96 protein-coding genes and 3 pseudogenes (1 of these 99 running past the window's edge) are annotated in these 115343 nt (G+C 52.9%); 54 read left to right on the top strand and 45 right to left on the bottom strand.

Annotated features, from left to right (window positions below; all coding sequences use genetic code 11):
- Positions 1 to 833 carry the 5' portion of a nucleoside permease gene (locus tag Q3H59_RS21630; RefSeq protein ID WP_309837178.1) on the bottom strand. Its footprint begins 442 nt before the window's first position, so 833 of the gene's 1275 nt are visible here — the first part of the coding sequence; the start codon lies at positions 831 to 833; the stop codon falls past the left edge of the window.
- A gap of 183 nt (positions 834 to 1016) precedes the next feature.
- The gene (locus tag Q3H59_RS21625) at positions 1017 to 2393 is read right to left on the bottom strand and encodes an aldehyde dehydrogenase family protein (RefSeq protein WP_309837176.1); all 1377 of its coding nucleotides are present in this window, start codon (positions 2391 to 2393) and stop codon (positions 1017 to 1019) included.
- A 481-nt stretch (positions 2394 to 2874) separates the two neighbouring features.
- Between Q3H59_RS21625 and Q3H59_RS21620 the strand changes: the two genes are divergently transcribed.
- The 4 genes from Q3H59_RS21620 (at position 2875) to Q3H59_RS21605 (ending at position 7544) form a co-directional block, all read left to right on the top strand.
- Entirely contained in the window at positions 2875 to 3804 is a 930-nt protein-coding gene (locus tag Q3H59_RS21620) for a RepB family plasmid replication initiator protein (protein WP_007886110.1), read from the top strand.
- 642 nt (positions 3805 to 4446) lie between these two features.
- On the top strand, positions 4447 to 4572 hold the full coding sequence (locus tag Q3H59_RS21615; protein ID WP_255527839.1) for a hypothetical protein: 126 nt from the start codon (positions 4447 to 4449) through the stop codon (positions 4570 to 4572).
- 793 nt (positions 4573 to 5365) lie between these two features.
- The gene (locus Q3H59_RS21610; RefSeq protein ID WP_101761164.1) at positions 5366 to 6565 is read left to right on the top strand and encodes an AAA family ATPase; all 1200 of its coding nucleotides are present in this window, start codon (positions 5366 to 5368) and stop codon (positions 6563 to 6565) included.
- Positions 6566 to 6572: 7 nt separating this feature from the next.
- Positions 6573 to 7544 carry a ParB family protein gene (locus Q3H59_RS21605; protein WP_110867047.1) on the top strand — a complete coding sequence of 324 codons (972 nt, stop codon included), beginning with the start codon at positions 6573 to 6575 and terminating at the stop codon, positions 7542 to 7544.
- A 447-nt stretch (positions 7545 to 7991) separates the two neighbouring features.
- Here the strand turns inward: Q3H59_RS21605 and Q3H59_RS21600 are convergent, their stop codons facing one another.
- Positions 7992 to 9920 (bottom strand): sigma-54-dependent Fis family transcriptional regulator, encoded by a 1929-nt coding sequence (locus Q3H59_RS21600; protein WP_309837172.1) that lies wholly within the window; start codon positions 9918 to 9920, stop codon positions 7992 to 7994.
- Between the two features lie 274 nt (positions 9921 to 10194).
- Between Q3H59_RS21600 and ssuD the strand changes: the two genes are divergently transcribed.
- The 8 genes and pseudogenes from ssuD (at position 10195) to Q3H59_RS21560 (ending at position 19663) form a co-directional block, all read left to right on the top strand.
- Complete coding sequence (gene ssuD / locus Q3H59_RS21595) at positions 10195 to 11367, top strand: FMNH2-dependent alkanesulfonate monooxygenase (protein ID WP_309837170.1); 1173 nt, start codon at positions 10195 to 10197, stop codon at positions 11365 to 11367.
- A 14-nt stretch (positions 11368 to 11381) separates the two neighbouring features.
- Positions 11382 to 12782, top strand: coding sequence for an FAD/NAD(P)-binding protein (locus Q3H59_RS21590; protein WP_405042323.1), 1401 nt, complete (start codon positions 11382 to 11384; stop codon positions 12780 to 12782).
- A gap of 74 nt (positions 12783 to 12856) precedes the next feature.
- A complete protein-coding gene (locus Q3H59_RS21585) occupies positions 12857 to 14251 on the top strand; it encodes an LLM class flavin-dependent oxidoreductase (RefSeq protein WP_280172929.1) in 1395 nt (464 codons plus the stop codon).
- A complete protein-coding gene (locus tag Q3H59_RS21580; RefSeq protein WP_309837166.1) occupies positions 14248 to 15267 on the top strand; it encodes a methionine ABC transporter ATP-binding protein in 1020 nt (339 codons plus the stop codon). Before Q3H59_RS21585 ends, Q3H59_RS21580 begins: the two co-directional genes overlap by 4 nt.
- Entirely contained in the window at positions 15264 to 15962 is a 699-nt protein-coding gene (locus tag Q3H59_RS21575) for a methionine ABC transporter permease (RefSeq protein ID WP_110867052.1), read from the top strand. The genes Q3H59_RS21580 and Q3H59_RS21575 overlap by 4 nt, the downstream gene beginning before the upstream one ends.
- Positions 15959 to 16834, top strand: a complete 876-nt coding sequence (locus tag Q3H59_RS21570) for a MetQ/NlpA family ABC transporter substrate-binding protein (protein ID WP_192414680.1) — start codon at positions 15959 to 15961, stop codon at positions 16832 to 16834. Before Q3H59_RS21575 ends, Q3H59_RS21570 begins: the two co-directional genes overlap by 4 nt.
- A 177-nt stretch (positions 16835 to 17011) precedes the next feature.
- Positions 17012 to 18452: pseudogene (locus tag Q3H59_RS21565) on the top strand (MFS transporter).
- A complete protein-coding gene (locus tag Q3H59_RS21560; protein ID WP_309837163.1) occupies positions 18449 to 19663 on the top strand; it encodes an acyl-CoA dehydrogenase family protein in 1215 nt (404 codons plus the stop codon). The pseudogene Q3H59_RS21565 and the gene Q3H59_RS21560 overlap by 4 nt, the downstream one beginning before the upstream one ends.
- Before the next feature lie 75 nt (positions 19664 to 19738).
- On the opposite strand, the gene Q3H59_RS21555 is transcribed toward Q3H59_RS21560, so the two are convergent.
- Positions 19739 to 20686, bottom strand: a complete 948-nt coding sequence (locus Q3H59_RS21555; protein ID WP_309837160.1) for a sulfonate ABC transporter substrate-binding protein — start codon at positions 20684 to 20686, stop codon at positions 19739 to 19741.
- A 254-nt stretch (positions 20687 to 20940) separates the two neighbouring features.
- On the opposite strand from Q3H59_RS21555, the gene Q3H59_RS21550 reads away from it, so the two are divergent.
- Positions 20941 to 22998 carry an FUSC family protein gene (locus Q3H59_RS21550; RefSeq protein WP_309837159.1) on the top strand — a complete coding sequence of 686 codons (2058 nt, stop codon included), beginning with the start codon at positions 20941 to 20943 and terminating at the stop codon, positions 22996 to 22998.
- A 15-nt stretch (positions 22999 to 23013) separates the two neighbouring features.
- A complete protein-coding gene (locus tag Q3H59_RS21545) occupies positions 23014 to 23703 on the top strand; it encodes an aspartate/glutamate racemase family protein (protein WP_192414671.1) in 690 nt (229 codons plus the stop codon).
- A 38-nt stretch (positions 23704 to 23741) separates the two neighbouring features.
- Here the strand turns inward: Q3H59_RS21545 and Q3H59_RS21540 are convergent, their stop codons facing one another.
- Positions 23742 to 24809 (bottom strand): LacI family DNA-binding transcriptional regulator, encoded by a 1068-nt coding sequence (locus tag Q3H59_RS21540; protein WP_277975164.1) that lies wholly within the window; start codon positions 24807 to 24809, stop codon positions 23742 to 23744.
- 99 nt (positions 24810 to 24908) lie between these two features.
- Between Q3H59_RS21540 and Q3H59_RS21535 the strand changes: the two genes are divergently transcribed.
- Positions 24909 to 25676 (top strand): YdcF family protein, encoded by a 768-nt coding sequence (locus Q3H59_RS21535; RefSeq protein ID WP_137387139.1) that lies wholly within the window; start codon positions 24909 to 24911, stop codon positions 25674 to 25676.
- Positions 25677 to 25706: 30 nt separating this feature from the next.
- Here Q3H59_RS21535 and Q3H59_RS21530 read toward each other — a convergent pair whose 3' ends face one another.
- Positions 25707 to 26618: a ketopantoate reductase family protein gene (locus tag Q3H59_RS21530; protein WP_192414667.1), complete on the bottom strand. Its 912-nt coding sequence runs from the start codon at positions 26616 to 26618 to the stop codon at positions 25707 to 25709.
- 211 nt (positions 26619 to 26829) lie between these two features.
- Between Q3H59_RS21530 and fusA the strand changes: the two genes are divergently transcribed.
- Both fusA and Q3H59_RS21520 read left to right on the top strand, forming a co-directional pair.
- Positions 26830 to 28926 carry an elongation factor G gene (fusA, locus tag Q3H59_RS21525; protein WP_277975165.1) on the top strand — a complete coding sequence of 699 codons (2097 nt, stop codon included), beginning with the start codon at positions 26830 to 26832 and terminating at the stop codon, positions 28924 to 28926.
- A gap of 168 nt (positions 28927 to 29094) precedes the next feature.
- A complete protein-coding gene (locus Q3H59_RS21520; protein WP_210080120.1) occupies positions 29095 to 29688 on the top strand; it encodes a LuxR C-terminal-related transcriptional regulator in 594 nt (197 codons plus the stop codon).
- A gap of 151 nt (positions 29689 to 29839) precedes the next feature.
- On the opposite strand, the gene Q3H59_RS21515 is transcribed toward Q3H59_RS21520, so the two are convergent.
- The 4 genes from Q3H59_RS21515 to Q3H59_RS21500 form a co-directional block, all read right to left on the bottom strand.
- Positions 29840 to 31006 (bottom strand): CfaE/CblD family pilus tip adhesin, encoded by a 1167-nt coding sequence (locus tag Q3H59_RS21515; protein ID WP_277975166.1) that lies wholly within the window; start codon positions 31004 to 31006, stop codon positions 29840 to 29842.
- 9 nt (positions 31007 to 31015) lie between these two features.
- Entirely contained in the window at positions 31016 to 33754 is a 2739-nt protein-coding gene (locus Q3H59_RS21510; protein WP_309837151.1) for a TcfC E-set like domain-containing protein, read from the bottom strand.
- A 76-nt stretch (positions 33755 to 33830) separates the two neighbouring features.
- The gene (locus Q3H59_RS21505; RefSeq protein ID WP_101761189.1) at positions 33831 to 34334 is read right to left on the bottom strand and encodes a CS1 type fimbrial major subunit; all 504 of its coding nucleotides are present in this window, start codon (positions 34332 to 34334) and stop codon (positions 33831 to 33833) included.
- Positions 34335 to 34436: 102 nt separating this feature from the next.
- Positions 34437 to 35234 carry a fimbrial protein gene (locus Q3H59_RS21500; protein WP_309837147.1) on the bottom strand — a complete coding sequence of 266 codons (798 nt, stop codon included), beginning with the start codon at positions 35232 to 35234 and terminating at the stop codon, positions 34437 to 34439.
- 489 nt (positions 35235 to 35723) lie between these two features.
- Between Q3H59_RS21500 and Q3H59_RS21495 the strand changes: the two genes are divergently transcribed.
- From Q3H59_RS21495 to Q3H59_RS21460, 8 genes and pseudogenes are all read left to right on the top strand, one after another.
- A complete protein-coding gene (locus Q3H59_RS21495; protein ID WP_309837145.1) occupies positions 35724 to 36596 on the top strand; it encodes a hypothetical protein in 873 nt (290 codons plus the stop codon).
- A 68-nt stretch (positions 36597 to 36664) separates the two neighbouring features.
- Positions 36665 to 37438, top strand: a pseudogene (locus tag Q3H59_RS21490) (ABC transporter substrate-binding protein); the annotation flags it as partial.
- A gap of 734 nt (positions 37439 to 38172) precedes the next feature.
- A complete protein-coding gene (locus tag Q3H59_RS21485) occupies positions 38173 to 38697 on the top strand; it encodes a GNAT family N-acetyltransferase (protein ID WP_309837144.1) in 525 nt (174 codons plus the stop codon).
- 36 nt (positions 38698 to 38733) lie between these two features.
- Positions 38734 to 40347: an ABC transporter substrate-binding protein gene (locus Q3H59_RS21480; protein ID WP_309837142.1), complete on the top strand. Its 1614-nt coding sequence runs from the start codon at positions 38734 to 38736 to the stop codon at positions 40345 to 40347.
- A gap of 13 nt (positions 40348 to 40360) precedes the next feature.
- Positions 40361 to 41353, top strand: a complete 993-nt coding sequence (locus tag Q3H59_RS21475) for an ABC transporter permease (protein ID WP_110867073.1) — start codon at positions 40361 to 40363, stop codon at positions 41351 to 41353.
- Positions 41350 to 42183 (top strand): ABC transporter permease, encoded by an 834-nt coding sequence (locus Q3H59_RS21470; protein WP_309837139.1) that lies wholly within the window; start codon positions 41350 to 41352, stop codon positions 42181 to 42183. The genes Q3H59_RS21475 and Q3H59_RS21470 overlap by 4 nt, the downstream gene beginning before the upstream one ends.
- On the top strand, positions 42180 to 43787 hold the full coding sequence (locus tag Q3H59_RS21465; protein WP_309837137.1) for an ABC transporter ATP-binding protein: 1608 nt from the start codon (positions 42180 to 42182) through the stop codon (positions 43785 to 43787). Before Q3H59_RS21470 ends, Q3H59_RS21465 begins: the two co-directional genes overlap by 4 nt.
- 10 nt (positions 43788 to 43797) lie before the next feature.
- Complete coding sequence (locus Q3H59_RS21460; protein ID WP_309837135.1) at positions 43798 to 45138, top strand: LLM class flavin-dependent oxidoreductase; 1341 nt, start codon at positions 43798 to 43800, stop codon at positions 45136 to 45138.
- An 84-nt stretch (positions 45139 to 45222) separates the two neighbouring features.
- On the opposite strand, the gene Q3H59_RS21455 is transcribed toward Q3H59_RS21460, so the two are convergent.
- A complete protein-coding gene (locus Q3H59_RS21455) occupies positions 45223 to 46008 on the bottom strand; it encodes a phosphate/phosphite/phosphonate ABC transporter substrate-binding protein (protein WP_405042315.1) in 786 nt (261 codons plus the stop codon).
- Positions 45905 to 46972 carry a fatty acid desaturase gene (locus tag Q3H59_RS21450; protein ID WP_309837131.1) on the bottom strand — a complete coding sequence of 356 codons (1068 nt, stop codon included), beginning with the start codon at positions 46970 to 46972 and terminating at the stop codon, positions 45905 to 45907. The genes Q3H59_RS21455 and Q3H59_RS21450 overlap by 104 nt, the downstream gene beginning before the upstream one ends.
- Positions 46973 to 47176: 204 nt before the next feature.
- On the opposite strand from Q3H59_RS21450, the gene Q3H59_RS21445 reads away from it, so the two are divergent.
- Positions 47177 to 48199 (top strand): LLM class flavin-dependent oxidoreductase, encoded by a 1023-nt coding sequence (locus Q3H59_RS21445; protein ID WP_008104762.1) that lies wholly within the window; start codon positions 47177 to 47179, stop codon positions 48197 to 48199.
- A gap of 98 nt (positions 48200 to 48297) precedes the next feature.
- Here the strand turns inward: Q3H59_RS21445 and Q3H59_RS21440 are convergent, their stop codons facing one another.
- From Q3H59_RS21440 to Q3H59_RS21415, 6 genes are all read right to left on the bottom strand, one after another.
- The gene (locus tag Q3H59_RS21440; RefSeq protein WP_309837128.1) at positions 48298 to 49569 is read right to left on the bottom strand and encodes an alanine racemase; all 1272 of its coding nucleotides are present in this window, start codon (positions 49567 to 49569) and stop codon (positions 48298 to 48300) included.
- 11 nt (positions 49570 to 49580) lie between these two features.
- The gene (locus Q3H59_RS21435; RefSeq protein ID WP_008109157.1) at positions 49581 to 50318 is read right to left on the bottom strand and encodes an amino acid ABC transporter ATP-binding protein; all 738 of its coding nucleotides are present in this window, start codon (positions 50316 to 50318) and stop codon (positions 49581 to 49583) included.
- Positions 50315 to 50959 (bottom strand): amino acid ABC transporter permease, encoded by a 645-nt coding sequence (locus Q3H59_RS21430; RefSeq protein ID WP_154156654.1) that lies wholly within the window; start codon positions 50957 to 50959, stop codon positions 50315 to 50317. The genes Q3H59_RS21435 and Q3H59_RS21430 overlap by 4 nt, the downstream gene beginning before the upstream one ends.
- Positions 50956 to 51693, bottom strand: a complete 738-nt coding sequence (locus tag Q3H59_RS21425; RefSeq protein ID WP_101761202.1) for an amino acid ABC transporter permease — start codon at positions 51691 to 51693, stop codon at positions 50956 to 50958. Before Q3H59_RS21425 ends, Q3H59_RS21430 begins: the two co-directional genes overlap by 4 nt.
- 50 nt (positions 51694 to 51743) lie before the next feature.
- Positions 51744 to 52580: a transporter substrate-binding domain-containing protein gene (locus tag Q3H59_RS21420; protein WP_222234150.1), complete on the bottom strand. Its 837-nt coding sequence runs from the start codon at positions 52578 to 52580 to the stop codon at positions 51744 to 51746.
- Between the two features lie 142 nt (positions 52581 to 52722).
- Positions 52723 to 53115, bottom strand: a complete 393-nt coding sequence (locus Q3H59_RS21415) for a RidA family protein (protein WP_008109150.1) — start codon at positions 53113 to 53115, stop codon at positions 52723 to 52725.
- Positions 53116 to 53508: 393 nt separating this feature from the next.
- Between Q3H59_RS21415 and Q3H59_RS21410 the strand changes: the two genes are divergently transcribed.
- From Q3H59_RS21410 to zigA, 3 genes are all read left to right on the top strand, one after another.
- Positions 53509 to 54261: an IclR family transcriptional regulator gene (locus Q3H59_RS21410; protein WP_176973282.1), complete on the top strand. Its 753-nt coding sequence runs from the start codon at positions 53509 to 53511 to the stop codon at positions 54259 to 54261.
- Positions 54262 to 54377: 116 nt separating this feature from the next.
- Positions 54378 to 55484, top strand: coding sequence for an ABC transporter substrate-binding protein (locus Q3H59_RS21405; RefSeq protein WP_309837122.1), 1107 nt, complete (start codon positions 54378 to 54380; stop codon positions 55482 to 55484).
- Positions 55485 to 55647: 163 nt separating this feature from the next.
- Positions 55648 to 56868, top strand: coding sequence for a zinc metallochaperone GTPase ZigA (zigA, locus tag Q3H59_RS21400; protein WP_309837120.1), 1221 nt, complete (start codon positions 55648 to 55650; stop codon positions 56866 to 56868).
- Between the two features lie 34 nt (positions 56869 to 56902).
- Here the strand turns inward: zigA and Q3H59_RS21395 are convergent, their stop codons facing one another.
- Positions 56903 to 57571: an O-methyltransferase gene (locus tag Q3H59_RS21395; protein WP_309837119.1), complete on the bottom strand. Its 669-nt coding sequence runs from the start codon at positions 57569 to 57571 to the stop codon at positions 56903 to 56905.
- A 90-nt stretch (positions 57572 to 57661) separates the two neighbouring features.
- Here Q3H59_RS21395 and Q3H59_RS21390 point away from each other — a divergent pair, with 90 nt between their 5' ends.
- The 6 genes from Q3H59_RS21390 to Q3H59_RS21365 all read left to right on the top strand — a co-directional run bounded on the left by Q3H59_RS21390 (position 57662) and on the right by Q3H59_RS21365 (position 63761).
- Entirely contained in the window at positions 57662 to 58300 is a 639-nt protein-coding gene (locus Q3H59_RS21390) for a TetR family transcriptional regulator (protein WP_309837117.1), read from the top strand.
- Between the two features lie 121 nt (positions 58301 to 58421).
- Positions 58422 to 59243 (top strand): Cof-type HAD-IIB family hydrolase, encoded by an 822-nt coding sequence (locus tag Q3H59_RS21385; RefSeq protein WP_101761208.1) that lies wholly within the window; start codon positions 58422 to 58424, stop codon positions 59241 to 59243.
- 590 nt (positions 59244 to 59833) lie between these two features.
- Positions 59834 to 60781, top strand: coding sequence for an EamA family transporter (locus tag Q3H59_RS21380; RefSeq protein ID WP_309837114.1), 948 nt, complete (start codon positions 59834 to 59836; stop codon positions 60779 to 60781).
- Entirely contained in the window at positions 60738 to 61988 is a 1251-nt protein-coding gene (locus tag Q3H59_RS21375; protein ID WP_309837112.1) for an ATP-grasp domain-containing protein, read from the top strand. Before Q3H59_RS21380 ends, Q3H59_RS21375 begins: the two co-directional genes overlap by 44 nt.
- Positions 61989 to 62011: 23 nt before the next feature.
- On the top strand, positions 62012 to 62446 hold the full coding sequence (locus Q3H59_RS21370; RefSeq protein WP_309837110.1) for a hypothetical protein: 435 nt from the start codon (positions 62012 to 62014) through the stop codon (positions 62444 to 62446).
- A gap of 106 nt (positions 62447 to 62552) precedes the next feature.
- Positions 62553 to 63761 (top strand): DUF6421 family protein, encoded by a 1209-nt coding sequence (locus Q3H59_RS21365; RefSeq protein WP_309837108.1) that lies wholly within the window; start codon positions 62553 to 62555, stop codon positions 63759 to 63761.
- A gap of 82 nt (positions 63762 to 63843) precedes the next feature.
- Here Q3H59_RS21365 and Q3H59_RS21360 read toward each other — a convergent pair whose 3' ends face one another.
- Positions 63844 to 64731: an SDR family oxidoreductase gene (locus Q3H59_RS21360; protein WP_309837106.1), complete on the bottom strand. Its 888-nt coding sequence runs from the start codon at positions 64729 to 64731 to the stop codon at positions 63844 to 63846.
- A gap of 103 nt (positions 64732 to 64834) precedes the next feature.
- Here Q3H59_RS21360 and Q3H59_RS21355 point away from each other — a divergent pair, with 103 nt between their 5' ends.
- Entirely contained in the window at positions 64835 to 65659 is an 825-nt protein-coding gene (locus tag Q3H59_RS21355; RefSeq protein WP_192414612.1) for a helix-turn-helix transcriptional regulator, read from the top strand.
- On the opposite strand, the gene Q3H59_RS21350 is transcribed toward Q3H59_RS21355, so the two are convergent.
- On the bottom strand, positions 65601 to 66032 hold the full coding sequence (locus Q3H59_RS21350) for a helix-turn-helix domain-containing protein (RefSeq protein ID WP_192414610.1): 432 nt from the start codon (positions 66030 to 66032) through the stop codon (positions 65601 to 65603). The genes Q3H59_RS21355 and Q3H59_RS21350 overlap by 59 nt on opposite strands.
- A gap of 111 nt (positions 66033 to 66143) precedes the next feature.
- Here Q3H59_RS21350 and Q3H59_RS21345 point away from each other — a divergent pair, with 111 nt between their 5' ends.
- The 4 genes from Q3H59_RS21345 (at position 66144) to Q3H59_RS21330 (ending at position 71389) form a co-directional block, all read left to right on the top strand.
- Positions 66144 to 67193: an NAD(P)-dependent alcohol dehydrogenase gene (locus tag Q3H59_RS21345; RefSeq protein ID WP_309837102.1), complete on the top strand. Its 1050-nt coding sequence runs from the start codon at positions 66144 to 66146 to the stop codon at positions 67191 to 67193.
- Positions 67194 to 67598: 405 nt separating this feature from the next.
- A complete protein-coding gene (locus Q3H59_RS21340) occupies positions 67599 to 67991 on the top strand; it encodes an adenylyltransferase/cytidyltransferase family protein (protein ID WP_277975187.1) in 393 nt (130 codons plus the stop codon).
- A gap of 314 nt (positions 67992 to 68305) precedes the next feature.
- The gene (locus Q3H59_RS21335; RefSeq protein ID WP_192414604.1) at positions 68306 to 70141 is read left to right on the top strand and encodes a methyl-accepting chemotaxis protein; all 1836 of its coding nucleotides are present in this window, start codon (positions 68306 to 68308) and stop codon (positions 70139 to 70141) included.
- 171 nt (positions 70142 to 70312) lie between these two features.
- A complete protein-coding gene (locus tag Q3H59_RS21330) occupies positions 70313 to 71389 on the top strand; it encodes a diguanylate cyclase (protein WP_192414602.1) in 1077 nt (358 codons plus the stop codon).
- A gap of 1 nt (position 71390) precedes the next feature.
- Here Q3H59_RS21330 and Q3H59_RS21325 read toward each other — a convergent pair whose 3' ends face one another.
- A complete protein-coding gene (locus Q3H59_RS21325) occupies positions 71391 to 71852 on the bottom strand; it encodes an OsmC family protein (RefSeq protein WP_309837097.1) in 462 nt (153 codons plus the stop codon).
- Positions 71853 to 72029: 177 nt separating this feature from the next.
- Here Q3H59_RS21325 and Q3H59_RS21320 point away from each other — a divergent pair, with 177 nt between their 5' ends.
- Positions 72030 to 72578 (top strand): GNAT family N-acetyltransferase, encoded by a 549-nt coding sequence (locus tag Q3H59_RS21320; RefSeq protein ID WP_309837095.1) that lies wholly within the window; start codon positions 72030 to 72032, stop codon positions 72576 to 72578.
- Here the strand turns inward: Q3H59_RS21320 and Q3H59_RS21315 are convergent.
- From Q3H59_RS21315 to Q3H59_RS21305, 3 genes are all read right to left on the bottom strand, one after another.
- Positions 72559 to 73638: a mechanosensitive ion channel family protein gene (locus Q3H59_RS21315; RefSeq protein ID WP_137387105.1), complete on the bottom strand. Its 1080-nt coding sequence runs from the start codon at positions 73636 to 73638 to the stop codon at positions 72559 to 72561. The two genes, Q3H59_RS21320 and Q3H59_RS21315, sit on opposite strands and share 20 nt — an antisense overlap.
- Positions 73639 to 73889: 251 nt before the next feature.
- On the bottom strand, positions 73890 to 74759 hold the full coding sequence (locus tag Q3H59_RS21310) for an ATP-grasp fold amidoligase family protein (RefSeq protein WP_192414597.1): 870 nt from the start codon (positions 74757 to 74759) through the stop codon (positions 73890 to 73892).
- A 5-nt stretch (positions 74760 to 74764) separates the two neighbouring features.
- On the bottom strand, positions 74765 to 76000 hold the full coding sequence (locus tag Q3H59_RS21305) for an oligosaccharide flippase family protein (protein ID WP_405042308.1): 1236 nt from the start codon (positions 75998 to 76000) through the stop codon (positions 74765 to 74767).
- 625 nt (positions 76001 to 76625) lie between these two features.
- Here Q3H59_RS21305 and Q3H59_RS21295 point away from each other — a divergent pair.
- The gene (locus tag Q3H59_RS21295; RefSeq protein ID WP_110867097.1) at positions 76626 to 76814 is read left to right on the top strand and encodes a YjfB family protein; all 189 of its coding nucleotides are present in this window, start codon (positions 76626 to 76628) and stop codon (positions 76812 to 76814) included.
- Positions 76815 to 76924: 110 nt separating this feature from the next.
- On the opposite strand, the gene Q3H59_RS21290 is transcribed toward Q3H59_RS21295, so the two are convergent.
- From Q3H59_RS21290 to Q3H59_RS21265, 6 genes are all read right to left on the bottom strand, one after another.
- On the bottom strand, positions 76925 to 77533 hold the full coding sequence (locus Q3H59_RS21290; RefSeq protein ID WP_110867098.1) for an SIS domain-containing protein: 609 nt from the start codon (positions 77531 to 77533) through the stop codon (positions 76925 to 76927).
- A complete protein-coding gene (locus Q3H59_RS21285; protein ID WP_101761226.1) occupies positions 77530 to 79170 on the bottom strand; it encodes an FGGY-family carbohydrate kinase in 1641 nt (546 codons plus the stop codon). Before Q3H59_RS21285 ends, Q3H59_RS21290 begins: the two co-directional genes overlap by 4 nt.
- A gap of 28 nt (positions 79171 to 79198) precedes the next feature.
- Entirely contained in the window at positions 79199 to 80152 is a 954-nt protein-coding gene (locus Q3H59_RS21280) for an ABC transporter permease (protein WP_280172973.1), read from the bottom strand.
- A 1-nt stretch (position 80153) separates the two neighbouring features.
- Positions 80154 to 81143, bottom strand: coding sequence for an ABC transporter permease (locus Q3H59_RS21275; RefSeq protein ID WP_210080148.1), 990 nt, complete (start codon positions 81141 to 81143; stop codon positions 80154 to 80156).
- Positions 81136 to 82656 (bottom strand): sugar ABC transporter ATP-binding protein, encoded by a 1521-nt coding sequence (locus tag Q3H59_RS21270; RefSeq protein WP_280172974.1) that lies wholly within the window; start codon positions 82654 to 82656, stop codon positions 81136 to 81138. The genes Q3H59_RS21275 and Q3H59_RS21270 overlap by 8 nt, the downstream gene beginning before the upstream one ends.
- A 246-nt stretch (positions 82657 to 82902) precedes the next feature.
- Positions 82903 to 83889 carry an autoinducer 2 ABC transporter substrate-binding protein gene (locus tag Q3H59_RS21265; protein WP_192235288.1) on the bottom strand — a complete coding sequence of 329 codons (987 nt, stop codon included), beginning with the start codon at positions 83887 to 83889 and terminating at the stop codon, positions 82903 to 82905.
- A gap of 639 nt (positions 83890 to 84528) precedes the next feature.
- Here Q3H59_RS21265 and Q3H59_RS21260 point away from each other — a divergent pair.
- Both Q3H59_RS21260 and Q3H59_RS21255 read left to right on the top strand, forming a co-directional pair.
- Positions 84529 to 85824, top strand: coding sequence for an MFS transporter (locus Q3H59_RS21260; RefSeq protein ID WP_192235286.1), 1296 nt, complete (start codon positions 84529 to 84531; stop codon positions 85822 to 85824).
- 15 nt (positions 85825 to 85839) lie between these two features.
- Complete coding sequence (locus tag Q3H59_RS21255) at positions 85840 to 86646, top strand: substrate-binding domain-containing protein (RefSeq protein WP_192414585.1); 807 nt, start codon at positions 85840 to 85842, stop codon at positions 86644 to 86646.
- Here Q3H59_RS21255 and Q3H59_RS21250 read toward each other — a convergent pair.
- The 3 genes from Q3H59_RS21250 to Q3H59_RS21240 form a co-directional block, all read right to left on the bottom strand.
- On the bottom strand, positions 86621 to 87520 hold the full coding sequence (locus Q3H59_RS21250; RefSeq protein WP_192414583.1) for a LysR family transcriptional regulator: 900 nt from the start codon (positions 87518 to 87520) through the stop codon (positions 86621 to 86623). The two genes, Q3H59_RS21255 and Q3H59_RS21250, sit on opposite strands and share 26 nt — an antisense overlap.
- Before the next feature lie 137 nt (positions 87521 to 87657).
- Positions 87658 to 88449 (bottom strand): cytochrome c oxidase assembly protein, encoded by a 792-nt coding sequence (locus Q3H59_RS21245; protein WP_225614570.1) that lies wholly within the window; start codon positions 88447 to 88449, stop codon positions 87658 to 87660.
- Between the two features lie 12 nt (positions 88450 to 88461).
- Positions 88462 to 88938: a DUF2243 domain-containing protein gene (locus Q3H59_RS21240; RefSeq protein ID WP_309837082.1), complete on the bottom strand. Its 477-nt coding sequence runs from the start codon at positions 88936 to 88938 to the stop codon at positions 88462 to 88464.
- Positions 88939 to 89178: 240 nt separating this feature from the next.
- Here Q3H59_RS21240 and Q3H59_RS21235 point away from each other — a divergent pair, with 240 nt between their 5' ends.
- The 5 genes from Q3H59_RS21235 (at position 89179) to Q3H59_RS21215 (ending at position 95450) form a co-directional block, all read left to right on the top strand.
- Positions 89179 to 89793, top strand: coding sequence for a TetR/AcrR family transcriptional regulator (locus Q3H59_RS21235; RefSeq protein ID WP_101761235.1), 615 nt, complete (start codon positions 89179 to 89181; stop codon positions 89791 to 89793).
- 73 nt (positions 89794 to 89866) lie between these two features.
- On the top strand, positions 89867 to 90967 hold the full coding sequence (locus Q3H59_RS21230; RefSeq protein WP_309837079.1) for an efflux RND transporter periplasmic adaptor subunit: 1101 nt from the start codon (positions 89867 to 89869) through the stop codon (positions 90965 to 90967).
- Positions 90964 to 94014 carry an efflux RND transporter permease subunit gene (locus Q3H59_RS21225; protein WP_309837077.1) on the top strand — a complete coding sequence of 1017 codons (3051 nt, stop codon included), beginning with the start codon at positions 90964 to 90966 and terminating at the stop codon, positions 94012 to 94014. The genes Q3H59_RS21230 and Q3H59_RS21225 overlap by 4 nt, the downstream gene beginning before the upstream one ends.
- 835 nt (positions 94015 to 94849) lie before the next feature.
- On the top strand, positions 94850 to 95134 hold the full coding sequence (locus tag Q3H59_RS21220; RefSeq protein WP_309837075.1) for a hypothetical protein: 285 nt from the start codon (positions 94850 to 94852) through the stop codon (positions 95132 to 95134).
- Positions 95135 to 95198: 64 nt separating this feature from the next.
- A complete protein-coding gene (locus tag Q3H59_RS21215; protein WP_137387092.1) occupies positions 95199 to 95450 on the top strand; it encodes a biofilm development regulator YmgB/AriR family protein in 252 nt (83 codons plus the stop codon).
- A 114-nt stretch (positions 95451 to 95564) separates the two neighbouring features.
- Here the strand turns inward: Q3H59_RS21215 and Q3H59_RS21210 are convergent, their stop codons facing one another.
- The 5 genes from Q3H59_RS21210 to Q3H59_RS21190 form a co-directional block, all read right to left on the bottom strand.
- Entirely contained in the window at positions 95565 to 95849 is a 285-nt protein-coding gene (locus Q3H59_RS21210; protein ID WP_101761240.1) for a biofilm development regulator YmgB/AriR family protein, read from the bottom strand.
- Between the two features lie 249 nt (positions 95850 to 96098).
- Positions 96099 to 96341, bottom strand: coding sequence for a regulatory protein YcgZ (gene ycgZ, locus Q3H59_RS21205; protein WP_101761241.1), 243 nt, complete (start codon positions 96339 to 96341; stop codon positions 96099 to 96101).
- A 340-nt stretch (positions 96342 to 96681) separates the two neighbouring features.
- Positions 96682 to 96951: a hypothetical protein gene (locus Q3H59_RS21200; protein WP_309837070.1), complete on the bottom strand. Its 270-nt coding sequence runs from the start codon at positions 96949 to 96951 to the stop codon at positions 96682 to 96684.
- 426 nt (positions 96952 to 97377) lie between these two features.
- On the bottom strand, positions 97378 to 97638 hold the full coding sequence (locus Q3H59_RS21195; protein WP_192235272.1) for a hypothetical protein: 261 nt from the start codon (positions 97636 to 97638) through the stop codon (positions 97378 to 97380).
- Between the two features lie 635 nt (positions 97639 to 98273).
- Entirely contained in the window at positions 98274 to 98891 is a 618-nt protein-coding gene (locus Q3H59_RS21190; RefSeq protein WP_309837066.1) for a dTMP kinase, read from the bottom strand.
- Positions 98892 to 99428: 537 nt separating this feature from the next.
- On the opposite strand from Q3H59_RS21190, the gene Q3H59_RS21185 reads away from it, so the two are divergent.
- On the top strand, positions 99429 to 99935 hold the full coding sequence (locus Q3H59_RS21185; protein WP_192414571.1) for an ATP-binding protein: 507 nt from the start codon (positions 99429 to 99431) through the stop codon (positions 99933 to 99935).
- 257 nt (positions 99936 to 100192) lie between these two features.
- Here Q3H59_RS21185 and Q3H59_RS21180 read toward each other — a convergent pair whose 3' ends face one another.
- On the bottom strand, positions 100193 to 100522 hold the full coding sequence (locus Q3H59_RS21180) for an NIPSNAP family protein (RefSeq protein ID WP_192414568.1): 330 nt from the start codon (positions 100520 to 100522) through the stop codon (positions 100193 to 100195).
- Positions 100523 to 101036: 514 nt separating this feature from the next.
- Positions 101037 to 101249, bottom strand: coding sequence for an RNA chaperone/antiterminator CspA (gene cspA, locus Q3H59_RS21175; protein ID WP_007885867.1), 213 nt, complete (start codon positions 101247 to 101249; stop codon positions 101037 to 101039).
- Between the two features lie 450 nt (positions 101250 to 101699).
- Between cspA and pagP the strand changes: the two genes are divergently transcribed.
- The gene (gene pagP, locus Q3H59_RS21170) at positions 101700 to 102257 is read left to right on the top strand and encodes a lipid IV(A) palmitoyltransferase PagP (protein ID WP_370579606.1); all 558 of its coding nucleotides are present in this window, start codon (positions 101700 to 101702) and stop codon (positions 102255 to 102257) included.
- Positions 102247 to 103764 carry an alpha/beta hydrolase gene (locus Q3H59_RS21165; protein ID WP_309837053.1) on the top strand — a complete coding sequence of 506 codons (1518 nt, stop codon included), beginning with the start codon at positions 102247 to 102249 and terminating at the stop codon, positions 103762 to 103764. The genes pagP and Q3H59_RS21165 overlap by 11 nt, the downstream gene beginning before the upstream one ends.
- Here the strand turns inward: Q3H59_RS21165 and Q3H59_RS21160 are convergent.
- From Q3H59_RS21160 to Q3H59_RS21150, 3 genes and pseudogenes are all read right to left on the bottom strand, one after another.
- Positions 103751 to 104717, bottom strand: a pseudogene (locus Q3H59_RS21160) (acyltransferase). The gene Q3H59_RS21165 and the pseudogene Q3H59_RS21160 overlap by 14 nt on opposite strands.
- Entirely contained in the window at positions 104714 to 107776 is a 3063-nt protein-coding gene (locus Q3H59_RS21155; RefSeq protein ID WP_309837052.1) for an efflux RND transporter permease subunit, read from the bottom strand. The pseudogene Q3H59_RS21160 and the gene Q3H59_RS21155 overlap by 4 nt, the downstream one beginning before the upstream one ends.
- Positions 107776 to 108771 (bottom strand): efflux RND transporter periplasmic adaptor subunit, encoded by a 996-nt coding sequence (locus tag Q3H59_RS21150; RefSeq protein WP_245250666.1) that lies wholly within the window; start codon positions 108769 to 108771, stop codon positions 107776 to 107778. Before Q3H59_RS21150 ends, Q3H59_RS21155 begins: the two co-directional genes overlap by 1 nt.
- 851 nt (positions 108772 to 109622) lie before the next feature.
- On the opposite strand from Q3H59_RS21150, the gene Q3H59_RS21145 reads away from it, so the two are divergent.
- On the top strand, positions 109623 to 112310 hold the full coding sequence (locus tag Q3H59_RS21145; protein ID WP_110867122.1) for a cation-transporting P-type ATPase: 2688 nt from the start codon (positions 109623 to 109625) through the stop codon (positions 112308 to 112310).
- Between the two features lie 125 nt (positions 112311 to 112435).
- Positions 112436 to 113476: an AI-2E family transporter gene (locus Q3H59_RS21140; RefSeq protein ID WP_277975206.1), complete on the top strand. Its 1041-nt coding sequence runs from the start codon at positions 112436 to 112438 to the stop codon at positions 113474 to 113476.
- A 336-nt stretch (positions 113477 to 113812) separates the two neighbouring features.
- Here Q3H59_RS21140 and Q3H59_RS21135 read toward each other — a convergent pair.
- Positions 113813 to 115343 (bottom strand): efflux RND transporter permease subunit (locus Q3H59_RS21135; protein ID WP_309837046.1); only part of this gene is annotated, 1531 nt, incomplete at its 5' end.

Below are 115343 nucleotides of genomic sequence, written 5' to 3'. Positions count from 1 at the left end.
AGCAGCAGCACTTTGCCGATGCCAAAGCGTTTGATGAAGAACGGCAGCGCCAGCAGGAAGAAGATTTCCGAAACCTGGCCTAGCGTCATCCAACCGGTGGCGTGCGGTAAGCCGACTTCCGTCAGATAGCCTTCGGCAAAAATGTAGTAAAACGCCAGCGGCATGCTGAACAGGAAGGAGCAGACGAAGAACACGAGGAAGCTACGATCCTTTAGCAGATGCAGCGCATCCAGACCAAGCGCCACGCGCAGGCTGAATTTGCCGGTGCTTTTCGGCTCGGTAGCGGGCAACGTCAGGGCAAAAATTCCCAGTAACAGCGAGCTTGCGGCGGTGATCAATAACGGCACGTTGCTGGCTGAGATATCGCCATAGCCCAGCAGCGGCGGCAGGAAACCACAAATGATGCCGGACGCGATCCAGCCAAGGGTGCCCATGACGCGAATGCGCGGGTAATCACGCTCCACATCCGCGACGTGCGAAAACGCGATGCTATTGGTTAAGGCGATGGTGGGCATGTAAGTGAGTGCATACAGCAACAGCAGCGGGAAGAAACCGCCGAAGTGGGTTTGCTGAGCTGCGAAGAACATCAGAATCGATCCGACGATTGTTAGCAGCGACAACACTTTTTGCGCCTGGAAAAATCGATCGGCCAGCGATCCGACAAGGATCGGCGACAGGATGGCGGCTATCGAAGTACAGGCGTAACACCAGGCGATCTCAACCGGCGAGAAGCCGTTTTTGCTGAGAAATGCCCAGAGCGGTACAAACCATGCGCCCCAGATAAACCACTCAAGAAACATCATGAACGACAGTTTTGGGATTGTTGTTTTCATTTAAAAGGACTCCCCGGTGTAGGTGGAGGCAAATCTAACACCGGATATAATACCTTTGTAATACCACTGGTGGATTTTTTGAACTGGTCCACAACATTTTAAATGATGGGCAACGGTATGAGATGCGAGATATCTGGGGGCGGAGGATGGGAATAAGGGCGCGCCTGACGCGCCCTGTGATGCTTAGCGGCGGTTTTTCCATACCGTCTGAATATTGCAGAATTCGTGGACGCCAAAGCTCGATAGTTCACGACCATAGCCGCTCTTCTTCACGCCTCCAATCGCAACTCGCGGATCTGACGCACCATTGCCATTGATAAATACCGCGCCGGTCTCGAGTTTTTCCGCCAGTTCGTTGGCCAGCGCTTCGTTGCCGCTCCACACTGTTGCACTCAGCCCAAATTCGCTGTCATTAGCCAGCTCAAGGGCATGTTGTGCATCACGAGCGACACTAATTGCTGCGACCGGGCCAAAGATTTCCTGCTTGAAAGCTGTCATGGCTGGCGTGACATCGGCGAGGATCGTCGGGACGTAATAGTTGCCTGGGCCGTCAATTTTATGGCCGCCTAATACCAGACGTGCGCCTTCCTTGATGGTCTGCTGCACTTGATTATCCAGCTCGTCACGCAGATCGTAACGCGCCATTGGTCCGATGTAGGTATCTTCTGCCAAAGGATCGCCGATCTTCAATGCCTGTACCGCTGCGCTGAAACGCGCCTCAAACGCTTCTGCGACGCTTTCTTCAATGATGAAACGCTTGGCTGCCATGCAGACCTGTCCTGTGTTCTGATAGCGTCCTGTGACCGCTGAGGCTACTGCAGCATCCAGGTCTGCATCCGCCAGCACAATAAAAGGATCTGCGCCGCCCAGTTCCAGCACGGTTTTCTTCAGTACCGCACCGGCTTGCGCTGCAATTGCACCGCCTGCACGCACGCTGCCGGTTACCGCTACAGCGGCAATACGTGGATCTTTGATCGCGGCCGAAACGCCATCGTTATCGACGTTGATCACGGTAAAGCCGCCTTTAGGCAGTTCGGTGGCGTCAAAAAGTGACTTCATCAGGTTGGCGGATCCCATTACGCTCGGCGCGTGCTTGAGCACGTAGGTATTGCCTGCCAGCAATATGCTGACTGCGCCGCGCAGAACCTGCCAGTAAGGGAAGTTCCATGGCATTACAGCAAGAATCACACCAATCGGGCGAAATGACTGCCACGCTTGCTGGTTTTCCACCAATGTTGGTTTGTCGGCAAGGATCGTCGGACCGTTCTCTGCATACCAGTCACACAGATTGGCGCATTTCAGTACTTCAGCACGTGCCTGAGCGATAGGTTTGCCCATTTCCAGCGTGGCCATGGTTGCCAGCTCATCCTGACGTTGGCGGATCTGTTCTGCCAGTTGATGCAGCACTCTCACTCGCTGTGGCATTGAGGTATAGCGCCACTCTGCATAGGCATCAGCACTTTGCTGCAATGCGGCTTCCAACTCGGCTGCGCTCTGTAGCGGATAGCTTGCGAGGATGTCGCCGGTAGTAGGGTTGCGGGAAATAACGTTGTCAGTCATGAAATATAACCTCGTCATAAGTGATGTGTTGTTCGATGAAGTTCACTTTACGCCGGGATAAAGTTTCTTAAAAATGAATAATAATGAGGAAGTTGTTCATTTATGAAGAAGAATAAGGATCCTGATCGCACATAACTGATGATTTGGTGGGATCAAAGGGGATGTTATTGCAATGGAGCTGTTTTAAACATTTTGCCGGTCTAAAGCCGCGTCAGTCCGGGCGTTATTAAGTTATACAGTGAATAGATCTTAAAGAAAGATCATATAGAGATCTTAAAGAGATCCTAAGAGATCCCCGATCGTCGCAGGCCGCACCCCACAAGGGCTCAGAAGGTGATCGCGTTCACTATAATGAGTAAAGTGTTCACTGGAGTCAGTAGTTTATTCACTATAGAGAGTAGAATGTTCACTATAAACAGTGTTAATGTTCACTGTAATCAGAAAACGACCCTTTTCATCCACAGAATGAAGATCTCAGGCTATGGCAGATAAAGAGAGTGAAAACAAGGCGTTACTCGAGCCTTTTCTGTCGGTGACAAAAAATAGCGGTGAAGTTATTCAACTCCATCCCAATAAAAATAACACCGTACAACCGGTCGCTTTAATGCGCCTGGGTCTGTTTGTTCCTACATTGAAGTCCACCGCGCGCGGTAAATCAGGCGCAATGGCATCGACCGATGCAACGAAAGAGCTGAAGAACCTTTCTTTAGTGAAATCGGAAGGCTATGAAAAAATTACCATTACCGGCGCAAGGCTGGACATGGATAATGATTTCAAAACCTGGGCCGGTATTATTCAGTCTTTCTCGCGTTATCCTTCTAAGGGCGACACCGTGACGCTGCCGTTTATCGATTTCGTCAAGATGTGCGGGATCCCGTCGGCAAACTCTTCGGCTGCGCTACGTAAGCGCTTAGATGCCTCTCTGCGACGCATTGCGACCAATACGTTGTCCTTTGAAGGGAATGGCAAAGCCTATCACACTCACCTTGTGCAATCGGCGTATTACGATCGTGAAAAGGATCTGGTGCGCATCCAGGCCGATCCAAAGTTATTCGAGCTCTATAATTTCGACCATAAAGTGTTACTGCAGCTGCGAGCCATTTCGCGTTTAAAACGTAAAGAATCGGCTCAGGCGTTGTATACCTATCTCGAAAGTTTGCCAACGAATCCGGCGCCCATCTCTCTGGCGCGTTTGCGTATGCGTTTAAATCTGGGCTCGAAAACCACCACGCAAAATCACGTGGTGCGACGTGCGATGGAGCAGCTCAAAGAGATCGGCTATCTCGACTATTCGGAAGTGAAACGTGGCCGTTCGGTGTTCTTCATCATCCACAGCAGGACGCCGAAACTCGACGGCATCAGCAATCTCGAAAGCATCGATTCGCTGGAAGATATTGAGTTCGAAGAATGATGTTGCCCGCTTACTGTAATCAGTAATTCTCCTTAAGCTGTGTCACTTTTTGAGCAAAAGTGACACATGCTCTATCCGCTAACATTCACTGCAATCAGCTGTCCTCACGTGATTCACTGTAATCAGTAACGTTCACTGTAATCAGAAACCTTCTGCTTTTATTGTGTCTTATGCGATGTTTTGCACCGCGTTGTAGCCTTTCTAAGCTACTTACAAGGATAGTGAGTACTTACAAGGGCGGTGACGCAGTACTTAACTTCCTTTTTTCACTGCCTCTCTACTGATCACAGTGAACGTTTGTTTGAGCGCTCGCTTTCACTGATTACAGTGAATGCCAATTACAGGCTTCATACTGAATACAGTGAACGTTCAAATGCAACTTAATGATTTATAACCATTAAAAAAGTCTGTTTCAAATTGATTCACTGTAATCAGCAGTTTGACTGTGAATACAGCCAGTAAAAGTGACAGGGTTGGTCACTAAGCTGATTACAGTGAACGTTTGGTTTGCCTTCTCACTACAGTGAACTGAAACGTGAGACGTTCGTGCTGACGCTCATATACCGCTTGAACAACATGTCACGCTGTCACTGATTACAGTGAACGTTACCAACTCGTCCCCTGCCCTGCCAGGTTTGCAGCATGAAACAAACTCGCTTAGCGCATCGTTTTTTACTGAATACAGTGAACGTTGGGCGTTTTAATCAGCAGCGTGTTTTACTGATTACAGTGAATGTTGTTGACGACATTCTGGGTATTTCGCTGTAACGCATATGGCGCTTCCAGGCATATCAGCTTGTCGGCAAATAACACTCTACTGATTACAGTGAACGTTTGTCTTATCATGCTTGTCGGGCTGTACTGATTACAGTGAACGTTCTGTATAGCGTCATAACTTTTACTGATTACAGTGAATGTTCTCGGTCTGGCCAAATTGACTTACTGATTACAGTGAACGTTTTATCGCAGTGCGACAACGTCTACTGATTACAGTGAATCTTTGCCGATGAAGAGTACAAGGCTTTTACTGATTACAGTGAACGTTTGGCGTTATGTGAAAACGTCGCGAGGGTTTGCTGATTACAGTGAACATCTCACCAGCATGGCACTATCGTTGCTCTCTCGCCTGTTTTTACTTCCAGGCATCATCTACTGATTACAGTGAATCTTCAGCCACCGCTCGCTGATTACAGTGAACCTTTTACTGATTGCAGTGAACGTTTATCTACGACGCTTATCAGCTTACTAACTACAGTGAATATTCCAGCAATTTTGGTCGCAAGCCCCCTTCTCTTTTCTCTGTTTAAAAGTATACAGAGTAGAAACCGGCTACTGAATACAGTGAATCTTTGGGCCTTTGAACAAGATTTCAGCGGTTCAATATTGAACAAAAAACCGGGATGACTAAATTACGAACGCTGATTACAGTGAATCTTTGCGTTAAACCGCTCTTAATCAAGGTCTTTTCACATAACTTATTCTTCCTGAGCAGAAGAGATATATTTGCCTCATGTGCTGGATTTATGTATAAAGTCATAAATCCTACATGTGTGGAGCAAGTATGGCTAACGATGAGAAGCAGGTTCTGAAGGTCGCACAACGTTCAGAAAGAATGCTGATGAGCCTGACTGAACAGATTCAGGCGCAGAAAGAAGAATTGCGGGAAAACACGTTCTATCAGGTTTACGCTAAAGCGGCGTTAGCCAAACTGCCCAAATTGACGCGTGCGAGCGTGGATTACGCTGTCAACGAAATGGAAGAAAATGGTTATCCGTTCGATAAGCGTGCAGCGGGCAGCTCAACCAAGTATGCGATGTCGATTCAGAACATCATCGATATCTATCACCATCGCGGTGTGCCCAAGTACCGCGATCGCCACCATGAAGCCTTTAGCATCTTTGTTGGCAACCTCAAAGGCGGCGTTTCGAAAACGGTCTCTACCGTTTCGCTGGCACACGCATTACGTGCGCATCCGCATCTGCTATTTGAAGATCTGCGTATTCTGGTCATCGATCTGGACCCGCAATCTTCCGCCACCATGTTCCTGAACCATCAACGTTCAGTGGGATTAGTAGAAGCGACCGCCGCACAAGCGATGCTACAGAACGTCAGCCGCGAAGAGTTGCTCAACGAGTTTATCGTTTCCTCGATTATTCCGGGCGTCGATGTGCTGCCGGCGTCAATTGATGACGCCTTCATTGCCTCGCGTTGGGAAGAGTTGTGTGCCGCTCACCTGCCCGAGCAAAACATCCACGCGGTGCTGTATGACAATGTAGTGGCCAAGCTGAAGAAAGATTACGACTTTATCTTTATCGACAGCGGCCCGCATCTTGATGCCTTCCTGAAGAACGCCATTGCTGCTTCAGACCTGCTGATGACGCCAGTGCCGCCCGCGCAGGTGGATTTCCACTCCACGCTGAAGTACTTAACGCGTTTGCCGGAGTTGATTGGCATCATTGAAGAATCGGGCGCAGCCTGCCGTTTGCAGGGCAACATTGGCTTTATGTCTAAACTGTCGAATAAAGCGGACCACAAGCTGTGTCACAGCCTGGCGAAAGAGATTTTTGGCGGCGATATGCTTGATGCTGCATTGCCGCGTCTGGATGGCTTTGAGCGCTGCGGAGAGTCGTTTGATACGGTTATCTCAGCCAATCCATCAACCTACGTGGGCAGCACCGAAGCCTTAAAGAATGCGCGTTCAGCGGCGGAAGATTTCGCGAAAGCCGTATTTGACCGTATTGAATTCATTCGCCTGAACTGAGGTTACTATGAGCGCAAAAAGAATCACTATTGGCCGAACTTTCAGCCAGACACCATTGCAGACTGAAGAAAGCGCCGATGGCCATTCTCAGACATTTATTCTGGCGACGGGTAAACGCGCCCTGTTCACGCTGGAGCACATCCCGGCGAAGGAAATTGAAGAGAAAACCTTCGTTAAGATGGAAACCAATGGCCGCGATCAGTCTGGCCTGACGCCAGAATCGCTGCGCGACATCATTCGCACCATCAAATTGCAGCAGTTTTTCCCGGCGATTGGCGTAAAGCGTGACGATCGCATTGAGATTCTCGATGGTTCACGCCGTCGTGCAGCGGCTCTGCACTGCAAAACTGGGCTTGATGTGTTGGTTACAGACGTGGCTATCTCGGCGGAAGAAGCGCGCCGTTTAGCCCAGGATATTCAGACCGCGCGCGAGCACAATCTGCGTGAAGTGGGCATGCGTCTGCTATCGCTTAAAGAGAGTGGATTGTCGCAGAAAGAGATTGCGCAAAGCGAAGGCTTATCGCAGGCCAAGGTAACGCGTGCATTGCAAGCGGCAAGCGTGCCGCTTGAGCTGGTAACGCTGTTCCCGAATCATTCAGAGCTGACCTATCCTGACTATAAATCGCTGCTTCAGGCGTATGAGAAGCTGCAGGAAACCGGACAAACGGTTGATGCCCTGATCGATACTATCGGTATGGATGTTGATACCGTATGCGCGCGCGATGGATTGGCCGAAGACGAAGTGAAGAATGGCATTCTGCGTTTAGTGCGTAACGGTAGCCAGACGCTGATTCAGTCACCGGCAAAAGATAAAACCGTGGCGACGCCATTATGGAGTTTCGCCGATAAAGACCGCTTTGCGCGTAAGAAAACGCGCGGACGCATGTTCAGCTACGAGTTTAATCGCCAGTCAAAAGAGTTGCAGGAAGAGCTGGATAAGGTGATTAACGAGACGCTCAATAAGTATCTTAATCAGTAATTGAAATGCCGCCTCCGGGCGGTTTTTTTATGCCCTTCTCAATGCCTCGCCAGCGCAATTTCATCGCTAACTGTATGAAATATAGTTTATCGCCGCGGAAATTTCAGCCTGAAATCGCCACTGTTTTAGCCAGCAGCTCAAGGTATCCATTAATAAATCACCAATACCGATTAACTGACTGCAGCCAATTTAACCAGCTGTGCGCGAAAGCGACAACAGTCAGCCACAGCAGAATTGCCGTCCAGCCAGCGAGTGAAATGTCATCTGCTCGCCTAATCGATTTCGTCTCTATTGTTATGAAATTTAAGGATTTTTAGCTAAAATTTCAGGCTGAAATCGCCAATTAACTTTTAGTTTCAGCGATCATCAAAAATCCCTAAGCGAGATTAGCCAGATGATATTCAATGATTTATCCACAGAAAACGTGGATAACTTTCAAGGCTCACATTACTCAATTAACGTTAAAGCTGATGAAAATTGCCAGACCGCATCGCGCACGCGCACCGGTTTATTAATCAGCCCCAACGCATAAAAGCGATCGGCGATGGTCTGCTGCTCTTTGATTACTTCGAAGGCCATCGCACGTGTTTTGTGGCTGCGGCGAGTCAAGGCACGTTCAACTGATGCGATTTCCAATCCCAGCTCCTGAGCCAATAACATTGATGCTTCGTGGCGATGGCTATCGATGAACAAACCCGTTTGTTGCAAACTCTCCACCAGCTGTCTGAAGATGTCATCGTGCTGTTCAACGTAATCACGCCGCGCCAGATAGAACTGATGATTACGTACGCGCCCATCACCATTGACCAAAACCCGCAGCTCGGGATTGCTCTCAGCAGCGCTGAGCAACGGATCCCACATCATCCAGGCATCAACCGAAAGATAATCACTGGCGGTGAGCGGATATTTCGGCGGCGTATACACCACTTTGAGTTCATCCAGACCAATGCCCGCTTCCTCCAGTAACTGCAGCAGTAGCCAGTGAACGTTCGAGCCTTTGTTAACCGATATGCGCTTACCGCGCAGATCGCTGATGGTACGAATATCGCTGTCATGCGGTACCACGATGCCAACGCTGCTCGGCGCCGGCGGCTCCCACGCGATATAAGTCACTGCATTGCCACTCGCCTGAGCGAAGATTGGCGGTACTTCACCGGTGGTACCAAAATCGATTTCGTTGTTTTGCAGCGCATACAGCAGCTGTGGCCCGGCGGGAAACTCACTCCACAACACGCTTATGCCTTGCTGAGCGAAACAGTGTTCCAGGCTTTGACGGGCTTTCAATACGCCAAGATTGCCAAATTTCTGGTAGCCAATGCGCAGCTCACGCTCCTGCGTCCCATGCACATTGGATGTCGATGCAGTTACCGGCGATTTGCGCCGTCCTTTAATCATTCCCTGATTCGCCAGATGCGTGCGTAAAGTGTGGCGGCTAATGCCTAATAGCGCCGCGGCCTGGGTTTGATTGTGATCTGTCATCGACAGCGCGTTGCTAATCAGGCTGCTGATAACGCGATCAAACAGTTGTTGCGGCTGACTGGTTAGCTGCTGCTGAAGAAAACTGTCGAGCGTTGAATCGTTTGACTCGTTAAAGCCATGTTCACTGTAACCAGCAAGTCGCAGCTGTGCGGGCGTCAGCATCTCTTCACGGCTTAGCAATACGGCGTTATGCAGCGTGTTCTCCAGTTCACGGATATTGCCCGGCCAGCTGTATTGGCGCAGCGCTTCAAGCGCATCAGGAGAAAGACGCCGTGCCGGGCGCCCTAAACGTCGTGCGTAGAGGGCGAGGAAGTGTTGCGCCAGCAGCGGAATGTCTTCACGACGCTGACGCAGCGGCGGTAATGGCACCACCGCAATATTCAGCCGGTAGAACAGATCTTCTCGGAAGCGTCGCTCGCGAATCGCCTGCGCCAAATCCACATGCGTAGCCGCGATAACTCGCACATCCACTTTGATCGCTCTACGCGAGCCCACGCGCGTAATCTCACGCTCCTGAAGCACGCGCAGCAATTTAACCTGCAGTGAAGGGCTGAGCTCGCCAATCTCATCCAGCAGCAAGGTGCCGCCTTGCGCTGATTCAAACCAGCCGGGATGTGACTGCGTCGCACCGGTAAAAGCGCCTTTCTCATGGCCAAACAACTCGGCTTCAGCCAGGCTTTCTGTCAAAGCACCGCAGTTAACCGCGAGAAAAGGGCCATGACGGCGTTGGCTGTGATGATGCAGATAGCGCGCCACCACCTCTTTACCTGTGCCGGTTTCGCCGACAATAAGAACGGTGGCATCCGTGGGCGCGAATTTATCCAGCAGCGATTGAAACGCCAGAGAAGCGGGATCGACTAAGCGCGGTGAGTCGGTGTGGTTATAGGTGGTTAACATGGTATTGAGTCCTGTAACGAGCATATCGTTAACCTAAATGCTCACGCTGACTATTAACACCATATAAAAAGCATAAGCAGTTGCATATGCAGCAATAGCTGTTGCGCCAGAGTTGCAAATGCAACTGTTTTGGTTGACGGCGACAAGGCTAACCGCCTGAAATACGGCGATTCGCGCCAGTTAACAACCTGGCACGCTTTCTGCTAACAGCTATATAACCAAATAAGCAGTTCAAAATGATCATTTTTTAATAAAGTTATATAGGAAAAGCATAATGGCCGATTCCGCGAACGATAAAATTAATGTCTTCTGGTTTTTACCGACGCACGGTGATGGACGCTATCTTGGCACCACGCAAGGCGGACGCCCGGTCGATTTACCCTACTTACAGCAAGTGGCGCTCGCCGCCGACAATCTTGGCTTCTATGGCGTATTAATTCCTACCGGCAAAAGCTGTGAAGATTCCTGGCTGGTGGCCTCTGCGTTAGCGCCGATCACCAAACGTCTGCGCTATTTAGTGGCGGTGCGTCCTGGCCTGCAGCCGCCAACGCTGGCAGCCCGCATGGCGACCACGCTTGATCGTCTTTCTGAAGGGCGTTTATTGATTAACGTGGTGACCGGCGGCGATCCGATTGAGAACAAAGGCGACGGCATTTTTCTCAACCACAGTGAACGTTATGAAGTCACCAAAGAGTTCCTCGACGTCTACAGCCGCCTGATGCGCGGCGAGAAAGTGGATTACGAAGGCAAACACATTCACGTCGAAGGCGCGGAAGTGCTGTTCCCGCCGGTGCAGGAAAAGGGTCCGCCGCTCTATTTTGGTGGTTCATCTGAGGCGGCGATTGATGTAGCAGCGGAACAGATCGATACCTATCTCACCTGGGGCGAGCCGCCAGCGCAGGTTGCTGAGAAGCTGGAAGTGGTGCGCGCACGTGCAGAGCATCGCGGACGTAAACTGGAATATGGCATTCGTTTGCATGTGATTGTGCGCGAGACCGAAGAAGAAGCCAAAGCGGCGGCAGATAAGTTGATTGGTCATCTTGATGAAGAAACCATCGCGCAGGCGCAGAAAATCTTTGCGCGTATGGATTCCGCCGGTCAGGCACGAATGAGCGCGTTGCACAACGGCTCGCGCGACAACCTCTATATCTCGCCAAATCTGTGGGCGGGTGTGGGTCTGGTGCGCGGAGGCGCGGGCACTGCGCTGGTCGGCAGCCCGGAGCAGGTGGCTGAGCGTATCCGCGAATATCAGGCGCTGGGTGTCATCAACTTCATTCTGTCCGGTTATCCGCATCTGGAAGAAGCGCATCGCGTGGCCGAGTTGCTATTACCGCTGCTACCGCTGGCTAATGCGCAGCAGCAGCGTGAGCGCACCATTAACACTGGCCCGTTTGGTGAAACCATTGGTGGCGATAAGCGTCCGTCAAAACAGACGAGCGCCAGCTAATGCAGGAGAAGGCAATGGCACGGGTAATCATTGTTGGCGGTGGCTTTAGCGGCACAGCGCTGGCGATTCATCTCGCACGAACCTCATCGAGCAGATTACTGATTACAGTGGTCGAACCGCGCGCCAACCTCGGTGGCGGCGTTGCCTATTCCACGCAGGAGCCTTCGCACCGCATCAACGTACCCGCTTCGCGCATGCAGTTAAGCGGTGAAGAGCAGGGCGCGTTTGACCGCTGGTATCGCCAACAGCCGGAATGTTCACTGGACTCAGTAGTGCACTGTGAAGACGGCGCAGTTTATCCGCAGCGCAGCCTGTTCGGTCGCTATCTGGCAGAACAGTTTGCGCAAGCTGCGCAGGCGTATCCGCACGTCACGCTGCGCCATGTTCAGGCCAGCGCCGTGGCCTGGGAAGGCGAGCAGCTGTTGCTCAGCAACGGCGAAATGTTGCGGGGTGATGTACTGGCGTTAGCGATCAGTCATCCGCCACCATCGTTGCCGCGTGCGCTGCAACCGTTCTCGGCGCATCCGGCGCTGATTGCCAATCCGTGGCAGCACAGCGTATTAGACGCCATCGATCCTCAATCCTCGGTGGCGATTATCGGTACCGGCTTGAGCATGGCGGACGTGGTGGCTTCATTGGGCACCAGACAGCATCGTGGCCCGTTAATCGCCTTCTCACGCCGTGGACAGCTCTCGCGCGACAACCTGAGCGGTGAATGGCCTGAATGGACGTTAGCCCCGCAACAAGCGTCCAGTGCGCGTCTGTGGCTGCGACATATCCGTGCCGAAGTCGCGCGTGCCGCGGAACAGGATTTGCCGTGGCAGCGCGTGCTCGATCAGGTGCGCGTGCAAGGTCAGGATATCTGGCAATCGCTGCCGCTGCGCGAGCAGCAGCGCTTTGTTCGTCACTTGCGCTCGTGGTGGGATGTGCATCGCTATCGCATCGCGCCGCAGGTGTCAGCGGTGATCAGCGCACGTCGCCAGCAGGGCAGTCTGAAGGTGCTGGCCGCGCGCCTTAGCGACATCTCCAATGTCGGCAAGCAGTTGGACATCACGCTACGCACGCGCGAGGGCGCCAGCGAAACCCATCGCCTCGATCATCTGATTGTCACAACCGGTCCCGGCCATGAAGCCTTAACCGCCAGCCAGCCGCTGCTGCAATCGCTCAGCCAGCAAGGGCTAATCCGCGCTGACCTGCTCGGTTTTGGTATTGATGTCGATAGCCAATCGCACACGCTCAATGTTAACGGCCAGCCCAACGCACGACTGTTTGTCGTCGGTCCCGCTGCGCGTGCGCGCTTCGGTGAACTGATGGGATTGCCGCAGGTTGCCGATCACGCCGCCGCTGTGGCGAAACATATTTTACAAGAACTGCAAATCGCTCCCGCCGAGCGATGTCCCCCTTCAGCGCTTTAATCTCTCAACATCCTAAAAATTAACTGACGAACGCCGGGTCGTAACACGATCACGGCCTCGCTATGGAGATTGCTATGCCATCGCAACGTGAAATTCGCTTGAACGCATTTGATATGAACTGTGTCGGACACCAGTCGCCGGGCCTGTGGGCACATCCGCGTGACCGTTCCTGGCAATACAAAGACCTGGAGTATTGGGTCGATTTGGCGCGCCTGCTGGAGCGCGGCAAATTTGACGGCCTGTTTATCGCCGACGTGCTCGGCGTTTACGATGTACTCAACGGCAACGGCGATGCGGCGATCCGCCAGGCGACGCAGGTGCCGGTCAACGATCCGTTAGCGCTGATTACGCCAATGGCGCTGGTGACCGAACACCTCGGCTTTGGTCTTACGGCGTCGCTGTCGTTTGAGCATCCCTATCCGTTTGCGCGCCGCTTATCCACGCTCGATCACCTGACCAAAGGCCGCATCGGCTGGAACATCGTCACCTCGTATCTGGAGAGCGGGGCGCGCAACATTGGGCACAAAACCCAGATCGATCACGATAGCCGCTACGATTACGCCGACGAGTATCTGCAAGTGGTGTACAAGCTGCTGGAAGGCAGCTGGGAGCAGGATGCAGTATTGCGTGACCGCGAACGCCGTATCTTCAGCGACCCGCGTAAAATCCATCCCATCAATCATCAGGGCACCTTCTTCAACGTGCCGGGCATTCACCTGTGCGAACCGTCACCGCAGCGCACGCCGGTGCTGTATCAGGCGGGCGCATCGAGTCGTGGCAAACAGTTTGCCGCAGAACATGCCGAATGCGTATTTGTTGCCGCGCCGTCAAAAGTGCTGCTGAAGAAAACCGTCGCCGATATTCGCCGCCGCGCGGTGGAAGCGGGGCGCGATCCTTACAGCATCAAAATCTTCAATCTGCAAACCGTGATTGTTGGCGAAACCGATCTGGCGGCGCAGGCGAAATGGAAAGAGTACACCACTTGGGTCAGCTACGAAGGCGCGCTGGCGCTGGTATCAGGCTGGACCGGTATCGACTTCGGCCAGTATCAGCCGGATCAGGTGCTGAAATATATCCACACCAATGCCATTCAATCGGCGGTCGAAACTTTCTCCACCGCTGATCCCGATCGTCAGTGGACGGTAAAAGCACTGGCGGATTGGGTTGGCATCGGCGGTTTTGGTCCGCTGATTGTCGGCAGCGCGGAAACCGTCGCGGATGAGTTGCAAAGCTGGGTTGAAGAGACCGACGTAGATGGCTTCAACTTCGCTTACGCACTGACCCATGAAACCTTTGAAGATGTGGTGGAGCTGCTGATCCCGGAGCTGCAAAAGCGCGGCGTCTACAAAAAAGAGTACGCGCAGGGCACGTTGCGCGAGAAGTTATTCTCCGCCGGCCCGCAGCTGCAAGCACCGCATCCGGGCGCGGGCTATCGCGTTAAATCCTCCACGCCGCAGGAGGTCTTATGATCGAAATAGATCAGCTCAGCAAACACTATCGCGCGCCCGACGGCCGCATCACCGAGGTGCTGAAATCCATCAGCCTGCAAGTACCGCAAGCCAACATCACCGCGGTAGTTGGGCCGAGCGGCGCGGGTAAATCGACGCTGGCGAAGTGCATTAGCCTGCTAGAGCAACCGAGCGCCGGCAGCATCCGCGTTAACGGCAACGATCTTTCTCGTCTGGATGGCGAAGCGCTGCGTCAGGCGCGTCGCTCAATTGGTACCGTGTTCCAGTCTTCCGCGCTGCTGCAACGCAAAACCGCGTGGGAGAATATCGCCTTGCCGCTGCACTATCTTGGCGTAGTGGATCGCGATATCGCCGCGCGCGTGGGCGAACTGCTCGATAGCGTCGGCCTCAGCCACAAAGCCAAAGCCTATCCTGGCCAGCTTTCCGGTGGTCAGCGGCAGCGTATTGGCATCGCGCGTGCGCTGGCATTGCGCCCGTCGGTGTTGCTGGCAGATGAAGCGACGTCAGGGCTCGATCCCGAAGCCACCGTCACCGTGCTCGACCTGCTGAAAAAACTGCGTGATGACTACAAGCTGGCGATTGTGCTGATCACCCATGAAATGGACGCGGTGCGTCAGGCGGCAGATGCGGTAGCGGATATTCGCGACGGCCAAATCGTGCAGTACGGCGTGGTGAAAGAGCTGCTGGCGCAACCCGATTCGCTATTGGGACAGCGCCTGTTCCCGCTGGCGGCGCAGGCGGGCGATGCCGAACTGGTGTTGCAGCTCAGTTATCGCACCGATGTGCCAGTCGCCAGCGACTGGATTTCGCGCCTCAGCCAGCAGTTTGGTTTGCGTATTGATCTGCTCGGCGCGCACGTCGAGCAGGTGAATGGTCTGCAAGCTGGCCGCCTCAAGGTGGGCATTCACTATCAGCAGGAACGCGTGCCGCTGGCGCGTTTACTGTCGCAGCTGGAACAGCTGGGCTTAGTTGCCAGCGTTTCGGGCAGCGTGTTGCCATTGCGGGAGGCGGTATGAGCGTATCAGTGATGAGTCAGGATACGCCGTGGCCAGACATCCCGGCGCTGATGCTGCCCGCTCTGGGCGAAACCGCGTTGATGGTGGCGATCGTGATGCTGTTCGTGGTCACCTTCGGCGGCATCGTCGGCGTGGTGCTGTTCAACACCTCGGTGCGCGGCCTGTTTCCCCATCGCGGTATCAATCGGGTGCTGAGTTGGATTGTCAACATGGGGCGTTCGCTGCCGTTTCTGGTGCTGATGGCGGCCATCATTCCGTTCACCTTCTGGCTAACCGGCACCACCATCGGCATTCCTGCCGCCGTTGTGCCGATGATCGCCGCGGGTATTCCGTTCTTTGGCCGTTTGGTGGACAACGCGCTGCGTGAGCTGCCCGGTGAAGTCACGGCGGTGGGCTTGGTGTGCGGCGGTTCGCGCTGGCAGATCATCCGCTCGGCACAACTTAGCGAAGCGCTGCCGGCGATTGTGGCGGCAGTGACGCTCAACCTGATCTCAATGATTGAGTACTCCGCCATTGCCGGCACCATCGGCGCGGGCGGTATCGGCTATCTGGCGGTGGTGTACGGTTATCAGCGCTTCGATAATCACATCATGATCGCCACCATCGTGGTGCTGATCGCCTTAATTCAAACCATTCAATTTCTCGGCGACCGTTTGGTCACCGCATTACGCCATCCTCAGGGGACATCGTTATGACAACACAAGATTTCGAGCTGCGTAAAACCCGCCGCTGGCCGTGGCTGCTACTGATTATAGTGGTCGTTTTACTTGCAGCAGGCGGCTGGTTCTGGCGCAGCCAACAGGCGCAGGCGGTGGTCTTTGGCACCACGCTGAAGGTGCATTTTGAACCGGCGATGGCGGGCGAGCAGAAGCTGATTGAATACGTTGGCGAGCACATCGCGCCCGATTACGGCCTGAAGCTGGAGGCGGTTGGCGTGCAGGATCCGGTGCAAGCCGATCGCGCGGTAGCGGAAGGGCAGTATGCCGCCACCGTGTATCAGCATCAGTGGTGGCTAAAGCAAGTGGTGGATGCCAACGGTTTTGCGCTCACCTCAACGCTGCCGCTGTTCCAGTGGGCGTTTGGCATCTACTCCGATCGCTACACATCGGTAGCGGATCTGCCGCAGGGCGCGACCATCGTGGTGCCGGATGATGGCGCCAATCAGGGCCAGGCATTATGGTTGCTGGCGCGTCAGGGTTTAATCACGCTCGATCCCAACGTCGAGCCGCGCACGGCCAAACTGAAGAACATTGTCGGCAATCCGCACGGTTTCGTGTTTAAAGAGCTCGATTTGCTGACCATGCCGCGTGCGCTCAACTCGGTGGATGCGGCGATTGGTTACGTTTCGCAATTTGATGCCGGTAAAGTGCCGCGCGAAAAAGGCATTCTCTTCCCGCCTGCGCCGCGCACTTTCGCCTCACAGCTGGTGATTGGCACGCCTTATCTGGACCAGGAAAACATTGAGAAGCTGAAAAAAGCCTTCTCCGATCCGCGCGTCCAGCAGTGGTTGAAGACCACCGACGATCCGCTGGTAAAAGGCGTGTTGGTGCCGGTCTCAGCCGAATAAATGGTTGTTGTTTGAACACCCGGACGCGTCAGGCGTGTCCGGGTTTTTGTGTTGGCTAAAAACTATTTATCTAATTGATTTTAATGTAAATTTATATCAAGAATTGTTGTTTTGGCGCAGCCAGAAAAACGCTTATAACAACCTCACCTGCACTACAAAACAACAACGTGAGGCGTTATGAGTTCTCTTCCTTTAGAAAACACCATTCCGGTTTCCGAACCGGTACGTTCGGTCAGTGATGTGGCAAGGCTGATAAACACTCGCACCAAAAATGACAACTACGCGCGCATGATTGTGTTCCTCGCGCTCGGCGGCGTGTTCCTCGACGCCTACGATCTCACCACGCTGTCGTACGGCATCGATGATGTGGTGCGCGAGTTTCAGCTCTCGCCGCTGCTCACCGGCTTAGTCACTTCCTCAATTATGGTTGGTACCATCGTCGGCAATCTGGTGGGCGGGTGGCTGACGGATAAATATGGCCGCTATTCGGTGTTCATGGCCGACATGCTGTGTCTTTGTGGTTTCAGCGATTGCGGCGGGGTTAGCGCCGAACGTGTGGGTGCTGATTGGCGCGCGCTTCCTGATGGGCGTGGGCGTCGGCATCGATTTGCCGGTGGCGATGTCATATCTGGCGGAGTTCTCCAAATTCGCTGGTAAAGGCAACAAGGCATCCCGACTCGCAGCCTGGTGCCCGATGTGGTACGCCGCCTCAACGCTGTGCTTCCTGCTGATCTTCGCGCTCTACTTCCTGCTGCCGAAAGAGCATCTTGACTGGCTGTGGCGCGCGTCGCTGCTGTTCGGTGCGGTGCCGGCGCTGCTAATCATCGCGGTGCGCAGCAAATTCATGAACGAATCGCCACTGTGGGCGGCGAATCAGGGCGATCTGAAATCCGCGGTGCGCATTCTGCGTGATTCCTACGGCATTCACGCGCACGAAGCGGAACACGAAGCGCCACCGGCTGCTGCGGCCCCTAAAGTGAGTTTCCGCGTGCTGTTTGAGAAGCCGTGGCGCGAACGCACCATCGTCGCGGGCGTGATGAACATCTGTATCTCGTTTGAATACACCGCCATTGCTTTCTTCCTGCCGTCGATTCTGGCGCAGTTCCTCGGCGCGGGCGTGTTTGAAACCATCTCGGCATCGCTGGGACTCAACGCGCTGTTCGCCTTTACCGGCGGCCTGCTTGGCATGCGTCTGGCGTGGAAATATCCGTCGCGCCACGTCGCGATTGCTGGCTTTGCCCTGCAATTCTTTGCGCTGATCGCGCTGGCGTTAATTGGTCATCCGCAAGCCATCGCCGGAATCGTCTTTGCGGTATTGATGCTCGGCTTGTGGCTGTTTGCCGAAGGCTTCGGGCCGGGCGCGCAGCTGATGGTCTATCCAGCGCTTTCCTATCCAACCTCAATTCGCGCCACCGGCGTGGGCTTTAGCCGCGCACTTTCCGGCATCGGTAGCGCGTTAGCGCTGTTCATTCTGCCGATTCTGCAGGCCGCGCTCGGCACCAATATGTTTTGGGTGGTATCGCTGGCAGCGATCATCCCAATCTTCTTCCTGCTGGCGGTGCGCCACGAGCCCACGCTGCATGACATCGACGATCTTTCACCTCAGGAGTCACCATGAGTTTACTGGCAACAGGCACCGATTATGAGGCGCTGGCGGCGCACTTCCGGCCGATTTTCGCGCGCATCGCTGAAGGAACGGTAGCACGCGAGCGGGAACGTACTTTGCCGCATCAACCGATTAGCTGGCTGAAAGAGGCGGGATTTGGCACGGTGCGTATTCCGCAAGAGAAGGGCGGTTGGGGCGCATCGCTGCCGCAGCTGTTCCAGCTGTTAACCGAGCTGGCAGAAGCCGACTCGAATCTGCCGCAGGCGCTGCGCGCGCATTTCGCTTTTGTCGAAGATCGATTGAATCAGCCGGATAGCGCGGAACGCGATCGCTGGTTTGGCCGTTTTATTGATGGCGAGCTGGTGGGCAGCGGCTGGACGGAAATTGGCACGGTAAAACTCGGCGATGTCATCACGCGCGTCACGCCAGGCGAAAGCGGCTGGACGCTGAGCGGCGAGAAGTTTTACAGCACCGGCACGCTGTTCGCCGACTGGATTGATGTCTATGCGCGCCGCAATGACAATCAGGGCGACGTTATCGCTCTGGTGAACACTCACCAACCTGGGGTGACGCGTGAGGACGACTGGGACGGCTTTGGCCAGCGCTTAACCGGCAGCGGCACCACGCGTTTCGCTAACGCCCATGTCGAGCAGGAACACGTCTACGATTTCGCCACCCGCTTCCGTTATCAAACCGCCTTCTATCAGCATGTCTTGCTGGCCACGCTGGCGGGAATCGGTCGTGCGGTGGCGCGCGATGGTGCGCAGGCGGTGGCGGCGCGAAATCGGGTTTACAGTCACGGCAACGGCGGTGTTGCGCGTCGGGATGCGCAGATTCTGCAGGTGATCGGGCAAATCACCAGCCTGGCGTTTGCGGTGGAAGCCACGGTGATCCGCGCGACACATTCACTGCAATCAGCATATGTTGCCCACGTCAGCAACGATGAAGCGCAAATTGCCGCCGCGAATGTGCTGGCCGAAGCCGAAGCGGGGCAGGCGCAGGTGATTGCCAGCGAGCTGGTGACACGCGCCGCCACCGAGCTGTTTAACGCACTGGGCGCATCGGATACGCGCGTCAGCAAAGCGCTGGATCGTCACTGGCGCAACGCGCGCACCCTGTCGTCACATAATCCGGTGGTGTACAAAGCGCGTGATATCGGCGACTGGAAAGTGAATGGCACCGCACCCACCAGTGTGTGGCAGATTGGCAGCGGAGAGGGCTGATAAAACCCGGTGCGCATAAATGCGCACCGGGCATGTAAGGTCGCTATTCATGACGACCTGGTTGTTGGTAATGACTTACTTCTTATCCAGCGACCAGGTCGCGCTGCGCACATCCACTTTCACCGGCAACAGTCCCACGCGCGTAAAGGTATCCGCTAACGCCTGCTGCTCATCAAACACCTGCGGCGACATGCGTGACGCGCCGTAAGGCAGGCGTTTAATGGTGGTTTGCCAGATGGATTTATCCAGGCCGGTTGATTTCGACAGAATCGCTGCCGCGTCATCCGGGTTCTTGTTGGCCCAATCGCTGAGTTTGCTCAACTCATCGACAACCTGTTTCGCAGTATCAGGATGACCTTCCGCGAACGGACGGCTGGCGAGATAGAAGGTGTAATGTGGCACTAATCCTTCCGCATTGCGGATTTCACGCGCACCGGCATTGGCTTCCACTTCGGCAAGGTATGGATCCCAAATCACCCATGCATCAATCGCGCCTTTCTGGAAAGCCGCGCGTGCATCGGCGGGCGGCAGATACACCGGCGTCACATCTTTGTAGTTAAGCCCCGCATCTTCCAGCGCTTTTACCAGCAGATAGTTAACGTCAGAGCCTTTGTTCAGACCGACACGTTTACCTTTCAAATCCGCTACGCTTTTAATGGCAGAATCTTTTGGCACCACGATGGCTTCGGTTTTTGGGTTAGCCGGTGAATGCCCAAGATAGATCAAATCGGCTTTCGCTGCCTGGGCGAAGGCAGGCGGCGCATCGCCGGTTGCCGCCAAATCAATGCTGCCAACGTTTAAGCCTTCCAGCATCTGCGGGCCCGCCGGGAACTCCACCCAGCGGATAGCGATGCCTTCCTTCTTAAAGGTTTCATCCAGCGTGCCGCGATATTTCAGCAGGGCAAAGATGTTGGCTTTTTGATAGCCGATGGTTACGGTTTCTGGGTTAGCGGCAAAAGCGTGCGTGGAGAGCAGGCTAACGCTGAGAGCTAAAGCGCTCAGGACAGGAAGTTTTGCTTTCATGATGATTCTCACGTGGTTTTTTTGCCACCTTAGCAAAGCCCTTATATAACCAATAAATAACTAATTTCGATCGCTTATAACTATTATCTATGTGATCTGGATCATTCACTGTAATCAGCAAACGCGTCCGTCATTTCCATAGATGCCCATATAATTAGCACGGTAATAATTTGTATAACAAATCAAAATGCCATTGCCAAAAGCTTCTGTCAGGATAAGCCATTCCGCTGCCTGCATAAGGTTTTACCCGTTCTATGAAGTGGTTTTCACGAAGCGCAATGCTGTTTTCTGCCAAAACCTGTCTTGCTGCCTTTCTGGCTTTTTACATTGCTCTGGAACTCAATCTCGATAAACCGGCCTGGTCACTGACTACAGTGTACGTTGCCTCGCAGCTCTATTCGGGATCAACGGTATCAAAATCGGTTTTCCGTTTCTTCGGCACCCTGCTGGGCGGCTTGTTTACGCTACTGATCTACCCCGCCACGGTGCAGGATCCGCTGCTGTTCAGCCTGTGCATCTCCCTTTGGGTGGCGGTTTGTCTCTATCTTTCGCTGCACGACCGCACGCCGAAGAGCTATGTGTTTATGCTGGCGGGCTACAGCGCTGCGATCATGGGTTTTCCCGATGTGGTGTCGCCATCGGCCATCACCTACACGGTGATCTCGCGTGTTGAGGAGATCACTGTCGCTATCGTCTGCAGCAGCCTGGTGCATCGCCTGCTGTGGCCGGTCTCGATGCGCAATCTGTTAGAGCAGAGCGTGAACCTGTGGTATCAGAACGCGCGCAAGCTGTGCAGCGAACTGGTCACGGCGATGCCCGCTGAGAAGTCGGTGGAGCGCGAAGATATCCTGATTCAGATGGCCAACTATCCGCTTAACGTCGAAACGCTCATCACGCACTGCGTGTATGAAGGCGATGCCGCGCGGCGTCTGGTGCGCTTAGTCAGCGTGCAGTATCAGCATCTCTCCTATTTCATCCCCACGCTGACGGCAATCGAATCGCGCCTCAATTTGCTGGCGCAGCAGCAAATCCGTTTCCCCGACTTTATCGCCGAGGTGTTTCAGCAATTTTTGCTGTGGCTAAATGGTGAAGATCAGCTGCCGGTGCGCGACCAGCTCAGCCACGCGCAAGATCAGCTGAAAAGGGCGTGGCAACAGGGCAGGCTCAACAGCGAAGAGAGCATTTTGCTGAGCGGATTGCTGGAGCGCTTACTCAATTTTGTGCGCATCGTTGATGCCTACCAAAGCGTAAGCGAGCGCGTCAGTGAATGGACGCCCGCGGTTAAAGCCGGAAAAATGGCGCGCGCGCACAAACACGTCGATCAGGGTTTGTTGCTGCTGTCATCGTTTACCGCGTTTATTGCCACCTTCGTTACCTGCCTATTTTGGATCGGCAGCGGCTGGGTGGATGGTGCCACCGCACCGATGATGGCGGCGGTGCTGTGTTCCTTCTTTGCCGGCATGGACAGCCCGATTGCGCCGATGAAACTGTTCCTGAAAGGGGTGCTGATCTCTGTGGTGATCAGCCTGCTGTATATCACCTTGCTGATTCCGCAGGCGGTGACCTTCGAAGCGCTGGTGATTTGCCTTGCGCCGGGCTTGCTGGCGCTGGGATTGGTTATCGCCAATCCGTCAACCAACCTGATTGGTCTGATTGTCGCCACGCAGATTCCCGGGCTGATTGGCATGAGCCACAACTTCAAGCCCGATCTACAGCTTATAGTGAACGCTATTCTTTCGACGCTGGTGGGCATTACCTTCGCGGTGGTGATCACGGCGCTGATCCGCAACAAGCGCCCGTCGTGGACCGCCAAACGCGCGGTGCGCAAAGGTATCCGCGAGCTGCTGCAGTTTATCGCCACGGTGCGGCTCAACAGCGTCACGCTGACCGCGCGTCAGCAGTTTGTCTCGCGCACGCTGGATAAGGTCAACATTATTCTGCCGCGTAAGCGTGTTGATCCGGTGCCGGAGTTGGTCTCCGGCGGCAATCTGATTGCCGAAGCCTGGCTGGGCGCAAACTGCTACGACTATTACACGCGTCATCGTGAGCTGCTGCTGGCGCATCACATCGAAAGCGCGGCGATGTTCCATGAGCTGAGTCAGTTCCTCAAGCGTCGGTTAAAATCGCTGCAAACCACGCCGCAGCCGGAATTGTTAGCGGAATTGAATACGTTGTTGCTGCGGCTGGAAGCGGCAGCGTTGCAGGAGAACACGCTGTTTGCGCCGATGTTCCACCTGTTCAATATTCGCTTATCGTTGTTTCCTGCAGCGCGCTGGCCGGAAAACCATTACAGTGCTGAGCAGCATGTTTAAAACGGAGTTAAGCAGATGAAAATGATCGGTTTGATTGGCGGAATGAGCTGGGAATCCACCGCGCTCTATTACCGAATTATCAATGAGCAGGTGAAGCAGCAGCTGGGGGGTTTGCACTCCGCGCGCAGCCTGATGTACAGCGTCGATTTCCATGAAATCGAAAAGCTACAGGTGGCAGGCGAGTGGCAAAAAGCCGGCGAGATCCTGGCAGAAGCGGCGCTCAGTCTGGAAAAGGGCGGCGCGGATTTTATTGTGCTCTGTACCAATACCATGCACAAAGTCGCGCAGCAGATCACTGATGCGGTCCGCATTCCGCTGCTGCATATCGCCGATGCCACCGCACAACGCATTCGTCAGGCGGGCGTAAAAAAAGTCGGCTTGCTAGCAACGGCGTTCACCATGGAACAGGAATTCTACAAAGGCCGACTTAATCAGTCGGAGATCGACGTTTTGGTTCCCGATGCAGCCGGTCGTAAAGTGGTGCACGACATCATTTATCAGGAACTCTGTCTTGGCGTGATCCGCGATGAATCTCGTGCGCAATACCGCAAGATTATTGCTGAGCTGGTGGAGCAGGGCGCAGAAGCGATCATTCTCGGCTGCACCGAAATCACCTTACTGGTAAAAGCGGAAGATGCCAGCGTGCCGCTGTTCGATACCACCTTGATCCACGCAGAAGACGCCGTAAAACTCGCACTCGGGTAATTACGACCAGGTGCGCAAATTTGCGCACCTAAACCTATTTATGAGGTGCGCTTTAACTTGCGCGCCAACACCTGCAACTGCTGCGCAATCTCCGCCACATCCACCTCATCTTGCTGCGGCGTCGCCGTGGTTTCCCGCAACACTAACTCGGTTTCCAGCGTCTTCTCTGCCACATCGCCGCCTTCCAGCTGCGCCAGCAAGCGATCAACGCTTACCGCGCCCAACTGCTGCAAATCCTGACGCACGGTGGTTAATGGCGGCTGATACCACGCGCTTTCCGCGGTATCGTCGTAGCCAATCAGCGAAATCTCCGCCGGGATCTTCACGCCGTGCTGATGCAGCGCGCGCATCGCGCCGAGCGCCATTTGATCGTTAGCCACCAGCAGCGCTTGCGGCAGAGTGTTGGGCAACTGCGCCTGCAGCGCCTGATAACCCGATGCCGCGCTCCAGTCACCGCTCAGCACGCAGAATGGCTTGAGCTGGTGCGCCGCCAGCGCCTGTTGCCACGCGGCATAACGCGCGCGCGCCGAGGCAGAACTTTCCGGTCCATTTAACACGCCAATCTGGCGATGGCCGAGCGCCACCAGATGATCAACCGCCTGCTGCGCACCGGATTCGCTCTGATACTGGCATTGCGCCACTTCAGCACTGCGCTCCACATCGAGAAACAGCACCGGCTTGTTGTCGCACTGTTGCTGAATCTGCGCAGCCTGCGCCGCATCGAGCGGCAGGTTAATGAGTAGCGCATCCACGCGCTGCGCCAGCAGTTCATTCACTGTATCCTGCGGCGCATTATCGGGATTCGCCATGGCGATCACCAGATGATAACCCTGCGCCGCCGCCCGTTGCTGAATCGCCGAAGCGATCTGCGCGGGCGCCATCAAGGCTAAATCGCTGGTGGCGAGACCCAGCGTGCGGGTGTTTTTGCCCGCCAGCTGCTGCGCCACGCGATTCGGCACATAGTTGAGCTGCTGCATCGCGGCTTCTACTTTGGCGCGGGTGCGCGGCGAAACCTGCTCGGAATGGTTGAGGACGCGGGAAACGGTTTGATAAGAAACCCCAGCCAGATGAGCAACATCGTCGAGGGTTACGGAGCGCGCAGTCATGAATCTCTCCTGAAGATTGAGCTGCGAGTGTAGCAAATTTTTCCCTGCCGACACGCACTTAAGCCGCTACACTGCCAAAGGTAAAAAGAGGAGAACCGGATGCAGCTCAATAACCATCAGATTCAGGATATCAACACCCTGGCGGCCTGGCTGGCGCTGGATCAGATGCCACAAGATGGCACGCTCGACATCGATTTAGCCATTCTCGCTGGTCACGCGGTCCTGCCGAACGTGGAAGCGGTGATTGCCGTGGCGAAAAAGTATCAGCTGCCGTTATTGATCAGCGGCGGCACCGGTCACTCAACCTCGCTGCTGGTGGAGATGCTTGCCGCACATCCGCTGTATCGCCAAATCGACAGCAAAGGCAAAAGCGAAGCCGAGTTGCTGGGCGATGTCGCCCGCGTATTTGCCGCGCTGCCGGACGATTTGCTGCTGCTGGAAACCGCATCACGCAACTGCGGGGAAAACGCCGCCTTCAGCCAAAAGCTGCTGGATGAGCACAGCTGGCAGCCGCAGCGCGTGCTGCTGGTGCAGGATCCGCTGATGCAGCGTCGCACCTGGGAAACCTTCCGCTATCAATGGCGCGATCGTGCGGATGCACCGGAATTTATCAGCTGGCCGGTATTTGTGCCGCAGGTGATGATGGACGCGGGCATGCTGCGCATCATCGGCGCGCCGCCGCAAGGATTGTGGTCGATGGAGCGTTTTCTGTCGCTGCTGATGGGTGAAATCCAGCGCCTGCGCGACGATGAAAACGGCTACGGGCCGCGCGGAAAAGGTTTTCTTGGCCACGTCGAGGTGCCAGAAGCGGTGGAAGCCGGTTGGCAACGCCTGAAGCAGTTGCCCGGCGTGCAGTCACGGTTGTGATGTTTCGGTCGCCATGAATGGCGACCAACGTTATCGGTTCTGCACATACACCTGCAAATTGACATACACCGCGTTTAGCAACGGCGTCACTACGCCGCTGCGTGCGCCGCGCACCAGCAGATCGCCAATCACCTGATCGGCCTCAATCTCAAAGCCCTGGGTTAAATCGCGGTACATCGACGAGGTCATCGCCGCTTGAGGATTGTTCAGCGTCTCATAAATCTTCGCCGTCACCGCCGGACGCTGCTGATAACCTTCCGCACTCAGCACCGCCAACACTTCGCCAAAAACGCCTTGCAGCAGCGCTTCGCCACCTTTTGACGTCAGCACCTGTTGCGTATTGCCACGCGCGATACAACACACCGCACCCAGTGTGCTGAGCAGCAACCATTTTTCCCACAGCTCGCTGATGATGTTGTCGGCAAACACCGTATCAAACTGCGCCGCACGCAGCGCTTCATCCACGCGCTGCAAACGCGCATCGTTGTGACCGTCCAGCGCGCCGTAATAGAGAATATGCAGCGGTGTCATCTGCATCACTTCGCCATTTTCTCCCAGCGTGGCGTTGATTTTGCACAAACCGCCAATCACCTTGTCGCCAAAGCGCGCGCGCAGCGTATCGAAATGGCGCATGCCGTTGAGGATCGGCATGATCAGCGTGTCCGGACCGACGGCGGGCGCGATGTCACTCATCGCCTGATCCAGCGCGAAGCTTTTCACCGTCAAGATAATCAGATCGTAATGGCCATCAAGCGAACCGGCCTGCGCCAGCTGCGGCTGAATCACTTCGCTGCCGCCGGGGGTTTTCAGCACCAGACCGGTTTGCTGCAACTGTTGAAAACGGCGCTCGCGCACCAGAAAAGTCACATCACGTCCTGCTTGCGCCAGACGCGCACCAAAATAGCCGCCGGTGGCGCCGGCGCCGACTACCAGAATACGCATGGTCAATTTTCCCGTTGAGAGTGAAAGTCTTACCTTAAAGTGACCGGCGACGGCTTTCCAGCCCGTAAATGCTGAATCACCTGCAAGTTTTTAACGATGTTTAAAAAAGGCTCAAACTGTTCGTATTTACTCGTACAATAGGTTTAGGCTGTTGCGCAGCGGCGGGCAATGGTGCGCGCCGCAGAACGAGTCGAATGACTAAGGACGCATCATGCCCCGAACCCTCCCCATCGAACGTTATCGCAACATCGGCATCTCCGCGCACATCGATGCCGGTAAAACCACCACCACCGAGCGCATCCTGTTTTACACCGGAATGAGCCACAAGTTAGGTGAAGTGCACGATGGCGCGGCAACCACTGACTGGATGGCGCAGGAGCAGGAGCGTGGGATCACCATTACCTCGGCGGCGGTGAGCTGCTTCTGGCCAGGGATGGACGGCAGCTTTACGCCGCACCGTATCAACATCATCGATACGCCCGGACACGTCGATTTCACCATTGAAGTTGAGCGCTCAATGCGCGTACTCGATGGCGCGGTGATGGTGTATGACGCGGTTGGCGGCGTGCAGCCGCAGTCTGAAACCGTGTGGCGCCAGGCCAACAAATATCATGTGCCGCGCATCGCCTTCGTCAATAAAATGGACCGTCAGGGCGCGGACTTCTTCCGCGTGGTGCAGATGATGAAAGATCGCCTGCACGCCAATCCGGTGCCGATTGTCATTCCCATCGGCGCGGAAGAGCACTTTAGCGGCGTGGTCGATCTTAACAAAATGCGCGCTATTTACTGGGACGACGCCAGCCAGGGCATGAGCTTTAGCTATGCGCCGATTCCTGATGAGTTGCAGGCACTCGCTGCTGAGTGGCGCGAGAACATGGTGGCAGCGGCGGCAGAAGCCAGCGAAGCACTGATGGATCGTTATCTGGAGCAGGGCGATCTCAGTGAAGAGGAGGTGGTTGCCGGATTGCGTCAGCGCACCTTGCTCGGTGAAATCCAGCCGATGCTGTGCGGCAGCGCGTTCAAAAACAAAGGCGTGCAGCGCATGCTCGACGCGGTGATTGAGCTTATGCCTTCGCCGCTCGACGTACCGGCGGTGAGCGGCGTCAACGAGCAGGGCGAACACGATGAACGTCATGCGGATGACAGCGAGCCGTTCTCGGCGCTGGCGTTCAAGCTGATGAGCGATCCCTACGTGGGTCAGCTGACTTTCGTGCGCGTCTATTCCGGCGTGCTGCGTAAAGGCGACAGCGTGTGGAACGCGGTGAAAGGGCGCAAAGAGCGTATCGGTCGCATCGTACAGATGCAGGCCAATGACCGTATTGAGATCGAAGAGATTCGTGCCGGCGATATCGCCGCCTGCGTGGGTTTGAAAGAGGTCACCACCGGCGAAACGCTGTGCGATCCCCATGCGGTGATCACACTTGAGCGCATGGAGTTTCCTGATCCGGTGATTTCGCTGTCGATTGAGCCGAAAACCAAGAGCGATCAGGAGAAAATGGGCCTGGCGCTGCAGCGGCTGGCGGCCGAAGATCCGTCGTTCCGTCTGCACACCGATGAGGAATCGGGCCAGACGATTATCTCCGGCATGGGCGAGCTGCATCTGGAGATTATCGTGGATCGCATGAAGCGCGAGTTTGGCGTGGAAGCCAACATCGGTCGGCCGCAGGTTACCTATCGCGAAACCATTCGCAAAACGGTGCGCGAGGTGGAAGGCAAGTTTGTGCGCCAGTCGGGCGGTAAAGGTCAGTACGGCCATGTGGTGCTGACGCTGGAACCGCAGCAGGCGGGTGGCGGATTTGCCTTTGAAGACGCCACCAAAGGCGGCGTGGTGCCGCGCGAGTTCATTCCTTCGGTGGAGAAGGGGATTCGTGAAGCGCTGAACAGCGGCGTGCTGGCTGGTTATCCGGTGGTGGACATCAAAGCCACGCTGACGTTTGGTTCGTACCACGATGTCGATTCATCGGAAATGGCATTCCGTATGGCGGCGATCTTTGGCTTTAAAGCCGCCGCGAAACTGGCCGATCCGGTGATCCTCGAACCGCTGATGCAGGTGGAAGTGGAAACGCCGGAAGAGTATGCCGGTGGCGTGATGGGCGATTTGTCGGCGCGGCGCGGTACGCTGCAAGGCATGGATGAACGCTTTGGTGCGCGCATTATTCGCGCCGAAGTGCCGCTGTCCGAGATGTTTGGCTACGCCACCACGCTGCGATCGATGTCGCAAGGCCGCGCCACCTACAGCATGGAGTTTGCGCACTATGCGGAAGCACCCCGCAACGTGGCTGAAAGCATCATCGCCGCGCGCGCCTAAGCTTTAGTGTGAAATCAGACCGGGCACAGAGGTAACACTTTGTACCCGGCCTACTTTTAAATCGACCTGTCGACCGCGTGAGTCATTTAGCACCAAAAATGGACAGTTAATTTCCGCCAGGAAGCCGATAGTATTCGCAGAATCAGGAATATTTATCGGAAATTAATCATGGATGTCATTTATCTTGATCAGTCTTGCTATCACCAGCAGGGTTTAATTGCGCTGCTGGAACATTCAAGTATCACTTGCTGTAATACGCTTCGAGAAATGAAGACGCTGATGCTTGACAGGGAAAAAACCGCCACTCTTTCACCGATCATTATTTTTGATCTGCCAGAAAACTTCCGCACGGCGCTGGCTCAGATAGATTATCTGACCAGACTGAAAATCACCTTGAACGCGACGCTGATTTTCTTTTCGGATTCAGTGAAAAACAAGATTAACTACAGCAGTCATGCCATCGCAGCCGATTGTTTTATCGATAAAAAATCTTCAACCGGTACCATTAGTACTAAGCTGGCAATGATGCTGTGCCAACACAAAATCGACCAGCTAATGACGACTCCCGGATTAAATAATCATTTAACCAGGAAAGAGTTTAACTTTCTGCGATGCTTATTCACTTACGAATCGATTGAAGATGTGGCGAAAATAACCGGAATAAATAAAAAAACGCTCTATAGCCATCAGAATAAAATCGTTAAAAAACTCAATCTGAAAAACAGCCTGCATCTCTACCAGCGTTTTACTAATAACTTTTAAACCACCAATCGATTGCCTAATGCTGATAATATAATAATCGCATCAAATCATTGCACATTCCTTAGCGGCGCGATTTATCGCGCAATAAATTGCGCCGCTACAGTGTGTGCGCTCGGTAATTGCAGTTTTTATAACATCACCGTCCGCGCCATTATTGCGTCGTCGGGGTATAAATAATTCTCAACGTCCCCTGATAACGGCCCGCTGTTTTTGACGATAACGTGAAGGCGGGTGTAACAAGCTGCATCGGCGCAGGAACGCACAGCACTGAATTGCTCTGTCCCGGTAACACCACCCGTCGCAACACACCTCTGTTGGTGCCACTCCAGATAATCTCACTGCCGTTCTCAACCACCTGACGCGCTTTGGTCAGCGGGTTGATTACTTCAATCGCATAATCGAGGCGATTTTGCGCCAGAGTTTTATCCGCGCCTGTGCGATATAGCGAAAACAACCCTGTTCCCCGGCCGGGCGCGGCTGCACCTTCGTCCTGAAACAACAGGCTAACCCGGTTGCTGTCAGAATTATTGCCGTCGTACAGGCACATATCCAGCGAACGGCTGCCGCTGACGGTGGTAGTGGCGCGCCCACCGGGGAAGGTTTTTAAACCGAGATCCACAGTGGCGGCCGCATTGCCAAACTCCGGCAGATAGATCTGCTGGTTGCCGTAATCTGTCACCTTAAAGGTCATGTTGGCGATCCAGTCACCCATTTTCGTCACATTGGTACAACCCACGTTTACGTTTTGGGAATTCCCGGTGCAGGACGTCACTGGCCACTGCATCAGCGACATTTTCAGCGTCGCGCTCCAGGTGCCCGCCGATGGGAATTTACTCAGCTCGGAAGAGGGAAGATAGGCAGAATAATCGGTGCCATCGCCACGTGGCGTGACGGCCCCGCCAAAGGCATTCATCGGCACCAGATTGGTCGCCACCACCACATTATTCAGCGAGCGTCTTTTGGTGAGATAGACATTCAGTACCAACGTCTGTTTGGTGCTGCTTTCGGTAAACAACAGCGGCACGGGATAGGGTGACGGCGACGCTTCCAGCCAGACAGGTAATGTCAGGCAGGCACCATATTGATTGCTGGTGCGCGACTGGCAAACCAGCGTATTGCGGCCCCATTTTGGTGCGTCATTGGTATCATAACCGCCATTTTCATTGGTCCAGATCGGCAATTGCGCCGGTACTGACATGCGGTCAAAGGTTACGGCAACGCTGGTATTGCGCCCTGAAGGCGTGAGCATGGCGGCCTGCACCTGCATGCCCGCGATGAGGGCCAATAGCGTCAACGCGCTAATAACTCTACTTTTCATTTAAAATCCCTATTGTTGTTCCGGCGAAGACGACGTGGTGCGTGCCAGCGGAACCTCATCCGCCTGGCGGGTGACAATCAGCATTTTTGCCCGTTGCTGCACATCCTGCGGCACTGAAGCCAGCTCGATGGGTTTGCAGTCGCTGTCGCCGACATAGCGCACTACGTCATGGGTGCTTTTCACCTTCATTTCACAGCGGTACATCTGCATGCCGCGCACCATGTACAGATTTTTTATGCGGTGATCGGTCTCAGCGCTGAATCCGCCCTGGCCTAAACCGGACCAGCTGGCGACATTCAGCGGCGTGGCACCTTCCAGTGGACGCTGTTGGTTGATCATCAGCCTGCCAAGCCAGGTGTAGCGCGAAACAATATTCACTTTGCTCACCAGCATGCGGCCCGGCGCGATAAACAGCGTGCGTCGTCCGGCACCCTGGGTGATTTCACTGCGCATGCCGTCGGTGGATTCGATGGAATCGTTGATGCTGATCGCGCTCTGGGTGTAAGCCGGTACGCTGAATAACGTGCGGCCGGTGCCGTGCAGGCTGGCGCTGCCCGCGCCATCAACGGAGACATCCACGCGTGTGTCGCGGCTTTCATCGCTGCTTGCCACATGTACGCCCACCGCCGCCCCGGGCAGGCCGTTGCCCCATTTGCCCCAATAGAGGCCGGAACGCGCTACCGCCAATGAGGAGTTGTAGCTGCCGCTGCTGCTGAAGCGCTGAGCGGATGAACCGGACGACGCAGAGCTGAATGCCAGGCTGCCGCTGCCGTATTCGCCCGCAGTTTTGCCGTAAACGGAAGCATTCAAAGTATTTTCCTGATTACCGTTAAGGTTCACGCCGATCTCCTGCTGATTCTGCGCATCGAAATACCAGTTTTGCGCCACGTTATAGCCAACCTGATCCTTGTTGTTGCGATCGGTTTGGTAGGTCATGCCGAGCGAACTGTAGCTCGAACGTGAATCGATGGTTGGCGTGCTGACGCGCGAGAGTGAGACGGAGAGGAAGCCACCGTTGTCGCGCTGAGTTCCGCTGCTGCTGGTGCGGGTAAAGAGATTGGCGCTGGTATTAATATTGAGTCCGTTGACGCTGAAGCCGCGCCCCAGGCCAGCCTGCCAGGTGGTAGTCTGCGTTTTACTGTAGATGTTGCGGCGCGCCCACTGCGGCACGACGCCGTTATCATCCCACTGCACCGGAAGCACATTGCGGCCCTCGTTCTTGCTGGCGCTATAACCGGCATCCAGATACCAGCTTTTTACCGGCACGCTGAACATCAGGCTGCTGCTCTGGTAACACCCGCTGAAACCGTACTGCCCACCGTTGTTGCTATAGCAATCCTGCGCATACAGGGCGCTGCGGTAGAAACTGAGGGAAAATCCGTCGTTATAAGCGACCTGCTGGATATTGCCGCGTGAGCCTTCGCTGCCTTTCAGGTAGCTAAAGCGGGTGGTGAGGATGCCGTCGAGCAGCGGATTATCAAATCCGTGGCTCCAGTCGAGTGCGCTTTCGATAAAGCGGTTGCGGTTGGTCACGGCGACACCGCCGGTCAGCGCAGCGTCTTGCATCACAGGCACTTTGATGCCCGCCTGCATCACACGGCGATCGGCACCCGATTGCGATGCAGCGCCGTTGTCCTGCATCTCGCGATCGGGAATGGAGCCGCCTTGCACAAACCATTCAATGTTCTGGCTGGTGGCATTACCGGTGCGGCTAAAAGGAACCTGTTGGGTACGCGACAACTGATTATCTTCATAGATACGTAGCGTCACACTGTAGCTACCATTGGGAAAGGCGCTGGTATCAAGATTTTGCGTGCCGGCATTCAGGTAAAAGGTGCCAAGCAGTTGCTGCCCGCGATAAGCATCAATACGCGACGGGCGCGTAATAAAGACAGTGACCGGCGTGCCTTGCGCCGCCTGTGCGCGGTTCATCCAGGCGAGCGTCGAACCGACGCGCGCACCTTCGATGGTGCTGAGCGGCAGTTGGCTTAAGGTAATGTTGCCGCCGGCGTTGCTGAAGATATCGCGCGAATCCATGCGTCCGGCCTGCACATAATGGCGTTTGCCGAGATCGCGGCGCAGAAACACGTTGTTAAAACGCACTTCCTGATGACTTTGCTGCCGGTATTTTTGCGCCAGATAGTCCCAGTCAATTCCGGCATAGCTGTTTTCAGTGAATCCTAGCGCGCCCGCCCCCTGCAGCGATAACGTCTGGTCATCGCGGTTGGTGACGAAGTTAATATTCTGCTGATGAATAAACGCCGCTTCCGTTTCGGCGGTCTGCTGGTAATAGGGCGATGCGTTGTCAGCCGCAAGCGGCACAAATTCCGGGCCGAGAAACAGCGCCACTTTGGCATTATTTTCGTCATAGATCAGCGCGAGGGAATCGGTCTCCAGATAGTCACAGCCCGCTGCGCCGCCGTTGCTGCTGCATGCCTTATTACCGTTGCGTGCCAAAGGTTCACTGATGAGATGGTCTAAGCGCTTTTCCTGCTGCGGATCCTTTTGATAATGCTGCATCACCGCCCGCGCAACCTGATGCGGTTTCAAGAACCTGACGCTATCCAGCGAAACAGAAGCTTCAAACAAGCCGAGCGATTGCCCGTAAACAGAAAGGTTGACCCACAGCGTCTGGCCGGTGACCAGCGATTCGAAACCAGGCGGAACCTGCGTGGCAGCACGAGGAGCAAGAGAAGGGATCAGGGTAATGAAAGAGGCTATTAAAGCGACGTGAATATTGACCTTCATTACAGCATCCTGCTGAAAAAGAATAATAAGGGGGCCGAGCGGCCCCCGAAATAATTGATCAGTCAATGCCGACAAATTAGCTCTGCGTGGTGGCCTGCGTAATTAACAGGCTCACAACGCCGGAATAGGTGCCGGTTGCCAGCACGCCCGGCGTGGTCTGCGAAATTTTCAGTGGCAATACTGACGAACCGTTTGCGGTGCCCGCCGGGAACAGCGAGGCGTAAGTCAGGGCCGTGTTCGTGGTGGTGATCGGTTTTAAATCCGCACCCAGCGTGACGGTCAAAGGTACCGCTGTACCGGTAACGGTATTGTTAAGCTGAGCGGCACTCACCAGCGCAACGTTGATATTGGCAGTTTGCGAGTTCGACCAGATTTTGGTGTCCAGAGAATAGGTAGATAAACCACGGCCCGGAATATATTGCATATTAATGGTGCCGGGTAATGCGGTTCCGTCCGCCTGCGTCATATCCACCGTCGAATCAACATTCGCATTCACCGTAATATCTTTCTGCACCGCCTGTGCATTAAATACAGCCGTTAACGCAGCAGCGATGACTAGTGGTTTGATTAATTTTTGCATTTGTAGCTCCGTGAAAATCCTTGTACTGGCCGTAAATGACCGTCTCATGGGTAATGAACTGCTCTATAACAAACAGGTTGTTATTCCTTTAATACGTGTTGATCAGTGTCCGATAACGTACTCGGCGATATTCCGCGTATTGAGATCAACATGTTTTATTCTGACTTCCTGAGCAGCGGCTAATTCTGCCGAACTCCAGGCTTTAAAACGCAATGTCTCATCCGGATAAACCGTGGCGTGTTCTTTTTTCCACTGACAGCTGCTGCTGCTATGTTGTTTTGAGCAAACCGCGACCTCACGAATCACTACGCGAACCGTGCCAGCGTTTTTGACTTCGCCTGATGCTGATTGCGTGAGCGATAATCTGGCATTACGCGGCGGAATATGTACCAGCACGCCCCAGACTAAATTGATGCCGACCTGGTTGCTGATGTTATTATTCTGCGGCGATTTATCTTTCAATTCATCCGGGGCAGCCACGGCCTCGAAGTAAACGCGCCAGGCAGTCTCTTTTTCTGGCGGTTGTAATGAAATCAGCCGAATAATGCGTTGTGAACCGGAAGCCAGCGCGAATTTATCCGGGGTGGCGATAAGCGATGGCGAAACGGCATCTTCAACCAATATTTCTTTTTCAAACGGTGTTGCAGGGCGCTCAATTCGCTTGATGCTGACGCGAATAAACTGCGCTTCACCGCTTTGCGATAATGTCTGCACCTGTGCCGCACCCTGATTATTTAGGGTGACTTCCATCGGATAGACACTCATATTCGCCCATGCCGCTGGCATGGAAATAAAACCCATGAGAATCAGTGGGTAAGCGAGTTTTTTCACCAGAGTATTATGGCTTAAAATAGCCATTGAAAGGCCGTGACGCAGTGTCTTATGCGGTGTGTCGTCCATGATAAATCCTTATAAACTCCATCAAAAATCTGTCGGATATTCCCTGTATGAATCGGCTTAGCTATAAACCAGTCTCACTTAACCAAGTGGAATAACCGTGCGTTAAGAAAGTTCTCATAGGGACTTTGTTAAGTCACTGTCCATTTTTGTGGTTAATTTTTTTAAGCCGTGCTACAAAGGGAATACTTGAGGAAATATCGCGACCTAACTTAATGAAATAATTGTAAAAACAAAGATCAATTTCCAGGCTTAGAAATGGGCATGTCAGCTCAGAATAAATCAAGCTTTACATAAAATAGTCCATTGATGGTAAGATCGTGCCCAGAAGGGCAAAAAGACCCATGTTAATCTTAAAATATTAACCTCAGAAATAATACCTCCATAAAGCATCATCAACCGCCTCTCAACAGGATTTAAATAAATCCGGGAGCATGAGGGTGATTTTTTAAAAAATTTTATAATTGATAACCAGGCACACCACACAGCAATATGAAAAGCAAACAGCAACTCACAGCATTAATTCACCAACGCGCAGCCGAGATTAAGTCAAATGACAACATCTCATTAGTTATGCAGAAGCATTACAAACTATTGTTCAGACTGTATCTGACTAAGCCGCTCTATTTTAAAGTCATTTTCAAAGCTAATCGCTTTATTATTGGCTCGGCCATCATGGCGTACGCCTTCACCTCAGCAAACCCAACGCTGCGTGATGTTAAAGACTTTTGTAAAAAAAGCGGTCTGATTAGCGACAACACTATTGATTCCTTTCTGCTCTTTATTCGGGTAGGTGGGCGTATGGAAGTTAAAAAGGACGCGCAGGATAAACGAAAGTTAACCTACACGGTGACCCGTAAAGCGCTGGATGAAACGCGGGCTTTAATTAATACCATGATGATTCCTTACGGTATGTTGTACGACGATTTCGATGTTTCGGCTTGCCTGAAAATGGAAAACTTTCATGCCGAATACTTCAAAAAATACGCTGAAATCACGCTCAAGCATGTTTACTTGTTCGATATGGTGCCAGAGAGTAAAGCCTTCATTTTCAGGGATGCCGGGCACATGCTGTTGATGGATCTGTACATCGAGAGTCTGCAACAAAAAACCACTGTTATTGAGTACAACTACCTGAAAACGTCAGTGAAATGTGGGGTTTCGCGTTCGCACATCAAACGCTGCCTGCAGGACGCTGAAGCAGCCGGGTTGCTGACGCTGAACAAAACCAGTAATACGCTCATTTTGCATCTCTCCTTTATGCACATGGCGCTGGATTATTTTGCGGTTTATATGGCCATGGTCGAGTACGGATTACGCGGTTTATCGGGTGTGCCTCCACTACCGGCGAGCCTGTCACGATAATCTGCTTTTTCGCTGACTGGTGAATTGCCAAATCCAACAAATCGATTGCCACTATTGTCGTTTTACATTTTTCCCTGTTCCTCAACGTGGAATATGGCCCGACGCAGGATGTGAAAGTGCGCCAGGCGTTGCTGCAAGGTCTGGATATCGATCCGCTGCTGAAGTCGGTGTATCGCGGCGAACGCACCCGCGCGTGGGGCATCACGTCGCCCATCGATCCGCTTTACAACAAAGAGCTGGAGGGCAAATACGGCAACAATCCGGATGCGGCCAATACCCTGCTGGATGAAGCAGGATGGAAAAACCGCGATGGCGAAGGCTTCCGCACCAAAGATGGCCAGCGTCTGCGCATTGAGCTGATTCAGGCACAGGCAACGGTGCGCGACCAGCGCGATGTGCTGCTGCAGGCGATTCAGGCGCAGGCGCGTCAGCGTCTTGGCGTGGATCTCAAGCTGAACTACGTTGATTCTGGTACTTATGCCGATGTGCGTAAAAGCGGTAAGTTCGGCACCATCGCCAACTCCAACACGCCAACCGATGGCGTGGATATCGAAAACCACTATCGTCCGATCGCTCAGGGCGGCGCAATTAACTATAGCCGCGTCAACGATGAGAAGATCAATGGCTTGCTGGATAAAGCCGCCAGCACGCTGGATCTTAAGAAACGCCGCGATTTCTACAGCCAACTGCAGCAGGTCGCATTACCGCAACTGGCATTGGCAGTGCCGCTCTACGAACCGGAAGATCAGTTAGCCACCGCCAGCTACGTGCACGGCTACGGTTTCCGCAGCTATAAGCAGATGCCAGAAAGCGTTTACGATGTGTGGGTAACTAAACCGTAATATCGCCCGTTCAGTCACCGTAGGGTCGCCACAAATGGCGTAATGCTTGTCAGTTAAGCCAACGACGAGTGCGCAGACCGGGACCACTTTTGGTCCGGCGGTCCTCGCGCCGCTAGCGCGGTACCTTCACTTTGCTCGTCTGCCTGACGGACCAGCGGAGACGGGACGTCCTGTCCCGGCTCCGCCTTTCGCCCGCGTCCTGCGGGCTCTCCTGGCTTCCTCGCTGCGTTCAGCGCTGCGGATTGCCTGCCCAAAAGTGGCCCCGGCCTGCTTAAACTTCTGTGCGTGTTTTTGAAAAGGGCACATTTGCTAAAGGCGCTGGCGCGTCTGCTGCGGCAAAAGGGCTATCCGCAGCGCTGAGGCTTTTACGTTGGGCCAGGAGCCTCACGCAGGGATGCGTGAGGCAGTTCGGGGCCGGCCAGGACGGCCGATCCGCGAACGGTCCGTTTGGCACAACGTTGAAGCCGAAGGTACCGCGTAAGCGGCGCGAGGACGGCCCGTGACGCAGCAGATGTGTCAGAGCCTGCTACCTGTTCAAAGCAAAATTCTTGCTTGACTGACAAGCATTACGCCATTAATGGCGACCCTACGAGAGTTTTATTTCCGTGGGCATTATTGCATCGCAATAAAATACCATTTCCCATATTCAACAAATCGATTGCCGTTATTCTCGGTTTACTTTAATCCGCCGGATTTTAATACTTTCGGCAGGATTGAATAAGGAAATGGTCACCATGTGTCAGCTAATTGAAGTTGCCAAGCCCGACGATGCGGAAGAAATATTTGCGCTGTTGCAACGCGCCTATGCTGCGCTGGTGGCGCTGGATGTGCATTTCACCATTTCACAGGGCAACGTCGAGCAGGTGCGCCGCGTCATCGAGCAGGAAACCGTGCTGGTGCTGCGCAAATGGAAACGCGCGGTGGCGACCGTCACGGTGCGTTTTCCGTGGCAGCAGGATGAACATGCGCCTTCGTCGCTGCCGTTTATCCACTGGTTCGCCGTCGACCCTGATTACAAAGGGCAGGGCTACGGCCGCGACATCATCACCTACGCCGAAGAAACCCTGCTGAAAGAGACGCTGAAAGCGCCGGGCGTCTATCTCGCCACCGCCATCAAGCATCCATGGCTGAGCGAGCTCTATCTGCGTCGCGGTTATCAACCGTTCCATCACCGCACCAATCCCTTAGGCGAAGCGCTGGTGTTTCTGAAAAAGGAATTCAACCCGCCAGCCGATCAACCCATCGCCAAAATCGCCTGAATAACTAAAAAAGCACCTGCAACCACCAAGGATCTTATGAAAGCGAATTCAATCACTCTCGCGCTGGGTGTGACCTGCCTGCTGGGAAGCGCATCTCTTTTAGCCGCTGAGCAACCGCGCAGCGGCGGCAGCTTAACCTTCGGCGTCGAAACTGAACCCGTGCCGTTTAACCCGCAGCTAAATGGGCAATCCAAAGCGGAAGTGACGCTGCGTAACGTGTGGGAATCGCTGCTGGCGCGTCGAACCGACGGCAGTTTCGTACCCTGGCTGGCAGAAAGTTATGAGGTCAGTCCGGACGGCAAAGTGTATCGCTTTAGCCTGCGCCGCGACGTCACCTTTTCCAACGGCGAGAAGCTGGATGCCAACGCAGTGGCCGAGAATTTCCGCCATGTGCAGGATGCAAAGTATTGCGCCGGCAGCAGCATCTGCGCGTTGGGCGCGAGAATTGCCAGCGTGGCGACGCCAGACGATCACACCGTCACCATCACGCTGAAGCAGGGCTATTCGCCGTTCCTGTCGTTCGCCGCCAAATTGCAGATTCTGGCACCGGCCAGCTGGAACTCGCCGCAGCTGAAAGCCGGTGGCAAAGAGATTGCGGGCACCGGGCCGTTTATTATCGAGAGCTACGAAAAAGGCCAGCAGGTGACATTCGTACGCAACCCGCACTACAACTGGGCGCCCGCCACCGCTAAGCATCAAGGCCCGGCCTATCTGGAACGCGTGACCTATCGCTTCCTGCCGGAATCCTCGGTGCGTACCGGCGCGCTGCTGTCCGGGCAGCTGGACGCGATTGAAGGGATTTCCGGCAATGACGCCGGTGAATTCAAAGACAATCCCGATTTCACTTATCAGCACGCGCTGAACACCGGCACGCCATATTCGCTGTTCCTTAATGTGGAATACGGCCCGACGCAGGATGTGAACGTGCGTCAGGCGTTACTACAAGGGCTGGATATCGATCCGCTGCTGAAGTCGGTGTATCGCGGCGAACGCACCCGCGCGTGGGGGATTACTTCGCCGGTCGATCCGCTCTACAACAACGATCTCGAAGGTCAGTATGGTAACAATCCCGCTGTCGCCAACCAGCTGCTGGATGAAGCGGGCTGGCAAACGCGCGACAGCGACGGTTTCCGCACCAAAGACGGCCAGCGTCTGAGCATTGAAGTGATTCAGGCGCAGGCAACGGTGCGCGATCAGCGCGATGTGCTGCTGCAGGCGGTTCAGGCGCAGGCGCGCCAGCGTCTCGGCGTGGAGATCAAACTGCGCTACGTCGATTCTGGCACCTACACCGAGGTGCGCAACACCGGCCACTTCGGCTCGATTGCTAACTCGAATACCGAAACCGACGGCATCGATATCGAAAACCACTATCGCCCGGTAAAAGCTGGCGGGCCGATTAACTACAGCCGCGTCAACAGCCCGCAAATCAACGGCTGGCTCGATCAGGCGGCAGCGACGCTGGATATTAATCAGCGCCGTAAATTCTACAGCCAGCTGCAGCAATACGCGCTGCTACAGCAGGCGCTGGCGATCCCGCTGTATGAACCAGAAGACCAGATCGCCACCGCCAGCTACGTGCACGGTGCCGGTTTCCGCAGTTTTAAACAGATGCCGGAGAACGCGTACGACATCTGGCTCAGCGACCACTAATCAGGAGGCGAAGATGAGTCTGGAAAGCATTGTCACCCGCACGCCACGCGCGCGTCGGCCATCGGTGTGGCGCAGCGACCTGACGCGCCGCATCGTCAGCCGCCTGCTGGGCGGCGTTCTGGTGCTGTGGGCGGCGGTTTCGCTGGCCTTTCTCGGCGTGCATCTGGCGCCGGGCGATATCGTCAGCCTGCTGATCGGTGAGCAGCTGCGTACGCCAGCCATTGAGGCGGCGATCCGCGCCGAATGGGGCCTGAACGAACCGCTGTGGTGGCAATATCTGCACTATATGTGGCGCGTGCTGCACGGCGATTTTGGTCGTTCTTACATGCTCAACACTGAAGTCAGCCATCTGCTGGCCACGCAGCTGTGGCCCACCATCAAACTGACGCTGGCGGCGTTGCTGGTCAGCATCATTTTTGCGGTGGTGATTGCCGTCGGCACCGCGCATCGTCGCATTGGTCGCCGCGTGGCTAACGGTGTCGAGCTGCTGCTGGCCTCCACGCCCTCTTTCTGGATGGGCATTGTACTGCTGTTTATTTTCAGCTTTACGCTGCGCTGGTTCCCGGTGGCGGGCGATCGCTCGCTGTCGTCGCTGGTGCTACCGGCGCTGGCGCTCGGTCTGGCGCAGGGCGCGGTGATCGCTCAGCTGCTGCGCCGCGAGCTGGAGCGCGCGCTGGATGCGCCATTCACCCTGACGCTGCGCGCATGGGGCATGGGGGAAACCACTATTCGTCTGCGCCACGCGCTGCGTCATGCGGCGCTGCCTGCCGTCACGTTAACCGGCTGGCTGGTAGGCGGATTGCTGAGCGGCGCGGTGATTACTGAACAGGTATTTGGTCGTCCCGGCCTTGGCAAACTGACCGTCGATGCAGTGCTGGCGCAGGATCTGCCGGTGGTGCTGGCGGTAGCCATTCTCTCGGCGCTGATCTACGTGGTGATGAGCACCCTGGTTGACATCCTGTCGCTGTGGATTGATCCGCGTCTGCGCGGGGAGAGCAAATCATGATTGCCGTGCTTCAACGTCTTCCGGTTGCGCTGCCCGCCGCGGTGTGGGCAGCGATTATGTTTCTCATTGTATTGGCACTAGCGGTGATCGCGCCGCAGTGGCTAGCGCACAGCGATCCGCTGCTGGCCGATCCGGTTAACGCGCAACTGCCGCCGTCGGCGCAGCACTGGCTGGGCACCGATCAGCTGGGGCGCGATCTGCTGACGCGCGTGATCTACGGCAGCCGCTATTCGCTGCTGATCAGCGTGGCTGCGATGGCGCTGGCGGTGGTGTTTGGCACCTTGCTGGGATTGGCGGCGGCGCTGGCGCGTGGCGTGGTTGATGAGCTGTTGAGCCGTGCGGTGGATGTGATCTCCGCCTTTCCCGATCTGCTACTGGCGCTGATGCTGATCGCCTTTACCGGGCCCGGCACCAACAACCTGATTATCGCGCTCGGCGTTGCGTCGGTGCCGCGTTTTGCCCGCGTGGTGCGGGCACAAACCTACAGCGTGATGACCTCCGGCTACGTTGAGCAGGCGCGTACCTTTGGCCTGTCACGCTTCACGCTGATCACGCGCCACATTTTGCCGCACGCCATTGCGCAGGTGCCGGCGCTGGCCACGCTGGGGCTCGGCACCGCGATTATCGGTACCGCCGGACTGAGTTTCCTCGGCATGGGGCCGCAGCCACCGACCGCCGAATGGGGCCTGATGCTGGCGGAAGGACGCAATTATCTGCGTAACGCATGGTGGATCGCCGTGTGGCCGGGCGTGTTTATCACGCTGACGGTGATTGCGGTGAATACGCTGGGTCGTTACTGGCAGGCACGTTTTGAAGGACGATCCGCATGAGCCAGCCGTTTATTGATATCCAGAATCTCTCGATTCGTTTCGGGCCGCAGCAGGTGGTGAAAAACCTCAACCTGCAGGTCGCGGCGGGCGAATCCGTGGCGCTGGTCGGGGAATCCGGTTCCGGCAAAACCCTGACCGCGCGCAGCCTGCTTGGCCTGCTGCCGGAGGGCGCACTATTAACCGCCGACCGTTTCACCATTGACGGCCGCGATATGCGCCACGCCAGCCGCGGCAACTGGCGCGCGCTGCGCGGTCGCCGCATTGGCTATGTGTTGCAGGACGCGTTGGTGTCGCTCGATCCGCTGCGCCGCATTGGTCAGCAGCTGAGTGATGCCCTTAGCGCCGCCGGTCATCGCAACAATTTGCAGGACAAAAGCCTCGCACTGCTGAAGGCGGCGGGCATTCACGATGCCGAAAGCCGCCTCGAACGCTATCCGCATCAGCTCTCGGGCGGCCAGCGCCAGCGTGCGTTAATTGCTACCGCGCTGGCCGGTACGCCAACCTTATTGATCGCCGATGAACCGACCACCGCGCTGGATATGACGGTGCAGCGCCAGATTCTGCAACTGCTGGCGCAGCGCCGCCGCGACGGCCACGGCCTGCTGCTGATCAGCCACGATTTGGCGGTGGTGGCGGAACTGGCGGATCGCGTGCTGGTGATGCGCGATGGCGAAGTGGTGGAGCAGGGCAACAGCGGCCCGCTGCTCCATCGTCCGCAACACGCCTGGACGCAGCGCCTGCTGCGCGCGGTGCCAACGCCCGCCACGCGCGGTCTGCGCCTGAGCGCGGCTGAACCGACGCCGCTGCCGCCGCGCCCGACACCCAGCAGCGCACCGTTGCTGGAAGGCATCGGCCTGCATAAAGCCTATGGCGATCGCCTGGTGCTCAACGACATCAACTTCACGCTGCACGCCGGAGAGACGCTTGGCGTGGTCGGCGAATCCGGCTCCGGCAAAACCTCGCTGGTGAAAGTGGTGATGGGCTTAACCGAACCGGACAGCGGTACCCTCCTGCTGGAAGGTGAGCGCTGGGATCGTCTGCCGGAGAAAGCGCGCCGCGCCCGGCGTGCGCGGCTGCAACTGATCGCGCAGGACCCGTTCAGCTCATTCGACCCGCGCTACACGGTGGAGAAAATTATCGGCGAAAGCCTCGACAGCGCCGGGATTTACGGTGATGCGCGGCGTCAGCGGGTGCGTCAACTGCTCGATGAAGTACAGCTCGGCGACCGCTTCCTGCAGCGTTATCCGCAACAGCTTTCCGGCGGTCAGCGCCAGCGCGTGGCGATTGCGCGCGCTTTTGCACCGAATCCGGCGCTGCTGGTGGCCGATGAACCGGTCAGCGCGCTCGATGTTTCGGTACAGGCGCAGGTGCTGGATCTGCTGGCCGATATGCAGGCTGAACACGGCACCGCACTGCTGTTTATCTCTCACGATCTTGGCGTGATCCAGCATCTGGCGGATCGCGTGCTGGTGATGCAGAACGGGCAAGTGGTGGAGAGCGGGGCGCTGCAGCAGGTGTTCGCCGCGCCGCAGCATCCGTGGACGCAAAAACTGTTACAGGCACTGCCGGTCATTCCTGACTGGCAGCCCGCGAACGCATATTAAGGAGAGCAGAATGAGTCAGACACAACGCCAGCTGCGGCTGGGCGCGATTATTCAGGGCGTATCCGGCAACATGTCGGCATGGCGTCATCCCGATGCGGTGGCGGATGCCAGCATTAACATCGATTACGTGCTGGATCTGGCGCGAAAAGCTGAGCAGGCGAAGATCGATTTCCTGTTTGTCGCCGATGGCTTGTACATCACGCCGCAGTCGATTCCGCACTTCCTCAACCGTTTTGAGCCGATCACCTTGCTGTCGGCGCTGTCGCTGGTGACCCAAAAAATCGGTCTGGTCGCTACGCTTTCCACCTCCTACAGCGAGCCGTTTACCGTGGCGCGCCAGTTCGCCAGCCTCGATCATCTGAGCGGCGGTCGCGTCGGCTGGAACGTGGTGACGTCGCCACTGGAAGGTTCGGCGAAAAACTTCTCGCGCAGCACCCATCCAGAACACGACGAGCGTTACCGCGTTGCCAGCGAATATTTGCAGGTGGTGAAAGGGCTGTGGGATTCGTGGGAAGGCGATGCCTTTGTGCGCGACAAACAGAGCGGAGAATTCTTCGCCGCCGACAAGCTGCATACGCTAAATCATAAAGGACACTACTTCTCGGTGCAGGGACCGCTCAATGTCGGTCGCTCGCCGCAGGGCCGTCCGATTGTGTTCCAGGCGGGCGCGTCGGAAGCGGGCAAAGCCTTTGCCGCCGAAGCCGCCGATGCCATTTATACCCGCCAGGAAACGCTGGAGCAGGCGCGCGAGTTTCGTGAAGACGTGCGCCGCCGGCTGGTGGCACGCGGGCGCGATGCCGATGATATCCGTGTGTTCCAGGGCATCAGCGTGATTATTGGCGAAACGGAACAGGATGCCGAGCGCCGCTATCAGCAAACCGCCGAGCTGGTGACCATCGATAAAGCGCTGGAGTATCTTGGCCGCTACTTCGAGCATCACGATTTCAGCCAGTACGCGCTGGATGAAGCTTTCCCGGACATTGACGAGCTGGGCAGCAACAGCTTCCGCAGCACCACCGACAAGATCAAACAGAACGCGCGCGAACGTGGCTTAACGCTGCGCCAGGCGGCACTGGAAGAAGCGACGCCCCGCCCGAGTTTCCTGGGTACGGCGGAGCAGGTTGCCGAAGGGCTGGCAAACTGGTTCCTGCAGGGCGCAACCGACGGTTTTATCGTACGTGGCGGTACGCCAACGGCGTTTGATGATTTTGTGGCGCAGGTCATTCCGCTGTTGCAGGCGCGGGGTATTTATCGCAAAGAGTATGAAGGCGAGACGCTGCGCGAAAATCTCGGGTTGGCCGAGCCGGAAAACCAGTTCGCCGTGCAGCGTAGTAGCCAGCAGGTGGCATGAAGATTAAAACAGCGCGATGAATCGCGCCGCTGCGAATAGATGCACATGTTCGTCGCGGCGCAATTTATTGCTCAGGGTTGAATATCACAGGCTCGTCACGCCCAGCGCGGCGGCGCGATCTTTCCACTCCCGCACTTCGTCATAAAACGCCCGATCGCTCACGCTGAATCCACTAATCAAACTCTCCGCTAACAGATCCTGATAACGCTTATCGCTGGTCAGTTCGCTCAACGCACTGCGCAATTTCTCAAGGGTTGCTGCATCGGTTTTGGCTGACGTAATCAGCGGCAGCGCGGCGCACAGCGGTGTTTCTCCGATGATCTCCAGCCCCGCCAGCTCCTGCGGGAAATTGCGGCGCAGCAGCGCCCAGGTGATGCAATCAATCGCCGCGATATCCGCCTCGCCCGCGCGCAACGCCGCCAGCGACTGACGATGGCTGCCGCTGAAGCGGGTTGCGCTGAAGAATTTCCCGTCCTGCGCCAGCGGCGCAATCACGTAGCGCAGCGAGTTGAAACCGGAGTGGGAATCGTTGCTGTTGCACACCGCGCGCCGTCCGCGAAAGTCGCTTAGCGTCAGGTTCTCATCTGCGCTGCGCACTACCAGCCAGCTGCGATAGCGCTGGCCGTCGCAGCCCTGGGCGCTGGAGAGGAAGGTGCCAACCAGCTGCACATCGGGCAGCAGCTCCACCAACGGATAACCACAGGTTTGGCTCAGCAGCAGCCGGTCATCGCGCCAGTGCGGCAGTAAATCCTGCGGCCAGCTAACTTCAGCTGGCACGCCGCGTTGTTGCAGCAGCGTCGTTAGCGCTGAGGTCAGGCCGATAGTCGCCTGATGGTTGATGTCGTACATCGGTAACGAAAGAGTGGGCATCCTGTGCATCCTTTTGCGTACCCGGATGGGCATTAACCTCGACCGATTTGCGCCAGAAGCGGGTTATCCATTCGCCATAACCGGCGACGCGAAAACCGTGGTTACGCTGGTGATAACCATCGCGATACAGCAAATAGACTTTGCGTAATCCGTACCACGGCAAACCGGGTAGATCGTGATGTACAGAATGATAGTTGAGATTGAGGAACAGCAAACGCCATGGCAACGCGGCTTCGTTATTGACCGAGCGCGCCAGCGGCTCCTCGTCGGCACGATGCTCGTAGAAGGATCGCACTTTGGTCAGCATCAGCGCCGGATAACTCACCGTCAGCACCAACCACAGCGGCGAGAAGCCATGCAGCGCCATCCAGTAAAACAGCCCGCTCAGTAAGGTGAGATGAATAATCCACATCGCCATCGCCGGTTTATCGCGATCAATAAAGGCCTGCACCAGCTTTTTAAGGGTGGCGGCCATATCCAGCAGCGGGCCGATCAGCAAACGTCCGGGAAAGGTGTTGCGTAGATGAATCACCTGCTGCTGCCACGGCTTGAGTTGCGCCCAGCGCTCAGGCGAAAGGTAGTAGGTTTCCGGATCTTCATCGGGATCGGTCAGCGTGTGGTTGCGGTGATGCGCCAGATGCGAGTCGCGGTATAAGCCATACGGATACCACACCGCCAGCGGCAGCGTGCCGAACAGCTGGTTGAGACGGGGAAAACGCGTCGGGTGGCCGTGAATCAACTCGTGCTGCAGCGACATATACCAGGTGGTAAACAGGATCAGCAGCAGCGTGCTCAGCGTTAACCCCAACGTTCGCCAATAGACAACGCTGGCGAACCAACCGCCGTACACCGCCACCATCAATAGCCACGTTGGCAATTCGCTGCGCCACAGCCAGCTGCGCGCCAGTTGATGCACTAAGTCACGCTGTTGCGCACTGAGATAGGCGGATGTCCCTTTACTCATGGTGAAGCCGAACCTGTAAACAGTGATTAGGCTTTTGACGATGATTGATCACCGTGATGAACACAAAGAATCTCTTTTTCTTAGTTATGCAAAAAAGTTGATGAAGCGCGCGAAATCTATTGGCTATCAGTCACCTCGTCTGTGGCGTAACCTTGCTGCATTGGAAACGTTCGAGCCGGCACGGCTCACGAGGAGAATTTCAGCATGAAAAAGATTGGCTTCTTATCTTTTGGTCACTGGACCCCATCATCACAATCCGCCACCCGTTCTGCGCAGGACGTACTGCTGCAATCGATTGATTTAGCAGTCGCCGCCGAAGAGTTGGGTGCCGATGGCGCTTACTTCCGCGTGCACCACTTTGCGCGTCAGTTAAGCTCGCCGTTCCCGCTGTTGGCGGCGGTCGGTGCGCGCACCAAAAAGATTGAAATTGGTACCGGCGTGATCGACATGCGCTACGAAAACCCGCTGTATATGGCGGAAGATGCCGGTGCGGCGGATCTGATTTCTAACGGTCGTCTGCAGCTCGGCCTGAGCCGTGGCTCGCCGGAGCAGGTTATCGAAGGCTATCGCTACTTTGGCTTTGATCCGCAAAACGGTGAAAGCGATGCCGATATGGGCCGTCGTCATACCGAGGAACTGCTGGAAGTGCTGCGCGGTGAAGGTTTTGCTAAACCGAATCCGCAGCCGATGTTCCCCAATCCACCGGGCTTGCTGCGTCTTGAGCCGTTCTCAGCCGGTTTGCGTGAGCGTATCTGGTGGGGTTCTGGCTCCAACGCGACATCTATCTGGGCGGCGCAGCAGGGCATGAACCTGCAAAGCTCCACCCTGAAAGATGATGAAACCGGCGAACCGTTCCACGTGCAGCAGGCGAAGCAGATTCGTGCCTATCGTCAGGCGTGGGAAGCGGCGGGCCATCAGCGTACGCCGCGTGTTTCGGTGAGCCGCAGCATTTTTGCGCTCACCAACGACACCGACCGCGCCTACTTTGGTCGCAGTGGACAGGATCAGGATTCGGTGGGTTTCCTCGACGAGAAAACCCGCGCCATCTTTGGTCGCAGTTATGCCGCCGAGCCGGATCAGTTAATCAAACAGCTGGCGCAGGACGAAGGGATTGCCGAAGCGGATACGCTGTTGCTGACTATACCGAATCAGTTAGGCGTGGATTACTGTGCGCACGTGATTGAGAGCATTTTGACCCACGTTGCACCGGAGTTGGGTTGGCGTTGATGTAATAAATTGCGTCGCTACAACAGATGCACCATTCAGTAGCGGCGCGATTTATCGCGCAATAAATTGCCCCGCTACGAACACCGACTAATTACCCATCAAAATGCTGTTTCCAGTGAATCTGTGACGCAATAATCATCATCCACCAGCGGCAGATAGCGCCATTTATCAAAGGCGGTACAAGGATGCGAAATACCGCAGCCGACCCAATCGCCTACCTGCAGCGGCTCATCCTCCGGCAATAACAGATAAGCATGCTGATCGTTCACATCACTGATACGCAAATGCGTCGCCGCGCGTGGGGCGCTGCCATCGGCGTTGCGGATCCACAGCGGATTTGGCAGATCCTGATCGAACGGGACATCGCGGCGGCCAAAATCGACGAATGCCAGGCCCGGCTCCGGACGCGACAACACGCGGCCCCAAATCTCCAGCGCGGCAGCAAAATGATGCGTTGCGCCCGGCTGAGAAAAGGGCGCGATGCGTGCATAGAGTCCGCTGTCGTGCGCCATATAGGCGCCGGACCGGATCAGCGGCGTCATCGGCAGCGGCAGTTTCGCCGCGGTGAAGCACGCTGTCACCACATCAAACCAGGCGCCGCCACCGGCGCTGAGGATGATGTGGTCGCTGGCAAACAGCTGCTTTTCCGCCAGCAATTCAGCGGTAGCGATCATCATCTGGCAGTAATCCTTCACACGCTGAATGCCGCGTTCATCGCGGCCTGCACCGAGCGCGCCTTCATAACCGGCGACGCCCACCAGCTTGAGCGCCGGGCAGGCGGCGATCGCTTCGGCAATCGCCAGCGCATTTTGCTGAGAACGACAACCGGTGCGGCCGCCGCTGACAGACATCTCCAGCAGCACCGAAATCTGGCTGTCGCCGAGGTTCTGCGCCAACAGCTTCACGCCTTGCAGCGAATCGACGTAGCACAGGAAGCCATGATCGGGATGCTGCTGCTGCCATTGCGCAATCCAGCGAATACCCGCCGGATCGACCAACTCGTTGGCGAGAAACACATTGCGGATACCGAACTGACGCAGCGCGCGCACCTGCGCGGGCGTGGCGGCACCTAAACCCCACGCGCCGCCTGCGCTAATCGCGCGGCGCAGAACGGCAGGCGACATCGAGGTTTTCCCGTGCGCGGCCAGCATCACGCCGTTTTCGCGGCAGAAGTCTGCCAGCTGGCGCAGATTGTTCTCCAGCGCCGACTGTTTCATGATCATCAGCGGCGAAAACACCTGATCGCTGCTCAGCACTGCCGTGCCGAGAGCCAGCGGCGACTCGCCGGCTCCGGCAACCGATTTAAAACGTGGCGCGGTTTGCTGCGCATCCAGTAATCCATCCGCCTGCAGCGGAAAGCGAATCGACATAGATCCTCCTGTTAGTGCTCAAGTACGCGCGATAAAAACTGCTGCGTGCGCGGGTTTTGTGGATTGACGAAAATCTGCTCGGGCGAACCTTGTTCGGCAATCACGCCCTGATCCATAAACACCACGCGGTCAGCGGTTTTGCGCGCGAAGCCCATTTCGTGTGTCACCACCACCATCGTCATGCCTTCACGCGCCAGGCTGCGCATTACTTCCATGACTTCGCCTACCAGTTCTGGGTCCAGCGCCGAGGTAGCTTCATCGAAGAACATAATTTTCGGTTCTACCGCCAGCGCACGGGCAATCGCCACGCGCTGCTGCTGACCACCGGAAAGCTGCGCCGGATAGTGATGCGCGCGCTCGGCCAGTCCGACGCGCGTCAGCGCCGCCATGCCGCGTTTATTGGCTTCGGCTTCCGACAGCTTTTGCGCTTTGATTAGCGCCAGCGTGACGTTGCCGAGCGCGGTTTTGTGCGGGAACAGGTTGAACTGCTGGAACACCATGCCAACGTGACCGCAGATTTCGCTGGCGCGCTTGCGTTGGTGCAGCGGCACGTCGTTGACCCACACTTCACCGCCGTCGGCCACTTCCAGCCCGCTCATGATGCGCAGCACGGTACTTTTGCCAGAGCCGGATGCGCCAATCAGCACCAGCACTTCGCCCGGTGAAACATCCAGGCTGATCTCTTTCAGCACCTGGGTTGCGCCAAATGATTTGGTTATCCGGCTTAAGGTAATAGCGGATTTGCTCATGAGATTTGGCTCCTGGTTTGATGATGTTGAACCCAACGGGAAAGCGGGAAGCAGACGGCGAAGTAGAGCAGGGCGACCAGACCGTAAACCACCACCGGCTGACCGATGCGATCGACAATCGCCTGGCCCTGATGCATCAGTTCGGACATGCCGATCATGCTGACGATCGAGGTGTCTTTGATCAGGGAAAGATACTGACCCGCCAGCGGCGGCAGCACGATGCCGCGCGTTTGCGGCAGGATCACGCTCATAAAGGTCTGACGCTTCGACAGGCCCAAAATCCATGACACTTCCCACTGGCCTTTTGGCACCGCTTCGATGCCGGCGCGGAACACTTCCGCGATATACGCGCCCTGATAGATGCTCAGGCCAAGAATACCGGCGGCAAACAGGTTGATGTCATAGCCGAAATAGGCGACGCCGAAGTAGATGAACATCAGCGTGATCAGCACCGGCGTGCCGCGAAACAGCTCGGTGTAGATCACCGCAATCTGCTTCAGAACGGGCAAGCGGCTGGTGCGCAACACCGCCGCCAGCAAGCCCAGCAGCGTGCTGCCAATGATCGCGGCCACCGACAGCAGCAGCGTGATACCGAGCCCTTTTAGCAGAATCGGTAACGAACTAATGATTAACTCGTTCATAGCGCGTTCTCACGTTTCACTGGATTAGTCAGCCATTTTCTTGCCCACCACCAGGCGGACTTTTTTACCGGGGTCACCAGCGGCGGGTGGAACATGCGCCGTCCTGCCATCGTTCCCAGCCAGGAGAACAGGTTGCTCAGCACCAGATAGACCAGGGCAACGACGCTAAATGTCTGGATATACAGCAGCGTGCGCGCATTAATCACTGTGGCGGTGCCGGTCAGTTCAGGCAGCGCAATCGCTGACAGCAAAGAGGTGCCGAGCAGCAGCTGAATCAGGTTGTTGATAATGGCGGGCCACACCGCGCGCGCCGCCTGCGGCAGCACCACGGTGAGAAACACCTGACGACGGGGAATGCCCAGCACCCATGCGGCTTCTAGCTGGCCTTTCGGCACCGATTGAATGCCTGCGCGGAAGGTTTCGGACAGGTAGGCACCGACGTTAATCCCCAGCGCCAGCACGCCAGCGGTAAAGGCGCTCATGGTGATGCCGAGCGACGGCAGACCAAAAAAGATGATGAAGATCTGCAGCAGCACCGGCGTGTTGCGGATGAACTCAACGTAGCAGTGACTGATCCAGCGCAGCGGGGCCAGCGGCGACGCTTTCGCCAGTGCCGAGAGCAAACCGAGCGCCACTGCCAGCGCAAACGCCAGCAATGTCACTTGCAAGGTGAGCCACGCGGCGGCAAGAAAAGTGTCGGCGTAGCGCCACAGGGTTAGCCATTGATAACTCATGGTTCTGCTCCTTCGGGCGGCGCAGCAGCAGTTGCCGCGCCGCGTGGGGATCAATATTGCGGATTCAGCGGATAACGCGGTTTGTTGCCGAACCATTTCTGATACAGCTGGGCGTTTTCACCGGAGGCGTTAATTTCAAACAGGAATTCGTTGAGGTAGTTGGTCCAGACCTGATCGCCTTGCTTCACGCCAAAGGCGTTGTATTCCAGCGGCACCAGCGCTTCATTGGTCACGGTTAACGTTGGGTCGAGCTTGGCCTGATAGGCGAGGAAGTTGTTATCCTCGATCATCGCATCAGCCTGCCCCTGTTTCACCGCGAGGATGGCAGCCTGCGATGAGTCGTACTCCTGAATCTTCACGTCAATGCCCAGGTTGCGCACTTCGTCACCGTTGGTCGAGCCTTTCACCGTGGCGATGGTTTTGCCGCCCATATCGTGTGCGGACTGGATGCCGCTGTTCTTGCGCACCAGCATCGCTTCACTCGCCACCACATACGGGTTGGTGAAGCCGATCTCTTTGGCGCGTTCCAGATTGCGGGTGAAGTTGCAGAACACCACATCCACTTTATTGGTTTGCAGATTAGGAATGCGGTTGGCGCTGGTGGTGTTGACCATTTCCAGTTTCACGCCCATCTCTTTGGCCAGCGCTTTGGCGAGATCAACATCGTAGCCGTCCGGGTTACCGTCTTTATCGTAAAAACCAAACGGGGCGAAACTCAGGCAGTCACCGACGCGCAGCGTGCCACGTTGCAACACGGTTTGCAGCGCTGATTGCGGCGCGGCGCCCGCTTCTTTTTTCTCTTCGGTTGGCGTACAGCCCGCCAGCGTCAGTAATACCAGCGCGCCGGCTAGCGCGTGGAGGCTCACTTTTAGCGATGTTGTCTTCATTGTTATGCTCTCTTTAGAAATTTTGACGAGACGGTGTAATACCGTTATTTCACAGCAAAATAGAAAGGCATCAATTAATAACAGGCTGTCCTGGTGTGGGCGGAGAAAGTAAACATTCGCCAGCCTGTTTTAACCGTAATATTTATTTACGATCGGCGCGGAAGCATTTCATATCGACTTCGACTTTGCAGTCGACGACTAAATCCTGCACGCTACAAATACGCGCCGGGGGATTTCCGCTAAATATCTCACTGAATACTTTATTAAATGAACTGAAATAACGCGCATCAGTTAATACCGCCGTGACATGTACCACATCCTCGACGCGATAACCGGCTTCGCGCATGATGGTGAGACAGTTTTCGAACGCCAGCTGCGTCTGTTCGATGATGCCACCTTCCACCACTTCGCCGTCGCGCATCGGCGTTTGGCCGGAGATGTAGAGCCAGCCATCGGCTTCCACCGCGCGGGCAAACGGCAGTTTCTGCCCGCCGGTACCGGTTCCGCCTTCTACGCCATAACGTTTAATCGTCATCCCTTTCTGCTCCTGTTGCAGCGAATATCTGCTTACTGTGTTGTCTGATATACCAGACTGCTATCTGCAATACTGGATAGGGCAAGATTTGCACAGGAAATGTTCTTTTGCAATATGTGCACAGCGATTTAATTTTTTTTGTGATGTCGTCGGGATCGCAAAATAAAATTAACTTTTATCTGTGTTTATATTGGAGTGTGATCTTTATCGTAGTTTTATAAACGTTGAGTGAGCGTATTGCGCCATAATGAGGCACCAAAATTGATCGTGCTAATTAATGGCAGGTAATTAATATTTATTTAATCCGGGATGGGTAAAAGCCGATGCGCGGTGTATCATGCCCTTCTTTCATTGCCTTTAGCTGTTGTACCCATGCCATCAAGGAGTGAGTTTATGCCGGACGAAAAACCCTCGCGGGCGCGCGGAGTTGACCGGGTTATTGATATCTTTCGGCAGTTGCACAGCGCACGTCAGCCGATGTCGATGCGCGCGTTGATCGACGCCACCGGCGCACCCCGTTCCAGCATCTATGAATTAGTCAGCCTGCTAAGTGAAGCCGGTTTGGTGGAGCTGGATGCCGAAGGCGCAGTGTTCTTTGGCCGTGAGATGCACTATTACGGTGCGGATTATATGGCGCATAACGATCTGATCCGTCGGGCGCATCAACTCATGGTGGAGATTGTGGCGCGCCACGGTGAAACCGTGCAGCTCTGCATGCTGGAGGGCAACAAATACACCGTGGTGCTCTCTGAGAGCAATGCGCATCCGTTTAAAATCACTTCGGATATCGGCGTGCGAGTGCCGATTACCTGGACCGCGACTGGCCGCTTACTGCTGAGCAACTGGTCGGACAGCGCGATTCTGGATCTAATCCCGGAGGAGGATTATCGCCTCGCCAGCGGCCAAATCCTCGATAAGCAGGCGTTTCTTGATGAAATCCATCACGCCGGAAAACTCGGTTATTGCATGACCGAAGGATTATCGGAAAGCTTCACCTGCTGTATGGCGGCGCCGATCCGTTCGCGCAGCGGTCAGGCGGTGGCGGCAATCTGTTTTATGGTCAGCCGCGATACGCCGCAGGAGCGTCGCCAGATGCTGCTGCAGGAACTGATCACTTCCGGACAAAAACTCTCTGATTTCACCTAACAGCACCCGCATAAAACTCTGTTACAACTGATTGAAGTGGCGTTTATTCTCGCCACTTAAGGTTGTGTTAAGGTAATTGATAATAATAACTATTCTTTTTACCACGGAGTTTTGGCATGAAAACGCGCCTGCTTTTGGCAATGGGATTACTGGCTTCAACGGCGGCGGCTGCCTCCACGTATCCGCTGACCGTCACCGATATGGACGGCAACACGCAAACCATCAACAAAGAGCCGCAGCACATCATATTGCAGGATGGGCGCGACATTCTGACGCTGGCGCTGCTGGATCGCGACGATCCGTTTAAGCGCGTGGTGGCGTGGAATAATCTGCCGAAAAAGCAGGACACGCAAACATGGGATGTACTTAAAGGGCGCTGGCCGGAAGCGACGAAAATCGTCGATATGGGTTTTAACGATCAGGGCCAGGTTAATCTCGAAAGCGTGCTGGCGCAGAAACCCGATTTGATGATTGCGCAACTGCGCGCCAAACCGGCGTTACAGCAATCGGGCGTGCTCGTCACCTTGCAAAATCTGCATATCCCGGTGGTGTTCCTGGATTATGAACTGCATCCCGCGCAGAACACCGCGCCGAGCGTGACGCTGCTTGGTAAAGTGCTGAACCGCGAAAGCCAGGCCAGGGCTTATACCGATTTCTATCAGCAGAAATTCGCGCGCATCACCCAAGGCGTGGCGCAAGTAAAAGAGAAGCCAACGGTGTTTATCGAGCCGATAGCCGGGAATAGCGACAACTGCTGCTTTACGCACAGCCACAATGGCTGGGGCGGATTGGTGGAAGCGGTAGGCGGCAAAAATATCGGCTCTGAACTGCTGCCGGGCAATGCCGGATTTGTGGCGCTGGAAAAAATCATCGCCATGAAACCGGATGTCTACATCATGACCGGATCGAAACGTCCAAACGCTAATGTGTTGCCGTTTGGTTATGGCGTGCAGCCGGAAGAGGTGAAAGCCACCTTCCAGACGCTGCTGAAGCGCACCGGCCTGGCGCAGATCGAGCCGGTGAAACAGGGCCGCGTATATGGCGTGTACCACCACTTCTATAATCATCCGTACAACATCATCGGCATGGAAATTCTGGCGAAAGATCTCTATCCGCAGCAGTTTGCCGATCTCAAACCGAACGCGGATTTCCGCACCATCGTTAAAAACTTCACTAAGTTGCCGGATAACGCCATCGATTTGAGTTATCCCGACAACCAGTAATCGCAGGTTTCCCCGTAGCCGTAAGGTCGCCATTCATGGCGACCAATCCGCCCCATCAACATTCCTCAATGACAACGTTAATTGCTATGTTATAACATAACTAAAAACATCATTGCGCGTATGCCTATACGTCTTGTGAACCTTGTCATTCAGAGGAGTTGCTATGTCAGCATTAACCCAAAATCAGGATGGTTTCAAAAAACTTCCCGTCACCGTGCTTTCCGGCTTTCTCGGCGCAGGTAAAACCACGCTGCTCAATCATATTCTCAATAACCGCGAAGGCCGTCGTGTGGCGGTGATCGTCAATGATATGTCGGAAGTGAATATCGATGCCGCGCTGGTGCGCGAGGGCGGGGCAGAGCTGTCGCGCACCGACGAAAAGCTGGTGGAAATGAGTAACGGCTGCATCTGCTGCACATTGCGTGAAGATTTGCTGCTGGAGGTCAATCGTCTGGCGAAAGATGGCCGCTTCGATAATTTGGTGATCGAATCGACCGGCATTTCTGAACCGTTGCCGGTGGCGGAGACCTTCACCTTCGCCGATGAAGAGGGGCAAAGTCTGTCTCAAGTTGCCTCGCTCGACACCATGGTGACGGTGGTCGATGGCTTTAACTTCCTGCGTGACTATGAATCGAATGAGAGCATTCAGTCGCGCGGAGAATCATTGGGCGCTGAGGATGAGCGCACGGTGGTGGATTTGCTGGTCGATCAAATCGAGTTCTGTGATGTACTGATTCTTAACAAAACTGACCTGATTAACGAGACGGAAAAAGCGCGGCTGATGGCAATCCTGACGTCACTCAACCCGCGCGCCAACATTATCACCTCTGAATTCGGCAAAGTGGGATTGGATCAGGTGCTCAACACCGGTTTGTTTGATTTTGATGCCGCCGCGCAGGCGCCGGGCTGGCTGCAGGAGTTGCGTGGAGAACACACGCCCGAGACCGAAGAGTACGGCATTCGTAACTTCGTGTTCCGCGCGCGTCGTCCGTTCCATCCGATGCGCTTTGCTCACTTGATTGAAAATGAGATGCACGGAGTGGTGCGTTCCAAAGGCTACTTCTGGCTTGCCAGCCGTCCGCGTCATGCCGGTTCATGGTCGCAGGCAGGCGGCGTATCGCGTCAGGGTTTAGCCGGCCTGTGGTGGGCCAGCGTGCCAAAAAATCGCTGGCCGGAAGATGCGGAAAACCTTGGCTACATCTTAGAGAACTGGGTTGACGGCAGCGGCGACGCGCGACAGGAACTGGTGTTTATCGGCATAGAAATGGATGAAAACGCGCTGCGAAGCAAACTGGAACAGGCACTGTTAACCGATGAGGAAATGGCGCTCGGACCCGATAACTGGGTGGAATTCCCCGACCCGTTCCAGCCATGGTTTAACTGATTAGTCAGGTCGCCATTCCTGGCGACCTTCATAATTACACATTCCCAACCCACATCGACACCTCAACCCCATCGTTAAACGGCAGCGACATAAAACCACGATTATTGTGCATCAGCTCCAGATACTCCGGGCTGAAGTCGGCATCGTCGGCAACAATCAGCGCGCCGGGACGCAAAAACGGCTGCACCAACGTAACAATCTCCGGGTAAATCGCTTTTGCACCGTCCAGCACCAGCATATCGATGGTGGCCGGTAGATCGCGGCTCAATGTCTGCAGCGCATCGCCCACGCGCACCTCAATCAAATCGCTGACGCCGGCATCGGCGAAATGGTTACGGGCTAACGCCACTTTCCCCGGTTCAAACTCGCAGGTGATGATATTACCGCCGCCGTTATCGCGCAGCGCCGCCGCCAGATGCAGCGTGGAAATGCCGAATGAGGTGCCAAACTCAACGATGCTTTGGGCATTGCTGCTGCGCGCCAGCATATACAGCAACTTGCCGGTTTCACGTGATACCGCTAACGGCACCTCTTTTAGATGTCCATAAAGTTCCAGGTAATCGGTTTTGCTGTGTAGCAGGCGATGTTGTTCGGCGTCAGTCATGGTTCTGAAGGCGTTATTGGTTGGATGCGCCATATTATCGGCCAGCTCAAACAGGTAATTCAGCAGCGGCGCCAGTGGCGCAGAGGTTAAGGTATTCATGTTGTTCTCCGTCCAGACAAATGGATTTTGCTGTGCCAACAGAATACGATGAATTATTCGCATTTCACTATTCGTGTTCAGGAGATGATGATGACTGAGCCACGTAACATTAAGATTTCACAGAGGAAAAGACCCAGGCAGGCGCGTTCCAGCGAGCTGGTTTCCGCCATTTTGCAGGCGGCTACTCAGGTTTTGGAACTGGAAGGCGCCACGCGTTTCACCACGGCGCGGGTGGCGGAACGCGCGGGCGTCAGTATTGGATCGCTGTATCAATATTTTCCCAATAAGGCAGCTATTCTTTTCCGATTACAAAGCGAAGAATGGCTACGCACTAGCGATTTGTTAGGTGCGATTCTGCGCAATACCGCCAACACGCCGCGTCAACGACTGCACGATCTCACACTGGCGTTTTTGCATTCGGAATGTGAAGAGGCGGCGATGCGCACCGCGCTGAATGACGCCGCACCTTTGTATCGTGATGCGCCGGAAGTGCAGGAAGCGCGCGCAGCGGGTGAAAATGTCATCAGCGATTTTCTGCGTGAAGTATTACCGCTCTCGGAGGAAAGTGAACGATCGCGCGCCGCAGATTTATTGAACAGTACGCTGGGCAATGTTGGGAAACATTTTTCCGAATCGCCGCGCACGCCAGCTGAGATTCAGGCTTACGCGCAAGAGATGGCGGCGATGTTTTGTGCCTGGATCAGGGAAAAAGGCGCCGATTTACAGTAAAAGATGGACTGGAAATCTCTGAAAGCGGTTAACAAACTCATTATTCACATTCTCAATAATCCACACCGCGAGTAAGCTTAACAAAACTTTATTGAGCCGAATGAGCAAACGGGAGAGCAAAATGGCAGTGAAGATGATTGCGGTGGATATGGATGGCACTTTTCTCGATGACAACAAACAATACAACGCGCAGCGCTTTGCGCGTCAGTATGCGTTGCTGAAAGAGAAGGGCATTCGTTTCGTGGTCGCCAGCGGCAATCAGTATTATCAGTTGCTGCGCTACTTTCCTGATATCAAAGACGAGATCGCTTTTGTTGCGGAAAACGGCGCCTGGGTTTCTGACAGTAATGAAGAGATCTTCTGCGGCGAACTGGCGCAGGAGCGCGTGCATCAAATCCTCGACATCCTCGCTAAAGAGCCGGACATCAGCACCGTGGTCTGTGGCCGCAACGGCGCGTACGTGCACACCTCGATGTCCGACGAAGTGATTGCCATGTTGGCGAATCACTATCATCGTCTGGAAAAGCGCGACAATCTCTACGATATCGACGACACCATCTTTAAGTTCTCGCTGAATCTGGCGCACGAAGGCGTTGATGCCTTGATGGAACGTCTGCACGCTGAGTTGGGCGCGATTGAAAACATCATGCATCCGGTTTCCAGCGGTTTTGGGTTTGTGGATTTGATCATTCCCGGCTGCCACAAAGCGCATGGCATCGCGCTGCTGCAGGAAAAATGGGGCATCGATGATTGTGAAGTGGTGGCGATAGGCGACAGCGCCAATGACATCGAAATGCTGCGTCAGGCGTGCTATAGCTTCTCAATGGCGAACGCCGCCGCGCCAGTCAGCGCCGTGTCGCGTTACAGAACCGAAAGCAACAATGACGAAGGCGCGCTTAACGTGATCGCTCGCATTTTGGCGCGCGAAGTGCCGTTTGGCTGATGTTATTGATGCGGAGCGTCATTGCAGGCAATGACGCTCAAGCAGAATGCTAGTTGTTAATTCATCTCACTTACTAGTACCCGTCATATACCTCATTGAGAAAGGGTTATAACGCATAAACCCGCCTGATTTGTCAAAAGTGACCAATGTTGTCGCTCTAATCTTTCCTTTATATATAAGACAATAAAGTATTATTGGAATTGAATCCGAAATTTACTGATAAAATAAAAGCATTATAATGCAATGGTTTGAGGGCTTTTTTACCTTCAACACATCTTGCGATAACTTCACTTGTCTTATAAATGGGTAGGAAAATTCCCTCGAATTAACTTATTACTCTGTTTTTATAAGTTCATCCAGTTGAAAAAATAATGATTACAATTGAAAGGCAATTTAATACTCGATGCTGACTCGATTAACTGAGTGTTTTTTTCTTTTAATTTAAAAGTAATTAAATAATGGTTACAGCTTTAATTATGCTTTGATAAGCTGAGATTAACTTTTAGATCGCAGAGGATTGATTTTAATCTTAAGAGGATATCTTTATTCAATCTTATGCATTAATATTCAACGCAAGGAGTGCTCGAGTTATGTCATCTCCATTTAACTTTATAATAAGAATTCGTGTTTATATGTTTTTCATCCTTCTTTGCTTTATTGGAGGCACAACATGGGCATTGCAAAAGCTTGGGCTAAATAATAGCCTTCCATTGTGGTCAGCAGGGATGCGGTTTTTGATTGCAAGTGTAATTATTATTTTTTATTTGATTTTAAGTAAAAGAATTTATATTAATTACGCCGTTTTCAGTCTTGCTGCAGCTAACGGCCTGTTTTATTTTTCGATTCCATTTGGAACAGTTTATTGGGCATCAACATATATACCTAGTGGATTGGTAGCTGTTTTAGCTTCTGGAATTAGCGTATATGCAATACTTCTAAACCATTTCTTACGCGGAAAGCCAGCAACTGGAAGGCAATTATCAGGTGTTTTCTTTGCCATCATAGGTGTATGTGTGGTTTTTGGTGAAGGAGCATCTTTACCGGGCAATGAAAAAAGTATAATTGCTATGTTAGCAGTGTTAGGAGCCATGGGCAGTTCAGCCGCTATAACGCTCAAAGTTCAAAAGCATATTAAAACTCTTCCACTTCTTAGTTTTGTTGCATTTTCCATGCTGAGTGGTGGTTTTTTACTCTTGATTACGAGCTTAATAATTGAAAGTGGTAACCGTTTCTTTTATGGGGAGAGCTTAGGAGCGCTCCTTTATTTAGCAGTAATAGGATCAGTATTAGGATTTACACTTAATATTACTTTGCTTAAACATTGGCATATTTCTAAAGCTACATCTCATTTATTCATCTCCCCAGTTATCGCATTGTATATGGGCTTCATACTTCTTGATGAAAATATTACCACGACTGTGATTATAGGCACCGCGGTTGTTGTTCTCGGAGTAATGTTAATCGTTTTGCCAAAACGCGAAAAGGAAACTCTTAATGTCAACTCTACAAAAAAACCTGGCCATAATCTGTCAGAATAGAAAGCTACCATTTGTGTTTGAAGAAGCTAAGGCAATGGGTGTCGAAATTACATTTTTTTATAACGATAATGAGTCTCCACCGCCGGAAATTCCCGGTGTTGTGAGAAGCATTGCTTTGCCATTGTTTGAAGATGAAGATAAAGCACTAGATATAGTCATGTTAGAAAATAAAGTGCGCCGAATTGATGGTGTTTTAACACTATTTGAACCGGCGTTAGATTTCGCCGCTAAAATTGCTAACAGGTTGGGATTACCTTTCTTACCTGAATTCGTAGTAGAGCAATGTAGAAACAAAAATATGACTCGGCGCGTTCTGCATGATAACGGCCTAAACACACCCTCCTTTATTGAGATTAAAGAAGGAGAATACCCAGACATTGATCAAATAAAATTTCCGCTTGTAGTGAAGCCTACTAATGGATTTTCCAGTCAAGGTCTTACACGAGCTAACAACCCTGATGAATTGAGAAATGCTATTGATAAAGTATGGGAAATTAACCGCACGCAATTGAAAGATTTCATCTATGACAAGGGTGGTGTTTTACTTGAGTCATTTATCGATGGGCCGGAGTTCGCAATCGAAACATTTTCGCATCGTGGTGAGGTGACAGTGCTCTCAATCGGCGATAAAGGTAATGGCAAAGGTCCATACTTTGAAGAAGGTGTTTATATCGCACCTGCTGATATTGATGAGAAACTGCGAGATGAAATCGTAGATGAAGTTAGACGTGCAGTTAAGGCGCTAGGAATTAATGAGGGACCAGCACATGTGGAACTGCGTATTGACCAAAAGCAAGTGCCTTTTGTTATAGAAGTCGCACCACGCGTGGGTGGATCCGGAATATCACATTATATTGTGAAAGCAAGCACGGATATAAACTTCCTGCAGTTGGTTATTTGCCACGCTTTGGGTATGGAATTTCCCCAAAAAATGGGGGCATTAGTAAAGCCGATATCTACTGCCGGAAATTATATTATTCCTGTGCAGGGAGATGGAATCTTTGTCGAGATTGATGGATTAGCAAATGTCCGTGAGAAATCTGAGGTGGAATATGTTTTTGAATTTATGGAGCCTGGGCATAAAGTTCTTCCATACCCTCATTTTTCAGGTTACCCAGGATTTATTTTAACACGTCATACTGACCATGAAGCTTGTGAATCTTTTTATAACGATTTACAAAAAAATCTAAAAATAAAATATTTATAGATTCCATAGTTAAGGAGAATGATATGGATCGTAAAATAATAATTCACACTTTGGGGCCAGAAGGAACTAATTGTGAGAAAGCAGGTTATCTTTGGCTGGAAAGTAAGAAGGTTTATGGTGATGTTAAGCTTTATTCAACTCTTGAGGATGCTCTGATTGAAGTCAGGAAGAATACACATGATCTATTATTAGGATGTGCCGTCTATCCAGACTTACATAAAATTGTATTTGAGAACTTAGACTTTTTAGAAATTCAGGATAGTTTTGTAATGCCAACATGGAACATGGTATTAGCAAAAAATCATCGTAGTTCGTCAAATATGGAAAAAATTATAATTGCTTGCCATCCTGCGCGCCATCCCATCTCGCTTATACATACAGCCAGAATGTTCGTTTTGTATCAAGTAATGTACAGGCAGCGCTGGAGTGTGTTAGTGGAAAGGCTTCCGCGTGTATAACAACATTAAAAGCTGCACAAGATAATAATTTAAAGGTCATTCAAGACTTTGGTGAAGTACCAATGTGTTTCACTCTTCATGGTCATAAACGCTAAGGAGTATTTTTATGGAATGGGTTAAGGATAAGGTTATTATTGAATTATGTCCTCGTATACATGAGTTCAATAAATTGCAAAGTGCTACAGGCGCGGTAGTATGTAACATAGATAAAGCTGAGTATTTGCTGGATGAAATTATAGGTTTGGCTGGTGAGATATTGTCTGCTCTGAAGCAATCCGATTATGCCCTACATTTGAATACAGACCTTCGTGAATGGAAAAAAGCTGGATTAAATACTGTACCATGTTTTAAACGGTCATTAGATAGCTATGAACCACCTGTAGATGGCGGCAAAACTTTTTTCCTGGCTACAATCATTACGCCTAATAGTCATAAAGAAAAAGGATATTGGCTGGAGTGCTTTTTGGCTCAACGAAAACAACCCGATGTCTTGCTGCCAATTATGTCTGATTTACCACATCCACAACATGTCAGCCAAACAAGGCACCTGATTGCTTCGTCTTCTGGTTTCAGTGTTGGACACTGCTTAGTCTTCTTTCCAGAAAACGTTAAAACAAAAAATAGGGTTGTTAAACAACATTTTGCGATGTTCTTTTTTAATAAATTTCATGCTATCTATCAAAAAGACACATTGCGTAGAGTAGAATCATTATTGGAGTTTGAAGGGAAATCATCTCATTTACTAAGCGCAGAAAATTGCTATGCAGCGCGCTCGGTATGGGGATACTTGCACGACTATTATCACCACTGCGGACCCCGTCCTTTTAATAAAAATATTCACGTTAAAATGAATTTTTGGGTAGGTGTTTTAGAAGAAATAAAAGTTGATTGCCAAACCATTATTAGAGTGCAACAGCAGCATTATCCTTGGTGGCGAGAAGTGACCGAGTTTATTTTATTTGAGAGGTTGGTCCGTTACCCTGCTCAACACGATGCGACGAGTAATTTTGATGCGGCAACTGGGGTTTTATTGTTCTCCTGGCTTAAACGCCGAGGGCATGGTATTAGCATTTGCGATTCTTCTGGCAAAGCTATAATGGATTTTGAAAAGTGTTTGACTGGCTTGCATGCCCTTATTAAGGAAATAGAAGGGCTTGAAGAGATCGAGGATGATGCAACTTATAAGCAAGAAGTTGAAAGTTTTGTAATGAAAGAACTTGAGCCAGGTAATCTGAATGATCGATATATTATCCCTGATGATTATCTTATTCATGATATGAATATGAAAGTTAACATACCAATTCTCTTTTTTTAACTGCGCCATATTTTTGAAATTTTTGATAATGAAAGTAGACATAAGCGCACCAATCAAGGTGCGCTACTCATTCTTTTAAACCTTATGCAAAGTACCCGCCTTCACGCATATCCTGCAATAACCCCGGCCCGCTCGGCTGCCAGTTAAACGTCTGACGCGTCCACGCGCTGGATGACGGATTATCAGTAGAGGCGAAAAATGCCATCCAGCCTAACCACGCTTTTGCTTCTTCCAGCGTCAAGCTTTTCACCGGCAGTGATAATCCGGTGCCGATGGTTTCGGCAATCTGTCGGAATGGCACCCCTTCTTCCTGCACTGCATGCAGAATCGCGCCCGGCTCAGCTTTTTCAGCCGCGAGGCAAAACAGTTCAGCGGCATCATAGCGATGCACCGCGGGCCAGCGATTCTCACCCTCGCCGACATACACCGCTGCGCCTTTTTCCTTCGCCATATTGATGATCATCGGAATAAATCCGTGATCGCCTGCGCCATGTACGGTTGGCGGTAAACGCACCAGCGCCACGCGCACACCGCTGTCGGCCAGCGCCAGCGCGGCGACGTTGGAGTTGGAACGTGGATGCGCCCCCGCTGCCGGTTGAATCTGTTCGGTGGCGAGACGTCCCGGCGACACCAGCGCGGTGCCGGTGGTGACAATCAGCGGGCGATCTGAACCTGCCAATACGTCACCCATCGCCAGAATCGCGCGTTGGTCGACCTCGGCGGCATGATCCATGCGGCTGAAATCATGAATATATCCTGCGTGGATCACGCCATCGCTCTGTTCGACCGCCTTACGCAGGCCGTCGAGATCTTGCAGATCGCCGCGAATCACCTGCACACCTTGCTGCTGCAGTTTTTCTGCGGAAGCTTCGCTGCGCGCCAGACCTTGCACCTGATAACCGCGCGCCTGCAGTTTTTTTACAATGGCGGAACCGATAAAGCCGCTCGCCCCGGTCACAAAAATTCGCATATTGGTGCTCCACTTTTTCAAAGTTGAAGCACTATCATAAAAGTCTGCAACGCGACGAAAAGTCGTGAGCTTATACATGTATACGCACTAACAGGATAAAGGCATGACTTCCCAAGATGATAACCAGCTCGGCAACTATCTGCGTGAACGTCGCCAGCGGCTGGATGCGGCGAAACTTGGTTACACCTTACTTCGTCGCCGCACGCCGGGCCTGCGCCGGGAAGAAGTGGCGGTGCGCGCGTGTGTCAGCACTACCTGGTATACGTGGCTGGAGCAGGGCAGAGGCGGCGCGCCATCGGAAGAAGTATTGGAACGCTTAGCCCGCGCATTAGAGCTGAGCGCCGCCGAGCGCGATCATCTGTTTTTGCTGGCGCAAAATCGTCTGCCTGGCGTGACATGGCAGGCGGGCGTGGATGTTTCGCCATCGCTGCAGCGCGTGCTCGACAGCATGGAGAACACGCCAGCGCTGGTCAAAACCGCAGAGTGGCAAGTGGTGGCGTGGAACCGTGCGGCAACCAAAGTGTTTGTCGATTACGCTGAACTGCCGCCTGCGCAGCGCAATATCCTGCTGATGATGTTTCGTAACGAGGAGATGAAAAAGCGTCTGCCGGACTGGCATAAAGTGACACGCGGCATGGTGGCCAACTTTCGCGCAGATGTGGCGCGCACCGGCGCCAGCGAGCATGTGCGCGCGCTGGTGGAGGAGCTGTGCGAGATGAGCGACACCTTCCGCCAGCTGTGGCAATCACAGGAAGTGAGTCAGCATGGCGAAGGTATTAAACAGCTGTGGCTGCCGGACGAAGGCGTGCTCGAGCTGGAATACAGCACCTTTGCGGTTGAAGGTAAACCGGGTTTAAGCCTGGTGGTGTTTAATCCGCGTCAGCAGCACGATCGGGAATGTGTGGCGCGGCTGATGGCGCGTCCGTAGCGGCGCGAAAGTGGGCTTCCATCTCATCCAGCGCCGCCTGATTCTCCAGCCCCCATTGATACATCTGCTCGATCGGTGCCGCGAACGTCATGCCGAGCGGTGTTAGGCGATAATCGACTTTCGGCGGCACCACATCATAAACGTGACGCGCAATCAGCCCGCGCTGCTCCAGCTCTTTCAACGTCTGAAACAGCATCTTCTTCGAAATTCCCTGCAGGCTGCGCTGCAGCTCGCCGGTGCGCGCGCGATGGTTAGGCCAATGATAGAGCGCATGCAGAACCATGCTGCTCCATTTCACCGAAAACAGATCCATTAACCGTCGCGGCGGCGAATCCGCATAAAAAAACAGTTTACCGTCTACCATCGCGGGCATAGTTCTCGTCTCCTGAATGGTTACCAAAAGGTAACTACTATCAATTTTGCACCATGTTCACTATAGTCTGCCGCCTTCAGCTAGCCAAAGCCAACTCATTTCGGAGGCCCTATGAAAATCAATGCATTAGTCGCGCACGACGCGGCCCAACCGCTCTCTTCAGGCCAGATTGCATTGCGACCGCTGCAACAGCAGGATGTCAAAATTGAAATTCTGTATTGCGGTGTGTGCCATTCGGATCTGCACATGGCCCGTAACGAATGGGCGGTCAGCCGCTATCCGCTGGTGCCGGGACATGAAATTGTCGGACGCGTTGTTGAAACCGGCGCGGACGTAACGAATTTCAAAGCCGGTGATGTAGTTGGCGTCGGCGTAATGGTCGATTCCTGCCGCGAATGCCATTTCTGTCAGCAGCAAGAAGAGCAATATTGTGAATCCGGCTTTGTGGCGACCTATAACGGCATCGACAAATACACCGGCGACAGCACGTGGGGCGGCTATGCGCAGAATGTAGTGGTCGATCAGCACTTTGTGGTGTCCGTACCGCAAACCTTGCCACTGGCTGGCGTTGCACCGCTGCTGTGTGCAGGCGTTACCGTATGGTCGCCGCTGCGTCACTTTAACGTAAAAGCCGGCGATAAAGTCGGCGTAGTCGGTTTGGGCGGATTAGGGCATATGGCAGTTAAGCTGGCGAGCGCAATGGGCGCGGAAGTCACGCTTTTCACCACTTCACCCGCCAAAGGTGAAGATGCGCTGCGCTTGGGGGCGACGCGCGTGGTGGTTTCACGTGACGCCGGGCAGATGGCTGCCGCGCAAACTTCACTGGATTTCATCGTAGACTGCGTTTCGGCTCCGCACGATCTCGATCCTTACCTTGCCACGCTGAAAACCAACGGTCGCCTGGTGCTGGTGGGTATCCCGGAGCAACCGCACCAGTCTCCAAATGTGACGCCGATGGTAAATCGTCGTTTGAGCATTAGCGGCTCATCAATTGGCAGCATTCAGGAAACTCAGGAGATGCTGGATTTCTGCGGCAAGCACAATATCACTGCTGATATTGAAGTGATTGCCGGTCAAGAGATCGAAACAGCCTTCGCGCGCATGTTGAAGGGCGATGTTAAGTATCGTTTCGTTATCGATATGCAAGCGACACGCTGGTAAAGCGTTATTGCCCGCACGTTGTTGCGGGCGATTTCATGCTGAAATCGCCTGGGTAAACAAACTCATGCTATTGATATAGTTCATTTTAAGTCTCTAATTCGCAGTGTTAGCTCGCCAGAGAAAAAATGGCTCTCATAGTTACAACATACTTTTAAAAAGCTGCGTAACAACTCGCGGGTTTAACTCTTTTGCGGCCTGCCGGTCGGACAGCAAAATCTGACTTCTACATGCCCAACTGGGGCAATCCATCCGTTCACAACTCACCGCATCAATCATTTCCGCGTACATGGAAATGTCACTTCCGCTAAAAAACGAATTTCACCTATCTTATTGAAAATAGGTCTTTATTTTTGTGGCATGTAAATTGCTACGTTTGGGGCCAATTTTTTAATCGATATCAAACCCATGAAAAAAATCATCACCTTCGGAACCTTCGATGTGTTCCATGTTGGGCACTTACATATCTTACAGCGAGCAAAAACGCTGGGTGACTGGTTAACCGTCGGGGTCTCTTCGGACGCCTTAAACTTCCATAAAAAAGGGCGCAACCCGGTTTACGATGAAAGCGACAGAATGTCGATCATCGCGGGAATCAAATATGTCGATGAAGTGTTTCTTGAAGAATCGCTGGAATTGAAGGCTGACTACATAAAAAAATACAACGCCAATACGCTGGTAATGGGTGATGACTGGAAAGGGAAGTTTGATAAGTTTTCTTCACTGGCTGAAGTCATTTATCTTGAGCGCACGCCTAGTATCTCCACCACGTCTTTAATCGAAATAATAAAGAAGCGCTAATGCCATCAGCCCGCATACAAGGCTATTTTATCGCATCAACGATAACCTGCGTTGCACGCTTATCGGCTTTGCCGTCATTTAATGCATCGCAATACTTGGTTTCTAAAGGGATTTAGTGAACGCGCGGAAATGTTATTTCCATTTGCGGAAAGGATGATGCCCAACATTAATACAGCAATCGTTACGTTCCATGTCGTCGCGGCGCGTCACATCCTGCAATCACTTTTTGCACCATCCTGAATAAACATTTCCCGCAACGCTCCGATAACTCCCTTACAAACCATACAAAAATAATTAACGCAGGAGCAGGGAAGATGGGGCTGGTATCCCGATTACGTAACGTGCGCATCACGCGTAAGCTGTCGGCAGGATTCGGCATCGTGCTGTTGTTAGTGGCGCTGGCAACCGGATTAAGCGTGCAGCGTTTTAACGCCATTCATGACATCTATCAGAAAACCAACCTGATTTATGACATCAACATTGAAGTGTTCCAGGCCAAAATCAACCGCCTAAAATATCTTTATGGGGACGACAAATCCGGCCAGGTGATGGCGAATTACGTCACGCATGCGCAGCAACTCACCAGCGATGCCAAGCAACTTTCATGGTCGGAAGGTACCAGAGCGCGGGTGGATGAACTGGGAACGCACCTCGCCAGTTTCCAGAACAGCATTGGCGCGATGACGCAAGCCACGCAGCAACTCAATAGCCTGCGCTCGCAACTTGACGCTTTAAGCCGGCAAGATATGACTTCGCGCTACACCCAACTGATTCGCACACCGGTTACTAATCCTGAACTTACCAATCAAATTTACCAGCAGCTGTTCGCTATCAGCAATGTGCGCGAAGAAGCCTGGGCGTTGCGTTTTAACGTCAGCGATGCGCTGCGTAAAACGCTAGAGGATCATTTCCAGCAGGCGGATCAAGGCATGAAAGCGCTGCTGGCGCAGTTGCCGCCGGAACAGCAGGGCGAATTCACCGCACTGTGGCAGGACACTGAGAAATTCAAAAGCCTGAGTCTGCAAGCGGCGGATGCCTATGGCCAGCTGCGTGCGGCGGAAGACACCGTCAAAGTGGCGGGCGACAAGAGCAGTGCAGCGATCAAACAGATCATTACCATCGTCAAAGCGCGTAACGATGAACTGGCCAACGGCTCGGCGGCAATTTCGCTGCTGATTGGTGGTCTGGCGATTTTGTTCGGCGTGCTGGTGGCGTGGTACATCATTCGTCAGATCACGCGTCCGGTATTCCATAACCTCGAACTGGCGGAGCGCATTGCCAATGGCGATCTCAGCTCGCAGTTTGCCACCAATCGGCATGATGAACTCGGCAAGCTGACTTCGGCGATGGGACGCATGAACGAACGGCTGCGCAGCATGATCGGCGATGTGCTGAGCAGCGTTAGCAGTGTATCGCAGGCGGCCAGCGCCATTAATCAAGGCAACCTCGATTTGTCTTCACGCACCGAACAACAAGCGGCGGCGGTGGTGGAGACCGCTGCCAGCATGGAGCAACTCACCGCCACGGTGAAAAACAACGCCGCCAATGCGCGACAGGCGAGTCAGATTGCGGCGGAAGCTTCGTACAACGCCAACAAAGGCGGCATTGCGGTGCGTGATGTGGTGAACACCATGGGCGAAATCTCTGACAGCTCGAAGAAGATTGCCGATATCACCGCCGTGATTAACAGCATCGCGTTTCAGACCAACATCCTCGCGTTGAACGCGGCGGTAGAAGCCGCGCGTGCCGGCGAGCAGGGACGCGGTTTTGCCGTGGTCGCCAGTGAAGTGCGCAATCTGGCACAACGCAGCGCCGGTGCGGCGAAAGACATCGAACAGTTGATCAATGAATCGGTCGGACGCATCAGCAATGGCCACCAGCAGGTCGCGCGTGCCGGTGAAACCATGGATCAGATTCTCGGCAGCATTGCGCGCGTGAATCAAATCATGGAAGACATTTCCGCCGCGTCGGATGAACAGAGCCGCGGCATCGAGCAAATTGCCCGTGCGGTCGGCGAGCTGGATACCACCACGCAGCAGAACGCCACGCTGGTGAGCGCCTCTTCGCACTCGGCGAACTCCCTGGAAGAGCAGGCGCTGATGCTGGAGCGATTGGTGTCGCAGTTCCGCCTGCAAGGTGCTGCACGTTAGAAAACAGCGTGGAAGTAGCTCCAGATCTACTTCCACGGTCTTTCTTTTAGTCAGCTTGCGACACTTTTGTGCGGCCGCAGAATTGCAAGGTAAATATTCTTAAAATAAAGCGACCTGCCGCCGATATTTCCCGTTAAACTGCAATTCTTGTCGTCCTGATACTTTCCTTGCATGAACTACTACTCACCTGACGATAGCCATTTGAAGCGGCGCTCCCAACGCTTCGTCCGCCGCATGTTTATCATGCGTCAGCTAGGCACGATTTTATGTTTTTTCCCGATTCTCTCGGTACTGATGGAGAGGGATCGTGGCCTGGCGTTTAGCGCCCTGTTATTTGTGAATGCGTTTCTCTGGCCGTGGCTGGCTTATCAGCGCGCGCTGCGGGCCGAAGATTCCACCGCCACCGAGCGACACAACTTAACCCTTGATGCCGCCTTTGGTGGCATTTGGGTAGCGCTGATGGCGCTGAGTCCGCTGCCTTCCTTTGTCATCATGGCGGTGCTAGCCTCGGACCGCTATGCAGCGGGCGGTGCTGCCCAGTTGATTGCAGCGATGCAGGCATTTCTCTGCGCCTTTGTGCTGGTATGGCTGGTAGATGGCGCAGGCGTTGATTTGGCGTTCAGCACGCGAACTGTCTGGCTGAGCCTGCCGCTGGCAACCTGCTACATGCTGGTACTCAGCGTCACCTCGTACAATCTCACCTGGCAACTGCGTAAACGTAACCGCGAGCTGGAGCGCATTGCGCTGATGGATCCCGGTCTGGGGATTCCCAATCGTCGCTTGTTTGAACGTCGGCTGGAGAGCGAATTTCTCAGCACGCGTCGTGGCGACAGCGCTGGCTATTTACTGCTCATAGACCTCGATTATTTCAAATCGGTAAACGATACCTGGGGACACGAGGCGGGGGATTTCCTGCTGGCGGAAATTTCATCGCTGCTGCGAAATCATGTGGGATTGCAGGATATCCCAGCGCGTTTTGGCGGCGATGAGCTAGGCGTGATTGTGCATCATGCCAGCGACGAATCGGTGGTGGCGCTGGCCCAACGTTTGCAGGAGAAGATTGCGCAGGTGCGTTTACCGGCATCGGCGGAGTTTCGTTGTTCGGTGAGTATAGGTATTGCATCGGCAGCGCATGCAGAATCCATACGTCACTGGTTGCGGCATGCCGATGAAGCGCTGTATGAGGTGAAACGTGCCGGACGCAACGGCGTGCGCTTGTGGCAACCGTCGCTGGCCGGCGCGGCCTGAATTACACGAACTCGGGTTCGCAGTTCACTGGGAAGTTAAGCGAGTTAGCAATAAAGCAGGCTTCGTGGGCCTGATGATGCAGTTCACGCGCGCGGTCCGCATCCGCCGGATCGCGCAGCGCAATGCGCGGTTTCAACGTGATGTTGGTAAACCGACCGCGCGTGCCCTCAATCATTGTCCCTTCCGCTGCATCTTCATAAGCTTCCACCACAATTCCGGCGTCAGAACATAAATGCAGATACCACAATTTGTGGCATGCCGAGGCCGAAGCCAGCAATAACTCTTCCGGATTCCAGCGCGTCGCATCCCCGCGAAACGCTGGATCGGCGCTCAGCGCTATCGTCTCTTTGCCAGCGGCAATCAGCTCCGCGTTACGATCGTAAGCGGTATAAGATGCGGTGCCGTTGCCGCGGTTGCCGGTCCAGCGCACCGCGACCTGATAATGGTGTTCTTTTGCTGCCATTATTGATGCTCCTTTTAAAATGAACATGACATCAGCAGACTATCAGGAATTGCCGCTACAACGCCTGCGATCGGTGATATCGATTTTCATGAAAGGAAAGGGGCCGTGTAATTTGTTTATAGCGAAAGCTGTTAGGTAAACTTAAGGAATCGGATAACGTTTAAGGGAAAATTTACCATGTTAGAGACAAACCGCCTGATCCTCCGACAATGGCAGCAAACAGACTTACAACCCTTTGCCGAACTCAATGCCGATCCCGAAGTGATGAAGTATTTCCCGAAAACGCTGAGTCGTCAGGAAAGCGACAACGTCGTTGCAAGATTTAAGGCGATGATTGTTGCAAACCAGGGTTGGGGTTTTTGGGCCGTTGAGATGAAAGCCACCGGCGAATTTGTCGGCAGCGTGGGTTTTGCACAGCAGCCAGATCGCTTCGATTTTTCTCCCTGCACGGAAATTGGCTGGCGTATCAATAAAAAGTTCTGGGGGCAGGGAATCGCCAAAGAGGCCGCCCAGGCATCGTTGGCTTACGCGTTTAATGTTTTGCATCTTCCCGAGGTCGTTTCGTTCACCACTACTCATAACACGCCATCTGAGAAGCTGATGCAGCGATTGGGGATGCAGAAACAAACTATCTTTCTCCATCCCGCGTTACCTGTCGATCACGCGCTAGCTGAGCATGTGCTTTATAAGATTTTCCACAACAACTTCATTGACTCGCCTCTCTAAACCCGGCATCAGTCAATGTCGCCCGCACATGAGGAAGACTCTGCGGATAATTTTGCTGAATAAACTCAATCATCTTTTCCCGCACGTAACAGCGTAAATCAAAGGCGGTGGGGGAATTCTGCGCCGTCATCAATAATCTGATGGTCATGGTTTTGTCAGTGGTATCCGTAACCTGAAGCACCTGAGTTTGTTGATCCCAGAGTTTAGTTTCACTGAGAACTTTTTCAAAATGCTTACGCAGAGGATCTAATGGCATCGAATAATCGAGGTAAAGAAAAACAGAGCCTAATATTTGGGCGTTATTGCGCGTCCAGTTCTGGAAGGCATTTTCGGTAAAGTAGGTGATGGGCAAAACTAAACGACGCAGATCCCAAATACGCACCACAACATAAGTCAGGTTGATCTCTTCAATCCAGCCCCATTCATTTTCCACCACCACAGCATCATCAATTTTTATCGGTTGGGTAAAGGCGATCTGAATCCCGGCGAACAGGTTAACCAGCGATTTCTGCAGAGCAAAGCCAATGATTATACCGGCAACGCCGGCACCGGCGAGAATGGTCGTGCCGAATTTTCGCACGCCAGGGAAACTGAGCAAAATTAGCGAAAGACACAATGTCACCAGTACGACAATCGCGACTTTTTTCACATACATTATCTGCGTGCGAATTTTTCGCGCACGAAGGTTATTCGAAAGATTGATGTCATAGCGAATAAATAGCATATCCTGCGCCACATTGATCAATCGAATAAGCACCGAGCAGAAGGATAAGATAATGAATATATTAACGGTGGTAGTAATAAAGCTCAGTGAGCCTGGCTGGATATTAACATAACTAAGTCCAGCACTGATTAACAATAAAGGGATAAACAGAAACAGCGATCCGCGCAGATGCTTTTCCAGTGACTTGAACAGTTTTCTATCACGTTTTTGCCAGTAGCGAATAAATCTAAGGAGGATAAATCGCGCCAGAAATCCTATTGCGAGTGAGAGAGTGACAAGCAAAACAGCAGGCACCCATGTTGGAGCACCAGATAACTCATCAAATAATAATGGCATTACTTTCCCTTTTATTAAGCCAACAACTGTGGTTGTCAGATAAGTCAAAAAATTCAGTAACCATTCTGATATCGGTTATCTGAAGATTATTTATTCATACTTATCAGTATAGACGCTGTAGCAGGCAGGGGATGGGTGGCGTATGCATCGGTCGCCACCAATGGCGACTCTTAGGCAATTTGGCGAAGTTTTTGTAGGGTGCGCAGTGATGCGCACCTGTTACGAAAGGAGGTAAATCAATCACTTTGAAACTACAACTTTAGCTGGCTGCCTAAAATAGCATCGGCTTCCTGCAGTGTCACATCGAGTCCCGCAGAGGGCGTAAATGTCAATTCGCCAAAAATAACCTTACCGTTGAGAAGGTAGAAGTCAGCACGAACAAATTTAAAATCAGCGGCCAGTTTAACCGCATATTCTTTCATGTTAGTGAAACCTTCCGGCACCTTTGGATAGCTGTTGGTATTGATTAATTCAACAGTATCTTCAAAGGGAAGCGGATGCCAGTTCATATCAAAATAATAGAATTTAGGTGTGCCTTTCTCTCGCTCCATGCACACCATTACCGCATAAGGTTTTCCATTGAAACAGTAGAATTTATAATCCTCTGGGAATCCACCACGTTCATTCTCAATGTATTTTTCGCATAAGATTTTGCGGTCAATTTTCTTATACTGCGGCTCAATGAAATGGGAGGAGAAATCCTGCTTCAACCATTTACTGAGTTGCTTGTTGGTTTTTTCAATGTCCAGCGATGCTTTGCTATCACAGATTATGTTGTAACCTGCGCCATGGTTACACTTAAGTGCGAATTTATTGGGTAATGCGCGGTAGTCAATATCCATTGGGTCATCATACACGCCGTAGAGTTCATTCAGGATTTCACCACACCCTTTCGCTATCACATACTCCCGAACCTTATACTTGTCCGCGCACAAGGTATAAATATCGCCATTTAACTCATTGAATTTGAGCCACTGAATTTTTTCATTGAAATTGATTGGATTGGTTAAGTTCAGCTTTTTCTTGAACTTAATATAGTAATGTGTTTTAGCGCAAAATTCTGGGTACATATATGCGCTGATTTTTAACGCTGATTTGACTGTGTGTTTTATCATTTTCATTAAAATTATCTCAGTTTGAAAATGTTAAGATGCATTTTGATGATTGTTTTATTTCTGAAGAAGTAATTGAGTAAAGTGCAAGACATAATCTCAACGATCAAAAAACAGTATGCGGCCCCATTAATGCCGAAGGAATTAATCATTAGCCATGAAAGCGGTATGGTTAAGACACAACATAAAAACATCTTTTTAGCCAGGTAACTGTATCCGGACTCTTTGATCATATAGCGATAACAAATTGTACCTAATGCAGAGAACATAGTGCCGATGATAATGATGGGAATGATACTCACGGAATCCATATACTTATCGCCATACAATAAATGGATGAAGTATTCACCAAAAAAGTAGAATCCAGCTAACGCTATAAGCGAACACAAGATGACAATTCGGTTGATTTTAATGAGTAGCATTTCAACGGTGATTTGATCTTTTTCACTGTATATCTTTGAGAAGAAGCTTGTTATTAATGCCAATACGATAAATGACCAGGCACCTCCTATGGTTAACGCGACGCTATACACGCCCAGATTTGAGTAAGAAAGGATTTTTGCCAAAAAAATGCTCGATATCTGCGTATAGATGTCAGCCGATAGACTCGATAAAATCAGCGCACCGCCGGTGAATAACATATGACGGTTATACATTCCGGCGCCTTTACGATTCTCATTTATTTTTGTGGTGTAGTTAAAATAGATAAGACGCAGGAAATAAGGTATGAGCGGGATGATAATAATAGGAATGGTGAAGTAGTTCACGGGCATTTTGAAGTATGAAATAGAGAATCGAATCAACAAGGCAACAGATAAGCCGATCACATTGGTGATAGTGTTTATTTTTGATTTTAATTGCGTGTTGTTGTAGATGGAAAAGAAGTCCATCACAATGTAGTAAGTGGCAATACAGTTTGCCACACCAAATAGAAACACAATGATGTCAGTGAAGAAATAGAGGTAGATCAACACCGCGCTTGATGACAGGAGAAAGAAAAATCGCCGTTGATTTTGTGTGTGTATCGCTAATGCGATCCCAGACTTACTCTTTTCACTCATGCGTTTAAAGATGATGTTCTGACCGCCAAACCACGATAGCGTTTGCACAAATATAAACAGAGAAGTTGAAATGTTTATTTTGCCATAGTCTTCAGGGCCAAGGTATTTTGCCATCAGCGCATTAATATATAGTAGCCCGATGATATTGACTGACTTTTCTAACATGATCCATATTGAGTTAGAGTACATTGCATGTCTCTCATCTACATAGCTGTGTTGATAGCGTTAAGGACTGTTTACAAGCCATCCGCAAAAATTGAAGCTTTCTTGTATATGCATTAATGTTGTGTTTTATTGCGAAATATTCATATAAAAAACACCCAATATCACTGTTTATTCTGCAGGCTAAATTAATTAGGTTGACAGTGTGGCTGCTGATATCCAATTAGTGAAGGGTTTTTTTATTAATCAGATTAATGACGCATTTTTTCAAATATTGAGTCCATTATTTAATCGTGTTCGACTCTATATATTGTGATGATGATCATGATTTTCTTTAACGGGGCTAATTACCGAGAGCACACAGTGTAGCGGCGCAATTCATTGCGCGATTATGCCCTATTTCATCAGGCTGATTTCTGACCACGTCAGTACCGCTGTGGCTTACAGCCTGCCGCTGCTGTGCTTTGTCGTGGTGCTGGCCTATGCATTGAGGCAGCGCAGACATTCATAATGCGGTGAGTGGCTTGAGGGGCGATTCTGCGGAATCGCCTTACGAGTGAACGTTAAAGTAATGCGTGCAAATGCCGATAAGCCTTTCAGGCTTTTAAAAGCTGTTTTTGTACTCAATATTCGTATTAATCAGGAGAGCAAGATGGATGTATCACAAATTACATCACTGGCTACCGGCCTTGATAACATGGAACTGGCTAATAAAATAAGCACGTTAGTACTGAAGAAAACGTTAGATAATCAGCAATCGATGGCGAGCGGCATTCTGGATTCGATTCCTCAGTTGCCTGCAAACCCTGCAATTGGGCGCAACATTAATACCACTGCCTGAAGTCAGCATTAACGGTTTTATGGAGTGATGTCGATCGGGTATCACTCCTCAAATGATTAAGTAGTGTTGGCATGTTATTAGCGGAAGAAATTACAGGATGAAGGTGTCGATCACATATCCTGTTCGCGCAGTATTTTGCCGACATTTCCGCCCGGATGGACGTTGAGCAGCCGCTGCTGATCGAAGCCGTTACGCAGCATGATGTTACAGCACAGCGCATCGAACACCGCCAGCACCAGCATGATAGAAGTGGTAGCCAGCATATTAAGCGGGTCGATCTCGCGCTGGATATGCGTTTTCACCACCAGCGTAGCGGCGTCGGCAATCGCTGAGTCCAGGTTTTCCGTCACGCTGATGATAGCAACGCCTTTGGTTTTAAGCGTCGGCAGCAGGCGCGTCAGTTCTTCAGAATTACCGCCTCGTGAAATCAGGATCATCAGGTCGTTGTTGCGCATAAATCCCAGGTCACCGTGGGCTGCATCGGTAGCGTTGAGGTACACTGCCGGTTGTTCGACGCACGCCAGCATATGGGCGATTTTCCGCGCGGCAATGCCCGAGGTGCCAACACCGGTCACAACAATTTTACCGTGACATCCGGTAACCAGCATCAGGAGCTGATGCCAGGTTTCGGCATCAAGATTACGCTGTAACGCCAGTAATTCCTCGCTATAGGTCTGCCAGGCCTGACATGCCTGAGTAAATTCTTCTTCCGCATTCATTCGGTTTTCCCCTGCATCAGGTCACGATATTTCATGCTGTCGTGATACATCTCGTGGAATACGCGGTATTTACGATCGTAATACTCTTTGATTTTGTTGGTCTGTGGTGTGATGGTTTTACCAATGCGGCTCATTGCAGCCATGGCTTCCGGCAGCGAATCATAGACACCCGCTGCAACGGTGCCCATCATGGCGCTGCCGAGCAACATCGCTTCACTCTCTTCCGGCAACAGCATTGCGCAACCTGTCGCGTTGGAATGCTCCTGCACAAAAATCGGGTTTTTAGTGCCGCCACCACTCGCCATCATGGTATCAATGCAATAACCACTCTGGTTCATGGTTTCAATAATATGACGAGTGCCGAGCGCCAGCGCCTGAATGGTGGCGAGATAATGCAGCGCCATGTCTTCCGGCGTGCGAGACAATTTCAGGCCAGTCAACGTGCCCGTGAGTGTTGGATTAGCACGCGGTGAGCGGTTGCCGTGGAAATAGGGCAACATATGAATGTCTTTGGTCAGGAAAGCGATATTTTCTGGCTCACCCGCCATTTTGCGCAAAATACCATTCAGAATTTCATAAATCGTTTTGCCGCTGTCTTTTCCCTGTTTGAGTAAATCCTGATAACACGGGTGTGACTGAATGACATGATCAATTAACGCGCCGGTAGTCGATTGTCCGCCTTCATTCAGCCAGTAATCCGGCAGAATCGCCGAATAATATGGCCCCCAGATCCCACCGATATAGCGCGCGCTACGCGACATCGCCATATGAGCGGTGGATGTCCCGCCAATCAGCGCGATGCGATTATCGAAATCCGCTGATTCGCCGGATACGCCGCTGGCACCCAGAATGCCGAGGCTACCCGCGTGGGCATCAATAATGGAGACGCTGACCGCCGTACCGGCAATCAACCCCATTTCTGCAGCGGCGCGCTGAGTTAATCCATGCCCCAGCGGCTCACCCATGGTTTTTACTTCACTGCCGATTTTTGACGCGTTGTTTTCCAGCAAATCTTCCAGACCGATCTGGCGGAAATAGCTCGAGTCCCAGCGGTCTTCGTGACCGATATACGTCCATTTGCAGACGGTGGAGCACAACGAACGCGTGGTGTCCTGCGTGGCGCGCCAGGTAAGAAAATCAGGCAGGTCGAACAGATGCCCGACGTTGCTCCAGGTCGTCGGCATGTGTTGCTTCAGCCACAGCAGTTTTGGCGTCTGCATTTCTGGTGAGATGATTCCGCCGACAAATTCCAGCACGCGGTGGCCGGTGGCATTGATGCGTTCTGCCTGCGTGATAGCACGGTGATCCATCCATACAATAATGTTCTGCTCGCTTCGCCCGGACGGGCTGACGGTCAGCGGTTTACCTTCTTTATCCAGCACCACCAGCGAACAAGTGGCGTCAAAACCGATGCCTTTCACCTGAATAGGATTGATATCTGCCTGATTAACCGCGTCTTTTACGGCGTTACAGACAGACTGCCAAATCTCATCGGAAGACTGTTCGACGAAATCGGCTTTCGGGCGGTACAACGTGATCTCACGGCTGGCCTGGCCGACCATGCGGCCGGTCATATCGAAGACGCCTGCGCGGGCGCTGCCGGTTCCTACGTCTATTCCAATAAAATATGTCGCCATGTTTTTTCCCTTCGTAAAAATCTTTCGCTTATGATTTTCTGTTTTGCAGAGCGATAAACAGGATCAGAACGCAACCCCACAGCGCCATGGTCAGATAACTGCTAACGCCCATCAGGTTAAGGCCGCTCTCGAGCATTTGTAGGACGATCAACGCCAGTACCAGTCCGATGACCCGGCCAAACCCGCCGTCGGGATTAATTCCACCGAGTACAGAAGCCAGAATGGTCACCAGCAAATAGGAGTCGCCATAGCCTGCTTTGGCCGAGTTGAATTTGGACATCATCAGCAGTGCCGCGCCCCATCCGAGCAGCGCGGAAAGCACATACACCGCGAGAGTAACTTTGTGGGTATTGACACCACTGAACCGCGTGGCCTGTTCGTTGGAACCCATCAGATAGAGGCTGCGTCCCAGCGTGGTATGTTCCAGTAACACCCACAACAGCAGCGCCACCAGCAGGAATAACAGCAGCGCAACCGGAATGCCGAGCAGGCTGCCGTTGCTGAGATATTGAATGGCTGCCGGGAAGCCGGAAATCACAGCACCATTGGTTAGCAGAATATTCAGCCCGCCAATCAGCGTCATGGTACCGAGGGTCGCCAGAATCGGCGAAACACCGATATAGGCGATCAGTGCGCCATTGAGCGCGCCAATGAGCACAGCGATGACCAGACCCGCGAGCATCGCCAGCGCGAAATATTCTGGCTGGTTCGGGTGCGCCACCAGAATGGCCGCCATCGCCAGCGAACAGGCATTGGCTCCGGCAATGACCGACAGATTGATACCGCCGGTGAGCATGGTGATACCCATACCCAGCGCCAGCATGCCCAGAATCGGTAATTGAGAGGAGATCGACTGGAAATTGCCGATGCTGTAAAAACTGCCGCCCAGCGTGAACGAGAACAGCACGGCAACGGCGACGATGATCAGTAACTGCAAGCGGATGATGCGATCGCCAGGAAAGAAGCGGTTTAAGGTTGTCATGTCACATTCCCTTTGCCAGTTTGCGTTTTTCATTCCATGCGGTGCTGCTGATGCTGACCAAAATGATCACGCCGCTGAAAACCTGATGCCAGTAAGATGAAATGCTCAGCAAGGTCATACCATTTTGCAGGAAGGCCAGCAGCATTACCCCCAGAATGGTGCCGGTCAGCGAACCACGGCCGCCGGTCATGCTGGTGCCGCCTAATACCACCGCCGCCAGCACCGTCAGCTCATAACCCAGCAGGGAATTAGGCGCGACAGACTGGGTGATTTGTGCCTGAACCACGGCCGCTATACCCGCCAGCAATCCCATAAATCCGTATACATAAAAATGCAGTCGCAGGATGTTCAGGCCGAGACGCGACGCAGCGTCACGGTTGCTGCCCATAGCATAAATCTGGCGCCCCACGCGTGTGCGGTTCATCAACACGCCGGTGGCGATGATCACGCCCAGCAAGCTAAGCAGCGGCAGTGTCAGGCCATAGTCGTAACCGTCGGCGGCGGTAAAGGAGAACCAATTAATACCGTTCATAAACCAGTCGGGAAACCCGTATAACCAGGTGCCATTGGTGACATACACCAGCAGACCGTAAAACAGGTTTAACGTGGCAATGGTGATAATGATGGCCGGAACGCGCAGCCAGTACACCAGAAAACCGTTGACCAGCCCGAGCAGCAACCCGCTGCCCATCGACAGGGCAAATGCCAGTGGAAAGCTACCGCCGTGATGGATGATGTAACTGGCCATCACGTACTGACCGATTGAGGTAATGGCCGGGAAAGAGATGTCGATGCCCCCGGCAATTAACACCACAAACAGACCACAGGCCAGAATGGCAAGAATGGCGTAACTGGTGGCGACGTCAGTCAGGTTACCCAGGGTCATAAATTCACTGGTGCCGACGCTTAAGCCAATCACCAGCAGCAGAACCAGTAATCCCAGCCAGAATTCGTGCTGGGAAAACAGTTTCGACAGAGATTTATTATCCATTAATCACCTCCGCAATCTGCGCTTCGCTGCTTTGGTGCGGCGCGAATTCCGCTACCAGTTCGCCTTTGCGCATCACCAGCACGCGATGACTGTTGTAATACGCTTCCGGAATTTCATCGCAAATCATCAGCACCGCCATGCCAGATTCCGCCAAATCGCGAGCGATGCGATAAATTCCCTCTTTGTTGGCAATATCTACGCCGACGGTCGGCGAATCGAGGATCAGAATATGGGGTTGTGTTGCTACCCATTTGGCGATGGCGATCCGCTGCGCGTTACCGCCGGAAAGGGTTTTAACGGGTAACTGGCTATCCGAGACTTTGATGTTCAAATCGCGGATCAGGTCCCTCACCACCGCTGCGGCTTTCTGATGGTCCATTAATCCTGCGCCGGTGTGCAGCTTGTCGAAAATGGACACCAGCGTGTTGTCATAAATCGATTGTTCCATGATCAGACCCTGCGTCAGACGGTCTTCTGACACATAAGCAATGCCGTGACGGATGGCGTCGCGGTTACTGTGGAATTGCACCACATTGCCGTTAACGCGAATTTCTCCGCTATCTGGTTGGCTCATGCCGAACAGGCTCAGACAGAGTTCCGTCCGGCCCGAACCGAGCAGGCCAATAATCGAGGTGATTTCACCCTGGCGCAGCGCCAGTGAAATATTCTGATACTGACCATTGCGGCTTAGTTGGCTGATTTCAAGGAGTGGCGTTACGTTGGCTGGCGCACGATGCGGCAGATGACTGTAGGTAAAACGTTGTCCGGTCATCAGGAACGCCAGTTCATTACTGTCGAGTTCGCTGGCCGGATAGGTGCCAACCAGTTTGCCGTCGCGCATCACGCTGATGCGATCGGCCACTTCCATCACCTCATCAAGACGGTGGCTGACAAACACCACGCAGATACCGGCGGCTTTGAGCTCATTCACCACGCGCAACAGACCATTCACTTCAGTACGAGTCAGCGATGCGGTCGGTTCATCCATAATCACTAAACTGGCGTCAGCGGCGATAGCGCGGCATATGGCGACTAATTGGCGATCGGCGATCGACAGCTTTTCGACTTTACGATCCGGATCCAGAGAGACGCCGACCCGTTGCATCGCTGCCACCGCTTTTTTGCGCATTGCCTCGCGATGTACCCAAAAATCTCCGCCGGGTAAATAACGGTGAATGGCAATGTTTTCGGCTACCGACAGGTTGGGAAATAAAGACAAATCCTGATAAATAACCTGAATGCCGTAATACGAAGAGAGCTGGGGCGTAAGAGTATGAAATAGTTTTCCGTCCAGCGTAATGGCCGCGCCTTTTTCCGGCTGATAAACACCAGAAATGACTTTAATGATGGTACTTTTGCCACAGCCATTTTGACCAGCAAGGCAATGCACTTCGCCTTTATTTAACGTCAGGCTGACATTGTCTAATGCTAGTACGCCGGGAAATTTTTTGCTGATTCTTTCAAGGCTGATAAAGGCCTCATAAGGGGCAGGGGACGTATTAAGCGTATTCATCACCGATCCTTAAGCATATCCTTTGTAAATCCAGTGGGCGTTGGCTGCACAGTTTTAATTGAATCAATGAGTTACATTTTCTCATTGGCAACTTTGCCTTGGCTGGAATTATTTTGGGTATAAATTTTCATGTCTGAGTCGAGATCTAAATACGGCACAACATACAACGCCGTATTTATTTCTCTTAGCCTGGTGTGGCGCTGGAGATAATCTGTCTCCGGAAAATACCTGAATTAAAAAGCCTGATCAGAATCCAAGTGATTTCGCATTCTCTGGTGTCACTTCCAGAATTTTATTAAAGCGAATGACTTTTTTATCCATATCTACGTCGGCTTTCCCCAGCCCTTCAATAGTCAGATCTTTGGTGACTTCTTTACCCTGCAATAGCTGATCAGCGACCGTTACTAAGGCATAGCCGGCATCTTTTGGATCCCACAGCAGCGCTTTCTTAATATCACCGCGCATTAAATACGGAGCAGCTTGAGCGGGCATAGCGATACCAACAACGGCGATTTTATTTTTAGCGCGTTTCTGTTGAACCGCCTGACCCGCACCAATCGGGCCGAGCGAACCGAAACCGATAATCCCTTTCAGGTCGGGATAGGTCTTCATTAAATCCAACGTGGTGGAGTATGACTTATCAATATTTTCCGCCACCGGCAGGCGAGACGTTACTTCATGCATATCCGGGTACTTTTCTTTCTGATATTTGATCGCAGCATCCGCCCACGCGTTATGCAGCGGCACAGTCAGGGATCCAACATAAATGGCGTACCCTCCTTTGCTACCCATATCTTTTGCCAGTTCGTCCATATTGGCTTCAGCATATTTCTGGCTGTCGATGGTTTCGATATCCCATTGACCAATTTGCTGGTCCGGCGATTCATGGGTTAATACCACGATGCCCTGGTCACGCGCTTTCTTTAATACCGGCTCCAATACTTTGGCATCGTTTGGCACCACGATGATGGCGTCGACTTTTTTAGCAATCAAATCTTCAATCACTTTGACTTGCTGGGCCGGGTCTGGAGTGGAGCCGCCGACTTGATAAGCGTTGACATCCAGTTTTTGCGCGGCCTCTTTCACGCCGACTTCCATGCGGGTAAACCATGGGATGCCGGTGACTTTGGCGACCACGGCAATATCGTAAGGCTTAGCGGCGAAAGAGGGTGTTGTGAATAACATGCATGCTGAAACCACACATGCACTGACTAATGCGAGGTTAAATTTCATTGCGATACCTTTCTTATGATGTTTTGCAGTAGGGAGCGGACGGTTGGTATTCAATTCACACTCAGAGATTAACTGAAGGAGACACCGGTTTTCGCATGATTGTGATCAAAATGTGAACAATGCCCAGTTTTGTTAAATTTAAAGGTTAATTGTGTTAATAAAAAGTAAATAAACACTCCTCCCTTTCCCGGCATCCCGAATTTCAGAGGTGATGGGGTGTTTCTATTAACAATTTATTTCCAATAAAGTAACAAAAGAGAAATATTTGACCGCGTCGTATCTTTCTTGCAGCGAAGAAGGCGGTGCCAAAAATTTTATTTGCACGGAATGTGAACAGCAGCGCATTCCTGGCGATTTTAAGATTCCGCAAACGACGTTTCCCGACCGCCGTCATTTTCATCCTCACCGGATATGAGCCTTGTCACAAAATACGTATGACGTTTTTAGCCCTCAAAAAGTAACGCTAAGAAGTGAGGGGCTGTTAAAGGCCCGTTGCAGCTTGTTAATGAATTTGCTAACGCAGATTAATGCAGTAAACGCATCAACTCATGAGTTTATTGCGCTTATATAGTTTGTTTTGCTCATCCAGTCTGCAGAAGCAGGCGCTGTAAAAGCGCTAATGACAAACTGGAGATAAACATGCATTCCTCTAACCTACCCATGACGGCCCGAACCCGATGCAGTGCGATACTGCGGGTGACTTCTGGCAACTTTCTGGAACAATTCGATTTTTTCCTTTTCGGGTTTTATGCCACTTATATCGCCCATACTTTCTTTCCGGCCAGCAGTGAATTTGCTTCGCTGATGATGACCTTTGCGGTCTTTGGCGCAGGGTTTTTAATGCGTCCGGTCGGCGCGATTGTGCTGGGCGCGTATATTGATAAAGTCGGCAGACGTAAAGGGCTCATTGTTACCTTGTCGATCATGGCGGCGGGGACCTTCCTGATTGTTCTCATTCCGTCTTATCAAACGATTGGGCTCTGGGCACCCTTTTTAGTGCTGTGTGGTCGCTTATTGCAAGGCTTCTCAGCGGGCGCAGAGTTAGGCGGCGTATCCGTCTATCTGGCAGAAATTGCCACGCCCGGCCGTAAAGGTTTTTACACCAGCTGGCAATCTGGCAGCCAGCAAGTGGCCATTATGGTGGCAGCGGCCATGGGCTTCGCACTGAATGCGGCCATGGAAGAAAGCACCCTTCGCGAGTGGGGATGGCGTTTGCCTTTCCTGTTCGGCTGCCTGATTGTTCCGTTCATTTTTGTTCTGCGCCGTAAACTGGAGGAGACCGAAGCGTTCACTGCTCGCCGCAACCACCTGGCGATGCGTGACGTGTTTAAAACGCTGTTAGCAAACTGGCAGGTGGTTATCGCCGGAATGTTGATGGTCGCCATGACCACCACCGCGTTTTATCTGATCACCGTATATGCCCCTACCTTTGGTAAAAAAGTGCTGATGCTGAGCGCTTCTGACAGTCTGCTGGTGACTCTGCTGGTTGCGGTATCAAACTTCTTCTGGCTACCGGTTGGGGGAGCCCTGTCAGACCGCTATGGCCGTAAGCCAGTATTGGTGACCATGGCGATGCTGGCGCTGATGACTGCTTATCCGGCACTTAACCTGCTTGCTGAAGCACCCAGCTTTTCCATGATGCTGACAGTGCTGTTGTGGCTCTCCTTCCTTTACGGTCTGTATAACGGCGCCATGATCCCGGCATTAACAGAGATTATGCCGGTAGAAGTGCGAGTTGCTGGCTTCTCTCTGGCCTACAGCCTGGCTACGGCTATTTTCGGTGGATTTACGCCAGTCATTTCAACTGCACTGATTGAGTACACCGGCGATAAGGCTTCACCCGGCTACTGGATGAGCTTTGCTGCGATTTGTGCATTACTGGCCACCCTCTATTTATACCGTCGCAGCGCGTTATCACTTCAAACCGCTGGTTAGTTCAGGAATAACATCATGCAAAAAATACATCGTTCACTTCTCATTACGCTGTTAGTGAGTTCCGTTAGTTTTTCAGCGGCGGCCAAAGATGTCACCGTTATGATTTCGGGCGGATTTAAAGCGGCGCTGGAAAAACTGGCTCCACAATTTGAAGCAAAAAGCGGCGACAAGATCATTTTGATCTCTGGCCCCTCGATGGGGAGAACGCCTCAGGCGATTCCAGCGCGCCTGGCGCGCGGGGAGAAGGCGGATGTGGTGATTATGGTCGGTGATGCGCTAAAAAACCTGGAGAAGGATAACTGGCTTCAGCCGGGCTCGCGCGTTGAGCTAGCCGACTCTTCAATTGGTATGGTCGTTAAAGAAGGTGAGCCTAAACTAAATATTAAAACGGATGCAGATCTGCGTAATGCCCTTTTGCAGGCCAAATCTATTGCTTATTCTGACAGTGCCAGCGGCCGCTATGTCAGCAGCCAACTGTTTAAAAAACTGGGAATAGAAGACCAGGTAAAAACAAAAGCGCATAGGGTAGAGCGCATTCCGGTGGCATCCGAAGTGGCTAAAGGCAATTATGCCGTCGGTTTCCAGCAAGTGAGTGAATTGCTACCTGTGCTGGGCGTCACCTTTGTGGGTGAACTGCCTGAAGATGTGCAATACGTTACCCGTTTTGCCGGTGCGGTGACCGCCAAAGCAACAAACGGGCAGGAGGGCAAAGCGTTACTCAACTTCCTCTCTTCGGCTGAGGCGCAAGATACTGTGCGCGCTACCGGATTGCGATCGGTGACGGCTGAACTGCCAGTTAAACAACACGATACTGTTCAGTGATCAGCTTCTCTAACTCAGCTGCAATGTAGGATTGCATACGGCCACTGCGCCTGATCAGGCCAACCGTACGCTTTACCACCGGCTCAGTGAGTGAAAGGTGTGTGAGTACTGAATGCTCTGACATCGGCATCGACATAGCGGGTACGGCAGCCATGCCGATACCCGCTTCAACCATACCTAGCATGGTGGTCACATGACGGGTTTCGCAGATACTGGGGCGCTCAGGAACGATGTGATCCAGCATCTTATCAAGTAGATGGCGGTTACCGGAGGTCTTATCCAGCTCAATGTAATCCTGCTGATAAAACTCTCGCCAGGTCAGGTTTTTTTTATTGGCTAATGGATGATCCCGCCTGCAGGCCGCCACGTAGACATCGCTCGTCAAGGGTATAAATTCGATAGTGGTTTGCAGATCCCTGGCAAAACAGATGCCGAAGTCTGCCTGACCATTGGCCACTGCTTCAATGACGTTTCCAGCGCTACTATCAATGATTTTCACACGCACCCGTGGATAGCGTGTCTGGAAACGGCGGATAACATCGGGCATAAAATAGTAGGCTGCCGAGGGCACAGTGGCAACGGTGACCAGCCCTACACGATCCTGACTCACCTTATTAATATCCGCTAATACCAGTTCAACATTCGCCAGCAGCTGATCTGAGCGTTCAGCAAAGGTCCGTCCATATAGTGTCAACGTGACACGCCGGGTCGTTCTGTCGAACAACTTGATCCCTAACGCGGATTCCAGCTTTTCTATCCTACGACTCAATGCTGACTGAGAAAGGCAGATGGACTCAGCGGCAAGCCGAAAATTACTGTATTCAACCAGCGCACGGAAGGCATAAAGATCGTTAAGGTCAAAGTTTACAGGCATAGCAGCAGACAGTCCTTTGGAGCCAGCGGGTGTTCAAAGGGGCAATGATAGCCACATTATTGATTACGGTAACCACGTCTTACCTACAAATGTTATTACTTTTCATATTGGCAAATAATTTTGTCATGGAATGGTCATTATTTCCCCACCAGCATTTCTGGCAGCGTGCTGCGTTGCCGGAACCACGCGGCAAAAAAGCCGAAGATAATGCAAAACTCGGCAATATCTCCGCCGTAATACATCCACTGCGCAGCCTGCTGAATTTCTTCAGAGCTGGCTAAGGTTCCACGTGGGTATCCGAAGCCGTACATCAACTTCGCAAGAATAGCGTGAGCGGTCGTAGCAAAAAAAATTGCCGCCAGACGCACAGTTCTCGATGGACGGTGAGGCGCGGGATCGGGCCCGGCAACAGACCAGGTAAACAGGTAGCCGGAGAGGACAAAATGCAGATGCAGGAAAATAAACAGGGCAGGAATGGCCATGCTAAACGCATATAACGGAGTGAGATAAAGAAGATACATCCCGCCAATAACCAGCGAAGCAGCGGTAAATGGATGGATTAAAAAGCGTATCGGGCGGGTGCGGAGAATAGTCATCATAGCGCGCGCCCACCGTGCGGATAGAGTGCGTAATATCAGTGAGCCGGGCGCCCCAAATACCAATCCGAGAGGTCCAAACATACCAAGTAACAGATGCTGCAACATATGACCGCGTAAGTCATGATGCGCCCAGTTAGCCAAAGGCGGCAGCATGGATGCCACGATCATGACGATGCCGGCGGTGAAGCTGGCCATGCGCCAGGCGCTCCAGTGGGCAACCCGGCATAAACGGACAGCGGCGATCAAATAAAAAAAGAGAATGACAGCAGGAGCTATGACCAAAAGAATAAATAGCGCGACTGAATGAGGCATCGCCGCAGGATGCATCATGGGATCCACGGATCAAACTTCCGTTTTAGCGGATAGAGCAGACCGCGCGTGACGATAAATCAGCAAGCCTGCCACCAATAACAGCACAGCAGACAGATTCCAGATAAGGTCATAAAGCAGCACGTTATCAACATAGCGGATCTGATGCAGCCTGAGCAGCTTGTGATCAACAATCCCATCAAACAGTTGAAAAGCCCCCAAACCCATAATGAATCCTGCCCATGCTGCCGTGAGGTTGAGTTTTCCACGGCTTCGCAGGTCCGCAAACATGAAAAAACCAAGCACGAAAAGAATCAGCTCGCCTGCGTGCAATAATCCATCTGAAAGCAGGCTAAACGCGGGTGTGCCCCAGTCAAAGAAGTGATGCCAGGCCAGAATCTGATGAAATACCACTTCATCAATTGCCGCCATCATACCGATACCCAGTGGAAGGGTGGCTATGAATGAACGTTTCAGATCGGATTGAGGACTGGAATTCAAAGTTGGCACTACGCTCTCCGGGTAAAAGTTAAATTTCACTTAAGAAGCGTAGATGATAATTCCCGCAGCCCGGTCGGTTTACGCCAGCGTTATGTCGGGCAGGGCGCACGACATGACCAAAAGCGGTTTTCCAGAGATTTCGCTGAGATTGTGATGATAGCAATCAGGCCTTGAAGCGATGAGAAATTGTGACCAAAATATCCACTGGTCACTCATCGTTTACATCAGCTCACCGAGCAAAGTTGAAATATGACAGAGAAAAAAACTACCGCCGCCACGCGTGGGCCTTCCGATCACACCATCCGCGATCAGATTGTGGCTGCCGCCATGGAGTACTTTAGCCATTACGGCTTTGAGAAAACCACCGTATCCGATCTCGCGCGATCAATCGGCTTCTCCAAAGCCTACATTTACAAGTTTTTCGGTTCAAAGCAGGAAATCGGTGAAGTCATCTGCGCCAATTGCCTTACGGATATCACGGAAAGGCTGAACGCTGCGCTGGAGCAGTCACCTTCCGCCACGGAAAAAATAAAGCAGCTGTTTCAGACGCTTGCTGTGGCAGGCTGCGAGCTGTTTTTCCGCGAGCGTCGGTTGTATGACATCGCCGCCGCCTCCTCGCGTGAGCACTGGCCTGCTGCTGTGCAATATGAGGATTCCCTGCGTGAAATCGTGCTCGCCATCCTGCGCGCAGGACGCACTGCCGGGGAATTTGAGCGTAAAACGCCGCTGGATGAAACGGCCGCTGCCGTCTATCTGGTACTCAGACCTCTTGCCGATCCACTCCAATTGCAATCCTCACTTGATACGGCCGGAGAAGATGCAAGCCAATTGGCTGCATTAGTACTTAGAAGTCTCGCTCCGTAATTTGTGACCATTGACATAATTGGTCACTAGTCAGAGAATGGCGTCCTCATACTTTCTTTGAGTAAGGTAACCCATGCTCCGGCATCTCCCTTTGTTGTCCGTCATCTGCCTGCTGCCGGTCATTCTGACTGGCTGCGGCGAACCTCTATCAGCCGCTGACGATCCGCGCTCCCGGCCGCCACTCATCAGGACGGCGACCGTCGAGCCTGCGGCGGGTCAATCTCGCGTTTTTACCGGCATTGTGGCCGCACGTTTTCAGAGCGACCTGGGTTTTCGCGTGTCGGGCAAGGTGCTTGAGCGTCTGGTTGATAAGGGGCAAAGCGTCAAACGCGGTCAGCTGCTGATGAGGCTCGATCCGGCTGATCTCGCGCTGCAGGTCCGCGCTGCGGAGGGTGCGGTAAACGCCGCCCAGGCACGCGCGCGCCAGACCGGCGATGATGAGAAACGCTATCGTGGATTGGTGGGTTCTGGCGCGGTCTCTGCATCCTCTTACAGTCAAATTCGTGCAGCGGCAGATGCCGCGCGTGCCGATCTTAGCGCCGCGCAGGCGCAGGCACGCGTGGCGCTCAACGCCTCGCAATATGCCGTACTGAGTGCTGATGCCGATGGCGTGGTGGTGGATACGTTGGCCGACCCAGGCCAGGTGGTTAGCGCCGGTCAAACGGTTGTGCGCCTCGCCCGCGCTGGTCAGCGTGAGGCGATGGTCAGTCTGCCGGAGACATTGCGCCCGCAGGTGGGATCGCCGGCCACAGCCATCCTGTATGGCAGTGGGATCGAGAATGATGCCAGGCTGCGCGAGTTGTCAGACTCGGCGGATGCAGCAACCCGCACCTACGAAGCACGCTATGTGCTAAGCGGTGCCGCAGCCAGTGCTCCACTGGGTTCAACCGTAACCCTGCGTATCCCGGAGTCTGCGACGACGCCAGAATCCTGGTCAGTACCGCTCAGTGCGGTTTGGGATGCGGGACGCGGTGCTGGCGTCTGGCTGGTGGAAGGCAAACCCGCCAAAGTCACCTGGCGGGCCGTGACGCTGCTCGGCATCAGCGACGACAGTGCGCGCGTGTCGGGTCCGCTTCAAAGCGGGGAACAGGTGGCCGCGCTGGGCGCACACCTGCTGCATGAAGGCGAAGCCGTCCGCATCGGAACGCCTGGGTCGCAAGGAGCCACGCCATGAGCCACAATCGCTTTAATCTGTCGGCGCTGGCGGTGCGTGAACGATCGGTCACGCTGTTCCTGATCATTCTCGTTACGGTCGCTGGCGTAGTGGCTTTTCTGGGTCTGGGAAGAGCGGAAGATCCCCCCTTTACCGTCAAGCAGCTGACGGTGATCACCGCCTGGCCTGGCGCCACCGCGCAGGAGATGCAGGATCAGGTGGCTGAGCCGCTGGAGAAGCGACTGCAGGAGCTGAAGTGGTATGACCGCACCGAGACCTATACTCGTCCCGGAATGGCATACACCATGCTTTCCCTGCAGGACAGCACGCCACCTTCTGAAGTGCAGGAGCAGTTTTACCAGGCACGCAAAAAGCTCAGCGATGAGGCGCGCAACCTGCCGGCGGGTGTGATCGGGCCGATGGTTAACGATGAATTCTCGGATGTGGTTTTTGCCCTCTATGCACTGAAAGCAAAGGGAGAACCGCAGCGATTTCTGTCTCGTGATGCCGAAAAACTCCGCCAGCAGCTGCTACACGTTGCGGGCGTAAAAAAAGTCACTATTACCGGCGAGCAGGCAGAACGTATTTATGTCTCCTTTTCCAGCGATCGCCTCGCTACGCTGGGCATTACACCGGAACAGATATTTAACGCCCTGAACGGGCAAAATGCCCTGTCACCCGCCGGTTCGATACAAACGCGCGGGCCCGAGGTGTTTATCCGCCTCGACGGAGCGCTGGATACGCTCGAAAAAATCCGCAACACGCCGGTCGTCTCCGGTAATCACACGCTACGGCTTGTCGACGTGGCCAAGGTCGAACGTGGCTATGTCGATCCGCCCGATTTTCTCATCCGTAATGAGGGTGAACCTGCACTGATGTTGAGCGTGGTGATGAGGGAAGGCTGGAACGGTCTTGAGCTGGGTAAGGCGCTGGAACAAGAGGTCCGAAATATAAATAGCGACATGCCGCTGGGCATGACGCTCACCAACGTTTCCGACCAGGCGGTTAACATCAGTTCGGCTGTCGATGAGTTCATGGTGAAGTTCTTCGTGGCTTTGCTGGTGGTGATGGTGGTGTGCTTTGTCAGCATGGGCTGGCGCGTTGGCATCGTGGTTGCTGCCGCGGTTCCGCTGACGCTTGCCGTAGTATTTGTGGTGATGGCCGCCACGGGAAAAAACTTTGACCGCATCACGCTGGGTTCACTCATCCTCGCACTGGGTTTACTGGTTGATGACGCCATCATTGCGATAGAAATGATGGTGGTGAAAATGGAAGAGGGCTATGACCGCATCAAAGCATCGGCCTACGCCTGGAGCCATACAGCCGCGCCGATGCTGGCCGGCACGCTGGTAACCGCGATCGGCTTCATGCCCAACGGCTTTGCGCAGTCCACCGCCGGTGAATACACCAGCAATATGTTCTGGATCGTGGGGATTGCCCTGATTGCCTCGTGGGTGGTGGCAGTATTGTTTACCCCTTATCTGGGCGTGAAGATGCTGCCCGACATCAAGCCGGTAGTCGGTGGCCACGCGGCAATCTATAACACCCGCCACTACAATCGCTTTAGACGACTGCTAACCAAAGTCATCGCGCATAAGTGGTGGGTGGCAGGCGCGGTGATTAGCTGCTTTGTGCTGGCGATCATTGGCATGGGGCTGGTGAAAAAACAGTTCTTCCCGACCTCCGATCGTCCTGAGGTGCTGGTTGAAGTGCAAATGCCTTACGGCACCTCAATAGAGCAGACCAGCCAGACCACGGCGCGAATTGAGCACTGGCTGAAAAAGCAAAAAGAAACCCGCACGTTAACCGCGTATATCGGGCAGGGTGCGCCGCGTTTCTATCTGGCGATGGCCCCGGAATTGCCGGATCCCTCTTTTGCCAAAATCGTGGTGCTGACCAACGGCGAGCACGATCGCGATGCGCTGAAGCAGCGTCTGCGACAAGCGGCAGCAGATGGGCTCGCGCCTGAAGCGCAGGTGCGCGTTACACAGCTGGTTTTCGGTCCCTATTCGCCTTATCCGGTCGCTTACCGGGTGATGGGTCCCGATCCAGACGTACTGCGCCAGCTGGCCGCGAAAGTGAAAGTACTGATGCAGGCCAGCCCGATGATGCGCACCGTCAACACCGACTGGGGTTCACGTGTACCGGTAATGCATTTCAGGCTGGATCAGGATCGGCTGCAGGCGATGGGGCTAACGCCTGCCGGAGCGGCTCGTCAACTGCAGTTCCTGCTAAGCGGGGCATCTATCACGGCGATTCGTGAAGATATCCGATCTGTGGAAGTGGTTGGTCGTGCAGCCGGAGAGGTGCGCCTCGATCCCGCGCGCCTTGACGCTCTGACGCTAGCCGGAGCCGATGGGCAGCGCATTTCACTCTCGCAACTCGGTGAAATCGACATCCGCATGGAAGATCCGCTGCTGCGTCGCCGCGATAGAACGCCAACCATAACGGTGCGCGGCGATATTGCTGACGGATTGCAGCCACCGGATGTCTCAAGCGCGTTGAGCCGGGAACTTCAGCCATTAATCGCGTCACTGCCGCCGGGGTACCGTATTGAACAGGCGGGCTCGATTGAGGAGTCGGGTAAAGCGACTAAAGCGATGCTGCCGCTGTTCCCAATTATGATTGCCCTGACGCTGCTGATCATCATCCTGCAGGTGCGTTCCATGGCAGCGATGGTGATGGTTTTTCTGACCGCGCCGCTCGGGCTGGTTGGCGTTGTGCCCATGCTGCTGCTATTCCAGCAGCCCTTTGGCATCAATGCACTGGTTGGGCTGATCGCGCTGTCAGGGATTCTGATGCGTAATACGCTGATCCTGATCGGACAAATCCATCAGAATGAGCGGGAAGGCCACGAACCTTTCAAAGCTATCGTTGAGGCAACGGTGCAGCGCGCCCGGCCGGTTCTGCTGACAGCGCTAGCGGCGATTCTGGCATTTATTCCACTGACGCACTCCGTGTTCTGGGGCACGCTGGCTTACACGCTGATTGGCGGGACGCTGGGCGGCACCATTATGACGCTGGTGTTTTTACCGGCGATGTATGCCATCTGGTTCCGTGTCAGGTAGGCTATTGATGTAAAAAAATCCCCGCCTGGAGCGGGGAAGGAAGTATGAACAATATGCAAAGACTCTCGCACGCTGTGCGTGCTGTGTGTAACCTTCGTACCAAGTATGAAGCGATAAAAGAGTAGTAGCAGTATTTAACGCCTGCAACTCAGGTCCACAAATAAAAATGAAAAGGCTCGGGGACGAGGCCTTTATCACTTCAATCATCACCGCAATGGTTTGATGAACAGCCCTGAAAACCCTGCCTGGCTTCGTTTATCCTCGTCAGTAAAACCCGTGCGTTACTTATCAACATGGTCTTTTAAAAATGAGAAATCGATTAATAAATGGCATTTATTTGGAATGGCCAAATAAAAATTAGCAATATTCTTGATGATTGAGTTCATAAATAACCGAAGCGGTTTCATTTTTATAAAGATGCAATTTAAATGACTGTAATAGGAGCTAAAATAAAAAAAATATAACCCGTGCATTTTTTTTAATCTCCTATAAATTGACCCAGCGGTACTCTCCGCACGTAACGAATGATGCTTTGCATCGCCTCTGAAAGCGTTAGAGATTTCCACTTTCAGAGGTCATTTTTTTCCTGCCATAAAAGTCCATTCCTTTTTACTTGCCCTGTCTCATATTAAATATTCATCAATTCACGCCAATAAAGCTGTACAACATTGCGATCATTGTATAAGTTTACTCCATGACGATCTGATTAAAATATGAACACGTGAGGTTTCCTTGCAGCAGAACCCGGGTAGATGCCATTCAGTAAATGATATTGCAGCGTTTTTCAGCCGCAACTCTCTCTCTTCTCAACACTAAATGTTGAACAGAGAGTGATATGAAAAATCACCATGAACAAAAGTTGAGTGATCTTCTCATCGGCGAGGCGGTAATAGCATTGCTGCGCGAAAAGGCCGGCATCTCGCGACGTGCGCTCCTCTCGAAGCTTGAATGCATGCTGAAAGCCGAAAAGGATGAAGAACGCGCGCGCGCAATACTTCTCGCTATGCAGGATGTGAAGAAAGAAATCGCCGAGAGTGAATCCCTTAAAGTTGGAGACCGGAAGCACATGGCAAATTTTGATATAGATAAATTCGGTAATGACGACTCAACCCGACATTAACGCCGGCTAAGGGCTTAAGTGCGTGGGAGAGAGACAAAAATGCGCAACTCAGTAAGGATATTTTATGCAGCAGAATACTATCGAGTCAGACCTGCAGAGTTATTTACACAGCACCGGTGACCAATATGCAGAGGAAAAAGAAGTCATTGGTATCATCGTAAAGTCATTGATCGCAGAGAGAGGAAGAGTGACGAACAAGGCCATCATTATGAGTCTGATAGCGGAGCTGGAGAGTGCGACAGATATCGAGCAACTCGATGTGCTGCGCAACTGCCTTGAAATCGTTGTAGGCCGTACGCCTAATGATGAAGACTAAAGAAACCAATCTATTCTATACGCCTACCAGCGGGGAGAGTTGTGTTAATTCCCCCGCTTTTCTGACCGCTACATCCATATTAAAACACTGATCCTCATTTCCCTGAGACTTTACTCACCAGTAGAAAAATGCCCAACGCTCTTCTTCACCCGGAGTAAAGCCCACCACCATTTTTAACGCGTTGAGTAACGCGTCAAGTTGCAGCGGGTCAGTGGTGTTTTCAATTTCCGAGATGAAGTACAAAATAATGGCGCTATTGGAGACACTCTTACCCTGACTCTCTAGCGTCTGTATGGCGGAGTCAATCAGTGTCTTCTCCGCAGAAAGGTTGTCACCTGCGTTTTGGAGATAGTCAGTAATGTCTATTTCGCGGGACGTTTGCTGTGCGCTTTGTTGCATTTTCTCTCCTTGTGATCAGATATTTCTGCGGCAACGTTTGAAAGATGTTTACGCTATTGCGTTGGGTGTTGGCTAAACAAACCCATGCTTTCTGGGCTATTTACCCAGTTAAAAGTCATTCAAAACTAAATTTAGCGCATATTTCTGTTATGGCACGCCTTTCATGGATAAAAATCCATTAATGAGCGGTTCAAAGCCTGAATTCCTTCGACGGGATCGTGACTGGCGTATCTCGCCAACAGATAAAAGTTAGCGATCGAACAGCATGCCGATCAATGTCTGATAGTGGCGTTCTTCTTCTTGAGTGGCAGCGACTTCAAGACGTCTTAACAGTTTAGTGCAGATAGCCTTACGATTAAGGTTCTTGCCTGCCCGAAGGATTTCGACAACAATTTGACCTAGCGTTTCTTGCTGAGTTGGCGCGCTTGCTTTGCTAAAATAGTGTGCAATATCGCTGGCTGTATCGGGAAATTTAGAAACACTCTGACGCATGCGAACCTCGTAAAAGTTGGGATAGTCGATTCTGTCTGAACATAAAGTTAGACAATCTTTTAAAACTTGTACAGGATTAATTTATCTGTACAGATTTTCTTTTTAAGCAAAAGATGCTTATCCTTTTTATTCAGGTGGTTATGTTTGGTTGTGAGATCAGCTATCAGTTCTGGTTGTTGAAGATAAGGGTAAATTTGTACAAAGAGAGAGGAGGCGATTAACTGGAAGAGGGGGGTAATGAAAGGTTCAGGGAATGAAGTCTGTTTAACTCACTTACTTATCGACATAATGCGGAGCGCCCTGAGGCGCATCCTTAACCTGAATCAACGTTAGTCACCCATTAACGATCATTGTTGATAGGGCGTAAATGTCTGGATGCTGAAAGCCAACGTAGCTCTTCGCGGTTTCGTGGGGAGGTTTCGACAAAGGCTTTTAGCCAGCGTCTGGCGTCGGCTATCTGAGCAAGTCTATTGTCGCTGGCATCGCCTTCGGCCATGGTGCCCAACTCAATGATGAGGGAGTGAATGTTGATTTCCTTCTGATTCACAGCAAGATTAATCACTGCCTCGCCAATAATGATATGGCCTTGTTCTTCGTCATGAAATAACACTGCGTTTCCTCCAATATTTTCGATTACCGTAAGAATAGTGTAGTAACAAACGTCCTTAAGGTCTTTAAGATTGTTTAGAGATTTCGGTTTATCAAATTATGCATGTTAATGTTGCTGCTCAACTTGCTGATAATTATCTTAAATTATGCCAGATGTAAACGCATTGTTTGATGATAAAGAAAAGTCTCAAATTTCGAGGGAAAATAATGAAATCGTTTTCAAGACAAAACTTGCCTCAATTAACGAAGATTTTGATACGTAATTTGGGAATGGGAAATGAATATTGCCAAATGACCGGTGGGGATTAATTAAGGAAGGGTAGAGTGTCGTCCCTGACATTTTCTCCAGCCGGTACACGTTAAACGCGACCGTTGAGGTCATCTTCGTCGTCGTCTTCCGGCCAGAGCCGGACTACGTCCTTAGGCGTCAGTTCGTTTCGTCGTTCAAGCCTGCAAGCGTTTGCAGGTATGGCACGTTATGGACAGCGCGATCGGGCTCTTCGAAACTCTTCAGCCATTTTGTGGCTTCAGAAATATCAGACAACCTTGCCTTGCTGCCGCCTGCATTTGCCATATGTTCCAGTTCGTCAATCAGTGATTGTACGCTGACAACTCTCTGTCCCAAGGCAATACTCAGTGCCGCTTCGCCAATAATGACGTAGCCTTTCCCGTCGTGTTGAAAAGACATTAACCATCCTCCATTTTCACGTTTATGACAACCTCGACTTAAACTGTAGGCGCTGTTACGGATTTAGCTAAAGGTTAATTCCTAAAAGTCATGAAATCTAAGATTTATATATTTTCTAAGTGACTATTCACTGCCGTTATCAGGTGCTAATGCAGGGTGATATTATGTGCAATTTTGCATGAAAGAGGTTTAATTTTAATGGTGTTAAGCGCTTCTCAATGATGGATATTAACTCGCTGAAATAATGGGAAGGCACTACAAAAAGGGCTGATATATTTAATTCTAAAGTAATCCGTGAACAGCTGTATAAATATGAAAGCGCAAGGATGCAACAAAACCCTTTGCAGGTAACAATATTTTTTTCGTTACATTTACGGATAGCCAGCTTATTACGCGGAAATTGGCGGACACCAGCTGCATATTATGCACCGCGCTGTTATATCTGGAGCCCCACCCAGCCATAGCGTATCCACAAGACGTGCGTCTATAGAACTTTCAGGGATTACACGATGTACAGTTGGCCCGAGTAGCAACTGATAACCATAGACGGATGTGTTCAGTGTGCAGTCAGAGTGATGTGTTTCCACTAATAGGTTTAACCGAATGCGGCAGAAAAAGGGTCTCAGAACTGATGCCTAAAGGGCATTCAGCAGTTTGTAGATCTCATTTACAACCTGCATGGCTGCGTGTTCGATCATCCCTTCATTACGACATAAAACCCAGCCGTGTTCAGCAACGACTCGCTCGAACGACTGAGTACAAGCGACATGATCTTCCAGCTTATGCATCACCGTACTACTTAACCCGCGCGTTCTGGCCGCGGCCCTTGCCCATGAAATTTCAGGCGCAGTAACAACCCCGACATGCAGATCTGGCGCTTGCACGTTTCGATCAATGTTTAACTGTAAAATCTCAGCAAATGGAACCATCCGGCGAAACGCGGCATCAGACGGGTACCAGCGATCCATCAAAATGATGCTGTCCGGTGGCTGTTTAGTCAGCACATGTTGGGAAATCCATGCACGGCTATCAGCAAAGCGCGCACAAACTTCCCACTCTAAATCCATGGAGGGATTTCTGGCCAGCCTGTTCACCATAGCCATTGTTTCTCTCCTGAAGGGATCGCTTTTTTTCTCGCAAAGCCGGATTACCTTGATGTTATCAGCCCTGAGTTCTTTCGTGATGGCTTCCAACAGCGTGGTTTTACCCACCCCTTTGGGCCCGTCCAGAGATACAAACAGCGGACGGCTCATAGTCGAAATGACGGGTGATGTAGCGTTTGTGTGAAATTCAAATCGGGCAAAAGCATCCTATTTCCTTCTTATTAACCGGTGTCCACTTTCTACGTCCGTTGAAGCTGTCTGGCGCGTCAGCGTGAACTAAATGAAAGGCTCTCATAACAGACACTGATGGACATTGTGGCAATGGCTTTAAGTTACGAGTCTCATTTTCTGATGGTAAATTCATTTTAGGTCAATGCCCATATGTTGCGATCTACACGATGGAGTTTAGGGGATCCGATTAGCAAAAGGAAAACTTCTCTCAGTACGCTTGTTATTTAAGCAGAGAGGCGTTAATGGGCAGCTTTGGGCGAGCAGCGGACGTTTAAAAGTAAAAAGTTAAAAAAAAGCTGATTTTTATGTTGTCGCCTGTTAGCCTGGAAAAATGCAGCAACCGGCTCAGTACAATCTTACCCACTCATTATCATCACTTCCAATTTTTAGGTGGGATTACGTTCGCCATTTCCCGCCAGTAAAGTGGGCCTTAACGAACAAACCATTGAGGTAAATATGGACTTCGATACAGTGGCAACTTCAGCAAAACCAACCCTGCATCTTTTATGCGGAAAAATTGCATCAGGCAAATCCACATTATCTGCAAAATTAGGTACTTTACCTGGCTCCGTAATTGTTAGTGAGGACAACTGGCTGGCTGCGATCTATGAAAATGAAATGCAATCATTGGCGGATTATATTCATTGTTCTTCAAAGCTCAAAAGGGCTATGAAGCCCCACCTGGTGGCACTACTCAAAGCGGGTTTATCCGTTGTTCTGGACTTTCCGGCAAACACACGGACACAGCGTGAATGGATGATGAGTATTATTGAGGAGTCAGGTGCTGATAATCGTCTGCATTATTTGAACGTATCTGATGAAGTCTGCAGAGCCCGGTTACACGCCCGTAACGCAGAAGGTACGCACGACTTTGCAGCTACAGATCAACAGTTCAATACCATTACGAGTTATTTCTCAGAACCTACAGTTGACGAAGGGTTTGAAATTATCGAATACCTCTAAATGCGTTATCCGCACTTAAGCCACCATTGAGTAGTTTTATTGTTTTCCGAAAAGTGATGGCACTGATGATGCCTTAATACAGACAGCCTCCGCTTCTGGCCAAAGTGGACAGCTTTTAAAGCTGTCCGGCATGAGTGATGCGAGGTATCTCATAACTAATACCTGGTGACATCTTATAGTTTCCACGCTTCATCATCCAAAGCGACAAGGTAATTTATATCAACAATGCATGTAATGTCCCTTTTATCACCTTGTTTTTAATTACTTCTAAGCCCATCAATTGCCATAGTCGGTAGTATCAATACCGATTTTAAGCTGGTTTGAATTCGTTCGATGATTGCTTCTCGAGGGCCATTTATCCATTCATCACTCATATAAAATTTTTCCTGAGACGCTTTCATATGTTCAATATCATCAAATGCCCGAATCAGAAAGTAAGAATCCTCATCATGAATCGAGTTGCCAAATGCAATGATGTCGATACCCGCTCCACGATGGAGAGGAGCACTTATTTCAACCATGATTGTATGGAATTCTCGTCCAGTGCCTGGCTTCAGAATGTACTGCAATAACTCGACTGCTCTCATTAATTTCATTCCCTTGGTTTACGTTAGATACCTGGATTAGCGGTAACTTCCTGGCTACGCACATAATCAAATCGTACTAAATATAACCATCAAAGCTACGCTTAAAAAGATTTTTATAAACAAGCAATTCTAACATCGTTGTTTTACAGCTCTTCGCTTGTGGATAAGGCAAAAAAAACCTACCTCATTTTTTCTTAGATTCAAAACCGTAATCTTCTATGCAGAGTTGGGCTTGAGCTGTGCGCCAGATACTGGCTAATGCCACATTCGATTTGAGTAAAGCCGCACAACCACAGACGTACATTACCTGCATTGCAGCTTTAACGACTGGAAGGCGCTGCTACTACGTAAATTCCGCTGGCGAGCATTTTAATCACTACGCAAACCTTAGTCACACCAAATTTCAGGCAATAAAAAACCCGCACGAGGCGGGTTTTTTTATTATCAGCGGTGCTTATCTGCTCAGACTATTGTCTTCATCGCTATTGTAAGCGCTGCTGATAATGAGCGCGGCTTACAGCGGAGTAACGTTGCCCGCTGCTGGGCCTTTGGCGCCATTTTCAATGGTGAAGGAAACTTGCTGACCTTCATCAAGAGTTTTGTAGTTGTCGCTCTGGATAGCAGAGAAATGGACGAAAACATCCTTGCTGCCATCGTTAGGAGTGATAAAGCCAAAACCTTTATCAGAGTTAAACCATTTTACTAAACCAGTCATTTTGTTAGACATAGATAATTCCTTAATTGATGAGCCACTTGTAGCGGCGAAAATTGGCCTGAAGTGAAAGATTTACTTATTGGGCACTTAGGAGGAGGCTCTCGAAGAAGGATATCTAGGGATAACACTTGAACTGAGGACTGCTTTACTAAAACTGCTTTCATAAGGTCTGTGTTCCAAACCGATGACGCATTAAGACATAGCGATAATAATTTAGCAACGAATATGTTTATTTATTTTAACCATTTAAAGACCTGGACGGCTGAACGGCCGGTTACGCTTCATCTTTGGCTGCGCTTTGCCGCGCCCATTATTACCAGGTGGTTTGTTATCTGCGTGGTGATGCTACTTATAGCAATAACAAGCAACTATAATCTTACCGGTTAAGTGACTTGATCTGCTTTATAAGCACGTCAGCTTTTCCACTCCTTTTCGCGGCGGTGAATTTTAGAGGCATACATGATGCGAACTCTTCAGGCGGCCTGGTTGCTTACTCTGTCCCTGTTTGTCTGTCCCGCCTCGGCGGCCAACACGATCAGCGATGGCTGGGAATGGCTCAAGCAGGACGTTTCACAAACCTGGCAGGAACCGCAGTATTACGATCTCTATCTGCCTTTCATCAGCTGGCATGCCCGTTTTGCTTACGATAAAGATAAAACCGATAACTACAATGAAACGCCATGGGGCGGCGGGTTGGGCGTCTCGCGCATCAATGAAGACGGTAACTGGAGCGCGCTCTACGCGATGGCGTTTAAAGATTCCCATAACGAATGGCAGCCGATCATTGGTTATGGCTGGGAGAAAGGCTGGTATCTGGATCAATCGCGTGATTTTCGTCTCGGACTTGGGCTAACCGCCGGTATCACCGCGCGCGATGACTTCGCCAATTACGTGCCGCTGCCTATCGTGCTGCCGCTGTTCTCCGCTGGTTATAAACGTTTCAACGTGCAGTTCACCTATATTCCCGGCACTTACAATAACGGTAACGTGCTGTTTGCCTGGGTACGCTATGCCTTCTGATTCCGCCAACGCGTTGCACAAAGACCGCATCAGCAAAGTCCTCAAGCGCATTGCTTTAGGTTTGCTGGTTTTGCTGGTGATGTTCCTGGTGGTCCGTGGTTATCAATCCGAACAGGGACCGCCGCTGCATCGCTGGCATACGTGGTCGGCGGATGAAATGTCGGTGGATGAGATCGATCGCGCCAGCTTCGCGGATTATCTGACGCGCGAAGCAGCGATTTTCCACGACATGAAAGTTAACGTGACCGACCAGCTCAGTGACGATGAGAAAACGGCGCTCAACCGCTTTAACGCGCAAAGCCCGGTTTATCCGGCGCGATTCGACACCGACTGGAATCGCTCATATATCCTCGAGCCAGAAGGAAAAGCGAAAGGTGCGGTGGTGCTGCTGCATGGATTAACCGATTCGCCGTACAGCATGCGCTATCTGGCGCAGGCGTATCAGCAGAAGGGTTTTGTGGCGGTGGTGCCGCGGCTGCCGGGACACGGCACGGCGCCCGGTTCACTCACCAGGGTTGACTGGCAAATGTGGATGGCGGCAACCCGCTTAGCGGTGCGCGAAGCGACACGCCTGGCGGGCAGCAACGTACCTTTGCATCTGGTTGGATACTCGAACGGCGGCGCGCTGGCGGTGAAATACAGCCTCGATACGTTGCAAAATAACGCGCTGCGCAAGCCGCAACAGCTGGTATTGCTGTCGCCGATGATTGGCGTCACCGCCTATGCGCGGTTTGCTGGCTTAGCCGGCTGGCCCGCCATCATCCCCGGCTTCGCCAAAGCGGCGTGGCTGAGCATCATCCCCGAATACAATCCTTTCAAGTACAACTCGTTCCCGGTGCGCGCGGCGCGGCAATCGTGGCTGCTGACTCAGGCGATGCAGGATCAGCTGCTGCATGTGATTCGCGGCAGCAGCATGCCGGCGTTTCCTCCGGTGCTGACCTTCCAGTCAGTGCTGGATTCCACCGTCAGCACCCGCGCGGTGGTCAATGCGTTCTATCGCTATCTGCCGGATAACGGCAGTGAACTGGTGATGTTCGACGTCAACCAGGCGGCGAACTTGCGCGCGCTGTTCAGGCCCGCGCTCTACTCAGCGGTCAATAATTTGTTGCCGCCTGCGCCGCGCCGCTATGCCTCAACGGTCATCACCAACGCGTCACCGACCACCTATCAAACCGTGGCGCGCATTACAGCGGCAGATCAAACGCAAGAGATCGTGCGTTCGATGCATGAAGCCTGGCCGCAGGATACCTATTCGTTGTCGCACATTGCCGTGCCGTTCCCACTCAGCGACTCGCTGTATGGCCGCGAGCCAACGGAAAAGAATCGTTATGGCATTAGCTTTGGCACCATCTCGCTGCGCGGTGAAACCGCCAGCCTGATCGTTGGGCTGGATACGCTGATGCGCAACACCTCCAATCCGTTTTTCGATTACATGATGTTGCAAATCAAGGGGCGCATTGACTGCAGCAGTCAGAGCAATCTGCCGGCCTGCATCAAAGGGTTATGACTTTTTTCAGCCAGCCGCTGGCGAGGATCACTCTGGAGAGCAGCACCGAAGCGGCAAAGGTCACGGCAATCAGCGTCAGCTTAGTCGCCAGCGAGGTGATGGGAATCAGCGCGGTGAGCAGATGGAAAACCGAGTAGTGAAGAATATAGACGCCGGTCATGGTTTTGCTGATGGTCGCCAGAATGGTCTCTTTAACCGCCACATTGCGGCGAAAGCGCACCTGACTGGCGGCAATCACCAGCACCACCACCAGCAGATAAATTTGCGAGCCAGTGAGAATAAAGGCGTTGCGATCGGCTTTGAATAGCGCAAAGAAGAAGTGCTGCTCATAAAACCAGGTAAACAGGTAGATAAAGGGCAGGGCGATTACCGCGCCGCGCGCCACTTTTTTGCGCTCCATCCAGTCATTAATCAGCGGATCGCACAGCAGTTGGCCGGTTAAATAAAACAGCAGCCAGGTCCAGAGCCGATACTGCGGTTCAAGCCGGAACAGCGGGTCGTCCGGATGCAGCACCGCCAGCAAATCGTAGCCATATGAGAACGCCAGCAACGCAAACACCAGCGCAACGAACGCGCGTCCGGTGCTGGCTAAGCCAGATCATCAGCGGGTGAAAGCTGTAGATGATAATGAACGAGAAGATGAACCATGGCTGGATCAGGTAGCCGCGCTGATAGGGTTCCCACAGGTAATAGACCGTCATCCAGAACAGAAACACGATCACCAGATTGCGAATCTTGCCTATCTGCCAGTTAACATCCTGCTCGGAACGGGCATCCATTATCCCGGCGACGACAAAAAACAGCGGCGTGGCGATGGTGGAGATAAAGGTCAGAAACGCCAGAATCCAGTGATAATCGTAATCGTAGCGATCCCAGGTGTTGTACACGGTGAAAAATGTCACCGCCGTCATACATCCCAGCGTTTTAATCACGTTGAGGCCGGTCACATTCATGATGCGCTAGCCACCGTTTGGCGATGGAAGCAGGCGTAAATCACCGGCAGCACCAGCAGCGTCAGCACCGTGGCAAAGCCCAGACCAAACATAATCACCACCGCCATGCTCTGGAAGAACACATCGCGCAATAGCGGCGCCAGCCCGAGCACGGTGGTGAAGGCGGTCAGCAGAATAGGGCGCAGACGCGAGGTGGCGGCGTAGATGATCGCGTCAGCCTGCGGCTTTACTAGCTTCTGCTGTTCAATCTCTTCGACCAGCACGATGCCATTGCGAATCAACATACCGCTCAGACTCAGCAGGCCGATTAACGCCATAAAGCCAAACGGAATTCCGGTGATCAAAAAGCCCGGCGTCACGCCAATCAGCGCCAGCGGCACCGTCAGCCAAATGGCGACGGCGTTTTTCAGCGAGCTAAACATCAGCACGGTGATCACAAACATCACCAGATAACCCAGCGGCAGCGAGGTAAACACGCCTTGCTGCGCTTCACTGGAGCTCTCCGCATCGCCGCCCCACTCAATGCTGTAGCCGTGCGGCAGCGAGATTTGCTCAATCAGCGGCTTCACGCGCGCCACAATATCGCCGGACGTAGCGTTGCTGAGCGGATTCGGGTCAGCCTGCACTGTGAGTACGCGGCTGCGATCGCGGCGCAGAATCAGCGGATCTTCCCATTGCAGCGTAAAACCGCTCACCACGTTGCTGAGCGGGATGTACTGCTGCTGGCTTTGGCTCCACACCAGCACGTTATTGAGATGATTGGCGTCCTGCCGTTCGCTGGCCGGTGGCCGCACGATAACCGGCAGCAGGTCAGCGCCTTCACGATACAGCCCAACGCGGCTGCCGGTGAAATTCATCTCCAGCGCGTTATCCACCTCCTGCTTATCGACGCCAAGCTCGCGACCCAGCGCCAGATTAAACTGCGGGCGAATAACTTTGCTGCGGTTTTGCCAGTCGTTGCGCACGCTGTCGGTGGCGGGATCGGCGGTGAGGATGTCGCCGACCTGGCTGGCGATCAGGCGCATTCTGTCGGGATCGGGACCTTTGATACGCACCTCAATTGCGCTACCGCCCGAAGGACCAAACATCACCCGTTTGGTGCTGGCATTGACCTGCGGATACTGGCGAGCGATGTAGGCATCAATACGGTGTGATAGCGCGCCGATATTACGCTGATCGTCCATGCGCACCATGATTTGCGCATAATTGCTGTACTGACGCTGCCCGTTATAAGTGAGGATAAAGCGCATGCTGCCCTGGCCAATGGTGGTGACGGTAGAAACTACGCCTTGCTGCCCGGTAATCGATTTTTCAATGTCGCTGGCCATCTGCTCGGTGGCGTTGATATCGGTGCCGTACGGCAGCCAGAGATCGACGAAGAAGATCGGCGTATTGGCTGAAGGGAAGAAGTTTTGTCGCACCGATCCAAAGCCCCAAATCGCCAGCGCCAGCAGCACCGCCATCAGCGAAAGCGTGAGGGTTTTTTGCCTGAGCAACACCAGCAACATGCGCTGATAAAAGCGATAAAAACCGCCGTCATAAGGTGAAACTTCAGCCGCAGCTTTAGTAGGTTCCTGTGTTTTAAACAGCCACCATTTGATCAGCACCGGCGTGATGGTAAGCGCCGAGAACCAGCTTAGCAGCAGGGAAATCAGCAATACCTGGAACAGCGATTTGCAGTACTCGCCGGTGGAATCCTGCGAAAGACCAATCGGCGCAAACGCCAGAATGGCGATAATCGTCGCGCCCAGCAGCGGGAAGGCGGTGCGGCGAATCACAAAGTTGATGGTGGTCATCAGCGGCGAGTTTTGCTGACGCGCGATTAACACACCTTCGACAATCACAATCGCATTATCCACCAGCATGCTCAGCGCAATAATCAGCGCGCCCAGCGAAATGCGCTGCAACTCAATGCCGCATAGATACATGATCAGCAGCGTGCCCAGCACATTGAGCGCCAGCGACAACGCGATGATAATGCCGCTGCGCACACCCATAAAGATCAGCAGCACGCCGACGACAATCGCCAGCGCCATCAGGAAGTTGGTAATAAAGCCATTCACCGAGTGCGCCACTTCGGCGGCCTGATCGTAAAACACGTTGATCTGAATACCCGCCGGTTTTTCTGCCGACATCTGCTGCAGTTTGGCCTCCAGCGCGCGCCCGACATCAATGACATTCACACCAGGAATAACCGAAATTCCCATGGTGACCGCCGGACGTCCGCTGGCGCGGTAAATGCTGGAGGGCGATTCACTCAGCCCGCGCGACAGCGAGGCGATATCGCGCAATCGGGTGGTGGCGCGATCGCCCGGCGGGCTGACCAGCAAGTCGCCCAACTCCTCGATGTTCTGAAACTCGCCGGTTGGATGCAGACGGATCGATTCCGTGCCGGCTTTGATGTCGCCCGCATTGGAGACCACGTTGAGTCGACTTAGCACGCTGGCGAGCTGCGGCAGCGTAATGCCGCGCGCGGCCATCATCGTTAAGGAGACATCGATATTAATTTGCTGTGGGATCACGCCGCCCAGCGCCACCTTGCCAACGCCCGGCACCAGCACCAGCTCACGCCGTAGCTGCTCCGCGTACTGCACCAGCTCCGGGTTGCTGAAGTTGTTGCCAGAAATAGCGAGGAAGAAACCAAACACATCGCCAAAATCATCGTTAACGAACGGCGCGGCCACGCCAGGAGGAAAGAAACGCGCCGCATCGCCGACTCTGCGCCGCAGTTCATCCCAGATTTGCGGCAACGCGTTGGAGTGATAACGCGAGTCAATGTTGACGGTAATCTGCGACAGGCCGTTGGAAGAGATGGAGCTGACATTGTCCAGATAGGGCAACTGCTGCAGCGCATTCTCCAGTGGCAAGGTGACTTCCTCTTCCACCTGCTGGGCAGACGCGCCGGGATAGTGGGTGACAACCACCGCGGTCTTAATGGTAAAAGCCGGATCTTCGAGACGGCCAATATTGAGCAGAGCAAAAATGCCGCCGACGCCCAGTAACAGAATCGCCAGCCAGACGCGGACCGGATTATCGATAAACTGCCGGGAGATATCCATTACAGCCCTCGCTCACGCGTCCAGATGCGTACCGGTTGCTGAGCATGCAGCTCGTTGACGCCAGCGGCGACCACGCGTTCACCGGCGTGCAGCCCGGCGGTGATCACCACGCCGCGATCGGTCACTTCACCCACGCTGACTTTGCGATCTTCTAACGTCAACTGATCGCCGCTGCCTTGCACCACCCAAACATGCGGCTCGTTGCGCTGGCTGTTATCGGGATTGAATACCGCCTCCACCGGCACCACTAACGATTCGCGATTCACATTGGCGGGCAGATTGGCGAGGTTAATCGTCACCGTGCCACTGACGCCGCCCACCGCCGGGAAATCGGCCGGGCGCGGCATAGTTAAAATAATCTGCCACGTCAGCGAGTTGCTGTTACTGCTGCCGGTGTGCTCTTTGTACTCGGCCTGGAATTCGCGATCCGGCAATGAGTTGATGCGCACCACCGGGCGATAGGTCAGGTTGCGCATATCCAGCGCGGTAAACAGGTTTTCCGGCACGCTGAACACCACGTCGAGCAGATCGTTGCGGGTCAAGGTAGCGATGGTTTGTCCGGCGGCGACTACCTGATGATTGCGCACGTTAACCACGGCGGCCACGCCGCTGAACGGCGCGGTTAGCGTCATCTGGCTCAACTCTTCACGGGCAATTTGCAGCGCGGCATTGGCCGCATCGCGGTTGGCGCGCTGCACGTCCATGTCTGCCTGCGAAATCGCCTGGCGGCCGGAGAGCGTCTGGAAGCGGGCAAATTGCCGCTGTGCAAGCGTGGCGGCGGTCTGGCGCTCATTAACGCGCTGCTGCGCTTCCCGCGCCGTAAGCCTGGCGATGAGCTGGCCCTGCTCGATACGGTTGCCCTGGCGAATATCCAGCGATTCAATCTGTCCTGCACGTTTGAACGACAAATCGGTGGAATCGCCGGATTCAATGCGCGCCGGGAAGATACGTTGCTGAGATTCGCCGGACGCCACAACTTCAACGACTTTCACCATGCGTGGCGGTGGCGTGACTTCCTGTGTTTTTTGATCGCAACCCGTTGTTAAAAATATAACAATGGCAGCCAGCGTAATATAACGAGTCACTGTTTTATCCTCAGCAACAACGAATCCATTGTTGGCAATAATGTGAGTGGATAATTTAATTACCAAGCATAGAGACAACCGCGTAGGTGAATAGTCCTACGGCGGAGCAGGTAACGATCGCAATGACAACATAAAGACTCAGTCGGAGCAGGCTATAACCATACATCGTTGCCTCCATTAACCATGACCACAGAAAAACTGCGCCATCGCCTTAAAAGGTGAGAAGTATTAACAGGATGTTTTTGTTATCGATGAGCATAGACGCAGATGTCAAAAAAAGTAAAGCCTGATAGCTTGTAATATTTTTGATGAAATTAACCAGATTTAAATCCATTAAAAATGATTTTTCTGGATATTCAATCCGTAATATCGATATAAAATATCAGTGTAAAGTAACCTGGATATTGGCTTTAAATTACCCAGCCTTATGAATTATCACACTATATTTTTATTATTCTCCGCGATCGGATAAGTCTGATGAGATAAATGATTTCCGCCTCGCGACTTTTATTGAGAAATGAATGCGTTGAATATCCCTGTGCTACGTTTATAGCGTTCATTTTACAAAATGCTTTCAATTTCGTATAGAAAATAGGGCTGCTCCATTGCCGCTGAGCAGCCATTAACTACATATTTTTCAATCTGAAACGGACCGCTTCTTCCACCGGATAAGTCAGGTCTGATCTTTTCGTTCAATGGCGACTTGTTAAATACGGGATATCACCGCCTTGATTTCCGAAATAGGATTTGAGGAGAAAGCGATGAATACTGCTAAACCGGAAAGTACCTATTATCAACTTTCTGTCGATGAAACGCTGGCCAGTACGCAAAGTTCCACCGAGGGAATCAGTAGTGCTGAAGCGGCGGCGCGCCTAACACAGTACGGGGAAAATGCCCTGCCACAGAAACCCGGCAAGCCGGTTTGGCTGCGATTTCTCGCTCACTTCAACGATGTGCTGATCTACGTTTTACTGGCCGCCGCGTTGCTGACTGCCGTCATGGGACACTGGGTTGATACGCTGGTGATTCTCGGCGTGGCGGTGGTGAATGCCCTGATTGGCCACATTCAGGAGAGCAACGCGGAAAAATCCCTGCAAAGTATCCGCAATATGCTCTCCAGCGAAACGGTGGTGATCCGTGCGGGTAATCACGAGACGCTGCCCACCACCGCGTTGGTGCCAGGTGATGTGGTGGTGATCCGCGCCGGCGACCGCATCCCGGCGGATCTGCGCGTTATTGAGGCGCACAACCTGCGCGTTGAAGAAGCGATTCTGACGGGCGAATCCACCGTGGTTGAGAAGGGCACGGACGCGCTCATCGGCGAGTTGCCGCTGGGCGATCGTACCAATCTGCTGTTCTCCGGCACCACCGTCAGTTCGGGCGGCGGCAAAGGGCTGGTGGTCGCTACCGGTGGCGCCACGGAACTTGGGCACATCAACCAGATGATGTCCGATATCGAAAAGCACCGCACGCCGCTGCTGGTGCAGATGGATAAACTCGGTAAAGCCATTTTCCTGATCATCCTGGCGATGATGGCCGCGCTGTTTGTCTTCAGTTTGCTGTTCCGCGATATGCCGGTTTCAGAGCTGATGCTGTCTCTGATTAGCCTTGCGGTGGCATCGGTTCCCGAAGGATTACCGGCGATTATCTCGATCATTCTGTCGCTTGGCGTACAAACCATGGCGAAGCAGCAGGCGATCATCCGCAAGCTGCCTACCGTGGAAACGCTGGGCGCGATGACGGTGATTTGCTCAGATAAAACCGGCACGCTGACCATGAATGAAATGACGGTGAAAGCGATTATCACCGCCGATCAGATTTACCGCGTTGATGGCGTGAGCTATGAACCGGTGGGCGCCATCCATAAAGCAGATGACGCTGTGCCGGTAAAAGTGGCGCAAGGCTCGATCCTCGAGCGCTATCTGCGCACCATCGATCTGTGTAACGACAGCCAGCTGATTAAAGACGAAAACGGACTGTGGAAAATCACCGGTGGCCCGACGGAAGGCGCACTTAAAGTGCTGGCCGCCAAAGGACATCTGCCTTCAGTCACCACCGAACTGCGCAATAAAATCCCCTTTGATTCGCAATACAAATACATGTCGACGCACTATCTGATTGGCGATGAAGAGTGCGTGCTGCTGACCGGCGCGCCGGACGTTCTGTTCAGACATTGTCAGCAGCAGCAAACAGAGGCCGGATTGCAGCCGATCGATCTGCCGTGGTGGGAAGCCAAAATTGAGGAGTATGCGCGCGAAGGATTACGCATGGTGGCGGCGGCCTGGAAACCGGCCACGCCAGGACAAACTGAGCTGACGCATCAGGATTTGCATCAGGGCATGATTTTGCTCGGCATCGCCGGGATGATGGATCCACCGCGACCGGAAGCCATCACCGCGATTGGCGACTGCCTGCAAGCCGGCATTCGCGTCAAAATGATCACCGGCGACCATCCGCAAACTGCGATGAGTATTGGGCAGATGCTGGGAATCGGTAACGCCAGCACCGCCATCACCGGACGCGAGCTGGAAGTGATGGATGACCAACAATTGAGTGAGGCGGCGCAGGCGTACGACATCTTTGCCCGTACCAGCCCGGAAGATAAATTCCGTCTGGTGCAGGCGCTGCAAAGCAAAAAAGAGGTGGTCGGGATGACCGGCGATGGCGTTAACGATGCGCCCGCGCTGAAGCAGGCGGATGTCGGTATCGCCATGGGGATTAAAGGCACCGAAGTAACTAAAGAAGCTGCCGATATGGTGCTGACGGACGATAACTTCGCCACCATCGCCAGCGCGGTGCGGGAAGGGCGCCGTGTCTATGACAACCTGAAAAAGACCATTTTGTTCATCATGCCGACCAACCTGGCGCAGGGCTTGCTGATCATCATTGCCTTGCTGGCCGGTAACCTCATTCCGCTGACCCCGGTGCTGATTCTGTGGATGAACATGGCGACTTCCGCCACGCTCTCCTTCGGCCTGGCGTTTGAAGCGGGTGAGCAAAATATCATGCGTCGTCCGCCGCGCGATCCCAAACTGCATGTGATGGATGGTTTCGCCATCTGGCGCGTGATTTTTGTCGGTTCGATGATCGCCATCAGCGCCTTCGTTCTGGAAGCCTGGCTGCAACCGCGCGGCTATTCACCGGAATTTATTCGTACCGTGTTATTACAAACGCTGGTAACGGCGCAGTGGTTTTATATGCTGAACTGTCGTGTTTCCGACGGCTTCTCATTGAGCAAAGGTTTGCTGATGAATAAAGGCATCTGGATCGTCAGCGGCGTGCTGTTAGTTCTGCAATTGCTGATTATCTACGCGCCCTTTATGCAGCTGCTGTTTGGTACCACCGCGCTACCGTTACGTTACTGGATTATTACCTTGATCATTGGCTTCGTAATGTTTTTAATTGTCGAAATCGAAAAGCCATTAACGCGGAGATTCAGAATCAATTAATAGCGCGTGACATTCAGGCCGGTTCTCTTACGGCCTGAATGTTTTTCGTCACTTGACCTCAAACAAGGCCCAGCGCACAGGTTTTTCTCTATAATACATTTTGTATAGGATGAAGGATCTTAATAATGGGGCTGAACGAGTTTCCTTTATGGTCAAGGCTTTTGCGCGTACTGATAATTCTCGCCACGTTGACCATAATTCTTACCGGTATCTATCTGGCATCGGCATTAATTAATCAGGTGATGCTGTCACTGTTTCTGGCGATTATGCTCGATCCGTTAATCAGTCGGCTCGAAAGAAAACGCGTGCCGCGTCTGCTGTCATCGCTGCTGGTGATTGTGCTGCTGTTACTGGTGATTGTGTTCACCATCATCAAACTCACCGTATTAACCCCCGATTTAATCCAGCTCAGCCGTCAGGCACCGCAGCTACTGGCCGAACGCTTCGAGCCGGTGACGCAGACGTTTAGTCATTTGGGCCTGGTTTTAACGCCCAACGACATGCTGGCGTTTGTTGATGCGGGTGCGGTGGTGCGCTTTGTCACGGGTTTTCTCACGCAAATACCCAGCATTCTTTCCTGGTGGCTGATGGTATTTCTGATGCTGTTTTTCATGCTGTATGAAATGAGAAATTTAAAAATCCTGCTACGTAAACAGGCCGAAGGGAAATATCAGCGCTATTACGTGGCGCTTGAAGAGGGCGTGCAAAGCGTTATCGTTTATGCTCAGGTTAAAACCCTGACCAGTATTGTCGGCGGCATTATTGTCTGGGCGGGTGCACATCTTCTTGGCTTGAAGTTCGCCTTTTTCTGGGGTGTGTTGATGTTTGTCTTCAACTATATTCCGGTGCTGGGTTCATTTATGGCGGCTATTCCGCCAGTGCTGCAAAGTTATATGCTGTACGATATCCAAACCGCATTGGTGGTCGCGCTGTTCTTTGTGGCGTTAAATTTAATCCTGAGTTCAGTCATTGAGCCGTTATTATTGGGTAAGCGGTTGAATATGGCGCTCACCACACAGCTGCTGGCGTTTCTTATCTGGCAATCCTTGTTGGGCATCATCGGCGCGATTCTGGCAATTCCGCTGACGTTTATGTTGAAAAAGATATTACTGGCGAGCGCTGGGAACGAAAAGCAGGGAGAGCATTTAACAAACCTGTCGCCATAAATGGCGATTCGCTTGTTATTTTCTCAATGGTGAGTGCGCAGGCCGGCCGGGGCTTCAGTGCGTGTAGTTGAAAACGGCTACATTGTGAGAGGCGCTGGCGCGTCTGCTGCGGCGAAAGGGCTATCCGCAGCGCTGAGGCTTTTACGTTGTGCCAGGAGCCTCACGCATGGATGCGTGAGGCAGTTCGGGGCCGGCCAGGACGGCCGATCCCCGAACGGTCCGTCGGCACAACGTGGAAGCCGAAGGCACCGCGCTAGCGGCGCGAGGACGGCCCGTGACGCAGCAGATGCGTCAGAGCCCACACGGATAATACGGACTCAAGGCAAAATTTCACGCTCAAGACTTTCTACCCCGATAAAAGGTTTGATACAGCACCGGCAACACCAGCAGCGTTAGCACCGTGGCGAATCCCAAACCGAAAATGATCACCACCGCCATGCTCTGGAAAAACACATCGCGCAGCAGCGGTAGCAGGCCGAGCACGGTGGTAAAGGCGGTGAGCAGAATCGGGCGCAGACGCGACGTTGCGGCATCAAGAATCGCTTGGTGTAACGGCTGATGCCGCGCCAGCTGGTGCGTTTCCTCAATCAGCACGATACCGTTACGAATCAACATGCCTGACAAACTCAGCAAACCAATCAACGCCATAAAGCCAAACGGAATGCCGGTAAGCAGGAAGCCGCAGGTGACGCCAATCAGCGCCAGCGGCACGGTAATCCAGATCGCCAGCGCATCGCGCAGCGAGTTAAACATCAGCACGGTAATCACAAACATCGCGAGGAAACCTAACGGCAGCGAGCCAAGCAGGCCGCTTTGGGCATCGCGCGAACTCTCCAACTCGCCACCCCATTCCAGATGATAGCCGGCGGGCAACTTCAGCTGATCGATGGCCGGCTGCACGCGCGCCACAATCTCTGCGGCGGTGCGGCCGCTGGCGGGATCGGGATCGGTTTGCACCGTCAAGACGCGCATGCGGTCGCGGCGCATTATCAGCGGATCTTCCCATTTCAATTGGAAATCGCTCACCAGATTGGCCAGCGGCACATAACGCTGCTGCGCCTGACTCCACACCTGAATATTGCCAAGATGGTCGATATTCTGCCGCTCCAGCTCGGAAGTCTGCAGCATGATCGGCATCAGCCGCGAGCCTTCGCGCAGCAAGCCGACGCTATCACCGCTGAAGTTGATACGCAGCGCGCGGTCTATATCGCGCTTGTCCACGCCCAGCTCCTGACCGCGCAGCGGCGAATACTGCGGACGAATCACTTTACTGCGCGCCTGCCAGTCATGACGCGGCGGAAACGCGCTGCCCTCGGCGAGGAAAATGTCGTCAATCTGGCTGGCAATCTGCCGCAGCGTAATGGGATCGGGGCCGGTAATCCGCAGCGCAATGGCGCTGTCGCTGGCACTGCCGAAATTGATGCGTTTGATGCGCTCCGTCACCTGTGGGAAGTGCTCGCCGATGTGCTGCTCGGTGTGCTGCGCCAGCATTTCCAGCTGCCTGGCGTCCTGCACGCGCACCATAATCTGCGCGTAATTACTGTACTGACGCGTTGCATCGTAGGTCAGCGTAAAGCGCATCGCGCCCTGACCAATGGTGGTCACGGTACTGCTGACGCCCGGCTGCTGGTTGATCCAGCCTTCAATCTCGCGCGCGGTTTGTGCGGTGTATTGGATGTCGGTGCCATACGGCAGCCACAGATCGGTGAAGAAAATCGGCGTATTGGAGGCGGGGAAGAAGTTCTGCTTCACGTAGCCGAAGCCATAGACCAAGGCGGCCAGGCACGCGGCCATCAGCACTAAAGTAGTGATGCGGAAGCGCAGCAGCGTGGTGAGTACGCGGCGATACAGGCGAAACACCACGCCC

The organism is Pantoea sp. SORGH_AS_0659 (assembly GCF_031453915.1).
GTDB classification, from domain to species: domain Bacteria; phylum Pseudomonadota; class Gammaproteobacteria; order Enterobacterales; family Enterobacteriaceae; genus Pantoea; species Pantoea leporis.
Note: the sequence above shows the minus strand (reverse complement) of the source record. Positions and strands in the feature narration are given on the sequence as shown.

Bases quoted from the DNA above. Each gene is read 5' to 3' on its own strand.
- Q3H59_RS21625 (WP_309837176.1), bottom strand. From the start codon at position 2,393: ATGACTGACAACGTTATTTCCCGCAACCCTACTACCGGCGACATCCTC.
- Q3H59_RS21620 (WP_007886110.1), top strand. From the start codon at position 2,875: ATGGCAGATAAAGAGAGTGAAAACAAGGCGTTACTCGAGCCTTTTCTG.
- Q3H59_RS21615 (WP_255527839.1), top strand. From the start codon at position 4,447: ATGAAACAAACTCGCTTAGCGCATCGTTTTTTACTGAATACAGTGAAC.
- Q3H59_RS21610 (WP_101761164.1), top strand. From the start codon at position 5,366: ATGGCTAACGATGAGAAGCAGGTTCTGAAGGTCGCACAACGTTCAGAA.
- Q3H59_RS21605 (WP_110867047.1), top strand. From the start codon at position 6,573: ATGAGCGCAAAAAGAATCACTATTGGCCGAACTTTCAGCCAGACACCA.
- Q3H59_RS21600 (WP_309837172.1), bottom strand. From the start codon at position 9,920: ATGTTAACCACCTATAACCACACCGACTCACCGCGCTTAGTCGATCCC.
- ssuD (WP_309837170.1), top strand. From the start codon at position 10,195: ATGGCCGATTCCGCGAACGATAAAATTAATGTCTTCTGGTTTTTACCG.
- Q3H59_RS21590 (WP_405042323.1), top strand. From the start codon at position 11,382: ATGGCACGGGTAATCATTGTTGGCGGTGGCTTTAGCGGCACAGCGCTG.
- Q3H59_RS21585 (WP_280172929.1), top strand. From the start codon at position 12,857: ATGCCATCGCAACGTGAAATTCGCTTGAACGCATTTGATATGAACTGT.
- Q3H59_RS21580 (WP_309837166.1), top strand. From the start codon at position 14,248: ATGATCGAAATAGATCAGCTCAGCAAACACTATCGCGCGCCCGACGGC.
- Q3H59_RS21575 (WP_110867052.1), top strand. From the start codon at position 15,264: ATGAGCGTATCAGTGATGAGTCAGGATACGCCGTGGCCAGACATCCCG.
- Q3H59_RS21570 (WP_192414680.1), top strand. From the start codon at position 15,959: ATGACAACACAAGATTTCGAGCTGCGTAAAACCCGCCGCTGGCCGTGG.
- Q3H59_RS21560 (WP_309837163.1), top strand. From the start codon at position 18,449: ATGAGTTTACTGGCAACAGGCACCGATTATGAGGCGCTGGCGGCGCAC.
- Q3H59_RS21555 (WP_309837160.1), bottom strand. From the start codon at position 20,686: ATGAAAGCAAAACTTCCTGTCCTGAGCGCTTTAGCTCTCAGCGTTAGC.
- Q3H59_RS21550 (WP_309837159.1), top strand. From the start codon at position 20,941: ATGAAGTGGTTTTCACGAAGCGCAATGCTGTTTTCTGCCAAAACCTGT.
- Q3H59_RS21545 (WP_192414671.1), top strand. From the start codon at position 23,014: ATGAAAATGATCGGTTTGATTGGCGGAATGAGCTGGGAATCCACCGCG.
- Q3H59_RS21540 (WP_277975164.1), bottom strand. From the start codon at position 24,809: ATGACTGCGCGCTCCGTAACCCTCGACGATGTTGCTCATCTGGCTGGG.
- Q3H59_RS21535 (WP_137387139.1), top strand. From the start codon at position 24,909: ATGCAGCTCAATAACCATCAGATTCAGGATATCAACACCCTGGCGGCC.
- Q3H59_RS21530 (WP_192414667.1), bottom strand. From the start codon at position 26,618: ATGCGTATTCTGGTAGTCGGCGCCGGCGCCACCGGCGGCTATTTTGGT.
- fusA (WP_277975165.1), top strand. From the start codon at position 26,830: ATGCCCCGAACCCTCCCCATCGAACGTTATCGCAACATCGGCATCTCC.
- Q3H59_RS21520 (WP_210080120.1), top strand. From the start codon at position 29,095: ATGGATGTCATTTATCTTGATCAGTCTTGCTATCACCAGCAGGGTTTA.
- Q3H59_RS21515 (WP_277975166.1), bottom strand. From the start codon at position 31,006: ATGAAAAGTAGAGTTATTAGCGCGTTGACGCTATTGGCCCTCATCGCG.
- Q3H59_RS21510 (WP_309837151.1), bottom strand. From the start codon at position 33,754: ATGAAGGTCAATATTCACGTCGCTTTAATAGCCTCTTTCATTACCCTG.
- Q3H59_RS21505 (WP_101761189.1), bottom strand. From the start codon at position 34,334: ATGCAAAAATTAATCAAACCACTAGTCATCGCTGCTGCGTTAACGGCT.
- Q3H59_RS21500 (WP_309837147.1), bottom strand. From the start codon at position 35,234: ATGGACGACACACCGCATAAGACACTGCGTCACGGCCTTTCAATGGCT.
- Q3H59_RS21495 (WP_309837145.1), top strand. From the start codon at position 35,724: ATGAAAAGCAAACAGCAACTCACAGCATTAATTCACCAACGCGCAGCC.
- Q3H59_RS21485 (WP_309837144.1), top strand. From the start codon at position 38,173: ATGTGTCAGCTAATTGAAGTTGCCAAGCCCGACGATGCGGAAGAAATA.
- Q3H59_RS21480 (WP_309837142.1), top strand. From the start codon at position 38,734: ATGAAAGCGAATTCAATCACTCTCGCGCTGGGTGTGACCTGCCTGCTG.
- Q3H59_RS21475 (WP_110867073.1), top strand. From the start codon at position 40,361: ATGAGTCTGGAAAGCATTGTCACCCGCACGCCACGCGCGCGTCGGCCA.
- Q3H59_RS21470 (WP_309837139.1), top strand. From the start codon at position 41,350: ATGATTGCCGTGCTTCAACGTCTTCCGGTTGCGCTGCCCGCCGCGGTG.
- Q3H59_RS21465 (WP_309837137.1), top strand. From the start codon at position 42,180: ATGAGCCAGCCGTTTATTGATATCCAGAATCTCTCGATTCGTTTCGGG.
- Q3H59_RS21460 (WP_309837135.1), top strand. From the start codon at position 43,798: ATGAGTCAGACACAACGCCAGCTGCGGCTGGGCGCGATTATTCAGGGC.
- Q3H59_RS21455 (WP_405042315.1), bottom strand. From the start codon at position 46,008: ATGCCCACTCTTTCGTTACCGATGTACGACATCAACCATCAGGCGACT.
- Q3H59_RS21450 (WP_309837131.1), bottom strand. From the start codon at position 46,972: ATGAGTAAAGGGACATCCGCCTATCTCAGTGCGCAACAGCGTGACTTA.
- Q3H59_RS21445 (WP_008104762.1), top strand. From the start codon at position 47,177: ATGAAAAAGATTGGCTTCTTATCTTTTGGTCACTGGACCCCATCATCA.
- Q3H59_RS21440 (WP_309837128.1), bottom strand. From the start codon at position 49,569: ATGTCGATTCGCTTTCCGCTGCAGGCGGATGGATTACTGGATGCGCAG.
- Q3H59_RS21435 (WP_008109157.1), bottom strand. From the start codon at position 50,318: ATGAGCAAATCCGCTATTACCTTAAGCCGGATAACCAAATCATTTGGC.
- Q3H59_RS21430 (WP_154156654.1), bottom strand. From the start codon at position 50,959: ATGAACGAGTTAATCATTAGTTCGTTACCGATTCTGCTAAAAGGGCTC.
- Q3H59_RS21425 (WP_101761202.1), bottom strand. From the start codon at position 51,693: ATGAGTTATCAATGGCTAACCCTGTGGCGCTACGCCGACACTTTTCTT.
- Q3H59_RS21420 (WP_222234150.1), bottom strand. From the start codon at position 52,580: ATGAAGACAACATCGCTAAAAGTGAGCCTCCACGCGCTAGCCGGCGCG.
- Q3H59_RS21415 (WP_008109150.1), bottom strand. From the start codon at position 53,115: ATGACGATTAAACGTTATGGCGTAGAAGGCGGAACCGGTACCGGCGGG.
- Q3H59_RS21410 (WP_176973282.1), top strand. From the start codon at position 53,509: ATGCCGGACGAAAAACCCTCGCGGGCGCGCGGAGTTGACCGGGTTATT.
- Q3H59_RS21405 (WP_309837122.1), top strand. From the start codon at position 54,378: ATGAAAACGCGCCTGCTTTTGGCAATGGGATTACTGGCTTCAACGGCG.
- zigA (WP_309837120.1), top strand. From the start codon at position 55,648: ATGTCAGCATTAACCCAAAATCAGGATGGTTTCAAAAAACTTCCCGTC.
- Q3H59_RS21395 (WP_309837119.1), bottom strand. From the start codon at position 57,571: ATGAATACCTTAACCTCTGCGCCACTGGCGCCGCTGCTGAATTACCTG.
- Q3H59_RS21390 (WP_309837117.1), top strand. From the start codon at position 57,662: ATGACTGAGCCACGTAACATTAAGATTTCACAGAGGAAAAGACCCAGG.
- Q3H59_RS21385 (WP_101761208.1), top strand. From the start codon at position 58,422: ATGGCAGTGAAGATGATTGCGGTGGATATGGATGGCACTTTTCTCGAT.
- Q3H59_RS21380 (WP_309837114.1), top strand. From the start codon at position 59,834: ATGTCATCTCCATTTAACTTTATAATAAGAATTCGTGTTTATATGTTT.
- Q3H59_RS21375 (WP_309837112.1), top strand. From the start codon at position 60,738: ATGTCAACTCTACAAAAAAACCTGGCCATAATCTGTCAGAATAGAAAG.
- Q3H59_RS21370 (WP_309837110.1), top strand. From the start codon at position 62,012: ATGGATCGTAAAATAATAATTCACACTTTGGGGCCAGAAGGAACTAAT.
- Q3H59_RS21365 (WP_309837108.1), top strand. From the start codon at position 62,553: ATGGAATGGGTTAAGGATAAGGTTATTATTGAATTATGTCCTCGTATA.
- Q3H59_RS21360 (WP_309837106.1), bottom strand. From the start codon at position 64,731: ATGCGAATTTTTGTGACCGGGGCGAGCGGCTTTATCGGTTCCGCCATT.
- Q3H59_RS21355 (WP_192414612.1), top strand. From the start codon at position 64,835: ATGACTTCCCAAGATGATAACCAGCTCGGCAACTATCTGCGTGAACGT.
- Q3H59_RS21350 (WP_192414610.1), bottom strand. From the start codon at position 66,032: ATGCCCGCGATGGTAGACGGTAAACTGTTTTTTTATGCGGATTCGCCG.
- Q3H59_RS21345 (WP_309837102.1), top strand. From the start codon at position 66,144: ATGAAAATCAATGCATTAGTCGCGCACGACGCGGCCCAACCGCTCTCT.
- Q3H59_RS21340 (WP_277975187.1), top strand. From the start codon at position 67,599: ATGAAAAAAATCATCACCTTCGGAACCTTCGATGTGTTCCATGTTGGG.
- Q3H59_RS21335 (WP_192414604.1), top strand. From the start codon at position 68,306: ATGGGGCTGGTATCCCGATTACGTAACGTGCGCATCACGCGTAAGCTG.
- Q3H59_RS21330 (WP_192414602.1), top strand. From the start codon at position 70,313: ATGAACTACTACTCACCTGACGATAGCCATTTGAAGCGGCGCTCCCAA.
- Q3H59_RS21325 (WP_309837097.1), bottom strand. From the start codon at position 71,852: ATGGCAGCAAAAGAACACCATTATCAGGTCGCGGTGCGCTGGACCGGC.
- Q3H59_RS21320 (WP_309837095.1), top strand. From the start codon at position 72,030: ATGTTAGAGACAAACCGCCTGATCCTCCGACAATGGCAGCAAACAGAC.
- Q3H59_RS21315 (WP_137387105.1), bottom strand. From the start codon at position 73,638: ATGCCATTATTATTTGATGAGTTATCTGGTGCTCCAACATGGGTGCCT.
- Q3H59_RS21310 (WP_192414597.1), bottom strand. From the start codon at position 74,759: ATGAAAATGATAAAACACACAGTCAAATCAGCGTTAAAAATCAGCGCA.
- Q3H59_RS21305 (WP_405042308.1), bottom strand. From the start codon at position 76,000: ATGTACTCTAACTCAATATGGATCATGTTAGAAAAGTCAGTCAATATC.
- Q3H59_RS21295 (WP_110867097.1), top strand. From the start codon at position 76,626: ATGGATGTATCACAAATTACATCACTGGCTACCGGCCTTGATAACATG.
- Q3H59_RS21290 (WP_110867098.1), bottom strand. From the start codon at position 77,533: ATGAATGCGGAAGAAGAATTTACTCAGGCATGTCAGGCCTGGCAGACC.
- Q3H59_RS21285 (WP_101761226.1), bottom strand. From the start codon at position 79,170: ATGGCGACATATTTTATTGGAATAGACGTAGGAACCGGCAGCGCCCGC.
- Q3H59_RS21280 (WP_280172973.1), bottom strand. From the start codon at position 80,152: ATGACAACCTTAAACCGCTTCTTTCCTGGCGATCGCATCATCCGCTTG.
- Q3H59_RS21275 (WP_210080148.1), bottom strand. From the start codon at position 81,143: ATGGATAATAAATCTCTGTCGAAACTGTTTTCCCAGCACGAATTCTGG.
- Q3H59_RS21270 (WP_280172974.1), bottom strand. From the start codon at position 82,656: ATGAATACGCTTAATACGTCCCCTGCCCCTTATGAGGCCTTTATCAGC.
- Q3H59_RS21265 (WP_192235288.1), bottom strand. From the start codon at position 83,889: ATGAAATTTAACCTCGCATTAGTCAGTGCATGTGTGGTTTCAGCATGC.
- Q3H59_RS21260 (WP_192235286.1), top strand. From the start codon at position 84,529: ATGCATTCCTCTAACCTACCCATGACGGCCCGAACCCGATGCAGTGCG.
- Q3H59_RS21255 (WP_192414585.1), top strand. From the start codon at position 85,840: ATGCAAAAAATACATCGTTCACTTCTCATTACGCTGTTAGTGAGTTCC.
- Q3H59_RS21250 (WP_192414583.1), bottom strand. From the start codon at position 87,520: ATGCCTGTAAACTTTGACCTTAACGATCTTTATGCCTTCCGTGCGCTG.
- Q3H59_RS21245 (WP_225614570.1), bottom strand. From the start codon at position 88,449: ATGATGCATCCTGCGGCGATGCCTCATTCAGTCGCGCTATTTATTCTT.
- Q3H59_RS21235 (WP_101761235.1), top strand. From the start codon at position 89,179: ATGACAGAGAAAAAAACTACCGCCGCCACGCGTGGGCCTTCCGATCAC.
- Q3H59_RS21230 (WP_309837079.1), top strand. From the start codon at position 89,867: ATGCTCCGGCATCTCCCTTTGTTGTCCGTCATCTGCCTGCTGCCGGTC.
- Q3H59_RS21225 (WP_309837077.1), top strand. From the start codon at position 90,964: ATGAGCCACAATCGCTTTAATCTGTCGGCGCTGGCGGTGCGTGAACGA.
- Q3H59_RS21220 (WP_309837075.1), top strand. From the start codon at position 94,850: ATGAAAAATCACCATGAACAAAAGTTGAGTGATCTTCTCATCGGCGAG.
- Q3H59_RS21215 (WP_137387092.1), top strand. From the start codon at position 95,199: ATGCAGCAGAATACTATCGAGTCAGACCTGCAGAGTTATTTACACAGC.
- Q3H59_RS21210 (WP_101761240.1), bottom strand. From the start codon at position 95,849: ATGCAACAAAGCGCACAGCAAACGTCCCGCGAAATAGACATTACTGAC.
- ycgZ (WP_101761241.1), bottom strand. From the start codon at position 96,341: ATGCGTCAGAGTGTTTCTAAATTTCCCGATACAGCCAGCGATATTGCA.
- Q3H59_RS21195 (WP_192235272.1), bottom strand. From the start codon at position 97,638: ATGTCTTTTCAACACGACGGGAAAGGCTACGTCATTATTGGCGAAGCG.
- Q3H59_RS21190 (WP_309837066.1), bottom strand. From the start codon at position 98,891: ATGAGCCGTCCGCTGTTTGTATCTCTGGACGGGCCCAAAGGGGTGGGT.
- Q3H59_RS21185 (WP_192414571.1), top strand. From the start codon at position 99,429: ATGGACTTCGATACAGTGGCAACTTCAGCAAAACCAACCCTGCATCTT.
- Q3H59_RS21180 (WP_192414568.1), bottom strand. From the start codon at position 100,522: ATGAGAGCAGTCGAGTTATTGCAGTACATTCTGAAGCCAGGCACTGGA.
- cspA (WP_007885867.1), bottom strand. From the start codon at position 101,249: ATGTCTAACAAAATGACTGGTTTAGTAAAATGGTTTAACTCTGATAAA.
- pagP (WP_370579606.1), top strand. From the start codon at position 101,700: ATGCGAACTCTTCAGGCGGCCTGGTTGCTTACTCTGTCCCTGTTTGTC.
- Q3H59_RS21165 (WP_309837053.1), top strand. From the start codon at position 102,247: ATGCCTTCTGATTCCGCCAACGCGTTGCACAAAGACCGCATCAGCAAA.
- Q3H59_RS21155 (WP_309837052.1), bottom strand. From the start codon at position 107,776: ATGGATATCTCCCGGCAGTTTATCGATAATCCGGTCCGCGTCTGGCTG.
- Q3H59_RS21150 (WP_245250666.1), bottom strand. From the start codon at position 108,771: ATGGTGAAAGTCGTTGAAGTTGTGGCGTCCGGCGAATCTCAGCAACGT.
- Q3H59_RS21145 (WP_110867122.1), top strand. From the start codon at position 109,623: ATGAATACTGCTAAACCGGAAAGTACCTATTATCAACTTTCTGTCGAT.
- Q3H59_RS21140 (WP_277975206.1), top strand. From the start codon at position 112,436: ATGGGGCTGAACGAGTTTCCTTTATGGTCAAGGCTTTTGCGCGTACTG.